Genomic DNA, 115,343 nt, shown 5'->3' with positions numbered 1-115,343 from the left:
CAAGTAGCGAAGCGACTGGCGCGGATTTGCGCACCACGGCATTTTTGCAGTCCGCACAACAATTCCTAGAGGCAGCAGGTCTATGGCAGCGCCTTGCCCCATTCGCGGCACCACTTCAGATCATGCGCATTGTAGATGCAGCCGCCGATCCACATGTAATCCGCGACTTTGACGCTGCAGATATCTCTGACAAGCCATTTGGGTGGAACCTACCCAACTGGCTGTTGCGCCGCGAAATGGTTGCGCGTTTGAGCGAACTCCCGAATGTCGATTTTCGTCCGGGCACAGGTTTCAAAAACATGTTGGCCCGCGACCGCACTGCCATCGTGACGCTATCTGATGGCTCGCAGTTAGATGCAAAGCTGGTAATTGGTGCTGACGGGCGCGGTTCAGCCGTACGCAATGCCGCTGAGATTGACGTAAAAACAAAACGTTATGGGCAAAAGGCGATTACTTTTGCCGTGACCCATGATGCGCCGCATAACAATGTATCGACCGAGATACATCGTGACGGTGGCCCCTTCACGCTGGTTCCCCTACCCGATCACGACGGCAAGCCCTGCTCTGCTGTCGTCTGGATGGATCACGGCCCCGAGGCAGTTCGCCTAAGCAAGCTCGACCAAGCTGCATTCGAAGCCGCAGCGAATGATCGTTCCGCAGGTGTTTACGGCCCGCTAACGCTTGTATCCAAGCGCAGCGTATGGCCGATCGTTAGTCAGATCGCAGATAAGATCACAGGACCGCGCGTGGCGCTTGTCGCCGAAGCGGCCCATGTCATGCCCCCAATTGGAGCACAGGGTTTGAATATGTCACTGCGCGATCTGGCTAGCCTTTTGGAATTGGCGCAGGCAAATCCAACGGAGTTGGGTGATCGTCAGATGCTTGATGCCTACGCCCGCGCGCGCCATCCAGATATTAAGCTACGTATCGCAGGTATTGATGCGCTAAACCGGGCATCCATTTCAGGCGGCGCACTGGCGCAGGACCTACGCGCCAAAGGCCTTCAGATGCTTTATGGGTTAACCCCAGTACGCCGCAAGCTGATGGAATTGGGACTAGGCGCCGGACGCTAAAGCGGCCCGGGTCTACGTTCTTCGGATAGCAAAACATTTGCTTCGACATTGCCCACGCCCGGCAAGGTCATGACCCGCCGGCGCAATACGCGCTCAAAATCTGCCAAGTCACGCGCGACAACACGCAAACGGTAATCATATAGCCCCAAGACGTGTTCGACGGATTGAACTTCAGGGATCGCTGACACGGCGCGTTCAAAATCCTCAAGGCTAATCCGGCCTTTGGTCGCGAGCTTTACCCCCAAGAATACAGTCACGCCAAAGCCGACCTTCTCGGCGTCCAGCACCAAACGCCGCCCTGAAATCACGCCTGCATCTTGTAAACGCCGCAACCGACGCCAAGTTGCAGGCTGGCTTAACTCCAGTTTTTGTCCCAGCTGGGTCGTTGATTGGTCTGCGTTCAGCGCGACTGCCCGCAGCAATTCTCGGTCGATGTCATCCAAGGTCATAGCGGTAGGCTTTCGTCGTATTTTACACGGGCAACTGTCATCAGCGCCTCAATGTCTGCGATGTGCGGAAGGGTCAGAATTTCTTCGCGGTAGATACGTTGATAGTCGGGTAAATCCCGTGCAATCAGCGATAGACGCACATCTACGCGGCCCAAGAAAGTTTGAATTTCGATGACAGCCCGCACCTGACGGGCGGCGGACAGAAACTCATCAAAGGCACGTGGGACAGTTTTATCCAGCGTTACACGCAGACTGACCTCGACGGTGAAACCAAGCGCACGCCAATCAATCACGGCTTGGCTTGGCATCAAAACCCCGTCCGCGCGCAATCGGTCCAAACGACGCGTTATACGGGCTGCGGTCATACCCGTCGCAGAGGCAAGCTCTGGCACGGGTTGTGCTGGGTCCGCCTGAAGCAGGCGTAGAATTCGGCGATCAACATCATCAAGCATAATAATTCATATAATTGGAGTATTTACGAATAACAATCGCACCAGATCACACAATTACATGAAATCAACACTCACATATCACCCAAAACACCGCTATAAACCGCATCAGAGATAACCCAATAAGGAATGCGAACATGCGCGTTTATTACGATCGCGATTGCGATGTTAACCTGATCAAAGACAAAAAAGTTGCTATTCTTGGCTATGGTTCACAAGGTCACGCGCATGCGCTGAACCTGCGTGACTCTGGAGCGAAGAACCTTGTTGTTGCGCTGCGTGAAGGTTCACCTTCACAAGCCAAAGCCGAAGGCGAAGGCCTGAAAGTTATGGGCATCGCAGAAGCTGCTGCTTGGTGTGATGTGATCATGTTCACAATGCCCGACGAACTGCAGGCAGAAACATACAAAAAATACGTCCACGACAACATCAAGCCAGGTGCAGCAATCGCATTCGCACACGGCCTGAACGTGCACTTTGGCTTGATCGAGCCAAAAGAAGGCGTTGACGTGATCATGATGGCGCCAAAGGGCCCAGGTCACACTGTTCGCGGCGAATACACCAAAGGTGGCGGCGTGCCTTGCCTGATCGCGGTCGACACTGACGCGTCTGGCAAAGCCCACGAAATCGGCCTGTCATACTGTTCTGCAATCGGTGGCGGTCGCTCCGGCATTATTGAAACCAACTTCCGTCAGGAATGTGAAACTGACCTGTTCGGCGAACAAGCCGTTCTGTGTGGCGGTATCGTTGAACTGATCCGTTGTGGTTTTGAAACACTCGTCGAAGCTGGTTACGAGCCTGAAATGGCTTACTTTGAGTGCCTGCACGAAACCAAGCTGATCGTTGACCTGATCTATGAAGGCGGCATTGCGAACATGGATTACTCCATCTCGAACACTGCTGAATACGGTCAGTACGTTTCCGGCCCACGCATCCTGCCATACGAGCAGACAAAGAAAGCCATGAAAGAAACGCTGTCTGACATTCAGTCCGGCAAATTCGTGCGTGACTTCATGCTGGAAAACGCTGTTGGTCAGCCAACAATCAAAGCGTCCCGTCGTGCAAACGACGAGCACCAGATCGAACAAGTTGGTGCAAAGCTGCGCGCAATGATGCCTTGGATTTCCGAAGGCAAAATGGTCGACAAAGCAAAGAACTAAGTCTGCTTAGTTCACGTGATTGGGGCTGGCGGAAACGCCAGCCCTTTTTCGTTAGCGCCCCATAAACCGAAGCAGAATCTTTGATAGTTTTTCAACGCGCGGCGTGTAGGGTGGAAAGATCATCGGCAACGCGATAAACCTGTTGCGCAGCACCGGTCGCTGATGGCTAAACGCATCGAAACCAGCCTTGCCATGCGCCGCGCCCATCCCAGAATTCCCGACACCACCAAAGGGAAGGTTCGGATGAATGACTGGCAGAATTGTTAGGTTCACGCCAACGCTACCCGATGTTGTACCATTGGTCACACGATCCGCAGTTTTGGCATCTCCAAAGACATAAAGCGCGAGCGGATGTGGCGCGTCATTGATCTGCCCGATTACATCCGACAGGTCGCTATATTTGATGAACGGCAGGACCGGACCGAAAATCTCTTCTCGTGAGACTTCCATGTCGGGCTGTGTATCCAGCAAAATGGTTGGGGTAATCGTTCGACTGGCTTCGTCAGAGGAACCGATAGCAAGCTGCGCACCTTTACCTTCGGCGTCGCGGATCAGCCCAGTCAACCGCGCCCAGTGACGCGGATTGATTACCTTTGCCAGCGCTGCGGACTGCGCAGGATCATCCCCGTACATCTTGGTAATCCGCGCACGCAACGCATCGACTAGCGCATCATGGATGCTTTCGTGAACGTAGACGTGGTCGGGCGCGACACAGGTCTGACCTGCGTTCATAAATCGCCCCCACGCTATCCATTTCGCGGCCTTCTTAACATCGGCTTCTGGCCCGACCACCACAGGGGATTTCCCACCCAACTCAAGCGTGACACTCGCGAGCGTCTTGGCCGCTGCTGCCATCACGATTTTGCCGACCGCCGGACTTCCGGTAAAGAAAATATGGTCGAACGGTTGTTCCATCAGCGCGTTCGCGACGTCTGGACCACCCTGCACCACCGCAACCAAATCAGGTTCAAAAGCATCAGCAATCACATCGGCAATCACGGCCGAAGTTGCAGGCGTCATTTCTGATGGCTTGATAACGGCGGAACAACCAGCGGCCAGCGCCGAAACAAGCGGCCCAAGGGCCAACATAAACGGAAAATTCCAAGGCGCGATAATCAAGGAAGTACCTTTGGGTGTCGGCTGTACCCGACCCGATGTGCCAAACATCGTAAGGCCCGGCATCACGCGCTTGGGGCGCATCCAGCGCCGCAGATGGCGCAGCGCATCACCGATTTCTTGATAGATCGGTACGATTTCGGTCAACCGCACCTCAACCGGATGTTTACCGAAGTCCGCACCAAGCGCTGCGATGATCGCATCTTCACGGGCTATAATCGCTTGCTTCAAACGTAATAACGCGTCTCGGCGCGCATCGAAATCAAAGCTAACGCGGCGGTCCGGCACATGTGCAGCCTGAGCGTCAAAAATCTCTGCGGGGTCTGTGGATTGTTCTGTCATGTCTACAGCTTGGCGATAGATCGCCCCCATTCAAGAGAAACGCAGCGTCAGCCCGCGTCTGCAGAATACCCCCGAAAGGTATCGGACCAGCCGACAAAAGGAAAAATTCATCCTTCCGTTTGTTGGCGACACATCTCTGGACCGCATGGACTTGCATCATTGTGCATAGGCACCCACAGATAGCCAACGAACTCAAAAGTGATGGAATGTGCGCGATGACAACCCAACCAAGTCTGTCTAATTGGCTATCGATCCTCGCGCTTGGACTAATCTGGGGCGGTACGTTTATGGTCGTCGCGATTGCGCTGGAAGGGTACGGACCGCTAACAGTTGCCTGCGCGCGCACCAGCTTAGGTGCTTTGGCGCTACTGGTGCTTATGCGGGCAATGCGCCGCCCGATGCCTATGTTTACACCCACTATGGTGAAGTATTTGCTGATTATTGGGGTTCTGAACACAGCGATACCTTTTACGCTGTTAAGCTGGGGGCAACAGTTTGTGCCGTCAGCCTTCGCTGGCATTTCAATGGCGATCTTACCACTATTTGTACTGCCGCTGGCCCATGTGTTTACAGATGAGAAAATGAATCTGCGCAACGGGCTTGGTGTCGCGCTTGGCTTTACGGGCGCTCTCGTGTTGATCGGGCCCGGCGTTTTACAGATCGGCACAGGGATGCAGCCGTTGGGGCAAATCGCATGTATCCTTGCGGCGCTATCTTATGCAATATCCGCCATCATGACCCGGCGGTGCCCGCCGATCGACCCGATCACAATGGCCGCATTGTTGCTGGTTGTGGGCGCCTGCGCGTTAATTCCCGCGATGCTAATCGTCGAAGGCATGCCCGCGGCCACCGATCATCGAACAGTGGTCGCAATCGTATTGCTGGGGATTGTTCCCACCGCGCTTGCTGCGCTGATCCGCGTTTTGATAATCCGATCTGCAGGCGCGATATTTATGACACTCGTGAACTATCAGGTGCCTATCTGGTCAATGATATTCGGGGCAATCATTCTAAACGAAGATTTACCAATCCGTTTTTTTGCAGCGCTCGCGCTTATCCTCAGCGGGCTTTTGATAAGCCAGTGGAATGCTTTCAGGAAACTTTTGCGTTCAAATGCACCGCTGTAAATACATCAACCATAGCAATCCACGGCAAGAAGCGATCCAAGCGCGATCATATATATCCTCAAGCGGGAGTGTTTGAATATGATGCGCGCTATATCGTATAACCTGCTGTACATGGTCATCAGTCAACAGGCCCCCATAAGTAATCAAAGTATGACTTAAGCGGCTGCCTCAACCTCGGCGACGATACCACCGACAACCTGCGCCAGCAGCGCATCATCTTCGCATTCCGCCATGACGCGGATCAACGGCTCTGTCCCTGACTTACGGATAAGCAGCCGACCTGTACCAATCAGCTTTTCCTCGGCATCTGCGATTACCTTTTGAACGGACGCTGCCGCCAACGGATCTTGGCCTGCGGCATAGCGCACGTTTTTCAAGAGCTGAGGAACGGTTTCAAATGACGTGGTCAATGCGCTGGCTTTTTGTCCTGTTTCAATCATCGCTGATAAAAACTGAAGCCCCGCAAGCAGCCCATCACCTGTCGTGGCATAATCCGTCATGACAATATGCCCGGACTGCTCCCCACCAAGGTTCCATCCATTCGCGCGCATCGCCTCGACCACATAACGGTCACCGACGGCTGTACGTTCCAGCCTCAGTCCCCGCCCGTCAAGATAGCGCTCTAAGCCTAGGTTCGACATAACGGTCGCAACAAGCGTCCCGCCGTTCAAGCGATCTTGGTCCGCCCAACGCGCCGCCATAAGCGCCATAAGCTGATCGCCATCTGCAACCTGCCCCTTTTCGTCAATGATCATCACGCGGTCCGCGTCGCCGTCAAGGCAAATGCCGACGTCGGCGCCAGTCTCAAGTATCTTGGCCGCAGCCGTCCCTGTGCTGGTCGATCCGCAGTTTTCGTTGATGTTCAGCCCGTTCGGGCTAACGCCCACTGGAATAACTTCAGCACCAAGTTCCCAAAGCACCTCTGGGGCGACACGGTGGGCTGCGCCATTAGCGCAATCTATCACCACCTTCAAACCATCTAAGCGCATACCATGTGGGAATGTAGATTTAATACGCTCAGCATAGCGGAACCGCCCATCATCAACGCGCCTCGCGCGACCAATGTTTTGCGCCTGTGCAGGTTCGATTTCACTTTCGATCAACGCTTCAATGTCCGTTTCTGCATCATCTGAAAGCTTGAACCCGTCGGGACCGAAAAACTTAATGCCATTATCATGGTGCGGATTATGGCTGGCCGAAATCATAATCCCAACGTCGGCACGCATAGATGTCGTTAGCAAACCAACAGCGGGTGTTGGCACAGGACCAAGCAACAGCACGTTCATTCCGGTGCTTGTCAAACCCGCAGTCAATGCGTTTTCAAACATATAGCCAGATAGGCGCGTATCTTTCCCTATCACAACGCGGTGTCCGTTTGACCCATCGTTGCGGAAATACCGGCCTGCCGCGGCCCCAATTTTCAAAGCCATGTCAGCGGTCATCGGATATGTGTTCGCTTTGCCGCGCACACCATCTGTGCCAAAGAACTTACGTGCCATGATTATACTGCCTTATTTATTGCCCACTCCAGGTCGAGCGCCTGTTTGGTTTCGAATGTATCGTGGACCCGCAAGAGTTGCACCCCCTGTCGTGCGCCATGCAACGCAACAGCGACCGAACCTGCCACACGGTCAGTGGCTGATACACCACCGCCCAACGTGCCAATGAACTTTTTCCGAGACGCACCCAACAAAATGGGACAGCCCAAGGCGTGAAACAGCGAAAGTCCACGCAACAGTGCTAGATTGTGGTCTAGCGACTTACCAAAACCGATACCGGGATCAACAACGATACTATGCCTAGCAATACCAGCCGCTTCGGCGGTGCGAACACGCTGTTCTAGAAAATCAAACACATCAAGCAATACATCGTCATATTGCGGGTCGTCTTGCATTGTCGCCGGATCACCCTGCGCATGCATGAGGCACACAGGAAGACCTGAACGCGCGGTGACATCAGCAAGATCAGCATCGTAGCTAAGTGCAGCCACATCGTTTACGAGGTTCGCCCCTGCTTCGATAGCAGCCTTTGCGACGGCTGCTTTGCGCGTATCAATCGATATAGGAATTGTACTGACAGCACGGATCGCAGCAATAACAGGTGCAGTACGTGTAATTTCATCGTGCACACTCACGGTCTTCGCACCCGGTCGCGTGCTCTCACCGCCAATATCAATGATTGCAGCACCTGCATCAGCCATCGCCAGCGCATGACGCACAGCGTCATCTTGCCCAATGAACATGCCGCCATCTGAAAAGCTATCAGGCGTTACGTTTAAGATCCCCATGACCTGCGGGGTGTCCATAGCCATACCCGCGATCACTGCGCGCGGCGCAGAAATCCGATCAACAACATCTGCAGGCAAAGTATCAATATGAACGAGCCGGTCTTCGCATCCACGCTGCCGAACAATTGCCCGGTCAAACCAACATGCGCCACCCGCGATTGAATGTGCAGCAGCGCTTCTGTGTCGGCCCAACCGCGCTATCGGCTGATAATATTCAGTCATGACAGTGCCTGTTGCGTGCCATCCATTACACATACAGGCACCGATGATGCCGGCGCTTCAGCACCGATTACTAACAGCTCGGTCGCGGTCATTTCTTGCGCGAACCAAGCGGCCAGTTCAACGGCAGCGCGTGGGCTGGCAGATGGGCCATCGACCGCATCCAAAACAATTTTTGATGGCGCCCAGACACAAATTTGGTCGTTCTTCATCGCCCAGTCTAGCTCTGTTCGGGTCCCGACGACCATGCATCGGCGGTCACGGCTGGCAAGCAGCCAAGCGTTCTGTTCAATTGCAAGCAAATCAATGCGGCGCTGCGCAAGCGCATTGCTAGACTGTGGTGCGGCAACATCTGCCTGCCCGACACATATGATCAGGGGCGCATCACGATCAGCAAGCTGATCAACCCACCCGCCTAAATGCGGCGATGCCATTGCTGCGTTGGATAAGTATACAACGCGCGGATGCGGCGCTTCGACATGGGTTTGCCCTGCGCCCGAAACGCCATCGCGCGCACGTACGATTTCAACACCCAATGAAAACGGGCCCCGGTCCAGCTTTTCGATACGTACAAACACACGTTCCGCTTGGGGTTCTAGCAAAATACGTTCTGCGACGCGCGCAGCGAGGGTTTCAAGCAGGTTAATCCGCTCTGCCTCTAGCTCCGCACCGATCGCTTCGGTCACTTTATCATAAGAAAGGATGCGGTCGACATCGTCGTCTATCACGCCAAGCGGTGAAACCTCGACAACGACGTTGAAACGGACCCGTTGCAAATGTCCGCGTTCCTGCTGAAACGCACCGATTTCCACTTCGACAACATAGTCGCGCAAGGAAATTCTGTCACACGGGGTTTGACTGCTTGCCTCTGCCCGTTCACTTGGGTGCGCAAAGGCAAGGCGAATATCATCGGTCATTGGGCGTCCACTCAATCGAGGTAAATCCCGGCCCAGATACAGGGCCAAGACCATTCCGACAAGCGCCACCCACGACGCCCGCAGTCACACATGCGACTTTATTTAGAAGCGGTGCGAACCGGCTGGCGGTAAAAGTAGTGCGACCCAATAGAAGCCGTACGCGGAAAGCGTTGTGCCCATGAAGGGTTCACAGCTTTGGTGTGATAGTGCGTAGCACCACCTGTTAGCACACGCGGCGCACCATCGATCAAGATGCGTGCCACTTTGCCAACACGCGCCCATGCGCGTGGTTCGGCGATAACTTCGGCACGGCCATCACAGGTGTATGTGAACTGGCAAGCAAAACGACGACCAGTGCCCTGATTGATCACAGCACACAGGCTGTCAGGGTAGGAATTACTGTCCACGCGGTTCAAGATCACTTCGCCAACAGCAAACAGGCCTTCAACGCTTTCGCCGCGCGCTTCAAAATACAAGGCTTCTGATAGGCATTCCCATTGATCACCACCCGTGGCAGCGGGCTGTGTTGCAAGGTATTCGCGGTTGTAGATTTCGCCGGTTTGCGTGTCGACGCCACGTTCATCAGCTGGCGGCAAGCTGGTCAAAAGATTTAAGCGGCTGTCAGGGACCACCGCGAGCGCTTCACGCTCTTGCCCTAAAATCGCACCGAGGCGACTTGCCATCAATTCGTCAGCGACTGCGGTCGATGCGCCAAACGAAACGGATGCCGCGATAACTGCGGCCAAAACTGATCTAAAAAACGTCATCTTTTCCCACCCAGGAAACTACGTGGAACAGCCCCACGCAGGCGCTGGTGTCTTTAGGGGAAAGAAGCGCTTCCGTCTACCCCAACGTCACCGGGCGCCCAAAAGACGCCACGGCACAGCGATAGTCTGCGCATTACAAGGTAATATCAGGACATTTGGACAGAGAATGCAACAATAATATGTTGCTAACTACGATTTTACCTTACTTGCAATTGCAAGCTGCGCCGCAGTGAGTCGCGCAACGGGTACGCGAAACGGCGAACAAGAAACGTAATCAAATTTATGCTCACGGCAGAATGCAATCGCGGTCCGACTGCCAGCGTGTTCGCCACAGATCGAAAGAATCACATCTTTTCGTCCCATCCGCCCGCGCTCTGCACCTAGTGCGACAAGTTCACCAACGCCTTCAACATCCAAGGTGTGGAACGGATCTTCGGCATAGACGCCCTGCTGCACATAGGCCGACATAAAACGCCCTGCGTCATCACGCGACAGGCCGTACGTCATCTGGGTAAGGTCGTTAGTGCCGAATGACAAAAATTCAGCGTGTCCGGCGATGTCTTGTGCACGCAACGCGGCGCGTGGCGTTTCAACCATAACGCCCAAGCGGTAATTTAACGCTGTTTTGCTTTTCGCACGCACAGCATTCGCAACGCCATCAACGCGGGTCTTCACCAGTTCGACTTCGCGCATCGCGCTAACCAGCGGGATCATAATCTCAACCGAGATATCGACTCCGGCTTTACCGACCGCGACCATGGCATCAAAAATGGCACGCGCCTGCATATCGTAAATTTCAGGAATCGCGATACCAAGCCGCACCCCACGCATACCAAGCATCGGGTTGTATTCAGTCAACGCATTTACGCGCTCAGTCACCTCTGGCATCGGCAACGCAAGTTGTTCCGCCAAATCACGCATGCCTGCCTTATCCGATGGCAAGAATTCGTGCAGCGGCGGATCAAACAGACGCACACAGACGTTCTTGCCGGCCATGATGGTAAAGAGCGCCTCAAAATCGTCACGCTGCATCGGCAACAAACGGTCCAGCACAGCACGACGATCATCCGACCCTTCAGCAAAGATCATTTCGCGCATGACGCCGAGCCGGTCACCCTCAAAGAACATATGCTCTGTCCGGCATAGACCGATACCTTCGGCTGCAAAATTACGCGCAGCTTGGGCATCGGCAGGCGTATCCGCATTCGCCCGCACGCCAATATCACGGTAATCATCGGCCCATTCCAGAAGCGTCTGAAACGCCCCATCAAGCGCAGCCTCATGCATTGGGGCTTCACCCGCAAGGATCTGCCCCGTGGTGCCGTCAACTGTAATCAGATCACCAGCAGTGAATTTGCGGCCGTCTGGGCCGCTAATCACGCCTTTTTTACGATCAATCGACAGGTCAGAGGCACCAACAACGCACGGCAATCCCAATCCGCGGCCAATCACAGCAGCATGGCTGGTGACACCGCCACGCATGGTTAAGACGGCTTGTGCGGCATGCATCCCGCGAATATCTTCTGGCGTGGTTTCGCGGCGCACCAATACGCAAGGCTCGCCTCTGGCAGCGCTTGCTTGGGCCTCGGCCGCGGTCAATACGATACGACCAGCAGAGGCACCCGGACTTGCGGCAATACCGCGTACAATCAGATCACGCTTTGCGCGTGGATCGACTTGACGGTGCAACAATTCAGACAGCGCCGCAGGCTCAACCCGCATCACGGCTTCTTCGCGCGGGATAATTCCATCGTTGGCAAGCGCCACAGCAATACGCACAGTCGCACGCGATGAACGTTGTACGCGGATGGCGTCCAAAATGCGCAACACACCATGTTCAATGGTGAACTTGATCTGCATTTCTTCGCGCAACTTTTTACGCGCCAGATCACCGAACACCAGCAGTTGCGCGAACACATCAGGGCATCGTTCCTCAAGCGACGGACCACGATCGTCCCGGTTCAAATACATCGCACCTTCGGCGTCACGGATAGTTTCGCGGCCTTGGCTTTGACTAAGGTAACGCCCAACGATTTTCGGCAGCCCCGAGGTCGCATCGACAAATTCGATCACGCCAGAACCGCATTCACCCTGCCCCACGCCCATCGCCATCGCCTGCACGACAAGACCTAGCCCCGCGTCGATGGGTGCACCTTTCGCCTGACGCAACAATCGGGCGGTGGTTCCATCCCATGCACGGGCCATCGACCGTAGCACTTCGGCCAATTGCACGCTGGCATCTTGCGGAAATGGTTCGTCGGTTTCGAATTCGTAGGTGTCAAGCATCGCCTTCAGGCTGTCGGCATCCGCGACATCGGGCAAAAAGAACTCATCAGGATCAAGCCGGGCAACATGAACCGCATAAGACTGCACAAACCGCAAATAGATCGCGGTCGCAGCTTCAACACCAATATCCGCACTTAAACGCGCATGGCGGGCATCATTCATGCCAACGTTCAAAACCGCGCTAGGCCCGCCCCAATCAGGGTCAAGGCTGGACGGACGGACAGATAAAAACGGCTGTTCGCCAAACGGGGCCAGTAGCGCATTCATGTCAGGCATGTGCCCCTGCGCAATACTACGCACGGTGTCAAACGACAGCGCAACTGTCATCGGGACTGGCATATCCAACCGCACCAGACGCTGTAAGCATTTCGCGCGGCCACCATGGACACCGGCCGACATTGCTGCGGTCGGTGTGATCAAGGTCAAAGGCTGTATATCGGTCATATGCTGCACTGCGGCGTCACCTTATTCTGTGAGTGCAGCATAGGGGGTTCCCCCCCTATTTAGCAAAGAAAACTTAAAGCTTTTGTAACTAGCCTTCGATTTTGGTCAAATCCGCAACGGACAAGCAGATATTTCGAATGCGTGACAATAGGTTAAGCCGATTACGGCGCAAAACCTGACTATCGGCGTTAACTTGCACATCGGTGAAAAATGCATCAATCGGCCCACGAAGTGCCGCCATAGCGGTCATCGCGGTGCTGAAATCCTCGTTTTTCATCGCTGGCGCGATCTTTGCATCTGCAGCATCAAGGGCAGAAAACAGCGCCTTTTCAGCGTCATCTTCGGCAAATTTAATGTCCGCGCCGTATGAATATTCAACGCCGTCTTTTTCTTCAGCTTGGGTCAGAATGTTGTTGGCGCGCTTGAACCCCTGAATCAGGTTCTCACCGTCATCAGTGGCCAAAGTCGCCGCCAAAGCCTCTGCCCGTTTGACCAAAAGCGTCAGATCATCATTCCCCGGCATCGCAATGCAAGCGTCAATGATATCGTGACGGATGCCTTTGTCCTTTAGGAAGACTTTCAAGCGGTCGTGAAAGAAGGAGAGGAGATCCCAAAGAACCCATTCACTAGATTCAAAGAGCCTACTCTTCCCATAGTCGTAGGATATAACAGTCTCACTCGCATACTCGATACAAACATTTTGCATGCCTGACCCTTGGGGGAACTGATAATCAAGAACAAGTGAAATTGGATCACCGTCCGCCCAAATTCGCTCATCAAGCTGGGTTCGGTTTCCAGAATCATCGGCACCTTCCAAAACGGCAGATACCCAAACAGACTTGGCCCCACATGAAAGTGATGTCGACAATAATGTAGCGTAAGCATCCTTAATTAATGTGTCTAAAGATAGACTTAAACCATTCTCCAAAACCAACCGGATAACCCCCAACGCAGCGCGGCGCAGGGCGAAGGGGTCTTTCGAACCTGTTGGTTTTTCATCAATCGCCCAGAACCCTGTCAGCGTGTCGATCTTATCAGCTAGTGCGACTGCAACTGAGATCGGCGCGGATGGCACATCGTCTGATGGCCCCAGCGGTTGCCAATGCTCTTGGCATGCGGCAGGCACACCATCGTCGTGACCAGCAGCCTCTGCATAATAACGCCCCATAAGCCCCTGCACTTCTGGGAATTCATAGACCATTTCAGACGATAGGTCGGCCTTACAAATCCGCGCGGCCTCGGCAGCCAGATCAGGCTTTGCACCGACAGCAGGTGCAATCTCGCGTGCCAACGCCTCGATCCGTTTGATCCGGTCAGCCTGCGATCCCAATTTGTTGTGGAATGTCACATCGGCAAGGCTTGCGCCCATGCCTTCCAGACCAACGGTCTTAACCGTGCGCAAATCGTTTTCCCAAAAGAATTTGGCATCAGCCAGACGCGCCGACAGCACCTTTTGGTTGCCTGCCAGAATGGTCGCCCCGTTATCAGCGGTTTCCATGTTGGCGACGGTCACGAAACGCTCAATCCGGTTGGATTTGGGGTTACGGACGGAAAAGAACTTTTGGTGTTCTTTCATCGATGTTTGGAGCACCTCTGGTGGCAGGCCCAGAAAATCATCGTCGATCTTGCCCAGCAACACGACGGGCCATTCGACCAGCCCGGCAACCTCGGCCAATAGACCGCGATCTTCGACGACCTCTAGCCCCAAGGCAAAGGCCTGATTGGTGGCTTCATGCCAGATCATCTCGGCCCGTTCATCCGCGCGCAGGATGACGTGGGCGCGTTTCAGTTTTGCCTCATAATCATCGAAACCTGTGACGGTGATTGTATCAGGCGCAAGGAAACGGTGCCCGCGCGTGGTGTTGCCAGATGTGATCCCATCAACGTCCAGCGGCACGACCTGCGCGCCTGCCTCGTCTGATGTGATGCACAGGATTGAATGCAGCGGGCGTACCCATTTCAACGGGCCGTCACCCCAGCGCATGGATTTCGGCCATGGGAAGTTACGGATCGCGTTTTCAAGAACTTCGGCAATGATATCCGCAGCCAAGCGGCCCGGCTTTTCGATCACGGCAAAGTAAACTTGGCCCTTCTTGTCGTCGCGGATCTCTAGATCATCGCGGGTCACGCCAGCGCCACGCAAGAACCCTTCGATGGCTTTATCAGGCGCGCCTACCTTCGGACCCTTCCGTTCTTCACGGGTGGCTTGGCTTTCGGTCGTCAGCCCTTCGACGGACAGCGCCAGGCGGCGCGGTGTCGAAAACGCAGCTGCGCCCGAATAGGTCAATCCAGCCTCGACCAGACCGTCAGTGACCAGTTTTTTCAGATCATCGCTGGCGCGTTTTTGCATCCGCGCAGGGATTTCTTCGGAGAAAAGTTCAATCAGAAGATCAGGCATCAGTTCTGGCTTTCGGGTACAGGTGGGCAGGTGTCAGGGGCCGGATTGCCGTCAAAGACGACCTCGCCACAGGCATTGATTTGGTGCCACGCATAGGCGCGGCCATCAGGGTAAATCGCAACAATGCGGTCGATCCCATAGTGGATGTTTTCGGTACCAAGAAATGCAATCGCATCGCCCTGTTCGAGGTCAGCACCGATCTGTTCTGCGTCGAAACAGTCAAACCAGCTGGGCGCGACGCGTGGTTCCGCATCATCCTTGATCACATAGGTTTCTGTTAGCATGGCTTGGCTAAGAACAGTCGTGAAACACGCACGGTAACGGATTGGGCTGCTGTCGGAATCGATGCCATCAAAGCTGTCAAAGATGATCGGCTCGGCCTCGCCGGTCACGACCGAGGTCAGTTCAACACGCGCGTTATCGCCCGCTACTGGCGTGTAGTAGGCGTACACCTGAAGGTAATAAAGCGCGGCTCCTGCGATCAAAGCTGACACGACGATCCCCACAATTGCGATACGGTTCCAAGGCATTATGCCGCTGCCCCGCCTGCTTCGGTTTGGACGAACGCGTCTGCGCAGGCTTTGGCCAATGTCCGGACGCGTCCGATATAGGCTTGGCGTTCGGTGACCGAAATCACGCCGCGTGCGTCGAGCAGGTTGAACAGGTGTGATGCTTTGATGCATTGATCATAGGCGGGGTGCGCCATGATGATGCGCTTACCGGTTTTGGGATCCTCTGCGGGCTGTTCTAAGATGCGTTGGCATTCTGCCTCGGCGTCCTTGAAGTGCTGTAACAGGATATCCGTGTCGGCGATGTCAAAGTTCCAGCGCGCGTATTCTTCTTCGGTTTGTTTAAACACATCACGGTAAGTCAGCGGGCTGGGGGATTGTGGGTCGTTGAATGGCATATCCATTACGTGATCCACGCCCAAGACGTACATCGCCAGGCGCTCCAGACCATATGTCAGCTCGCCTGAGACTGGTTTACAGTCATGGCCACCAACCTGCTGGAAATAGGTAAACTGGGATACTTCCATCCCATCGCACCAGACTTCCCAACCAAGGCCCCAAGCACCCAATGTTGGGCTTTCCCAGTCGTCCTCCACAAAGCGGATGTCGTGCAGGGATGCATCAATGCCGATGGCTTTCAATGAACCAAGATAGAGTTCCTGCAAATCCGGCGGGCTTGGTTTGATCAAAACCTGATATTGATAATAGTGCTGTAGGCGGTTCGGGTTCTCACCATAGCGGCCATCTGTTGGGCGACGCGACGGCTGCACATAGGCTGCGGCCCATGATTTCGAACCCAGCGCACGCAGGGTTGTGGCCGGGTGGAATGTGCCTGCCCCGACCTCCATGTCATAGGGTTGCAAAATGGCACAGCCTTTGCTGGCCCAATAGTTTTGAAGCCGCAGGATAATTTCCTGAAAACTGCGTGGTTTGTCTGCCATGATGACCCTCGTCTACGATTAAGCGTTCAATAGGCTGCTGCGCCCAAAGGGTCAATTGGGCAACGGGTTGCGACATAATGTTTGAATTTCGTATGAATTGTCCATGCAGCCCTTGCGCCCCACGAATGCAAGGGTCAGTCATACCCCCACGATAAAACGAAGATCTTTGGGGTGGAAATGATCAAGTTACTTGCGGCGTTTTTATTTTTGGGCGTTTCAGCCGTTTCGGCGACAGCACAAGACACTTTCTGGGTTCAAATTGAGGCACGAAAAACGTTGACCGGCGCACAAGACCGCGCACGCGAATACGCAGGAACAATCGATTCAGTCCACGGATATTATTTGGGTGACGGTTTCTACGGTATCTTTATTGGCCCGTATTCAGAAGCCAGTGCTGAGACCGCACTAGGTACTTTGCTTGGGCTAGGCGTGATCCCAAGCGACAGCTTTGTTAAAAACGGTCGTTTTTTCCAACAGCAATTTTGGCCCATTGGAGGGCGCACGGCGTCCTCTGCGCAATTGCCGCAAGCCACATTAGAAACTCCTGTTTCAGCGAACATATCGGACGCAGCCCCATTATCGGATGAAACCCCAGCGCAGGCGCGCGCATCAGAATCCGAATTAGACCGCCCTGCGCGTGAAGAATTGCAAAAGGCATTGAAGTGGGCGGGCTTTTATAGCGCTGCAATTGACGGGTCTTTTGGTCGCGGCACGCGGAGCGCGATGCAAGCATGGCAAGTCGCCAACAACCAAGACCCTTCTGGCATTTTAACCACCCGCCAACGCGAGATGCTGTTTGACCAATATAATAGCGTCCTTGAAGGCACACGTATGCGGCTGGTTCGTGACGATGCATCTGGCATTCAGATGCAAATCCCAACCGGTCTTGTTGCCTTCACCGAATACAAGCCGCCATTCGTACGGTTCGACCCAAGTGCCGACGTCGCAGAGGCGCAAGTGCTGTTCATTTCCCAACAAGGGGATGCCGGGCGCCTAAAGGGCTTGTATGAAATCATGCAAATTCTGGACATTGTCCCCACGACAGGATCGCGCACCCTGACGAAGTCGAGCTTCGAGATCGAAGGGATAAATGACGACCTTCATTCTTACACAAGTGTTTCGCTAGAAGGTACTGATATCAAAGGGTTTACTCTAGTTTGGCCAGCCGGAGACGAAGCACGCCGGGAACGCGTTCTCGACATTATGAAATCAAGCTTTTCTCGGCTTGATGGTGTTTTGGATCCCGCAATTGCCCCCCCGAATGAAGATCAGGCGATCGATATGGTGGCCGGTCTTGCCGTACGCCAGCCCCGTATGTCGAGATCAGGATTTTTTGTTTCAGACAACGGCATTGTCGCGACCACCCCAGAGGCAATCGAGAGCTGTGAACGCATCACGCTGGATCGGGAATATGAAGCCGAGCCAATCATGACAGATGCAGACCTTGGCATCGCTTTGTTGCGCCCCACAGAAAGCATCTCGCCCTTGAATGTAGCGGCGTTTGAAATCCGTACGCCACGCCTTCAAGATCAGATCGTTGTAGGCGGCTATCCCTACAACGGCGTGCTAAGCGCCCCGACACTGACATATGGGCAGGTTGTTGATATCCGTAATCTGTCCGGTGATGATCGGATAGGACGGCTATCGATCCTTCCCCAGCCAAGCGATGCAGGCGGCCCTGTCTTTGATAAATTCGGCGCGGTGATAGGCATGCTATTGCCGCGAATTGATGGCAATGCGCAGGTCTTACCGCCAGAAGTTAACTTTTCTTTGGACGCGGGACAGATCACCGCCACGCTGGAAAGCAACGGGATCACCGCGACACGCAGCGAAGACACGCAGGAAATGTCGCCTGTAGCAATGACACGCCGCGCGGCTGACATCACTGTGTTGGTCAGCTGCTGGTAACTAGGTCTTCCAGAACTTCACGGTAAGGATGGTCAGCACGACCATAATCTCAAGCCGACCAATAAACATCGCCATGGATAAAATCCATTTCGCGCTGTCGTTTATATGCACAAAGTTTCCGGCTGGGCCAATTTCAGGCCCAAGACCGGGACCGATATTCGCAATGGCAGTTGCAGCGCCAGATACGGATGTGATGAAATCAAGACCGGTCATCGCCAACAGCACAGCCGTCACCCCAAGCAACAGCACGAAAGCCACAAAAAACGCCATGACAGAGCTCATGACGTCTTCGCTAATCGTGCGCCCTTCAAAGCGCGGGGTGAAGATACCATGTGGTGAATGGATTTGACGCACCTGCGCTTTGATCGATGCGAATAGAATTTGATAGCGAAATATCTTAACTGAACAAGCCGTGGATCCCGCACAGCCCCCCACCAATCCAACAAAAAAGAAAATCACAACAGGGAACGTTCCCCAAGTCATATAGTCCGCGCTTGAATACCCTGTACCAGACATGACAGACACGACGTTGAATAGCGCTTCACGAAAGGCGAGTTCCGTAAATTCGCCTTCTCGGCCCCACACCCATGATGTGATCAACAGAACGCATATACTGATAACGGACAGAAAGACGCGAATTTGGCTGTCGTGTAAGATCGGCTTTGCGGTTCCGCTGACAAGCTGCACAAACCGCACAAACGGAAGGGCAGCAAGGATCATGAACACTGTCCCGATATAGTGCGCCGCCGCACTGAAACTGCCAAAAGAACTGTCGTAATTCGCCATTCCGCCAGTTGATACAGTCGTCATGGCATGCACCAACGCATCAAACGCGTTCATTCCCGCCGCGCTATAGGCCAGCGTACAGGTCACCGTTAGCCCGATATAGATCACTGAAATACTGCTGGCGATTTGACCTGCACGCGGTAGAATTTTCCCCATTGTGTCAAAGGCTTCAGATCGGAAAATCTGCATCCCGCCAACGCGAAGTTCGGGCAAGAACACCATCGCAACCACAATGATCCCGACGCCACCCAACCACTGCAAGGTTGCACGCCAAAGCTTAATACCTTCAGGCAGCGCATCCAAACCTTCGAATGTGGTCGATCCTGTGGTTGTCAGCCCAGACATTGCCTCGAAAAAAGCATCGGTAAAGCTGGCGTTGGGTGCACCTAACATCAACGGCAGTGCACCAAAAACGGGCAAAGTCAGCCATACCAGCGACGTCAATAGAAAGGTCTGGCGCAACGATAGCCCCTGACCAACCCCGTTTGAGCAGGCCATTGCCATCAATCCACCCGTTAAAATGGTGATAACCGCGCTTTCGAAAAAGACCGGCCAATGCCCGTTTTGCGCCAAGACATCGGCAAACAATGACACCAGCATTGTCGCGCCAAGCGCGGCAACAAGAAGACCAACTACATATCCAACAGGGCGTAAATCAAGCATGTGGCAGCGTTGAACCGACTACGCACTGGTGTCAAGAATGCGCGATCATTTACGACAGCCACGCCTTGTAGTCGCTGACCAATAGATGGGTTGGCGCAACATCTTCTTCGATGTCTGCAAAGCGGCCGATCGGTTCACGGAAGATATTGTCAGTCTCGTCATCGTTAACGGTCGAGACTTCGCCAATCAACACATCGCCGCCCTCGCCCCAAAACGCATGCCAATCGCCGGGCATCAATGTGACGCTTTCACCGGGGGCAAAGCTGATCTTTTCGCCCGGTGCATAGTCGCGGCGAATACCATCACAGAACACTGTCCCGCCTTTGGTTTCGTCAAAATTTCCGTCAGCATCAGAACCAAACAGCTCAATAACCAACGTGGCGCCACCGCGGTTAATAATGTCTTCGGCTTTGATGACATGTGTGTGCATCGGAGAAAGCTGGTCTTGCTTAGAAATCAAAAGTTTCTCTGCATAACACATCCCGCCACCGCGCTGCAGATCAGCCAAACGGCCGTTGCGCAACGTGAACAAAAACAGGCCCATTTCCTCATATCGACCAGCGCCGTAATCCGTGATGTCCCAGCCATTGCGCGCCTCGATCACGGCTTTGGCCTCACCTGCGCGTTCTTTGAATTCTTCAGGTGTCCAATACGCCCAAGGCGGCAAAGTGAACCCATATGAGCGGATCATATCATCCGCCTCAGCCATAATATCGTTGATCCGGGACCGTTTCATGCTTCACCTCCTAAAACGTTTACGGAAGTGATGCCGAAAAACCCCGTGCGAGGCAAGACAGCTTAGGCGCTTTTACGCATCCCGCCTGCTGCCCAATCGCGACACGCGGCACCAAACGCCTGAAACAAGGGCCGGGATACAGGATCGTCGCCAGCGTTCCATTCAGGGTGCCACTGTACGGACATCGTAAAACCGGGTGCATCAGCGATATAAATCGCCTCTGGCGTACCGTCAGGCGCATAGCCATCAATCACAATACGTGTTCCCGGCGTCTTAATCCCCTGCCCGTGAAGCGTATTGGTCATCACCTCTTGGGCACCCATCATGGCTTGAAACGGGCCATCTTTGCTGAAGGTCACTTTGTGACGCAGTGCAAATTTTTCCTCTAACGTGCCATCAGGGGGCATGCGGTGGTTATCGCGCCCCGGCAGATCGCGAATTTCAGGGTAAAGCGTACCGCCCATGGCGACGTTCACCTCTTGAAAGCCGCGACAAATGCCTAAAATCGGCTGACCACGCATCACACAAGCCCGGATCAGTGGTAATGCAATCCCATCGCGTTCACGATCAAATGCGCCATGCGCTTCGGTTGCTTTCTCACCGTATTCTTCAGGGTGCACGTTTGGACGGCCGCCTGTGAACAAAAAGCCATCGCACCGCTCCATGAGCGACTGCACACAGACCGTCCCAGCCCCAGTCGGCACAATCAAGGGTAACGCATCCGATACATCCGCAACCGCGCGGACGTTCATTTCTCCAGCAGCAAATGCCGGGTATTCGTCGTTAATGAGGTGGCTATTTCCAATGATACCAATGACTGGCTTCATAACGCTATGTCCTTTTGTATATCTTTGTTTAGCGCCGATCGGACACGAACAAAAGATATCGTAACTGCACAGCCCTCACGTCTAGAATGCACAGCACATCCGTGCAGCACCCATAATCAAATTGAACAAAGCCGCGCCCTTTTGCAAAGACGCGGCCAAAATAGTTAGCAATACGGCTTGGTTATGCTTCGCCGGTTAACCCTGCACCCTCAAGGCCAGCCATCGCAGCAATCACGTCATTGTCGGATGTGTCGCCTGTCACGCCAACAGCGCCGATAACTGCGCCACGCTTGTCATGCACCAAAACGCCGCCCGGAACAGGAACAACCTGACCACCATAAACGCCGTTCACGGCAGCCATGAAATAGGCCTGCTGCTCGGCACGTGCCATCTGCGCGGTGCCCGCCATACCCAGCATGATTGCTCCATAGGCTTTACCATGTGCGATACCGAAACGACCCGGTGCCGCACCATCAGCGCGTTCAAACGCTTTCACATGCCCGCCTGCATCTAAGACAACAACAGAAAGTGGTTTGAACCCCATTTCGTCGCCCTTGGCCATTGCCTTACGAATAATCGTACGTGCTTTGCTCGCTGAAATCTCTGCCATCTGTGGTCTCCTCGTAGGGTGGATTTTAATCCACCCGCGTTAATGGTTGCGCTGCGCCTTAAGTTCCAGACGACGCTGGTGCAGCACGGGTTCGGTATAGCCTGATGGCTGGATACGGCCTTTGAATACCAGATCGCAGGCCGCCTGAAAGGCGATACCATCGAAATTTGGTGCCATTGGGCGATAAGCCGGGTCATTCGCGTTCTGGCCGTCCACAACAGCCGCCATCTTGCGCATCGCATCCATCACTTGCGCCTCAGACACGACATCATGGTGCAGCCAGTTGGCAAGCGCTTGGCTGGAAATCCGGCAAGTCGCGCGGTCTTCCATCAGGCCAACATCGTGGATGTCAGGCACTTTGGAACAGCCGACGCCCTGATCAATCCAGCGCACAACATATCCAAGAATACCCTGCGCGTTGTTTTCGAGCTCAAGCGTGATCACGTCATCGGACCAATTCGGGTTTGTTGCGACCGGAATGCTTAGCAGGTCATCAAGCGTGCCACGCGCACCGCCGGCCTTAATCTCATCCTGACGCGCGATCACGTCGATGGCATGGTAATGCGTCGCGTGCAGTGTCGCAGCTGTTGGTGACGGCACCCACGCGCAGTTCGCACCAGACATCGGGTGCCCAACCTTAGCGACCAACATATCAGCCATCTTGTCGGGCATCGCCCACATCCCTTTGCCGATTTGCGCCTTGCCCTGCAAGCCGCAAGCCAAACCGATATCCACGTTCCGGTCTTCGTAGGATTTGATCCAAGCGCTGTCTTTCATTTCGCCCTTTGGGATCATTGGACCAGCTTCCATGCTGGTGTGAATTTCATCGCCTGTGCGATCAAGGAATCCAGTATTGATAAAGGCCACCCGCGTTTTCGCCGCACGGATACATTCTTTAAGGTTCACCGACGTGCGGCGTTCTTCGTCCATGATACCCAGCTTAACTGTGTTCGCAGGCAGGCCCAGCGCAGCTTCGACCCGATCAAAGATTTCGCAGGCAAAGCTGACTTCTTCGGGGCCATGCATCTTGGGCTTCACGACATAGACAGAGCCATGAAGTGAGTTGCCACCATCACGCTGCAAATCATGCATCGCAATCAGTGTGGTGCACATCGCGTCCATCAGGCCTTCGCCGACTTCTTCGCCATCCGCATCCAAAATCGCAGGGTTGGTCATCAGGTGGCCCACGTTACGGACCAACATCAGTGACCGGCCCTTGTGTACCTGCGCTGAACCATCTGGCGCAGTATAGGTCACATCTGGGTTCAGCTTGCGTGTAAATGTCTTGCCGCCCTTACTAACCTCTTCTTCCAGATCGCCGCGCATCAGACCAAGCCAGTTGGTATAGGCAACCACCTTGTCTTCGGCATCCACTGCGGCGACCGAGTCTTCGCAATCCATGATCGTCGACAATGCAGATTCCAAGACAATGTCAGAAATGCCAGCCGCGTCTGTCGCGCCAATCGTGCTAGATGCGTCAACTACTATCTTGATCAGCAAACCGTTCGCGCGCAGGAAAACCTCTGCATCGGCGTTATGACCTGCGAACTGGCTTGGGTCTTTCAAGGCTGGCGTTAGGACACCACCGGAAACACTCACGCCTGCAATATCGGCCCATGAACCGTCCGCGAGCGGTGCTACCTTATCCAGATGCGCCCGCCCCCACGCAATAACGCGTGCGCCGCGTTCAGCATCATAGCCCTTACCTGCTGGCAAATCGCCCAGCGCATCAGTGCCATAAAGCGCATCATAAAGGCTGCCCCAACGCGCATTGGCCGCGTTCAATGCAAAACGGGCGTTTGTGATGGGCACAACCAGCTGCGGGCCTGGCACTGTTGCGATTTCGGGATCAACACTGGCAGTTTCAATGGCGAATTCTGGGCCTTCGGGAACCAGATACCCTAGTTCTTGCAAAAATGCTTGATAGGCGACCGCATCATGCGGCTTGCCGCGGTTCGCAACGTGCCAGTCATCGACGGCGGCTTGGATGTTTTCCCGCTTTTGCAGCAGGTCACGGCCACGTGGACCCATCTCGGTGACAAGATCAGCAAAGCCTTTCCAAAACGCATCAGCACTTACGCCAGTTCCGACAAGCGCCTTTTCATCAATGAATTGCGCAAGTTCAGTTGCGACCTGCAATCCGTGCTTCTCGACCCGTTCTGTCATGACATCTCCCCTTTTGCTCAGCCAGCCAGTGGCGACAACGTTGCATATTCCGATAGGGTTAGAACAGAAGTTTCCGATAGGCAACAAACGCGGTAATGTTTTTTTACCAATTCTTCGCACATCCCAGCAGCACCTATTTCAAACACAAGGCAATCGCGCCCCAACGCCGGTTGCAGCGGGTCGGACACAAGCATAACGTTTGCGCAAAGAACAAGGAAATCCCCATGCAAACCGCTGCACCGCAAAAGATATACCTCAAAGACTACACGCCGCCCGCCTATCTGGTGGACAGCGTCGAATTGACCTTCAAGCTGGCACCAACGGCGACACGCGTCTTATCCCGCATCGCGTTTCGCCCGAACCCAGATGCGCAGTCGCGCGACTTCTTTTTGCACGGTGAACAGCTCAAGCTAATCTCAGCGTCCATCGACGGCGTGTCGATCACCCCAGAGGTCACCGCGACCGGGCTGACGCACACAGTACCCAATGCACCGTTTGTGTTCGAGGCAGAGGTCGAAATCAGCCCCGAAACCAACACCGCGCTTGAAGGCCTTTATATGTCGAACGGCATGTACTGCACCCAATGCGAGGCCGAAGGGTTCCGTAAGATTACCTACTACCCTGACCGCCCTGATGTCATGTCAGTCTTTACCGTCCGCATCGAAAGCGACCTGCCTGTATTGCTATCCAACGGCAATCCGGCGGCCAAGGGCGACGGTTGGGCCGAATGGCATGATCCATGGCCCAAACCCGCCTATCTGTTTGCACTTGTCGGTGGCGATCTTGTGAACCACCCTGATCGCTTCAGCACCATGTCCGGCAAAGATGTTGAACTGAACATCTGGGTCCGTCCCGGTGATGACGAACAAAAATGTGCCTTCGGGATGGAGGCGCTGAAGAAGTCGATGAAGTGGGACGAAGACGTTTACGGTCGTGAATACGACTTGGATATCTTCAACATTGTTGCTGTTGATGACTTCAACATGGGGGCGATGGAAAACAAGGGTTTGAATATTTTCAACTCTTCCGCTGTTTTGGCCAGCCCGGAAACATCGACTGACGCGAACTTTGAACGGATCGAAGCGATCATCGCGCACGAGTATTTCCACAACTGGACAGGCAACCGGATTACCTGCCGCGATTGGTTCCAGCTATGCCTAAAAGAAGGGCTGACTGTATTCCGCGATCAGCAGTTCACCGGTGATATGCGTAGCCAAGCAGTGAAACGGATCGACGATGCCGTTGTTCTGCGTGCGCATCAGTTCCGCGAAGATAACGGCCCGCTTGCCCACCCAGTGCGGCCAGAAAGCTTTGTCGAGATTAACAACTTCTACACCGTGACTGTCTATGAAAAAGGTGCCGAGATTATCGGCATGCTCAAACGGCTAGTTGGTGACGAAGGGTATAAGAAGGCCCTCGATCTTTACTTTGACCGTCACGATGGCGATGCCGCCACGATCGAAGATTGGCTACAGGTGTTCGAAGACGCAACCGGCCGCGACCTGAGTCAGTTTGCGAAATGGTATTCGCAAGCCGGGACACCGCGTGTTTCTGTCACTGACAGCTATGCAGATGGCGCGTACTCGTTGACGCTTTCACAGCAAACGCCAGCCACACCGGACCAAGATGAAAAGACGCCGATGGTCATCCCTGTCGCCGTGGGCCTTTTGAACGATAACGGTGACGAAATCGTTCCGACACGCATCCTAGAACTAACCGAAGCGTCGCAAACCTTCACTTTCGATGGATTGGCCAGCAAACCAGTCCCGTCCATCTTGCGCGGGTTTTCCGCCCCAATCATCCTAGAGCACGACCAAACCAACGCCGAACGTGCGTTCCTGCTGGCACATGATACGGACCCATTCAATCGCTGGGAAGCAGGCCGAACACTGGCCCAAGATGTACTGCTTCAAATGGTTCGCGAAGACGCGGCACCTGATACGGCCTACTTAGACGGGTTGCTGGCACTCCTACGTGACGACAGCCTTGATCCAGCCTTCCGCGCATTGGCCCTTTCATTGCCAAGCCAAGACGACACGGCGCAAGCGCTGGTCGATGCGGGCGAAACACCTGACCCCACAGCGATCTATCGCGCACACGAGGCGCTGACGCTGCACATCGCACAGCACCTGCAAGACACCCTGCCCCGCATCTATGCGGACATGACGGTTACAGGTGCCTATACGCCTGACGCAATTTCGGCGGGCAAACGGTCACTTGGCAACCGGATGCTGTCACTGATGTCGAAACTGGACGGTGGCAAACAAGCCTCGCAACAATATGCCAATGCCGACAACATGACCCAGCAGCTCGCGGCGCTGGCATCATTGTTGAAAATCGGTAAAGGCGCGAATGAACTGGCGGCGTTTGAACAACGGTGGCATCATGATCGTCTGGTTATGGACAAGTGGTTTGGCCTACAGGTCAGCTGCGCCGCGCCAGAGGATGCAGCGAAAGTCGCAGCCAAACTGACCGAGCACCCAGCATTCACCATGAAGAACCCAAACCGGTTCCGCGCTGTGTTTGGGGCGCTTAAAGGTAACACTGCGGGCTTCCACGATCCATCCGGTCAGGCCTACGAACTGTTAGCGGACTGGCTTATCAAGCTTGACGCACTGAACCCGCAAACCACCGCAAGGATGAGCACATCCTTTGACACGTGGAAACGCTATGATGCGGATCGGCAATCAAAAATGCGCAGGGCATTGCAGCGCATCGCAGACACATCAAACCTGTCGCGTGATACCACGGAAATGGTCACGCGTATCTTAGGCTGATTCACTTGAAGCTGGCTGCAGGTTCTTTTAGACAGCAGCCAAACAATACAAAGGATGCGCAGATGCTCGATCTGACATACGAAGCCCCGACACCAAAGGTGATCGCAGGCGCCAAAGAAGACTGGGAACTTGTGATCGGGCTGGAAGTGCACGCGCAGGTCGCGACCAAGGCAAAACTTTTCTCGGGTGCGTCGACGCAATTCGGGGCCGAGCCCAACAGCAACGTTGCGTTTGTGGACGCAGGTATGCCCGGCATGTTGCCTGTCATCAACGAAGCATGTGTCGCACAGGCTGTGCGCACCGGATTGGGGCTAAAGGCGGAAATCAACCTGATGTCTGCCTTTGACCGCAAAAACTATTTCTACCCTGACCTGCCGCAGGGCTATCAGATTTCGCAGCTTTACCACCCGATTGTGGGCGAAGGCGAAGTCTTGGTTGAAATGGGTGACGGAACCGCGCGTAACGTACGGATCGAACGCATTCACCTAGAACAAGACGCTGGTAAATCCATCCACGACATGGACCCGAACATGTCTTTCGTCGACCTGAACCGTACAGGCGTTGCACTGATGGAAATCGTCAGCCGCCCGGACATTCGTGGCCCGGAAGAGGCCGCGGCATATGTTCTAAAGCTGCGCCAAATCCTGCGGTACTTGGGCACTTGTGACGGCAACATGCAAAACGGCAACATGCGTGCCGACGTCAACGTGTCGATCTGCCGCCCTGGCGATTACGAGAAATATCAAGCGACCCAAGATTTCAGCCACCTTGGCACCCGTTGTGAAATCAAGAACATGAACTCGACCCGGTTTATCCAAGCCGCGATTGATGTAGAGGCGCGTCGTCAAATTGCCTTGCTGGAAGACGGCAAAGACGTCGTGCAAGAAACGCGTCTGTATGATCCAGACAAAAACGAAACCCGTTCAATGCGGTCCAAGGAAGAAGCGCATGATTATCGCTACTTCCCGGATCCCGACCTGCTTCCTCTTGAAATTGAACAGGCCTGGGTCGATGATATCGCGGCATCCCTACCAGAATTGCCCGACGCCAAGAAAGCGCGCTTTATCGCAGATTTTGGGCTGTCTGATTACGATGCTTCTGTGCTGACTGCCGAAGTTGCGAATGCCCAGTACTTCGAACAGGTAGCGGAGGGCAAAGACGGCAAATTGGCTGCAAACTGGGTCATCAACGAACTGTTCGGCCGCCTGAAGAAAGACGAAGACAAGGGCATCGAAGATAGCCCAGTAAGTGCTGCACAACTGGGTCAAATCATTGCGCTAATCAAATCTGATGTGATCTCAGGAAAAATTGCAAAAGACGTGTTCGAGATCTGCTACACAACTGGTCGCGATCCCGAAGAGATCGTTGAAACCGAAGGTATGAAACAGGTCACGGACACAGGCGCGATTGAAGCCGCCGTGGACGAGATCATCGCCGCCAACCCTGCGCAGGTCGAAAAAGCCAAAGCCAACCCTAAACTGTCAGGCTGGTTCGTTGGTCAGGTGATGAAAGCAACAGGCGGCAAGGCAAACCCGGCAGCCGTCAACAAATTGGTCGCCGCAAAGCTCGGCCTTTAAAGCAACTTATGCGTCACGGTGCGCGCTTGGAATCGCGCACCGTAATTGCTATATGCTGTTGGTGGAAATTAGGGGTGACGGAATGTCATACGAATACATGGTCGTGCCGGCACCTACGCGCGGTGTAAAAGCCAAAGGCGCAAAAACAGCCGAAGATCGTTTTGCAATCGCGCTGGAAACAGTGATGAACAAAATGGCTGGTGACGGTTGGGACTATCTGCGTGCAGATACACTGCCTTCAGAACAACGCGAAGGCTTGATGGGCAAAACAACCGTCTATCAAAATATGTTGGTGTTCCGTCGCGCAAAAAAAGCGCAGCGCCCGAAAACACCCGCGCCCGCTGTTACAACCCCAGCGCCCAAGCCCGAGCCAAAGGTTGAATCACCCAAAGCTGAAAATCCCGCTGACGAGGCAGAACCAAAGGTCGAACCCAAAAAGGTCACACCCCCGGCTAAGCCCTCGTCAGAGGTCGCTGCGGAATAGTTATTGGATATCAATAGCCAACGCATGAATGCGGCCGATGATATCTTTTCCTAGGGCGGCGTGAATGGCCCGGTGCCGGGCGATGCGTGACATATCGTCCAACTGCGCGGCCTTCACAACAACCCGCCAGTGGCTTTCGCCCGACCCGTCATCGCCAGCATGTCCACTATGCATGGCACTTTCGTTAATCACTTCAAGCACAGTTGGTGAAAGTGTAGCCAATGCTGTGCGAATTTCTGCCTCTAAGGCCATTATTTTTCCTCTACCCTCTTCAATCTCACGCTGTGGGGTTTAAAGTCTGTTGTCCGAGTCGGAAAGGTGAGACGCACCATGAAAAAAGATGATCCCTTTGGTTTCGACATGTCAGTGTCGAGTTCTAAGAAAAAGAACCCCCGCGGTCGTCGCGGTTTGTCCGGCGCGTCCGAGACATCCCAGCGCGTTTGCGAACACGAAGGCTGCGAAGAACCTGCAAAGTTCCGTGCGCCGAAATCGCCCGATATTTTGGACGATTATCTATGGTTCTGCCAACAACACGTCCGTGAATATAACCTCAAGTGGAATTTCTTTGAAACAACCACAGAGGCCGAACTAGCGGCACAGATGACCCAAGACCGCGTCTGGGAACGTCCAACCAAGCCAATGAAGCGTAGCGTCGAAGAACGTGCTTGGGCTCGCCTTGGTATTGAAGATCCGCATCAGGTGCTTGGTGCAAACGCAACACGCAATCCGGGCAAAGGCGCTAAGAAAGGCCGCAAATTGCCGCCAACCGAACGCCGCGCGGTCGATATTTTAGAAGCGGATGACAACTGGTCAAAACCGCAAATTCGCAAAGTCTATAAGTCGCTGATCAAGGTACTCCACCCGGACATGAACGGTGGCGACCGAAGCCAAGAAGAACAACTGTCAGAGGTTGTCTGGGCTTGGGAGCAAATCAAAGTCAGCAAGCACTTTCGCGATAAAGACTGATTAAATAAAAAAAGGGGCCAACTGGCCCCTTTTTACGCGTCTCATTCAACTCATCATTTCTATAAATGTTTATGCTTTGGATATAGGTTGGCCTGTGACATCGGGCTAAGCTGCCCAATCGCTGAATCATCAGCTGCAAGAGCCGCCTCGCGTAGCTCTGCAATACGGCGCATCAACAACCCGTGCGCCGCTAAAATCACCGCGAACCAAGAGACAGCCAGCCAAGGATTTAAGCCAAAGGCTGCGACCACCATGATTGGTGCGAAAAAAGTGCCATAAACGGGAACGATCAAAGTGCCGCCAATCAAGGACGCAATCAACGCAGTCGCACAGCCCCCGAACAACGCCCGCACAATCCCAAGACCACCTGACAGCCCCATCCAGCCGCGTGTAAGGTAAAGCGCAACTGCCCCACTTATCGCGCCAGCCATGATAATCCAAATTTCATATCCGACCGGGTAAACGGACTGAAGCTGCCCACCTTTTACACCAGCCATAACAAGCATCATAATTCCAGCAGAGGTGGCGCTTACTCCGGCGTATGCGGTTGCAAGTGCCCTTTCCCCCTTTGTCAAACGTAAAATATTTAAAAAATAACTTAACATCTCAACTATCCCCAAACTCACATCGTCAATCATCAACTATGGGAACGCATGTTTTCAAAAAGTGCGTTTTGACACACTCACAACACCCCCATCGACATTTTTGTGCCACATTCCGCCGATCCAAACAAGAAAAAAGGCAACATGCCGCTGATGCGATACGCAGGTGTATTATTTCTTATTATCAAATAATTAGCAAAACCCTGAGGGGTTAAGCTGAAACAATTCCTCAACGACAGTGTGACGATATGCCTAACACTGTCGCCAAAACAGGAACCTACGGCCAAAAAAACGGGCGCAACGCCCATATTTTGCCATGTTTATTTACGCAGCACGAAAGACCAAGCTGACGCCATTTAGACAGTGCCGTTTACCTGTTGGCTGTGGACCATCGTCAAAAATATGCCCCAAATGGCTACCGCATCGACGGCAATGGCATTCAGTTCTAACTGAAAACAGCTTCCGATCTTCTTTTGTACCAATTGCGTTGGGCAGGCTTTCATAAAAGCTCGGCCAGCCTGTACCGCTGTCATACTTCGTGTCGGATGGATAAAGCGCCAAATCGCATCCGCGACAATAATAGGTTCCGTCGGCATAGTTTTTATCCAAGGGTGATGATCCCGCGCGCTCTGTCGCTTCTTCGCGCATCACTTGGTATTGAATGTCGGTCAACATCGCGCGCCATTCACGTTCAGAGCGCGTCACCTCAAACGCTTCCTGCGCGAACACGCCACGTCCAGACGCAATTGCGGCAAGCGACAGTGCCATAAAATTTCTGCGTTGCATGGTGTATTCTCCTATCGACTTTGGGATATTGTAGCGCATCGCCATATTTCAGGCGATGCACCTTGCTGTGAGAAGCGGCATTACAAAAGTACGGGGAAACCAACCACCTGCCGCCCTGCACAACCTCGTTAGCCCTGAACGGCGGGCAGCATCACAGTATCAATCACGTGGATAACACCGTTTGATTGCTTCACATCAGCGACAGTCACTGTAGCGACCTGACCCTGTTCGTCCTCGAGCATGATTGTTCCGTTGTCATATGTCGCTTGCAGTGTACACCCGCCGAGAGTTGGAACTGGATGACGTCCGTTGTCGTCCGCGATCATACCTTGAATTGCATCAGACATCGCATCAGCGGCTACGACGTGGCATGTCAAAATTTGCACCAAGCGATCTGCGTTTTCTGGCTTCAGTAGTTCTTCGACCGAACCTGCAGGGAGTTTTGCAAATGCATCGTCTGTCGGTGCGAATACTGTGAACGGACCTTCACCAGACAGTGTTTCAGCAAGCTCTGCTTGAACGACAGCAGCAACCAAAGTTTTGTGGATCGGGCTGTTCACTGCATTTTCAACGATGTTTTTAGATTCCAACATCTCAGCGCCGCCAACTGTCGGGTTCATTGCATGGCTTGCCGCGAATGCAGTGCCCGCTGCGATTGTCAAAGCGATCGTTGTTGTGAATGTTTTAGTAAATTTCATCATCGGTCTCTCCAAAGTTTCCGGGGCGTTTTTGCCGCGGTCGAGAGAAACCACGCGTTGGCTGTGCAAATAGTTTCAGCGTTTCTCAAAAAAATTTTAAACAACTGTTTTTTGTTGAAAAAAGGCCGCCCTGCTTTTACAGGGCGGCCACCTAATCCTTAAATCAGGAAGGTCTAGACGTTGCTAAACGGTGCAACCGCAACCACATCGCCTGTTGGCGCGCCTGTTGGTGACCCGCCGGGGGGTTCATCACTCAGCGCAAGAACGCCACCTGCAAATAGTGCTGCAAGTTCAGTTGCAATCTGCACTTGGCCATTTGGCGCATCTGGTAGCAGACCTAGCGATACAGGCGCATCATCGCCCGCGATCAACCAAATTTCAAACACGCGGCCTTCTGCGGGGCCACCGGCCACGCGATCGACGGTCAGCGTATTCGTATCGGGGTCAAAGACGGCATCCACTTGCAGACCAATCTCATCACCGACCAATCCAGCGATAAGATCGTTTTGCGTGGGGTTGGGCGCGGGAAGAACAACAAATGCAACCGCTGCTGCCAAAGCAATCGCGCTCACGGCGCCGGCAAGAAGCGAAGTCAGGCTCCAACGTTTCTGTTGAACACCAAACAATCTATTCGCAATCTCTTGAAACGTATGTTCAGGCGGAGCAACCGGAGCGATATCATCAGTAAGCGTGACAAGGTGTTCCTGCCATAGCACAAGCTCTGCTCGCAAATTGAGGTCGCGATTCATCTGCTCTTCAAAGGCGCGCGCCTCTGAAGGGGTTAACAGGCCCAGCGCATATTCGGCAGCAGCCGAAAGGGGGGCATCATCTGTGACGTCATCAGTCATTTTGACAGACAGTCCTTTAATTTGATCAGGCTGCGGCGCAGCCATGTACGGATCGTATTCAACGGCACCTGCATCAGGTCCGCCAAATCTTGATAAGTGTCGCCATCAAGATAGGCGCGTCGCACAGATTCGGCCCGGTCAGCGGGCAATTCATCAAGACAGTCGTTAATCTGCGCCCTTTGCGAAGATGCAATCGCTTGCGCCTCTGGTCCGGCAGCCGGATCAGCAAGCTCAGCGACTTCGTCCAAACCCGCTTGCCCTTTTTTACGGGCACGCAACCGATCAATAGCGTGATTTCGTGCTATTGTGATCAGCCATGTCATCGGGCTTAGGCCATTTGACTGATAGCGGCCTGCGGCACGCCAAACCTTGATGTAAACCTCCTGCAATGCGTCGTCCGCTTCAGCGCGGTTATTCAACACACGCAAGGTGACGCCAAAAAGTTTCGCCGAGGTCGAATTATATAGTGACGCGAATGCATCACGATCCCCCAAAGCGATACGATCGATATAGTGTTCAATGTCTTCAAGCGATGTCATGGTCACTCCTTGCTGCCCAAAACCTAAGCACATAAAAACGCAAAGGCCAAATCGGTTTTGCAAACTTTGCCGCGCCCTCTGGTACTTGCCGTGGCACGCGATATGGTGCATCCGATAACGCAACATTAGACGATTAACGCAAAGGCGGCACACATGGCTGACGGCACACTGGATATGAACGCAAAACCGACCGAAGATATTTCGGTCCGCGAAGTGTTTGGCATCGACAGTGATATGAAAATCAAGGGCTTTGCCGATCGCACAGATCGCGTTCCTGACATCGACAGCACATATAAGTTCGACCCAGATACCACTTTGGCGATTCTTGCTGGATTCGGCTACAATCGCCGCGTCATGATCCAAGGGTACCACGGGACAGGTAAATCTTCCCACATCGAACAAGTTGCCGCGCGACTGAACTGGCCAGCGGTACGTGTGAACCTTGACAGCCACATTTCCCGCATCGACCTTATCGGGAAAGACGCGATTAAATTGCGTGATGGCGTACAGGTTACCGAATTTCACGAAGGCATTTTGCCTTGGGCGCTTCGCAACCCGGTTGCAATCGTATTTGATGAATATGACGCAGGCCGCGCTGACGTTATGTTCGTCATTCAACGCGTTCTCGAAGCAGATGGTAAACTGACCTTGATGGATCAGAACGAGATCATCACCCCCAACAAATATTTCCGACTGTTTGCGACGGCGAATACTGTAGGCTTGGGCGATACAACTGGGCTGTACCACGGGACACAGCAGATTAACCAAGCCCAAATGGACCGTTGGTCACTTGTGGCAACGCTGAACTACCTTTCACACGATGCCGAAGCAGCTATCGTGGTGTCGAAATCACCGCATTTCAATACCGAACAAGGCCGCAAAATGATCAGCCAGATGGTTACTGTCGCGGATCTGACCCGCACCGCATTTATGAACGGTGATTTGTCCACTGTGATGTCACCGCGTACCGTATTGGCATGGGCAGAAAACACCCGCATCTTCCAAGACGTCGGATACGCGTTCCGCCTATCGTTCTTGAACAAATGCGATGAACTCGAACGTCAAACCGTTGCTGAATTCTATCAACGCTGCTTTGACGAAGAGCTACCTGAAAGCGCAGCTAGCCTGAGCCTCGGGTAAGCAATATCACATTGAAAAAGGCGGGGAGTTCCCCGCCTTTCTTGTATTTAACGTACGGCTTTGGTGGCGTTCCCCCACCAAACCATATCATCGAACATATCGTTCGCGGCGGGCAAGATGTGGTCTTCGATTGTTTCAATCGGATCATCAGAACCCATTGGATGCACAGCCATAAAGTCCCCACCACCGATGTGAACGGCACCGTGGACGGGCACCATGGCAAGCTCGACACCAATCAGACGCAGATGTTCCACCGCGCGCGCCGCACCGACCCCGCCATACCCTAGATAGCCCATCGGTTTACGGTTCCATTCATTGTACGCCTGATCCAACGCATTTTTCAGCGCGCCAGTGATCGAATGGTTATATTCAGCGACAACAAAAATATAGCCGTCGAACTCGGCCAGCTTTTCCTGCCACGCGATGGCTTTGGGATCGGTGCTTGGCATCCATTTATTTGATGCGGCTTCGTTAAACAGTGGCAAATCATAATCACGCAGATCGACAAGCTCTGCGGTAAAATCATCACGCGCCTCGGCCTGCTTCATTAGCCAAGCAGCTGGTTTATCAGCAAAGCGAGTTTCACGGGTCGAACCAATGATTACAGCAATTTTAGGGAGGGTGGACATCGTCATCTCCTAGGTTTGATTTCATTTCTACGATTAACTTAAGGCTAAGCACGCCGTCGACAATCCACACACGAGCGCAGCGTCTGTGCGCGAATGAAGACAATCCCTACACCCCTTCCGCACAAACACCTATGCGAATGGAGCGCTGGCAATACTCTTGGGGCGTTGATCGCGCACAGTGCCCAGATAGCATAAAATTATGGAACATTTCGCGCACCATCTAATCAAATTAGCCCTTTGTGTCATGATGACCATACAGGCAGCCCACGCCGATTTCGGTCCCGAAGATGAACAGCTTCGCGTGTTCGCAACCTGCGCTGGAAGATTTTCAGCGACAATGGAATTTCAGTGGATGTTTGACGGAGAAGGTTCAGAAGTGACGCAGACCCAGCGCGACAACATGGTACAGCTCATTAACGCGATTATGCCGACAGACCATGCACGTGATGTCCTAAGTTGGCGTATTGCGTCGAAATCAGCGCACGCTGCCCTCTTGACCCGCGCTGCATTCAACGATGATCCTTACGATGCCAATTGGGCACAGAATCAGGCGACCCGCCTAATCCGAGAGTGTACTGGACTTTTATTAAGCTAAACTTAAAGCTGTACTTGAAACGCCCCGAGAATGTCACAATCCCGTCGGTTTTCACCGTATTATTACGAAAAGTTTAAGAGTAGGAGATTAACATGAAAATGAAAATTGGGACCGAACTTCCTGATGGCTATGTTATCGGTCACGAAGATTTGGTCGAAGCCGCGACAACGCTTGTCGCACACACGCTACTTCCTTTATTTGCAGAAAGCATGAGCGAAGACATCGCAAAGGCCAACGTCGAAGGTATCGTGACCGAATTAGCGTATCTATTTGACGAAGGATCGATCGAAGTTGGCGGTAAAACCTATCAGCCACGGCTCGCTTTTGTGGACGAAGAAGGCACCGTCATTCGCGGCGTTGCGCGGTTGAACAACATGCATGAAATGGTTGATAGCGTATTTGAAATCGCACCCGAGGCTATGATTACATTTGAATACGATCACTTGGAGGAAGAATAGCCTAGGTTTCGGCGTCTGCCCTCTGGTCATTGCGTGCATCGGGTTCTAGTTTGCAAAGCAACAAAGGACGCTGCCGATGAACAAACCTACCGATAATCCTGCCGACCCGTTCAAAAAGGCACTTGCCGAGGCGACCAAAGTTCTGGCCGACGATTCTGAATTGTCGGTCACCTATTCGGTGGATCCTGCAGGCCAGACAGCCGACAGCATACGCCTGCCTCAAGTGACGCGGCGCATGACCCGTGATGAGGTGCTTTTGGCACGCGGCACGGCAGATGCTTTTGCGCTCCGCCACAAATTCCACGATCCAAAAGTATCCGCGCGCTACATGCCCCAAGGGCAAATGGCACGTGATCTGTATGATGCGATGGAAACCGCCCGGATCGAAGCCGTTGGCGCGCAACACATGCCCGGCACCGCTGGCAACATCGACGCCAAAATCGAAAACGAAGCAATGCGCAAGGGCTATGACCAGATCACGCAGGCTGCTGACGCACCTTTGTCGGTCGCCACTGGCTACTTGATTCGCCACATGGCGACCGGTCGTGATCTACCCAAGGGTGCAGACAACGTCATGGAACTGTGGCGTGGCTTTATCGAGGATCACTGCGACGGCACGCTCGATAATCTTGAAAACACACTGAACGACCAACAAGCCTTTGCGAAACTTGCACGCCAGTTGATCAGTGACATGGGCTATGGCGATCAGCTTGGCGATGATCCAGACAGTCTTGATGATGATCAAGACGACCAAGCCGAAGAAGGTAGCGACGAAGATCAGCAAGAACCGGATAGCACCGGCGACGATGATGACGAAGGCGAAGAAGCCGATGCCGCACCAGAGCAATCACAAGACGAACAACAAGACGCCAGTCAGGCGCAGGTCAGCATGGACGAACAGGCTGACCAAGAAATGGGCGAAGAAGCCGAAATGCCCGAGGGCGAAGCCCCGCTTGAGCCACCTGCTCCACAACCGGTGTCTGATGCTGATCCTGATTACACGGTCTTTACGACCGAATTCGACGAAGAAATCGGTGCCGAAGATTTAGCCGAAGTTGCAGAGCTTGAACGCCTACGCGCATACCTCGACCAACAGCTGGATCCGCTGAAAGGTGCCGTCAGCCGGCTAGCCAATAAACTGCAGCGCCGTCTTCAAGCACAACAAAACCGGTCGTGGGAATTCGACCGCGAAGAGGGTATTTTGGACGCTGGCCGTTTGGCGCGCGTCGTTGCATCGCCGACGACCCCGCTTTCGTTCAAAGTGGAAAAAGACACTGAATTTCGCGATACCGTTGTGACGCTATTACTCGACAACTCAGGCTCAATGCGCGGTCGGCCGATCTCGATCGCTGCAATCTGTGCAGATGTGATGGCACGGACGCTGGAACGCTGCGATGTCAAAGTTGAGATTTTAGGTTTCACCACCAAAGCGTGGAAAGGCGGGCAGTCTCGTGAAAAATGGCTTGGGGAAGGCCGCGAGGCTAAGCCAGGTCGCCTGAACGACCTACGCCACATCATCTACAAATCTGCTGACGCACCATGGCGCAGGACCCGTCCGAACCTTGGGCTGATGATGAAAGAGGGCTTGCTGAAAGAAAACATCGACGGAGAGGCGCTTGAATGGGCGCACCGCCGTGTTGTAAACCGACCAGAGCAGCGCAAAGTACTAATGGTAATCTCGGACGGCGCGCCGGTGGATGATTCCACTCTGTCAGTGAACCCCGCCAACTACCTAGAGAAACACCTGCGTGATGTGATTGCCATGGTCGAAAAGCGTAAAGCCGTCGAATTGGTTGCGATTGGGATCGGTCACGATGTGACACGCTATTACGAACGCGCAGTGACAATTACCGATGTTGAGCAGCTTGCCGGGGCAATGACCGAACAACTTGCGAGCCTATTCGACACCGATCCGCGAAAACGCGCACGTGTTCTTGGAATGCGAAAAGCGGGCTAGGCGCGATCAAATTTAGCTAAATTTGATCTACCGGCGTCGTGTTTTTAGAAACCTTACTTTTAGGGCATTGATATGTTTCAAAATTTTGCGGCGCAAACGAACCCGGAACAAGGCCCACCCCGACTTGCAGAGCTACGCGCGCAAATGAAAGCACAAGGGCTCGATGCTTTTCTCGTCCCACGTGCCGATGCGCACCAAGGTGAATATGTGGCACCTCGCGATGCACGATTGGCTTGGCTGACAGGGTTTTCGGGGTCCGCAGGATTTTGCGCGGTACTGCCTGACATCGCCGGTGTGTTCGTTGATGGACGATACCGCGTGCAAGTTCGCACTGAAGTGGACAGCGTGTTCACGCCGGTGGACTGGCCTGAAACCCTGCTCGCTGATTGGATAGCGAAACACTTGCCACCTAGCGCAACGATCGGATTTGACCCGTGGCTTCATACCGCGCAGGAAATCAACAATCTAACTAAAGACTTGCAAGACTATGTACTTCGCCCCGTCGACAATTTAATTGATACAATATGGGACGATCAACCAACGGCACCAGCTGCGCCTTTCACCCCCCATGCAATTGAGCACGCAGGTGAAACACACACCATAAAACGCGCGCGCATTGCTAAAAACCTATCCGCGCAGTCTGCTATTATCACACTCCCAGATAGTATCGCTTGGCTTTTGAACATACGGGGGACAGATGTTGAACGAAATCCTGTCCCTCAGGCCTTTGCTATTCTTCATGCCACTGGGCAGGTTGATCTGTTCGCAGGCACCGGCAAGGCGGACGGCGTTTCCGAACACCTTGGCCATGATGTAACCGTGCACGATATCGCACATTTCTTGGAAAATGTCGCACGGCTACCTGGATCTGTACAAATTGATGCTGGATCTTGCCCAAACATCGTTGAAAGCACATTGGAAAACGCAAAGATCGAAACCGTGAAACGGCCAGATCCGTGTTTATTGCCAAAAGCAGTTAAGAACCCGACAGAAATTTCGGGCGCAAAAGCTGCGCATGCCCGCGATGCTGTTGCGATGGTCAAATTCTTGGCATGGTTAGACGACGAAGCACCAAAAGGTCAGCTAACCGAAATCGATGTGGTCAAAGCGCTCGAGGCATTTCGCGTTCAGACAAATGCCCTGCGTGACATCAGCTTTGAAACCATCAGTGGCGCAGGCCCGAATGGCGCGATTGTGCATTACCGGGTCAACGAAAAGACCAACCGCACAGTCCACACAGGCGAGCTTCTTTTAGTTGATAGTGGTGGCCAATACGTGGATGGCACAACAGACATCACGCGCACCATCATCGTCGGCACATCAACAGCTGAACATCGGATTTGCTACACGCGTGTGCTGCAGGGCATGATCGCGATCAGCCGCATTCGGTTCCCCAAAGGCGTCGCAGGGCAGCATTTGGATTCTCTGGCACGTGCAAACCTGTGGTTGGCGGGGCAGGACTATGATCACGGTACAGGCCATGGGGTTGGCAGCTACCTGAGCGTCCACGAAGGACCGCAAGGTATCTCGCGCCGGTCAGACATTGCGCTCGAGCCCGGTATGATCCTGTCAAACGAGCCCGGTTACTACCGCGAGGGGGAATTTGGCATTCGGATTGAAAACCTGATCACCGTGGTCCCTGCCCCAGAATTGTCAGGCGCTGACAAGCGAGACATGTTGTCCTTTGACACCTTGACCTTTGTCCCCCTAGATCGACACCTGATTGATACTGACTTGCTGACAACGGCAGAACGGGACTGGATTGATCGCTACCATGCGGATACAGTCACGCTTCTTGCGCCGCGTCTTGATGATGCGACGCGCGCTTGGCTGTCTAAGGCCTGCGCTCCGCTTTGACATGAAACTGTCATACTGCGCCCATAACACGCTACGGCGGTAACAATTGTTGCGGCCTTCACCAAAAGGAATTCGCTCATGGCTGATCACATCAAAATTCGTCCGGCAACTGGAACTTGGGTTGTACGTGCAGGTGGCGCTGTCCTTGGCGAAAGCCAGAACGCACTTGAACTGACAGAAGGTGACTATCCTGCGGTAATCTATTTCCCGCGCAGCGATATTGCGATGGCCTTTCTTGAACCGTCCGAGACGAAATCGTCGTGCCCATTCAAAGGCGAAGCAAGCTATTTTTCAATCGTTGCAAAAAGCGGCCCGATTGCAGACGCAGTATGGTCCTATACCGACCCCAACGCGGATGTTGCCGAGATTAAAGATCACCTTGCATTTCACACAAATAAGGTCGCCGTCGAACAGGTTTAAGAGTGTTCCTCGGCGGCTGTCTCTGACAACGCCCGGTTCATTGCCTTCAACGCATCCACCTGAAACAGCGCGCCCCATAATTGCGGTGGGCTGTCTTCGCCCCCCAACGTGACCACCGGAATAAACGTGTGACTGGCTTGGTCAAACAAAGGCATGGCCTGTTCCAGCGTTGCATTCCCATCGACATACACACCGTCACGGATCAAATCCCAACAGGCGTCTTCTGGTGCCGCCCGCGGTGTGTCCGCAGGCCGCATCACGCTCGCGACCTTGAAAGTTGCGAGTAGGTAGGCCTGAGGGCCCGCCGCCAAATGCACGTTACGCCGTTCAAGTTGCGTAAGAAAAAACGACCGATCGACCAAACGTGATGACAGTGCCGTCGAAAGTGACACCGCAACCATGACCGCTAATCCGGTCTGCCAATCGCCTGTCAATTCAAACACGATCAAGGTGGTCGAAATCGGAGCCCCCAACACAGCAGCCGCGACCGCGCCCATACCGGCCAGCGCATACAATGTTCCTTCACCTGATACGGTGGGGAAAATCGCTGTTGCAATCAGACCAAATGCCAAACCTGTCAGTGCACCCACCATCAAGGACGGAGAAAACACACCGCCCCCCATACGCCCACCCATAGTGATCGCAACGGCCATCACCTTTAAGATTCCAAACGTAATAGCTTCGTGTAAAACAAGGTTGCCTTGAAGCGCAGCCGAAGTCGTTTCATACCCGACCCCAATGATATGCGGCCACCAGATTGCAATACACCCCAGCAAGCCTCCCGCAATCGCTGGCCGCAAAAACCGCGGCAGACCAGTTTCGCGCTGAACATAGGTGCCGAAATCATCGGCCCAAAAGATAGCCTTCATCAAGATGACGGCCACGAGGCCGCACACGAGGCCAAGGATAAGAAATGCTGGCAGCTCGACGTAAAACGCCAACGCATTCTGCACCGGTAGAACAAATTCAGTGACATCCCCAAAGGCCAGTCGGTTAATGACTGTGCCAGCGACTGACGCGATAACAATCGGCGCAAATGCATGAACTGCAAAGTGGCGCAACACGACCTCGAGAGCGAATAACGCACCAGCAATCGGCGCGTTAAAACTTGCTGAAACAGCAGCAGCAACGGCACACCCAAGCAAATCCCGACCTGTTATCCCGTTCGCATTTAACCATCGGCAGACAATGGTCGAAAGTACAGCGGCAAGGTGAACGACCGGCCCTTCACGGCCCGTTGACCCACCAGATGAAAGGGTCAACAACGACGCGATAGCCGAAGCAAGGCCCCGCCGTACTTCTACGCGGCCTTCAGACAATGCCGCCCCTTCGATAACGTCACCAACAGACCGGACGCGCCCGTCATCGGTAAACCTATCGAGAATGATACCGACGGCCAGTCCACCTGCAACCGGGATTGCAACAATCTGGTACCACTTTAAGCCCGCGATAAAACTATGAAGCCGGGTGATATCGTCCGTACCGTAAAGCGTCGACTGAATATATTCGATCCCAAGCCTAAAAAACAGCGCGGCCAACCCTGCGCCGATGCCAATAATGAGTGCAATGAACCAGAACTGTATCTGTGTTGGGCCACGTGTTTTGACCACACGCGCAGCATCATAGCAGGCCGATTTCGCATCACTGACACCTTGCCGCAGTAAAATTTTAATCGGCTCGCCCATGCCGGTCAGCGCCCTACATCAATACTATGCGCAACACGCGCTTAAAATTTGTGTATGCGATCCACTGCAGCTGTCCAAGGGGCGAACATAAGACGACGTGATCACGTGTGATTTGCACAACGCGGAAATGATTCGCTAAAGTTGAACGAATCGCCAACACTTCGCCCATAGATTCGCGAGCGTTTTCCCGTCATTCGTGCGGACACACGACGGTTTACGTAACGTCCCTTCTGGGAACAGTAACCCTGTCAAAAATACGTTAACTTTCGGAAATCCCCCCAAAGTTGCACCACCACACAAGTCTCATATTTCATAAACCGCTAACCATTTCAGCAAACAGCATAAAAACCTCATATTTAGCAGAATTTTACAAAAATTCGCTATAGAAGTCCGCTTTGGCGCCGATAAACTGCTGAAAACAAAGACGCATAAACTCAACATATGATTGCAGCACCGGGCAAATCCACATAGGTCAGCAATTATGACATACTTTGGGACAGGTTGATCAACGACTTCGCGCTCTGGTAGTTTGATGAAGGGGGTATTTTGCTCTCGTGTTGTGGCGAGTATTCTTGAAGTCGACGCGGTGTTTAGCCAAGTGATTTCAACGTTAAAGAAAGGGTCGTTTGCGGACCTTTCTCAGGACAGATTGTACAAGGCGTGTCGAGGAGGTGAGTGGCCGAGATACGCGCGTTATGAGTGGGTCGGGTACTACAGTTCTAGGGGTGGTGTATACGTGTTGTCGCGCTGCGATGGTATACCCCGCCCCTAATTCGTCCTAAGATGAAATAAGAGCCTTGGCAGCTTCTCTTGCAGCGTCGGTCACACGGTCTCCAGAAATCATCCGCGCAATTTCGTCAATCCGAGCCGCGTCATCCAACGGTACAACAGTCGATGTTGTCGCATCTTCGTTCTGCTGCTTTTCAACACGCCAATGATATCCGCCCAATGCTGCGACTTGCGGTGAATGGGTCACAACCAAAACCTGCCCACCAGCGGCAAGATCGGCCAGACGCCTACCAACGGCATCAGCTGTTGCACCGCCGACACCTCGATCAATTTCGTCAAAAATCATCGTCAAGCCCGCGTCGGACTCTGTCAGGCATACCTTTAGCGCCAATAAAAATCGGCTAAGTTCGCCGCCAGATGCGATTTTGTTCAGTGGCCCGGCTGGCGCGCCCGGGTTTGTTGCCACGGTAAACGCAACAGCGTCAGCACCTTCAGGGCCCGCGTCTGATTGCGTGATATTCGTCACAAAGACCGCGCGCTCCATCTTTAGCGGTGCAAGCTCTGCAGCCATTGCTTTATCCAATGACTTCGCAGCTTTTGTCCGCTTTTCTGTTAGCTGGATCGCTGCCGCATCAAAGATCGCCTGCGCCGTTTGCAAATTACCTGTCAACGTTTTGAGATCCCGCGCACCGTCGTCTAGAACAGCCAAGCGCCCACGTAACCCATCCGCAAAGTCGCGTAGATCATCGGCCAGAACGCCATGTTTTCGTGCCAATCCGCGGATCGCAAATAGGCGCTCTTCGATATCTTCTAGCTCTGATGTATTAAACGACAGCGTATCAAGGCAGCTTGCAATACCACTTTGCGCCTCATCCAAGGCAAGCATCACCCGTTCAATCGCGCCTAACGGATCATCAAGCTGCCCCTCGGCTTTATCAGCAACACCAACAAGCCAGCGTGACGCATCACTGACCAGCCCCTCGGCACCATTCATGCCTAACGCTTCGCCCGCTTTGCCAATATCAGTGCGAATCTTTTCGGCCGCTTGCATCAGCCTGCGCTGCGTATCCAGCGTCGCCTCTTCCCCAGCTTCTGGTGATAAGGCGTCCAACTCAGCGACTGAATGGCGTAAATACTCTTCTTCGGCTTGGGCTTCGGCAATCCGCGCCTCAGCAGCAGTTAGCGCCTTACGCGCATCAGCCAACTGACGCCACGCGGCACGTACCTTATCAAGGTTGCCCTGTAACCCGGCATAGGTGTCCAGCATCTGCCGGTGCCCGCGCGGGTTCAACAAACCGCGGTCGTCATGCTGACCATGCAGCTCGACCAGCGTTTCAGACAGATTGCGCAGCACTTCGCCACTCACGCGACGATCGTTGATCCATGCCGTCTTGCGACCATCACGCGTATTCACACGACGTAAAATCAGTTCATCCTCGATCGCAATGCCAGCATCTTCAAGCACGGCAAAGCCGGGGTGCCCTGCTGGCAGATCAAACCAGGCTGTCACCTCGCCCTGATCTGCACCTTGACGAACCAATTCCGCACGCCCACGCCAACCAAGCACAAAGCCCAATGAATCTAGTAAAATTGACTTACCAGCACCGGTTTCACCCGTAAGAACATTGAGACCCGGCTGAAAAGCGAGCTCAAGCCGATCAATGATCAGCATGTCGCGAATATCTAGACCGCGTAGCATCCTAGCCCCCGATCCATGTTATGATTACAGCCATTCACCGCGCAGCACCTGCCGATAGATTGATGCCAGCCAATTATCGCCGGACACCTCAGCCGGAAGCCCCTGCCCGTTCAGCAACGCGTAACTCGATTCATACCATTCAGTCGAACGATAGTTGTGTCCCAAAATCGCACCAGCGCTTTGCGCTTCGTCAACCAATCCAATCGACAGATAAGATTCGACAAGGCGGTGCAAGGCTTCGGGGGTGTGAACCGTAGTTTGAAAATCTTCGACAACGGTACGGAATCGGTTTGCAGCCGCAGCGTAATGTCCCCGCTTAAGGTAGTAGCGGCCAATTTCCATTTCTTTCGCGGCAAGATGGTCAAACGCCAGATCGAATTTAAGAATAGAACTACGTGCGTAATCACTGTCAGGGTAACGTTCAATCACGGCCCGCAAGGCCTGCAATGCTTGAAACGTTAAGCCTTGATCACGGCCTACATCATCGATCTGATCATAATAAGACAGGGCCAACAGATAGGCGGCATAGGGTGCATCATCTTCCGCCGGATAGAAATCTAAAAATCGCTGCGCAGATGCGCGGCTGTTTTCATAGTCACCATCACGATGATATGAATACGCCTGCATGATCAGCGCACGTTGAGCAAATTCAGAATACGGATAAAGTCGCTCGATCTCTCCAAATGTAAAAGCAGCATCATCCGGGTTTCCGCGTTCAACCTGCGCTTCACCGCGTTCGAAAATCTGCTGCGCAGTCATGCTATCCAACGGTTCTTCTGCCAAGCCGCCACCGCAGCCCGCAAGAACCACAAGCGCCAAAACAGCGCCACACCCCTTTGTGCGGCGTCGGAACTTATCCAAACTGGCTGACATGACTGCGACCTCATTACTGACTGCGCACGCTTTACGCGCACCATTTGTTACGGATGGGTCTAGCATAGAAAAATGAGGGGCAAAATGCCTTTTGAACACGCTGTGATCAACTGTTCGCGGTAGACTTATGCAACGGCGTTAAGATCGGCAACACTGACGCCCACACCGGGCAACCGCGCCGCGATTTTTGCATCACAATTCACCCAACGCCAAGCCGAGGAATCATCAAACAAGGCGCGTAGCAAACGGTTTGTCATCGCATGACCAGACCGTGTACCCGTGTAGCGGCCCAAAATTGGTGCGCCTGCGGTATATAAATCACCCAATGCATCAAGCATCTTGTGGCGCACAGCCTCATCAGCATGGCGCAAACCACCGGGCGTCAACACTGTCGCGCCATCAACGACAACAGCGTTTTCCATCGTACCACCAAGCGCCAGACCATTTGCACGCATCGCGTCGACATCAGCAGAACGGCAGAATGTACGGCTATCACAAAGCTCGCGTACGAACGTACCATTGGCCATGTTCAGCGTCTTGCGTTGCTTACCAATTGCGGCATCCGCAAAATCGATCGCAAAATCAATTTGTAGCGAAGTGGCTGGTGAAAGCTGCGCAAAGGCTTCGCCTTCAGACACGGATACGTCTTTCAAAATTTCGATTGCACGCAAAGGTGCGGACAAGCGCGTCAATCCAGCATTTACAATTCCACGCACAAATGTCGCAGCACTGCCGTCTAGAATTGGCACTTCGGGACCGTCGATATCGACCAAAACGTTATGCACGCCACACCCCGACAAGGCCGCCATCAAATGTTCAATTGTGGACACTGTCACACCGTCAGCGTTGGTCAAACGCGTATTCAAAGGTGAAACAATAACGCTATCCCACTTCGCAGCCAATTGCGGTGTTCCAGTCAAATCGACACGACGAAACACAACCCCGGTATTCGCGGCGGCCGGATGCAATACAATCGTGACCGGCGCTCCAGAGTGAAGACCGATACCGTCAAAAGTGACCCGAGATTTAAGCGTAGTTTGCACGGCGTAACGCGCCTTTCAGGGTTAATTGTTGACGTTATAGTTAAAACGCCATGGCCTTCGGCTCAACTCACTCTTTACAACGGTATGAAACATGCCTGGCCGCTTTCATGACCGCAATGCGGCAAATATCACAACCCACTGTAAGTTAAAGAAAAAAGGCCGCCCTTGGGCGACCTTTTGTGTCATACTTACCTGACGTCACAATTCTGTGACGTGGATATTAGTTCGCCTGACGGCGTAAGAACGCAGGAATTTCGATGCGATCTTGATCTTCATTTGCTTCAGGCTCTTGGTGTAATGGTGTCACCTGAGGCTGAGCGCGCGCAGGTTGCTGAGCTGCAGCATCTGCCTGCGCACCCGTCATGCGGTTGATCAACGAGTTGATCCCAAAACGCGGCTTTTCAGCATCTTCGGCAACAGGCGCAGCGGCTTGTGGCTGCTGTTCGTTTTGTTTCGGCGCGCGGCTAACCGCCGCTTGCAAACGCGCCAAAGCTTCGGGAGAAGGCGTACCCGGCGCGCGCGGCGCAACAAAACTATCAGCTTCGCTTAGTGTTGGTTCAGGACGCGGCGTATATGCGGGCGGCGGCAAATCGTGTGACGCTGCAGGCTGTTGCTGCACAGGTTGTTGTGTTTGGACAGGCTGTGCGGCGACGGGTTGCGGCGCCGGTTGTTGCACTGGCGCGGGCTGCGGAGCAGCCGCAGTCGGCATGTCCAGATCTTGGAACAATGTGCGTTCTTCTTGCTGCGGTGCAGCCGCCGCGACCTGAGCAGGCGCTTCTTGAACTGGCGCAGGTGCAGGTGTCTCAATCGCAACCGGCTGCGCCAAAGGTGCCGCCATGCTACGACGTGGTAGCGGCGTGTCTGCGTTGCTCATTGCAGCGTCGATACCTGTAGCAACCACGGAAACGCGCATCTTGCCTTCCATGCTGGTGTCCAGCGTAGAACCAACGATAATGTTTGCTTCTGGGTCGACCTTTTCGCGGATTTTGTTTGCAGCTTCGTCCAGTTCGAACAATGTCAGATCGTGCGAACCAGTGATGTTGATAAGAACACCCTTCGCGCCTTCGAGGCTGATTTCGTCCAGCAATGGGTTCGCGATGGCCTTTTCAGCAGCTTGAATCGCACGGTTTTCACCTTCAGCCTCGCCGGTACCCATCATCGCCTTGCCCATTTCGTCCATGACGGCGCGAACATCAGCAAAGTCGAGGTTGATAAGGCCCGGACGAACCATAAGGTCAGTCACACCTTTCACACCTTGGTACAGAACGTCATCTGCAAGGGCGAAAGCTTCGGTAAATGTTGTGTTTTCATTCGCCAAACGGAACAGGTTCTGGTTTGGAATGATGATCAGCGTATCAACAACCTTTTGCAGGGCTTCGATGCCTGCATCAGCTTGTTTCATGCGTTTGCCGCCTTCGAACTGGAAAGGTTTGGTGACAACACCAACAGTCAGGACGCCCAGTTCACGGGCTGCTTGTGCGATGATCGGGGCTGCACCAGTACCAGTGCCGCCGCCCATACCCGCTGTGATAAAGCACATGTGTGCCCCAGCAAGGTGATCAACGATTTGTTCAATGCTTTCTTCAGCAGCTGCAGCGCCGACAGTTGCGCGTGCACCAGCCCCCAGACCTTCGGTCACTTTTAGACCCATCTGGATTTTCTGCTCTGAGCGCGATTGCTGTAGGGCTTGCGCATCTGTGTTTGCAACGACGAACTCGACGCCTTCAAGCGCCTGCTCAATCATGTTGTTCACAGCGTTACCGCCAGCGCCACCCACACCAAATACAGTGATGCGTGGCTTCAGTTCGTCATGCCCCGGGAGGGAGAGATTCAATGTCATTGCTCGATCCGCCTGTTTTTATGAGCCCGTCCCACCGGGCGCCTGACTGCTTATTAGGCTCATCTTAACCGGGTGATGCCGAAAGGTCACGGGAAAAACACAAAATAGACACCAAATCTGGACAAATTTTATCGGATGCCCGCTCGATTTCGGCCAATCGGCTAAATGTCGCGCATCACCAGTTGTCTTTGAACCATTTCACAGCACGTTTAAACGATCTCGCCGGGTAGCGATCCGCCGGAATTTCGAAATCCCACCATTCATCTTGCGGGTTCGCCGCAAACAACGACAGACCAACCGCGCTTGAAAATGCGGGACCAATCGCAGCTTGAGGAAGGCCCTGCACACGCAATGGGCGACCAAGACGCACTTGCTGGCCCAGAATTTTACTTGCCAAACCATCAAGCCCAGGAATTTGGCTGCCGCCGCCGGTCAACACGATCTGTTGGCTTGGCAGGTGTTCAAAACCAGCCGCATCCAGACGCGCACGGACCTCTTCCAAAATCTCTTCGACACGCGGACGCATGATGCCAATCAATTCGGCACGGCTAACCGTGCGGCGATCATGTTCCCAATCGCCAGTATCACCGCCGGTTTCTATCATTTCACGATCATCCATGCCGGTCGCAACAACGCCGCCGTAGAACGTCTTGATCCGCTCAGCCGTCGCCGTCGGAATTTGCAGTCCCATCGAGATATCAGATGTCACGTGGTCCCCGCCCATCCGAACAGAGTCCGCATAGATCATGTGTTTCTTCATAAACACCGAAATACCAGTCGATCCACCGCCCAGATCAATACACGCCGCGCCAAGTTCCTGTTCGTCTTCAACAAGCGACGACATCCCCGACACGTAGGCAGACGATGCCAGCCCAGCCAGTTCAAGATCACAGCGCTTAATACAGTAGAACAAGTTTTGCAGCGCCGTTGAATCAACCGTCAGCATATGCATGTCAGTCGTCAGCTTGTGACCTATTTGACCACGTGGATCTGCAAGACCAGACCGGTGATCTAGCGCAAAATTCACCGGCTGTGCATGCAACACTTCACGGTTCGCGCCGTAATCGGGTACATCGCAGTTCGCCATGACTTGGCTAATATCTTGTTCAGTGACCATACCACCCGACACGTCCAGCGCGCCATCTAGGCCATAAGAACGCGGGCGCGCACCTGAAAGCGACGCGATCACGTGGTCAACGCGGACCTTCGCCATCTTTTGCGCAGCCTGAACAACCGTACGGATTGCACGTTCAGTTTCTTGCATTGCTTCGATTTCGCCAAAGCGGACACCACGCGAACGGGTCGTCGCAGCACCGATGACGCGAAATTGCGACTGGCCAGCCATCGAACCGACACCATCAACATTGCGGAACTGCTCTGGGCCATCAAACCGCAAAACAAGGCAGGCGATCTTGGATGTACCTACATCAAGAATAGCCACAACACCGCGCTGCATCGCTGCTTTGCGCATTTGACGCATTGCACGCTGGTTGTCGTATACATCGCCCATCAGTTGTTCGCCCCGTTTGTAGAAACTGTTTCATTTACGCGGCGCAACGCGGCGACCGCTTCTTCGTTCATTCGCAAAGTCGGACGTTTCGCATTGCGCATATCGACAACGGCCACATCACGTTCCAACATGTCCTGCGCCGCATTCAGCGCGATAACGCGATCCAGCGCGGCAACCGCACCGTCACCCGGCAACAAAATGCGTTGATCACGATCCAGCACGATATCCCAGCGGCGCTCGCCCATACGAACAAGGCCACGCACACGGGTGCTTAACGGCCCAGCCCCAGCATAAAGCGCCAGTGCCTCTTCGATGTGCTGTTCTGCGCCGTCGCCAGCAATCAAAGGCAGGTCGAGCCGCTCGGACCGGGACGTCACGACGCCTGACACAACCCCTGTTTCATCGATCAACCGTAACGTCGCACCATCACGCCAAAGCGCCGAAGGCACGCGCGGCGTCAACCGCACCTCAAGCGTGCCAGCCGCGCCGACACGCACGCTTGCGCTTTTCACCGGGTCAAGCGCTTCGATTGTGCGGCGCGTGTGTTCAAGATCCAGATCAAAAGAAGAAACAGGATAGTCAGTCGGCAAGAGCGCAATCACAGCTGTCATCGTTGACTGATCAGCACCTGTGATAGTCATAGCTTTAACCATGAATTGCGGGCGCTCTTGAAAACGTTGCTTGGTACTTTCGATCTGCGCAACCAAAGCGGCACGGTTTTCCGCTTTGGAAAAATGCGATCCAGCGATCGCCGCAATCAAAAGAATAGGAACGCCAATACGTGTCGCCGCCCGAAAACCCGGCGTCAAAAGCAACCGCTGATAGCGATAGCCCAAACGCGAAGGTGCCGGATCATGCGGACCAGTTGTAGCAGGACGCCGGATCAGACTTCGCATAGCGCAGCCTCCAGCACCCAAACACCGGATGACGTTTCCGCCGGCGCATTCGCCTGACCAACATCGGTCACAATCACTTCACATGTTTTGCCCCGTAAAGCTGCTCTAGAATCCATAACAAACGATGATGCGCCTGCCCGCGCTGCCATCGGCCGATCCAAAACTTTAACAACTTCCGGGTTTGCCCTGCTCGACATACCCAACCGCCTCTTTCGCGGATCTTTGTGACCCGTCAATTTTATGTGACCCTTTTGCGGATCAAGCCATTATTTGGCCTATTATTCTGCGCCGCTGTCGATCAAGCGTTCGCCAACCCGCATAATTTCCCATTCTAGCGTAATACCTTGCGAATCGTAAACCTTTTTCCGCACGCGTTCGCCCAAATCTTCAAGATCGGCGGCAGTGGCGCCGCCCGCGTTGGTTAAAAAGTTCGAATGTTTTTCATTCATCACAGCCCCGCCAAGGGTCGCGCCACGCATGCCAGCATTATCAATCACCTTCCACGCCTTTAAGTCATGCACATCATCGGCACGTCCCGTAGACGAAAAACCAGCAGGATTACGAAACGTTGACCCTGCTGTGCGGTCTTTGGTGGGTTGGGTTTCATCCCGTTTTGCCAACTGTTTAGTCATGCGCTGGACCAGTGCGGCAGGATCACCCTGTGGCGCCTCAAAACACGCGCTGACAACAATCGCCCCCTTAGGAAGCCTACTTTGACGATAGGCGAATTGCAGCTCATCCGCCGCAAGTTCGACCAGTTCTCCGGCACGTGTAACCACCGTGACCGACACAAGAACATCTGCAACATAATCCCCATAACACCCTGCGTTCATGCAAACAGCGCCGCCAATCGTGCCCGGAATAGTCCGCAAAAACGTCAGATCACGCCCAGCATCCGCAGATTTGCGCGCCACATGCGCGTCCAAAGCAGCGGCCCCCGCAACGACATGTTCGCCAGACGTATCAATCGCGTTAAACCCGCGCCCTAGCCGGATCACCACGCCGCCGATACCGCCATCGCGCACGATAAGGTTACTCCCTACTCCCATCGGGAAAACGGGCAGATCGGCAGGCAGTGCTGCTAAAAACTCGCGCAGATCATCCACATCGGCAGGTTGAAACAACATGTCGGCCGGCCCGCCAACGCGCATCCACGTCAATTCCGCCATCGAACGTTTTTTCGTTAATGTGCCGCGCACGTCAGGGAAATCGACCATCCCGTTCCTTTCATAGCCAGTTAGACCGACAATCGCCAAATTTCGACACCGACATCTCTAGTCAAACTTATGACGCACCCATTTGTACGAATAATAGATAGGCCAGCGCAAAACAGAGCCCTGAGCAATTGCAAAAACCGTACCAACCATTGCGCCATTTTGAACCACGATCCAAATCAGCAAGGGAATACCAAGTGCGATCAGAACATATGCTCTGCGCCAGTGGTTGTCACTGGATGGGATCGATTGCAACACAAACGCTAGAACGATCCACAAACACCCGAACCAAAGCGAAGCCGTCATTACTTAGCCAGCCTTTCAGGCAACCGGTTCGCCCACGCACTAATGGTCCCTGCCCCAAGGCAAACAACCATGTCGCCCGGCTTGCTTTGTTCACGGACCAGACGTTCAAGGTCGTCTTCTGATACGACATTGCGAGCATCACGATGCCCATGCCGCACAAGACCAGCCACTAGATCATCACGGCCTGCGCCGGGAATTGGGTCCTCTCCTGCCGCAAACACATCAGAAATACCGACGACGTCAGCGTCGTTAAAACACGCGCAGAATTCGTCAAAGTGATGCGACAAACGGCTAAAGCGATGCGGTTGGTGAACCGCAATTACCCGCCCTTGCGTTGCTTGGCGCGCCGCCTTGAGCACGGCGGAAATCTCAACCGGATGGTGGCCATAGTCGTCAATGATGGTGACACCGTTCACTTCGCCAACGCGGGTAAAGCGGCGGTTGACACCTTTGAACCCTTTCAACGCAGCGCGAATTTCATCTTTCTTCATGCCCAAATGGCGGGCAACAGCCACAGCGGACAGCGCGTTTGACACGTTGTGATCACCCGGCATTGGCAGTTCACAACCGTCAATGGTCGTGCCTTCGTCCTGCAAGGCAACGTCAAAATGCGCGACACCCGCCTTATAGGTCAGGTTAATCGCACGCACATCAGCTTGGGCGTTAAACCCAAAGGTTGTGACACGACGATCAGAAATCTTACCAACAAGCGCCTGCACGTCAGGATCGTCCGTGCAGCAAACAGCCAACCCGTAGAACGGGATATTCGACACAAAATCATAGAACCCCTTGTGCAGGGCTTCTTCGGTACCCCAGTGCTCCATGTGTTCTGGGTCTATGTTTGTTACAATCGCGATGGTCGCGGGCAAACGGTTGAATGTGCCATCACTTTCATCAGCTTCGACCACCATCCATTCGCCCTGCCCCATGCGGGCGTTCGAACCATAGGCGTGGATGATCCCACCGTTGATAACAGTCGGATCAATACCGCCTTCATCCAGCAATGCTGCAACCATTGTCGTCGTCGTCGTTTTACCGTGTGTCCCAGCAACAGCGATATTCGATTTCAACCGCATCAATTCGGCCAACATCTCGGCACGGCGCACAACTGGCAAACCTTTGGCGCGGGCGGCGTCCAGTTCAGGGTTACCCGGCTTGATGGCGGAGGAGATCACGATGACCTCAGCGCCCTCAAGGTTCTCGGCACGCTGGCCTTCAAAAACTGTAGCGCCAAGCGACTTGAGCCTGTCAGTGATTTTCGATGCCTTCAGGTCTGACCCTTGCACGGTGTACCCGTGGTTAATCAACACCTCGGCAATGCCTGACATCCCAATGCCACCAATCCCGACAAAGTGAATCGGGCCAACGTCCAAAGGCAATTTTGTTGCAGCAGCGTTCATCGCTTGATTTCCATCTTATTTTTGGGCCGATGTGGCCAGTTCTTCGACAAGTTCAACAAGGCGCTCGGTTGCATCTGGCACGCTGCAACGCACGGCAGCTTGGGACATTTTCATCATACCAGTTTCATCGGTCAGCAGTTTTTCAAGCATCGCAGTCAGCTGCGCGACCTCGAATTCTGTTTCCGTCATGATAACTGCCGCATCGTTTTCGACCAACTGACGCGCATTCGCGGTCTGTTCATCACGGATGGCGCTTGCAAGTGGCACCCAGATCGCTGGGCGTCCAATGGTGCTGACATCCGCGACGGTGGACGCACCAGATCGCGAGATCACCAGCTGTGCTTCGGCCATACGTTCGGGCACATCGGCAAAAAATGTCTGAACATCTGCATTGATCAGCTCTGCGTCGTAATAATTTGTCACGCGTTCAAGATCTTCGTCACGCGCCTGATGGCTAACGCGCACGTTGCGGCGAATGTGTTCTGGCAAAGCAGAAATCGCTGGCGGTGCAATATCTGACATAATGCGCGCACCCTGGCTGCCCCCCAACACGACAACCGACATCGGATAGTCACCCGGCGGAATATATGGCGCGGCCGCACGTTCAAGAACCGCAGACCGCACTGGATTACCTGTGTGGACACCCTCAACCGCGTTTGGCAAAGCCGTCGGCCAAGTCCCACAAGCGACCTTGTCAACACGTTTAGCAAACAATTGGTTCACGCGCCCCAGCACACCGTTTTGTTCATGAATCATGCGCGGAATACGCAAGGCCCATGCTGCAGTCATCGCAGGGATGGCCGGATAACCACCGAAACCAACAACAACGGCAGGACGATCAAACAGCATCTTCCACTTGGCGGCAGCGATACCGCCGACGATCCGAAATGGAACCGCTAGCTTTTGCAGGATACCACCACGCGCAAAAGTAGCACTACCCACAACGCTTATTTCGACCGCATCGGGAAAACCATTGGTGTAGCGCGCGCCACGCGCATCTGTCGAAAGACGGACGCGCCAGCCTTTGGCTAACATTGCCTCGGCCAAAGCCTGCGCCGGGAACATATGTCCACCTGTTCCGCCAGCAGCAATAATCAAAAGTGGTGCGGTCATCTATTGGCCCTACGTAGCAAAATATCTTCCATCTTGCCCTGCGGGCGCGAGCGGGTAAATGCAAGTAGCATTCCAACAGTAATCCCCCCCGCAATCAGCGATGATCCGCCATATGACACGAACGGCAGTGTCATTCCCTTAGCTGGTAGCAGACGCACGGCAACACCCATGTTGATCATCGCCTGCACACCAAACACGCAAGCAAGCCCTGTCCCGGCAAGGCGAATGAACGGATCACGTTCTTTCATCAAACGCAGCAATGACCGCACAACGATCACGCTATAAAGTGCGATAATAACTAAGACGCAGATCAGCCCGTATTCTTCGGCAGCAACCGCGATAATGAAATCGGTATGCGCATCTGGCAAAGACCATTTCACTTGGCCCTCGCCCACACCAACACCAAAAAATCCGCCCTCGCGGATGGCATTAGTCGCATAGCCAAGCTGTGTTGTCGGGTCCAAATCAGGCGACAAAAACCCATCAATACGGCGCGCGAAGTGTTCAGAGTTGCTATAGGCAACGGTCCCACCCAAGACGACAAGACCGGCAAGCACCAAGAGCAACATCATCGGGGCGCCAGCAACAAAATACATCACACCCCATGAAAACAGGATCAGACAAGCCTGACCAAAATCAGGCTGCATCGCAAGGATCAGCACGATCGTCACGGTCAAAATAAATGAATACGCTTTGCCCGGCGGGCCACCCAACTGCTGCGACGCTGACAGCATCCATGCGGCCATCACGATAAATCCAGGTTTCAAGAACTCTGACGGCTGAACAGATGCAAAGCCCAGCGAATACCAGCGGGTCGCGCCTTTACCAAAGTCCGTGCCAAACACAGGCAACATAACAAGCGCGGCAAATGCCGCTATGAACCCCAAAACTGCCAATCGGCGCACAAGGGTTGGAGACATCATCGAGACAGAAAACATGACGATCACGGCCATGCCGCCAAAAATGGCCTGCCGAGTCACATAGTGAAACGGTTCAAGCCCATTTTTCGCCGCCAATGGCGGAGAAGATGCCAAGCCTAACAATAGGCCGATCCCAAACAGGATCAGAATGCTCGACAAAGTCCACTTGTCGATTGTCCGCCACCACCGGGGAAGAACCGGGTCACCGGATCGCACCGGGACCGCACCATAGACCATCTCTGTCATGGATCACCACCTTACTGCCTCAACCGCCCGTTTTCCGGGTCTGATGGTAGCATAGCCAGCATTTACGTGCGATTCTACAGAAATTTACCCTAGCGAAAGGCGTGACAGTCATAAGATCAAATTTAGCTAAATTTGATCGCGCTTGCATGCACCGCCGTTCCACGGCACATCAGCCCAATGAACATAGATACTTTGATCATCGGCGCCGGTGCTGCTGGCATGATGTGCGCGGCCCATGCCGGGCCAAATACGCTTGTTGTGGATCACGCCAAAGCAGCGGGCGAGAAAATTCGGATCTCGGGCGGAGGACGCTGCAACTTCACCAACATGCACGCCAGCCCCGCGAACTTCATCAGCCAGAACCCGCACTTCTGCAAATCTGCGCTCAAACGCTATACGCAATGGGACTTTATCGCGCTGGTCGATCAGTACCGGATCGCATGGCATGAAAAAACACTCGGGCAACTATTCTGCGACGACACCGCCAAAGATATCGTCGCAATGCTGCGTGCCGAGATGGACAAGTCAGGCGCACAGCTTTGGCTGCAAACGTCGGTCGACAACATTCGTCATGATGGCACACATTTTCATGCACAGCTAACACGTGACGGGCGCATCACGCAGATTGCTGCGAAAAACCTTGTTGTGGCCTCTGGCGGCAAATCCATCCCAAAGATGGGCGCGACGGGTCTTGCCTATCAAATCGCCGGGCAGTTTGATGTGCCTGTTATCGAAACACGGCCCGGGCTGGTGCCCTTCACCTTTGGCGAAGACCGGTTCAAGCCGCTCGCCGGGGTCGCCCTGCCCGCACGCGTTAGCGCCAATAACACCAGCTTTGACGAAGCCATCCTTTTCACCCACCGCGGCCTGTCGGGCCCCGCCGTGCTGCAAGCCTCGTCCTATTGGCATGAAGGCGAGCAGATCACCGTTAACGTTGATCCCGCAGCGGGCCTTTTCAACACATTGAAATCCGCGCGCCAAACCCAAGGCCGCAAAGCCCTAACCACGGTAATGTCACAATATCTGCCTGCACGACTGGTCGACTTTCTGACGGCCGACCTACAGTTATCCGGTAACATCGCCGACCAAAGCGACGCACGACTACAAGAAATCGCAGACCAACTATCGCACTGGGACCTGACGCCATCCGGCACAGAAGGCTACCGCACCGCCGAAGTCACACTCGGTGGGATCGACACGGACGCGCTGTCGTCAAAAACGATGGGCGCAAAATCCGTCCCCGGCCTGTATTTCATCGGCGAAGCAGTCGACGTCACGGGCTGGCTAGGCGGGTATAATTTCCAATGGGCATGGTCATCAGGCTGGGCGGCCGGTCAAGCAATCAAGTCAACCGCGAATGGATAAATCGGTATAGAGAAAAGAAGACGGAGTTTAGAAATGGTATATCATATTTCCGGAGGCGCGCCTGACCCTAAACTGGTGGGCATCCTGACCGAGGTTCTTATTCCAGTTGATGGTGACTTTGATAAAGTCGAATTGATCGACCCAAGCCAAGATGGCCGATGGGGTGTTAGTTTTGGCATGGGGTGGAGCGGCCGGCCTATCGACACGACGCATATGCCTACGCGCTTGCGCCGCAAAGGTAACGAAGAGTTTCCATTTTATGAGGTGTTTGAGGCATGGGGCAAGGGATTACTTGTCACAGAGAAGTTCAAACAAATCGTAGAACGCTTCGAACCTGATGTGCATCAATTTCTTCCTGTTGACATAGAGCAGGGGGGCAAAGTGATCGCAAAGCGATATTTTTTCTACATTTGTAATCGCCTTGACACGTTGGCGAAGGATGCCTGTATTCCGGCTGTCGGTGAAGATGAACACTATATGCCAAATTACGATGGCAATGACAAAATGGTATTTTCCACAAAGAAAATAGGCAGCTGCCATGCGTGGCACGACAAATACACGATCGGGCGCTTTATGTCAGATGAATTAGTTGCTGCGTTGGCCGAACAGAATTTTCTGGGTATGGGGTACCAGAAATTCGACCAAGTCTAGCTCTGCACCTGTATGATAGGAAAAGCCATTTATCCTACAATCGCGCGCATCGTTAACCCAGCGACGAACCGACCAGATGCCCGACGCAAAGCCGACGTCGGGCCGACGCATCGCCGACTGCCAAAACATGAATAAACACGAGCATTAACACATGCTTCGTGATCAATGGCCGACCAGAGAGCCACGCACTCCACGAAACATCACCGAACGTTGCGTGAGGTCGCATTTCAGGTGAACCTTAGGATGTCGCCTCTTGCACGCAGGCGATGAAATCCTCGCCCCGTTTCTCAAAGCTATCATACTGATCAAACGATGCAGCGGCTGGGGCCAGCAACACGACATCACCCGGCTGTGCTTCGGCAGCGGCACGGGCAACTGCGGCCTCCATAGTACCACATACCTCGGCCTCAGCTCCGCTTAACTGGCGTGCAAATTCTTCAGCTTCCCGACCAATCACATAGGCTTTGCCCACGTTTTGCAGATGCGGCAGCAGCGTATCCAAACCACCTTCTTTTTGCAGCCCACCACATATCCAACGGATCTTTGTGAACGCCTGCAATGCCTTAGCGGCGCTATCGACGTTGGTCGCCTTGCTGTCGTTCACATAGCGCACGCCGTTATGCTCAGTAACCAGTTGCGACCGGTGCGGCAAACCGGGGTAGCTGTGCATCGCGGCCTCAATCCCCTTGGGACCAAGCCCTAGGCTACGGCAAACCGCATAGGCGGCGCAGGCGTTTTGGTGGTTATGCGCGCCCGGCAGTCCCGGAACATTACGCAGATCTATCGACGCAACCTGCCGCCCCTTGCGCATTTCAGACAAGAACCCCTTGCGCGCGGACACCGCCCAACCGTCGGTCAACTTGCGACCCGTTGATATCTGGATCACGCGATCATCCCCTGCCCCTTCGATCAACTGATTGGCAAGGTAGCGACCTTCGGCCTCATCAACGCCAATAATAGCCCGATCAGGACCACCCTCTGCGAACAGGCGACGCTTGGCCGCAAAATACCCGCCAAGCCCTGCATGGCGGTCCAAGTGGTCGGGCGACAGATTGGTAAAGACAGCAATGTCAGGGGTCAGCGCACGCGCCAGATCAGTTTGGTAGGAGGACAGCTCAAGAACGATAACCTCACCATCATGTGCCGGTTCAATATCCAAGACCCCACGCCCAATATTCCCAGCCAACTGCGCCGGGCGACCGTTTTCGATCAGGATATGATGGATAAGCGCAGAGGTCGTAGATTTCCCATTTGATCCGGTAACCGCAACGACGCGTGGCGCCACATCAAAACTGTTCCAAGCATCTGTCGCGAAAGATTGGAAAAACAGCCCTATATCGTTGTCCACGGGCACCGTGGCATCCCAAGCCGCGGCAATCACAGGATTCGGGTGCGGGTAAAGATGTGGGATTCCGGGGCTGACGATCAGTTTGGAAACGCCATCAAATGCACCTTGCTTGCTCAGGTCACGGACCGTCAAACCATCCGCTTCTGCCGCCTCGCGCGCGGGCACACTGTCGTCCCAAACAACAACATCAGCACCACCTTCAATAAGTGCGGCAGCCGTGGCACGACCCGAACGGCCAAGTCCCAAAACGGCGACTGTCTGACCTACATAGCCCTGAACTGGAATCATCTTTGCCTCACTGCGTATTTGCGCAGACATTGCCCCGATCAGCACCACAGGCGCAAGAGACCGTCTCGGAAGAGCACCATCAACACTTCAAAGTTTAGAAAAGGCCAAGACATACCCAAATGGTGCGGTCGGGGGGACTCGAACCCCCACGAGTGTTACCTCACAGCGACCTCAACGCTGCGCGTCTACCAATTCCGCCACGACCGCAAGTCATTAGCTGCCGCGCTTCTAGTGCAGCGGTCCCGGCTTGCCAAGAGGCAAAACGCACTCAATGCACAACCAGCGCATCTTGGCGCGAACAGGGGTGACATTTCACCCGCACACGGCCATATCAAAACCAACAGGAGACACGACACCATGGTTGAATGGATCATATCAGACGGGCTAACCGACTACGCCGAGGCCCTGCGCTTTATGGAAGCCCGTGTTGATGCGATTTCGCGTGGTGAGGCCGAAGACTGCATTTGGCTACTTGAGCACCCCCCGCTTTACACGGCAGGTACATCTGCCAAATCAGCTGACCTTATCGATCCAGACCGTTTCCCAGTGTTCGAAGCCCGCCGCGGTGGCGAGTATACCTATCACGGCCCAGGTCAGCGCGTTGCATATGTTATGCTTGATGTCGCAAAGCGTGGACGTGACGTGCGACAGTTCGTCAAAGACCTCGAGACTTGGGTGATTGCGACGCTAGATACATTCAACGTCAAAGGCGAAATTCGTGAAGGCCGGGTGGGTGTCTGGGTGCAGCGCCCAGAAAAGCCCCTGCACGCAGACGGAAACCCCGCCGAAGACAAAATTGCGGCCCTTGGTATTCGCTTGCGCAAATGGGTGTCGTTTCACGGGATGTCAATCAATGTCGATCCAGACCTAAGCCACTTTGAAGGGATCGTACCCTGCGGGATCACGGATCATGGCGTGACCAGCCTTGTCGATCTTGGACTGCCGGTCACGATGAATGATCTAGATGTCGCATTACGTCAGACATTTGATCGGACAATGTAGGGTGGGTTTTAACCCACCGCCCCGCAAAACGCAGGGCGGTGCAGTTAATACTTAAATCCGCGCGCCTGACGCTTCGTCAAAACGATGTGTCATCGCTGGGTCTGCTTTGAACGACAGCGTTGTGCCGCTTTTGATCGCAGTGCGTTCCATCTTTGCGACAAAGGAATTTCCTTCGCGCGTGGTCAAGTGAACAAGAACGTATTCGCCTAGATTTTCAACCAGATCGACGGTGCCAGACAGCCATCCCTCACCTTCTGCAGCGGGCATCAGATGCTCGGGACGGATACCTAGAACCTGCCCCGCATCAACCTGCACGCCTAGTCCTGCGTCCAGCTCGGCAGGGACAAAGAAGTTCATCTTTGGGCTACCGATGAATTGCGCGACAAACATATTGTCAGGACGATCATATAGGTCCGTTGGCGACCCAACTTGTTCAACCCGCCCATCGCGCAACACGACGATCTTATCGGCAAGTGTCATCGCTTCGACCTGATCGTGAGTCACATAGATCATTGTCGACCCAAGGCGTTCATGTAGTTTTGAAATTTCAAACCGGGTCTGCACGCGCAGCGCAGCGTCAAGGTTGGACAGTGGCTCGTCGAACAAAAACACCTTAGGATCCCGGACAATCGCACGGCCAATGGCCACACGCTGACGCTGACCACCCGACAGGTTGCGTGGGCTGCGGTCCAGATAATCAGTGATTTGCAGAACTTCGGCTGCGGCTTTCACGCGGCGATCAATTTCGTCTTCCGGTGTTTTGATTTGCTGCAGACCAAACGCCATGTTTTTATACACGGTCATATGCGGATAAAGCGCATATGTCTGGAACACCATTGCGACTTCGCGCTTGGATGGCGCAACCTCGTTCACGACGTTATCGTCGATTGCGACCGTCCCGCTGGTGATATCTTCTAGACCGGCAATCATCCGCAACAGCGTAGATTTACCGCAACCTGACGGGCCAACAAACACGACGAATTCGCCGTCTTCGATATCAAGGTCGATCCCGTGCATTACCTGCACTGGACCATAAGATTTGCGTACGTCGCGAATTGTCAAACTGGCCATGATTGCTCCATGTCTTTAATGGCCGCACGCAATGTGTCGGCGAATTCTGGGAAGGCTGTGGGAAGATCACCCCAAAGCTGCTGAGAGGTTACAAAATCATCGGCGCCAAGCATGGCCTTTAGGGCATCCCAGCTTGGTTCGAGATAATCAAAAGGGATGCGGCCAGCTGCAACGTGTTGCGAAAACACGTACCAGCTCGCGATGCTGCGAATACCGTGATGTGGCATGATACCTTGCTTGAGGCACCCTTCTAGCGTTGGGCGAATAAAGATCGGAAACTTTGCGACACCGTCAGCGCAGATACGGGCGACAGTGTCGGCAATGGCTTCGTTCTTAAACCGTGCCGCGATATCATCAAGATACGCCTCTTTCGAAAAAGGTAGCTCGATCGTTAGCGCGGGCAGCACCTCTTGGGTTTCGTAATTCCAGAAATGATCGAACAGTTCTGGAACACGCATCGCCTGATCAAAGGTTTCGATCCCGTGCAACGCCCCAAGATACGTCAGGCAAGTATGCCCGCCGTTCAGGACCCGGATTTTGGTTTCTTCGTAAGGATCAACATTACTCGTGACCGTGACATCGACCTTGTCCAACGCAGGCATGGGACCTGCAAAATTGTCCTGCAGAACCCACTGAACGAATGCTTCGGCTGCTATGGGTTGCACAACGGCTTCGCCGGTTATTTCAGATAGCTCGGTCGTTAACGCATCTGTCGAACGCGGAGTGATCCTGTCAACCATTGAGCAAGGGAAAGTGACGTTTTCCGCGACCCAAGCGACCAAATCACCCTGCCCAGTCAGCCCCAGATATGCCGCAAAGTTTGCTTTCAGCATTTTGCCGTTTTGGCGGATGTTATCGCAGCAACAAATTGTAATCGGCTGACCGCCAGCGGCCATCCGACGCAAAAGTGCGGCCTGCAGATAGGCATAGACTGTTGTCTGTGCCCCGCCCGAAACCTCGGCCTTGATGGTCGGGTCATTCGCGTCCAATGCACCTTTCGGGTCCGTATAATAGCCGCTTTCGGTGACCGTGATGCTCACCATGTGTACGCTTGGCTGCTCTAACAGCGCTTCGGCGCCTGACGCATCTTTTGACCAATCGGCAAAACCCACATGGCTGCGGACCCGACGTAGCGAAACCACACCTTCTGGCGTTGTCGATTTCAGCAGGTAGCCATTTTCCCAAGTCGCGCATTGCGCAAATGCGTCGGCCTCTGGTGCGCGCAGGTTTACGGCAGCAATGCCCCAGGCAAGATCGCCCGTTTCTTGCATATAGTCATCAATGTACTGGGCTTGGTGTGCGCGGTGGAAGGCGCCAAATCCCAGATGCACAACACCAACCGCGCAGTTCGTACGGTCGTATGTCGTCTCAAAGATATTGGCCTTAGCGGATTGAGTCATCACGCGGTTTCCTTTGTAGGGATCAAATCTTTTCGGGCTTTGTCCCGATAGGCAGACGGCGTCATGCCCTTCATCTTCAGAAAGTGCCGGTTAAAGTTTGCAAGGTTCTGGAACCCAACTTGGTAACAGATCGCGGCCACTTGTTCGTCAGTTGCATAAAGCATCCCGCAGGCCTGACCGATCCGCACCCCGTTCACAAATTCAACAAACCTATGCCCTGTAGTAGCTTGAAAATTCCGACGGAATGTTGCCTCGGTCATGCCAGCCATATTGGCCGCGCTTTCAACAGATACTTCGTCAGAGAAATTTTGAACGATATGATCAACCACATCGCAAATCTTGATCTGCTGCTTGCTGCGCTTTGCATGATCAATCTTCTGGATTGACATGGTTTCGGAATCCGCATGATCGGCCAATATCGTAAGAAAGTCGAGAAACTCCAAAATACGATTTGGGCCGGTACCATCACGCAATGATGCAAGCCGCGCCATCGCATCGTCTAACGGATAGCCGTTGAATTTTATCCCACACTGAGAGCGTTTGATGAGGTTTTGAGACGGCTCAAACTCCGGAAACCATTGTACCAGCCCATCGACTTTTTCGTGATCAAACTGAATCACCATATCGCGTTGCGCCACAGGTTCAGTCCAGACTTCGTCTGTGATCCAGTTATGCGGTAGATGTGGCCCGATCAGGAATAAATCACCCGGTGCAAAGTCACCAATGTAGTCACCAACATAGCTACGCCCATTGGTTGCCACGATCAGGTGCAATTCGCATTCCTTATGCGAATGCCAGCGGCATAATGGATCAGGCCAGCCATGTTCTAAATAGCGCAGACTGTCGGGACTGCTTTCTAGGACCTCTAGCTCGGGTTGGATAATCGACATCGCGCTACCTCAGAACATTGCCGCCATCGACGCCGATGGTCTGTGCGGTCAGGTAGGATGATTGTTCCGATGCAAGGAAAACCGCCACGCGGGCCACGTCGTCTGGTGACCCCATATAGCCAAGTGGAACGGCCTCGCCGACTTCGCGTTTTTTCTGTCCGGGCTCTTTGCCTTCGAACTTTGCGAATAGGCTATCAACATGTTTCCACATCGGTGTGTCTATCACACCCGGGGATATCGCGTTCACACGGATTTTATGTGGTGCCAAAGCTAACGCCGCAGATTGCGTATAACTGATAACAGCCGCTTTGGTGGCGCAATAATGCGCAACCAAGGCTTCGCCGCGGTGCCCTGCTTGGCTGGACAAGTTGATGATAGATCCGGGTTTATCTGCGGTTACCATCGCCTGTGCTGTTGCCTGCATAACGGCATAGAACGCACGGACGTTGACCCCAAACAATCGATCGTATTGCGCAAGATCAGCGGTCAACACATCGCCCATGTCAAAGATTGCCGCGTTGTTGAACAACACGTCAGGTGAAATGGATTTGATCCATTCCAATGCAGCGGCCAGACCATCGTCAGATAGCAAATCAAACTGCTTGTACGTCGCCGGACCGTCAAAGCTGTCGGCCACATCAGTTGCGTAAACTGTCGCGCCAAGCGCTGCAAAGTGGGCGACTGCAGCGGCACCGATGCCACCGCAAGCGCCAGTCACCAAACAGACCTTGCCAGTCAGATCAACAGGGGCAGGATTCAGGGCCATTACTTCACCGCCCCGAATGTCAGACCTTGCACCAGTTGCTTTTGCGCAAGCCAGCCAAAGACCACGATGGGTGCACAAGCGAGCGTCGAAACAGCTGATACTTTGGCCCAGAACAGACCTTCAGGTGCTTGGAATGATGCAACAAATGATGTCAGCGTGGTCGCGTCTGTTGTTGTCAAAACGATCGACCAGAATGCCTCGTTCCAGCAAAGGATGATCGACAGCAACGCAGTTGACGCAATCCCACCCCATGCCAAAGGCATCACAATCTGGCGGATTTCGTTATAGGTTGATGTGCCGTCCATGCGGGATGCCTCAAGGATTTCCTTGGGGATTTCGCGAAAATAGTTGAACAGGATCAACATCACGATAGGCAGGTTCATGAGCGCATAGATAATGACCAGCAGCCCCTTGGTGTCATAAAGCCCTGTCTTTTGCGCCAAAAAGTAGATCGGCATCAACACACCAACGGCAGGCAACATCTTAGTCGATAGCATCCACATCAGAATGTCTTTGGTCCAACGGCCCGTGTTAAACGCCATCGCATAAGCCGACGGAATTGCAATCAGCAGAGCCAATAGCGTGCCGCCGAATGCGGTGATAACCGAGTTGATCGCAAACTTGCTATAGTTCGTGCGCGACTGAATTTCGGTATAGTTTTCTAGCGTTGGTTCAAAGAATAGCTGCGGCGGGATCGCAATTGCCTGTGCTTCGGTCTTAAAGCTGGTCAGAACCATCCAAAAGATCGGAAAGAAAAAGATACAGGCAACGATCCATGCGAAGACGACAGCAATACGGTTCTTTAGGTGCTCGCGTTGTTTATCAGTCATGTTTACACCGTCAGCGTTTTGCCAACCGCACGGATCAAGAAGATCGCAACGATATTGGCGAGGATAATTGCAAAGACACCACCGGCAGAGGCCACGCCCACATCAAACGCTTGCTGGGATTGGATGTAGATCAGGTAGGTCAGGTTCGTAGATTGCACACCGGGTCCGCCACTTGTTGTGACAAAGATCTCAGCGAAAATCGCAAGGTGAAAGATCAATTGGATCAGGATCACGATTGAGATCGGACGCGCCAGATGTGGTAAGGTCAGGTTATAGAACTGCGACCAGAAACCAGCGCCATCCAAAGTGGCGGCTTCTTTTTGTTCTTGGTCTTGCGACTGCAGCGAGGTCATGAAGATCAGGATCGCAAACGGGGTCCACTGCCAGCTGACCATCACGATGATCGACGCCAGTGGCATATCTTGCAGCCATTCAACTGGTGTCGCGCCAATGACGTTGGCAAAGAACGCGAACAGCCCGTTGTTAGGATCCATAAGCATGTTCTTCCAGATCAGCGCAGAAACAGTTGGCATGATAAAGAATGGTGAAATCAGCATAACCCGGACGATGCCGCGCCCCTTGAATGGGCGGTCGATCAAAAGGGACACTGCCAAACCAACGACGACTGTAATCACAAGGATTGATCCAACAAGGACCAACGTGTTCAGCAGCGCCGGAAAGAAAGACGGGTCAGTCCAAAAGAACTCGTAGTTCTGAAGACCAATAAAACCAGTGCGCTCTGGGTAGAGCAGGTTGTAGCGAATTGTCGAAAAATAGACTGTCATCGAGAGCGGTACGATCATCCACAGAAACAGGACGATGATACTTGGCGCTTGGAGCCATCTAACAAGGGTGGGGTTCATGACCGGATTTCCTGCTGATCGAAAAAAATTGGGGGCGGCAAGATGCGCCGCCCCCAATCGGGAGGAATTTAGTAGTAGCCAGCCTTGCGCATTTCGCGGTCGGCAGCTTCTTGAGCAGCTTCAAGAGCTTCCTCTACGGTGATGTCACCAGCCAGTGCAGCAGTCATTTGCTGACCAACAGCGGTACCAATTGCTTGGAATTCTGGGATCGCAGCGAACTGTACGCCTGTGTAAGGTGATGGGTTCTGTGTAGAGTTCTCAGGGTCAGCCGACAGGATCGCCTTCAGTTCAGCTTCTGCGAAGACAGCAGCGTCTGTGAAGTTCGGATTGTCGTATGTTGACTGACGTGTGCCTGTTGGAACAGCACCCCAACCGTTGGTTTCAGCAACCAGCTCGATGTACTCTTTTGAAGTCGCCCATTCGATGAACTTCTGTGCGTCTTCAGCTTGGTTCGTACCTGCTGGTACAGCCAATGCCCATGCCCACAGCCAGTTCGCACCGCGTGTTGTCACCGCTTGTGGCGACTGTGCGAATGCGATCACGTCAGCAACCTGAGACTGCTCAGGGTTGGACACGAAGGACGCTGCGATAGTCGCATCGATCCACATGCCGCATTTGCCTTCGTTGATCAGGGCAAGGATTTCGTTGAACGAGTTACCAGAAGAACCTGGAGGGCCGTAGTTGTTGAGCAGGTCAACGTAGAAGTTTACAGCGTGGTTCCATGCTGGGCTATCCAGTGCAGGTGTCCAATCTTCGTTGAACCACTGTGCGCCGAAAGAGTTCGCCATTGTGGACAAGAACGCCATGTTATCGCCCCAACCCGGCTTACCGCGTAGACAGATGCCGTAAACGCCATTGTCTTTGTCAGTCATTGCCGCAGCAGCGTCTTGGATGTGACCCCAGCTTGGGTTGTCAGGCATTTCCATACCAGCAGCGTCCAGCAGGTCTTTGCGATACATGATCATCGAAGATTCGCCGTAGAACGGTGCAGCATAAAGCGTGCCGTCGTGGCTTAGACCGTTGCGCATTGCTGGCAGCAGATCGTCAACGTCGTAAGCGTCAGAAAATTCTAGCGCTTCCAGCCAGCCACGTTCACCCCAGATCGGCGCTTCGTACATGCCGATTGTCATAACGTCGAACTGACCACCTTTTGTGGTGATGTCTGTTGTGACGCGGCTACGCAGTGTGCCTTCGTCCAAAGTAACCCAGTTCACGGTAACGCCAGGGTTAGCAGCTTCGAATGCAGGTGTGAGTTTCTGCATTTCAATCATGTGACCGTTGTTCACAGTCGCAATAGTAAGTTCGCCAGCAAAAGCCATAGAGGCACCGGCTACGCCCAGGGTTAGCCCCAGCGCAGTATTACGAAGAGTATTCATATTTTCCTCCCAAAAAGTCGACGGGTTGCTTTGGCAACGCGTTCACTAAGACTGCCGGATGATTGCGATCTCATCCTATACGTTTTTAACAAGTTGATATACAAAACATCGCTAAATACTGCAAAAATCGAAATTTTATGAACGGAAAGTATGACCTTCGCAGTTGCAGCATAATATTCGTACATTTGATCGCAGGCGCAGAATAGCACATTGTGACCGTTCAAGCGAATCTTAGATGATAGAATTCATACATTTGGGTTGATTTAAATTACAGCAATTCAACCAAGGGTATAACGCCAGCCACCGGCATTTAGTTGCGTGACGAGCAGACAACAGTATAGGACTTATTGCGTGCCGAAACTGCGACTGGATTATCAATGATGCCGAATCAAAACTTCAATATCGTCATCATCGGCCAGTCTGGCCGGCTTGCATACGAGGCAATCCTATTCGCCGCCTCCCTGCGACATTTTTCACCTAACTTTCAGGGAAAACTTTTTGTTGCCGAACCACAACCCGGCCCTCGCTGGGATGGTGATCCGCGCATGCCTAACAATCTAAAAGAAGCGCTCGTTGCGCTTGATGCAGAGATCCTGCCCTTCTCGTCAGATCACTTTGGTACGTCATATCCCTACGGCAACAAGATCGAAGCACTCAAGGCGATGCCCGAAGGCGAACCCTTCATCTTCTTCGACACCGACACGATCATCACGGGCGACATTTGCGCCCTGCCCTTTAACTTTGATCGGCCCGCGGCATCGATGCAACGCGAAGGCACTTGGCCCGTCGAAGAACTGTATTGGCCCGGATATACAGCCATTTGGAAATCACTGTATGACCGCTTTGGTTTGGATTTTGAAAGCAGCCTCGATATGTCCCAACCCGATGAATATTGGGAACGATATTTGTACTTCAACGCAGGCTGGTTCTTTGGGGCCGATCCGGTCGCCTTTGGTGAACGATTTACCGAATACGCGAGATCAATCCGCATCAACCCACCTGCAGAACTGGTCATCCAGCCGCTAGACCCGTGGCTGGACCAAATTGTACTGCCGCTTGTTATCCATTCCTTCGGCGGCGGCCGCCCCGGCCCAGAACTTGACGGGCTCGACGGAGACATTACCTGCCACTACCGGGTGCTACCACTATTCTACGCCCGCGAAAGCGATGCCGCGATCACGGCTTTAGAAACGATCGCGGCCCCGAACAAAGTCAAAAAGCTGTTAAAACAATACGACCCGTTCAAACGCATGATCTATCAAGGACGCGGACAAAAAGTACGAGCGATGTTTGATCAAAGCAACTTGCCTCGGTTCGAAAAATCACTTCGCAACAAGATAAAATCCGCTGGATTCTGGATGCGCTAATGTTCCTGCTTACGAAAATCGAATTATAATCAGAACATTGCGAAAGACATGACCAAGTCACCATATCCCCCAACTATAGAAACATCACATTTCACACGATATGATGATGTCCCGTTCGGCACGGCGCGGCACAATGGGGATAGCGTCACGCTACATTGTTCAATTTTCGCGCCGACAGCACCTGAAACCCCGCCCCCCTTATTTGTGTGGTTTCACCAAGGTTCATTCAAATTCGGGGACCACAACCACAACCTGTTTCGCAAATTTGGTCGACGACTAACAATGTCAGGCATCGCTATTGCATCCGTACAGTACCGGCTTGCGGGTACCGCAGACGACCTATCGCAAACCGTGTTAGATAATATTGGTCGTATTAAGCCTGCGCAGGCGAAACTCTTGCGTCCTGGGCTATGTCAGGAAAGATCGCTTGTTGCGCTGGAAGACGGCGTTCGCTTTCTGCAATGGGCTGGCGATAATCAGACAACCTTTGGCTGGGGGGATAAACGTGTCGTCGGAGGTGCATCAGCAGGAGCTATCACCGCTTTCAACATCGCCTATCTCGCACGACACCTTGGTTTGCCAGAGCATAATATCCAAGGCATTTTTTCGGCGACAGGTAGCTTTAATTACCCAGACTTTGTCGCCCCCGACCGTGATCTTCTTTCCCTTGCGGTTCACAACCCCACTGAAACGCGTGTCCCCATTGATGGCGTTCAAATGTTGGCTGGGAAACTTGGAAGTCGCTTTGAACTCTTGCGCTCTGACCGGCATAGTCATGGGCACTGCGAACTTGCGCCCGGCGAAAGACCGGCCAAGACCTTTGGACGCATTTCGTCATTCATTAAACGTGCAACCGAATGACTGGCCGAATTTAGGTTTCGAAAACGCCGTCTACGTCAGCAAAACCTTTAATTTCTATTGGATTACCAGAAGGGTCGCGAAAGAACATCGTCCATTGTTCACCCGGTTCTCCCTTGAACCGCACGGATGGTGCGATGATAAAATCCGTTTGCCGTTCTTCAAGCCGCCCTGCCAAAGTATTCCAACCATCCAACGGTAGCACAACGCCGAAATGCGGCATTGGCACCATGTGATCGCCGACCTTACCTGTGGCCGCGTTTGGAAAAGGGTCACCCAAGTGCAGGCTCAGTTGATGCCCATAGAAATCAAAATCCACCCAAGTCTGGGTCGACCGCCCTTCGGTCGCACCTAGCGCGTTCCCATAGAAATCGCGCGCAACATCCAGATCTGTCACGTGAAAAGCAAAGTGAAATGGAACAAGCATTGGTACAATCCCTTATCTGATACCTCTTGAGCGAACCAAGCGGCCCACCTAGACTTTTCAATATGAATTTTCATAGGGAGAGAGACAATGACCGATAGCCCCAATTTAGGGTTCGACACACTTCAGGTGCACGCAGGTGCGCGCCCTGATCCGGCCACTGGTGCGCGACAAGTGCCTATTTACCAAACAACCGCTTATGTCTTTCGCGACGCAGACCATGCAGCAGCTTTATTCAACCTCCAAGAAGTGGGCTATATTTATTCTCGCTTAACCAATCCAACAGTTGCCGCCCTGCAAGAACGTATCGCCACATTGGAAGGTGGCGCCGGAGCTGTGTGTTGCTCTTCGGGGCACGCGGCACAAATTATGGCGCTATTTCCGTTGATGCAGCCAGGCTGTAACATCGTGGCTTCAAGCCGGTTATACGGTGGCACCGTCACGCAATTCAGCCAAACGATTAAACGTTTCGGATGGTCTGCAATATTTGTTGATTTCGATGACCACGCAGCGGTTAAGGCCGCGATCAATGATAAAACTCGTGCGGTATTTTGCGAGACAATCGCAAACCCGGGCGGGCATATCTCAGATTTGGATGCGATTTCTGCTATTTCAGACGATGCTGGCATCCCCCTGATCGTCGATAACACGTCAGCAACGCCATACCTATGCCGTCCGATTGAACACGGTGCGACTTTGGTTGTGCACTCCACCACGAAATATCTCACAGGCAATGGTACCGTAACGGGCGGCTGTGTCGTGGATAGCGGGAAATTTGACTGGTCCGCCAATGACAAATTCGCGTCGCTATCGGCACCCGAACCCGCCTACCACGGCATGACCTTCGCCGAGACCTTCGGACCGCTTGCGTTTACCTTTCATTCGATCGCCGTTGGCCTGCGCGACCTCGGGATGACAATGAACCCACAAGCTGCACATTATACGTTAATGGGTATAGAGACCCTTTCGCTGCGGATGGACCGGCACGTGCAGAACGCGAAAACCGTCGCAACATGGCTCGAGGCGGATCCGCGGGTCGATTACGTGACCTATGCCGGATTGGATTCTTCGCCATATGCTGGGCTAGTGCCTAAAATATGCCCAAAGGGTGCAGGTGCTTTGTTCACAGTTGCCGTAAAAGGTGGATATGATGCCTGCATTAAACTAGTTGATAACCTTAATATATTTAGTCACGTGGCGAATTTAGGTGACACACGCAGCCTGATTATCCATTCGGCTAGCACGACCCACAGGCAGCTATCACCCGAACAGCAAGAAGCCGCTGGCGCTGGGCCAAACATCGTGCGTTTATCTATCGGGATTGAGGACGCGAACGACCTAATTGCGGACCTAGATCAGGCGCTTTCGGCGGCGACAAGCTGATACATCACAAACCCGTCCGTGCCCTTGGCGTGGGCGGGTTTCTGCTATAGGCTTTGGCTGCGGGGGCAAAACGCGTTTTGCCGGTAACACCAATATGCTAGATACGGCACATGACGACAAATTTTGCGCTCTCTCTTTCTTTCGAAGGCATTGAACTTTTACATCGTGTTGCACGTGGTTGGAAACGTGTCGGCAGAGCGGATGTCGAAGCAGAAAACCTTGACACTGTTCTTGCAGATTTGCGCGCAACGGCGATTAAGCTGGAACCAAGCGGGATACGCACAAAACTTGTGATCCCGATGGAACAAATCAAATATCTGGCAATCGATAGTACTCAGACTAACCTTGATGACATCCATGCCGCACTTGATGGTGCCACCCCTTATGATCTGGACGATTTGGTTGTAGATTACGAACGCTCTGGTGGTCGCACGCATATCGCTGCCGTGGCCCGTGAGACCCTGCAAGAGGCGGAAAGTTTTGCCAGTGCCCATCAGTTCAACCCCGTTGCATTCGTCGCCATTCCAGAGCCATTCACATTTCAAAAAGAAGTCTTTTTTGGCGCGACATCCGTAGCTGCTGACATCCTAGGCCCGGATCTGACAGTTGAACGCGACCAACTGCCGGTCATGAAAGTCGGCACCCGCGTTAAATCCCGTTTATTGATCATGGATCCGCTGCCCGACGCGATCGCAGAAGATAACGAAGGGTTTGATCTTGCCGCCGCGCTCGCCCCAATCATCGCCGAAGAAACACCCCCCCTAGACACCATACCCGAGGTGGCCATTGAGGCCCCTGCGCTGCCAACTATCGAAACAACCATCTGGATCGACAGGATCGTTCGCGAAATCCACACTCCCAAGCCCGCTGTCCCCACGCCGACTGCAATCATTGCCCCGCGTGCGCCAGTTATTGCAGATAATCCGGCCCTTGCTGACATCAGCGGCTTAAATCTGATCATTGCGGAATATCATGCAAATGCAGTGAAAAAGCCAATTTTAAGCGCCACTGCGCCCAAATTAGCGACACCTCTTAAAGGTGCTGGACTGACTGCGACGAAAACACGTCCAACGCCGGTTGCGGCAAATAGCACTAAAAAACCGTTGTTCATCGCGGGCGGGCTTGCCGCAAGCGTCGCAGCCATCGCGCTATTCGCGTGGATACAAATGGATGGTTCTGCCGAAACCATGCAAGCGGTTGAAACCAATAGCATTGAAACACCTGAAGTCGCCGATGTTGTCCTAGCCCCCACAATTGAAAATACGGCGATAGAAGAAACAGTCGTCGCCCAATCTCCACTGTCGGATACGGCCCCCACAGTTTCAGAGCGAAGCATTACTGAGCTGTCGTCTTTGGATATGGACGACAACAACGCGCATATTCCGGCACAGTTAAACGCGGTTACCATACCATCGGCGCCTGATCCGTTGGTTGCAAGCGCAGTTGACTTGCCACCGACATTATTCACCACAACACCGCCGGTCCCCACTGACGCACCGCTTGCGTCGTTGCCCGCGTCATCTGGCCGGGTGCTCAGCCCAGCCGAAGCACAAGCCGCCTATGATACAACTGGGGTTTGGCAACGCGCGCCGCGGCTTTTCGATAAGCCACGCGTCGAAGTTACTGCTGCTGTTGATCTGCCTGTCAGCTTGCCCGCGCCCGACCATCCTGCGCAACCGGCCCTGCCCGCACGCGACGGCATGGAGCCCGACCTAAGCTTTATCGCCCCGGTGAACCCGCCCGCCCCGGATGTTGTTTTTGCTATTGATGCCGACGGGCATATTCTTCCGACTGCCGAAGGTACGCTGACCCCCGAAGGCGCAGTGGTCTATGCAGGCTTGCCGGATTTGACCCTACGTGAACGGCCCGATTTATCAGACGACGAACTGGCGCGTATGGCGCTTGTCTCTGATGTACCAGATGGCGTTGTGGTCATTCTTGGCCGCCCAGACATCGTGCCACCATTACGTCCTGCGAATGCAGCTCTCCCCGACGAACAAGATACTGAAATTACACAAACACCCACACCAGGTGGTGTTGAGTTAGATACGCTAACGTCTGAAACAGACAGCTTGATCGCGGCATCTTTGCCAAACGCAGTCCGGCCGCAGGCTCGACCAGATGGTTTGGTGACGCTGTCACCAACCCCGGACCCGAGCACACCTGACATTACAGCAATTCTGCAAGATGTTATCGCCGAAAGCGCGACGGACCCCTTTGTCGGAATGACAGACCAAGCGGTTGCATCGTCGCGCCGCCCTGAAACACGTCCAAATAACTTTGATCGCGTTGTAGCGGCTGCACGTCAAAGACAGGCATCACAACCAACTGTGGCTGCTATAGCTCCACCTCCGGCTGCGGCATCTGTTGCCCCGCAAAACTATGCCCCCGTCCCGGGCGGTGTCGCGCGCGCCGCAACACAAGACGGCGCCATTCGATTACGTGACCTAAACCTGATCGGTATTTATGGCAGACCCAATTCGCCCCGTGCGCTCGTGCGGCTTGGAAATGGGCGTTATGCACACGTCGAAATTGGCAGTAGCCTTGATGGTGGGCAAGTAACCGCGATTGGTGACGGCATCCTGAACTACGTGAAGCGTGGGCGCACGGTCGTTCTTGAACTTCCGGGTAGTTAAGAAACCCACCAATCGACACAGTTAGCAATTTATCGCAGCGGCAGTACTTCGCGCGTTGCGCAATTCGCAGCGGGCCGCCATATCTGGACACATGGAAAACTTTCTTCTTCAGGCCACGATATACCTTGGGGCCGCGGTTATCGCGGTACCTTTTGCCGCGCGTCTTGGTCTTGGGTCCGTGTTGGGCTACTTGCTGGCAGGGATCGTCATTGGTCCGGTCACAGGGTTAGTCGGCACCGAAGCCCAAGATATCCAGCATTTTGCGGAATTCGGCGTTGTCATGATGCTGTTTTTAATCGGGCTAGAGCTTGAACCGCGCGCCTTGTGGGATATGCGCAAACGACTGATCGGGCTTGGTGGAATGCAAGTCCTGCTAACGATGCTAGCGATCATGGGGATCAGCATCGCTATGGGATATGACTGGACGATATCACTGGCCATTGGCATGATTTTCGCCCTGTCATCGACAGCGATCGTTTTGCAAACGCTAACTGAAAAGAAGCTCATGCAAACCGGCGGAGGGCGATCCACGTTTTCGGTTCTTTTAACCCAAGATATATCAGTCATTCCAATGCTAGCGCTTTTACCGCTGCTTACGACGCCCGTGTTACTGCGGCTTGCGCCCGATGGATCAGTGCAGCGCGTAACCGATGATACACATGGCGCGCATGGTAGTATGAGTTTGGTTGATGGGTTGCCCGGCTGGGGCGTGACGTTGGTTACGCTGGGGGCGGTGGTCACGATCATTCTAGCTGGCATATTTCTGATCCGCCCATTGTTCAGGTACATCCATCACGCCCGTTTACGCGAAATGTATACGGCCTTTGCGTTGCTCTTGGTTGTCTCGATCGCCGTGCTCATGGGGATGGTTGGCCTGTCCCCTGCTTTGGGAACCTTCTTGGCTGGCGTGGTGCTTGCAAACTCCGAATTTCGGCATGAACTTGAAAGCGACCTTGAACCTTTCAAGGGGCTTTTGCTTGGCTTGTTCTTTATTACCGTTGGCGCGGGGATCAACTTTGACCTGCTTTTTGCCGAGCCCCTGTACATTTTCGCTCTGACGCTTGGCGTGATGCTCACCAAAGGTGTGATCCTTTACGGGCTTGGGCGCGCATTCCAATTGAAAGGCAAGGATCAGTGGCTTTTCACCCTTGGGCTGGCGCAGGCTGGCGAATTTGGCTTTGTGTTGGTGTCATTTTCATCGCAACAGGGCGTGCTATCAGATGGATTAGCGGGGCGGTTATTGCTGGTGATTGCACTTTCGATGCTCATCACACCACTTCTGTTCATTATCTATGAATTGCTAAGCCGCCGGATGAGCGAACCCGACGACCCAGAACATGACGAAGTCGACGAAAAAGGCACAGTCATCATCGCTGGGATCGGTCGTTTTGGACAGATTGTGAACCGGCTAGTGCAAAGCGCCGGATTTTCGACAGTCGTGATTGATAGCAATCTGCAAACCGTACAAATGATGCGGAAATTCGGGTTCCGTGGCTTCTTTGGTGATCCAACACGGCCAGATCTACTGAGCGCGGCCGGCTTCGAAGAGGCCAAAGTATTGGTTGTCGCCATCGACGACAAAGCGTCAGCAACTAAGCTGGTCGCCTATGCACGCAAAACCCGGCCCGACCTTCATATCGTCGCCCGTGCGCGTGACCGGGTGCACGTCTATGAACTATACGCAGCTGGTGCCAATGACATTGTGCGCGAAATGTTCGACAGCTCTTTGCGTGCTGGTCGCTATGCTTTGGAAAATCTTGGCCTGTCAGACTTTGAAGCAGCAGAGGCCGAACAGACCTTTTATCAGCATGACCGCAAAGCAATGCGCGAACTGGCGAGCCTGTGGAAACCAGGCATTCCGGTTGCTGATCTTCCCGATTATGTTGAGCGCTCTCGCGCGCTCAACAATGATTTAGAAACGGCGCTCGCGACGCGCCAACAAGCGAACGAAAACAAGAAATCTTAACCCGCGCTTACACCGGCCTCGGCAAATGTGAGCATTCCGGAATGGCAGGCGACAGCGCCTTTCAGGACGCCAATCGCAAGCGCTGCACCTGACCCTTCGCCAAGGCGCAAACCTAGGCTTAACAACGGTTCTTTTCCAAGCGCGTTCAAAAGACGCGCATGAGCCGCTTCTGCACTTTGATGACCTGCAACAGCGTGATCCAAAGCACCATCAGCGGCCTTGGCCAAAGTCGCAGCAGCAGCACAACAGATGAACCCGTCAAGGATCACTGGGATGCGGTAGTGACGTGCGGCTGCAATCGCACCAGCCATAGCAGCAAGTTCACGACCGCCCAAACAACGCAATATCTCTAGCGGATCGCGGGACGCATGAAGCGCGATCCCTTTCGCGACGACTTCGGTTTTACGTGTAAGCCCAGCATCATCTACACCTGTACCACGTCCCGTCCAGTCCGCAGCATCGCCCCCGATAATCGCAGCGGAAACTGCGGCAGCGGATGTCGTATTCCCAATCCCCATTTCGCCCGTGACCAACAGATCACTGGCAGGATCAACAGCCTCCCAGCCGATTTGCAAGGCACTCACAACTTCGGCTTCGGTCATTGCGGGCGTTTGGGTAAAATCAGCGGTCGGCGTTTCAAGTGACAAAGCGTGCACGTTCATCGTAGCGCCGAATGCTTTCGATAGTTGGTTAATTGCCGCACCACCATGTTCGAAATTTGCGACCATCTGCATTGTCACTTCTGGCGGAAACGCAGACACACCTTGGGCACAGACACCGTGGTTACCCGCAAAAATCACCACCTGTGGTGCATTGATTTGTGGCTGTGGGTTTCCCCGCCAACCCGCATACCAAATCGCAAGATCCTCTAGCCGCCCCAAGGCGCCGGGTGGTTTGGTTAGCTGACTATTACGTTCCTGAGCCTCCTGAAAGGCAGCGGCATCGGATTCTGGCGCTTTCGCCAAGGTTTCGCGAAATTCGGAAAGTGTGGTGAAGGGCGCTTGCATCGTGACCTCGTTGCGTGAATCGTTGGTTATGTCTAACGATCAGGCACGTAATGAAAAGACTACAAGGGGCATCCTATTGGACAATCGCGACGTCAAACTGATTGAAGCTATTGATCTACCCGCAGCGATTGGGCTGTTAACGCGACTACCAATTCCCGTCCCGCAAGAACGTGCGATTGAACGCGGTGCAGCCGCAGCTTGGGCCTACCCGCTGGCTGGTGTCGTGATTGGGGTGATTTTGGCCGCGTCAGTCAGTGTCTTGTCATGGATTGGCCTGCCCGTTGGGATCATTTCAGCGCTTGTTCTGGCCGTTGGCGCGATTGTGACAGGTGCTATGCACGAAGACGGGCTTGCCGACAGCGCAGACGGGCTTTGGGGCGGTTGGGACCGCGCGCGGCGTCTTGAGATCATGAAAGACAGCAGTATCGGGGTCTATGGTGTACTGGCCTTAGCGCTCTCGCTGTTGATCCGTTGGATGGGCATTAGTGCGCTCATCGTGTTAGAAATTCACTGGACAGGCTTAATTGCTATCGCAGTACTCAGCCGTGGTGGCATGGTCGTTTTGATGACCGCCATGACGAACGCGCGCGCAAGCGGGCTAAGCCAAAGCGTGGGCCGACCGTCTGCACCAACCGCATGGGTTGCCGTGGGGATATCAGCCGTCATTGCGGTGTTTTGTGGGCAGATAAGCCTAATATTCGCCGCAGCAATCGCCGTTCTGATTTGCGGTTTGATTGCCCAGCGAAAAGTCGGCGGGCAAACGGGCGATATTCTGGGGGCGACTCAGCAAATCACCGAGGTTTTGTTGCTACTGGTTATACTCAGCTAGCATCGCAGGCCATAGCAGCATCAAAGGAAGCGCGGCTTTCGTGTACGCCAATGTCGCGGGTCTGTGCGCGCCCATCGACAAATGTTGTTGCCATGATGCGGGTCCAATTCGCATTGGCGGTGATCATCTCGGGCCCCTGCCCACAGTCACGTATCCCGCCTGCAATGTTATCCTCACCGATCCGGTGATTGGTCAGCCCCGGCACATCATGAACATGGGTCAGCGCACCATCCACAAAACGCCAAATACGCAACGTCTTTGCCAGATGAGGGCGATCAATATATGCGATTTCCACGGCCCCATCGCCATCCAAGTCAGCAGCACCAATGGGAGCAAGCCAGCGATGGGTACGACCAATGTAAGGGGTTTGGGCGATCTCAACTGGCGCCTGTCGATCACCAACGCCCATAACAAGCAATCGCGCACCGTATTCTAGGTGGGTATGGATAACGACCACTTCAGGAAATCCATCACCTGTTACATCCCATAAGCGGGGTTCAACATCCTCGAACACTTGATCGTCAGGTAGATCAATGAGCCACGTTGTCTTGCGCGATCCACGTAAGATTGGCCCACTATCAGCCGCACCACCATTAGTCGTAATCTCCAACCCGCCCCATTCCACCGCATCACCTAAGATCCCGTGATCATAGCGTGTTGTGGGTTCAACGAATTCCGCCGAAGTAATCGTCTGCGCCCCTGCCACTGCAGGCCACATAGCCAAAGCAAGCGCGCAGAGCCGCATCAGATTTGCTTTTCTGGCATCTGCACGCGCAAACCTTCGAGCGCGTCAGTGACTTTGATCTGGCATGTCAGGCGAGATTTCACTGCGTCTGGCTCATAGGCGAAATCAAGCATGTCTTCTTCCATACCGTCTTTGGCTGGCAGTTTTTCGACCCATGCATCATCGATATAAACATGGCAGGTTGAACACGCACATGCGCCGCCGCAGTCAGCCTCGATACCCGGGATACCGTTGTCGCGTGCGCCTTCCATGACGGTCAGCCCATTGGCAACATCCACGACGTGTTCTTTGCCACTGTGTTCGACATAGGTAATCTTGGCCATCTTGCTATGATCCTTCGTGCTTTTCGTGTGTTTCAGGCATTAGTAATTCAGCTACAAACGCGGGGCCAGCGCTAATCACAAACGTATGCAGCAAAACGTTACGCACAAATCGTGCGATTTTCCACACACTGCGCCGTATTAACCGCCATCTCCACCATAGATTGTCAGACAAAACATAAAGTTGCGCAGCTTTCGCACAAATGCCTTGCCCCTTTGTCAGTGACAATGTTTCCTAACCCGGTACGCTGACAAAGTCGGCGACAACGATATCTTTGGGAGGAGACACCATGACATTTTTGAAAGCTGCAATTGCAGCAGGTTTTGTTCTAGCAGCCCCAGCGGCCCAAGCCGAGGAAGCAAGTTATATTCTGGCAACTGCATCGACTGGTGGTACGTACTACCCGGTTGGCGTCGCTCTTTCGACACTGGTGAAGGTCAAACTTGAGCCAAGCGAAAAGATCGGCATGTCCGCAATCAGCTCTGCTGGATCAGGCGAAAATGTGCGTTTGATCCGCGAAGGCGAGGCACAGTTTGCAATCCTTCAGGGGCTTTACGGTTACTACGCGGCAACTGGCACAGGCCCGCTCGAAGAATCAGGTCCACAAGAACACCTGCGTTCGGTCACCATGCTGTGGCAAAACGTCGAGCAATTCGTGATTGCGTCAGACGCCGCAACCAGCGGTACGATGGCTGATATGGTCGCGCTGACAGGCGAAGCAATGGCCTTTGGCAACCAGAACTCTGGCACCATCGGTTCCAACGCTGCGCTGCTGTCCGGTCTGGGTGTTGATATTAACACTGACTACGAACTGGTTTACGGCGGCTACGGCCCATCCGCCGAGGCCCTGCAAAACGGTCAAGTTAAAGGTATCGGTACACCTGCGGGCGTGCCAACCGGCGCGATCAGCCAGTTGATGGCAGCGGCAGGCGATAGCGTCACGATGCTTTCTTTCACCGACGAAGAACTGGCCGCTGCAGACGGTGGTCGTGAACTGTGGACACCCTATGTGATCCCGGCGGGTACTTATCCGGGTCAAGAGGCCGACGTGAACACTATCGCGCAGCCGAACTTCCTTGCGACGCACGCTGATCTGCCAGAAGAAAACGTCTATCAGATAACCAAAGCGATCTACGAGAACCTGCCATTCCTTCAGGCGATCCACCCGGCAACAAAGGTGATGGCAATTGAATCTGCTATCGCAGGTCTGCCAGTGCCGCTGCACCCCGGTGCTGTGCGCTATTACCAAGAAGTTGGGGTTGATATCCCTGACCGCCTGATCGCGAACTAAGCCCATATTGGCCCGCAGATTGCTGCGGGCCTTTTTGCATCTAAGGAATTTCCATGTCCGATGAACGCCCCGCCGAAGGGTTGGCGCAGCGTGCCTTTGATGGCCCTGCCAATATCGCTCTTTCTATTTTGTGCTTTTTGATTGCCATTGGCCATATCTATGTGGCTTTCGATCCGATCATTTCGGAAACACAACGCAATGCCTATCACTTTGCTGGGTTCGCATTCTTAGCAGCGGTGTTGCACCCCGCTATTTCCGGCGCAACTCGTAGCCGAGGCATGTTGGCGTGCGATCTTAGCTTTGGCGTATTGATCGCGGCATCAGCGATCTACCTACCCTATGCCGAAGACGGAGTTTATGCGCGCGGCGTCAAATTCATCACCCTTGATTGGGTCGCGGCGATTTTATGTGTCGTTGGCGCGATTGAACTTACCCGCAGATTAACAGGATGGGTCATTCCGATACTGATCATCGTGGCAATGACCTATATCGGGTTTTGGGGCAAATACATTGGGGGCGTCTTTTCATTTCCGGGCCTTTCGTGGGAATCCATCGCGTTTCGGTCGATCTATGGTGATGATGCGATGTTCGGGACCATTGCCCGCATTTCATCTACCTATGTATTCTTATTCATCATCTTCGGCGCATTCTTACTGCGATCTGGCGCCGGCGATTTCGTAATCAACCTTGCCCGCGCGGTTGCTGGCCGCATGGTCGGTGGTCCCGGCATTGTTGCGGTGATCGCCTCCGGATTGACCGGAACAATTTCGGGATCTGCTGTCGCAAACACCGCGTCCACTGGGGTCATCACGATCCCACTGATGAAGAAGGCGGGCTTTCCCGCGAAATTCGCCGGCGGAGTAGAGGCCGCATCATCTACTGGTGGCCAGCTTATGCCGCCCATCATGGGCGCGGGTGCCTTTGTTATGGCTAGCTTTACCCAAATTCCTTACGAGACAATTGTCGCAGTCGCCGCCCTGCCCGCGTTGCTATATTTCCTGTCAGTCACCTTCTTTGTCCGGATCGAAGCACGTCGCCTAGGGCTCAAGCCAATGGAAAGCGATGGAGAGACGCTCGGCTCTGCATTTGCCAAGGGTGGCGCGAGTTTCGTCATCCCAATCGGTGGGCTGATCGGAATGCTGGTTGCCGGGTTTACCCCTGCCTATGCCGCGGTCTTTGGTATCCTCGCCGTGATCGGCTCTAGCTGGCTGACCCAGAACCCAATGACCCCACGCGCCGTGATTGAGGCGATGATCATGGGCACCAAAGGCATGATCATGACAGCCGTTTTGCTATGCGCTGTGGGGCTTGTTGTGAATGTCATCGCCACCGCAGGCATCGGTAACACCTTTAGCCTGATGATCGCGAAATGGGCTGGCGGCAACCTGTTGATCGCAATCGTGCTGATCGCAATTGCCAGCCTTGTACTGGGCATGGGGCTACCTGTGACCGCCGCCTATATCGTACTGGCCACTCTATCGGCCCCTGCCCTTGCTGGTATGATCAGCGACCGCTTCGTAATTGATGCGTTGGCCGCAGGAACATTAGGCGACGCGGGCAACGCGATCTTGATGTTTGGTATCCCAGATCCGTCTGTTTTGGCTGGCCCGCTGACCAGCGCCGAGGCCGCTGTGATTGTGAAAACACTACCACTAGAAGTCGCAGCACCACTGCGTGACCTTGTTGTACCGCAAGATGTCGCCATGGCCGCATTGCTATCTGCGCATATGATCATCTTTTGGCTATCACAGGACAGTAACGTCACACCACCTGTGGCGCTTGCGGCGTTTACGGCTGCGGCCATTGCCAAGGCCCCTGCCATGGCCACGGGATTCGCCAGTTGGAAGCTGGCCAAGGGACTGTACATCGTACCACTGATGATCGCCTACACTCCCTTCCTGTCCGGGGATTGGGCTGCGATGATCGTAATTTTTGGGTTCGGTGTTGTCGGCATCTATGCAATTGCGGGCGCTTTACAGGGCTGCATGGAGCAGCCAGTCGGGATGCTGACCCGTGCGATTTTGCTGATTGCCGGGGCGGCCTGCCTGTGGCCGGCCCCCATCTGGCTGCATGTTATTGGTGCGGCCCTTGTCATCGGGTTGTTGATTTGGAATCGTCGGGGAATGAAGCAAGGGGCATAACCATGGCACATTCCGGTCGCTGCATGTGTGGCGCTATTTCGTTCACGATTGATGCAGATGTATCAACAGGAGACGCGTGCCACTGCACAAGCTGCCGTAAACAGTCAGGCCATTATTGGGCGTCCTTTGACGTCGCCCGTAATGCGCTGACCATCAAAGGCGAAGACCATATCAAATGGTATCAGTCATCTGAAAAAGTCCGTCGCGGATTCTGTAACACTTGCGGATCAACTCTTTTCTGGGACCCTGTGTTTCGCGATTGGACGTCAGTGGCGATGGGTGCCCTAGATCAGCCCACACAAATGAAGCTGTCGATGCATATCTATGTCAGCAAAAAAGGCGACTATTACGATATCGGTGATGGGTTGCCGCAGAACCAGACATAAAAAAGGGCGGACCGCACAAAGCAGTCCGCCCTTTTTGTAAGTATTGATTAATCCAATTAGTCTTCGAGCGGAAGCGCCACAAAGCGCGGATCACCACCACGACGCACAAGCATCAGAAGTGACTTACGACCACCATCCTTGGCTTCTTCGATGCGATCTTCAAGGTCCACTACCGATGCCACTTCTTGCTGGCCCGCTTCGGTGATTACATCACCTTCGATCAAACCTTTTGACGCGGCTTCTGAGCTTGGGTTGATACCCGTAATCACAAGGCCACTATCAACGTTCAAACCGTATTGTTCGACCAGTTCTTCAGTGATTTCCGACAGGGTTAAACCCAATATCTCAGCTGCTTCTGGTGCTTCCTCGACCTCTTCAGAGACAGGGAACGCAACAGCCTCTGACGTTTCACGACGGCCCAAAACAACTGTCAACTCTGCCATATCGCCATTGCGAAGCACCTCAACGGGGACTTCTTTGCCGACGGGTGAATTACCCACAATCCGAACAAGTTCGCGGGTGTCTTCGATCGCGATACCATCGAAATTTACGATGACATCACCCGAAAGCATACCAGCATCTTCGGCCGGCCCCGCAGGTACATCAGTAACCAGCGCACCACGCGCAAGATCAAGACCGTCAATCGCATCTATCATATCAGGGGTCACGTCTTGGATGCGCACGCCCAACCAACCACGGCGTGTTTCACCGAATTCTTTTAGTTGATCGACAACGTTTTTCACAACTGCTGAAGACATCGCAAAGCCGATCCCAATTGACCCACCATTTGGTGAAAGGATCGCTGTGTTCACACCGACAACCTGACCATCCATGTTGAACAATGGCCCACCAGAGTTACCACGGTTAATCGCGGCATCGGTCTGAATGTAATCGTCATATGTTCCCTGAAGCGAACGGTTGCGCGCTGAAACAATACCAGCCGAGATCGAGAAACCTTGACCAAGAGGGTTGCCCATGGCCAAAACCCAGTCGCCCACACGGGCGCCAACATCGTTGCTATCGCCAAATTCTACATAAGGCAGATCTTCAAGATCGACCTTCAGTACGGCAATGTCAGTGTTTGGATCAGTACCGATCAATTCCGCTGGCACACCTGGCTCACCACCAGGGTAAAATTCGATTAGAATTTCATCCGCACCTTCGATGACGTGGTTGTTGGTGACGATATATCCATCAGCGGAAATGACAAAACCAGAGCCCAATGCCGACGAGCGCTGTGCGCCTTGCCCTTGGCCCGGGCCGCGCTCAAGGTCATTGAAAAAATCCTCGAATGGTGACCCTTCTGGCAGCAGCCCTTGTGGACCAGTCCGCCCCGCGATCACAGTCGAAGTCGTGATATTGACCACAGACGGGCTTACTTGATCGGCGAGGTCAGCAAAGGTCGCTGGACGCTCTTGTGCATACGCTATTGTAACCTGTGCAAAGACAAAGGCCACGGCCAGTGTCAGTGCCGCAAAACCCGCGATAAGCAAGCGGCGCGCCTGCCCCTGATCTTGCTGAATTGCGATTGCCTTAGATTCCACGGGCATTACTCCTTGTTTTGGTAAGAGGCGCTGAAATACCGCGCCCAGTGTTCGCATTGTTCTATGTAGGACAGGAAAGATTCAACACAAACTATGTCACCAGCCTGTGATCTTTTAACATAAATCTGAAAGAAAAGGGCCAGCGTTTCCACCAGCCCTTTTGAATTTGATATATCGCGTCACTTTATTCAGACGTGGCGTTGCCAGTATCCGACTTAAGATAGTTAAAGAACGCATTGTCTGGAGACAGAACCATTGTGGTATTCCCCCCCTGCAACGCAGTTTGATACGCAGTCATTGACCGATAGAATTCAAAGAACTCGGGATCGGCACCAAATGCATCGGCAAAGATACGGTTGCGTTCGGCGTCAGCTTCACCGCGTGTAATCAGCGCCTCACGACGTGCATCAGAACGAAGCTCGACCGCAGTTCGGTCCGCAGATGCCTGAATACGCTGCTGTGCTTCGCGGCCTCGGGCACGCAAGTCAGCAGCTTCTTCGTCACGTTCTGCAATCATACGCGCAAACGTCGCTGTTTGGTTTTCCGCCGGCAAATCAGTCCGTTTCAGACGTACATCAATGATCGTCAAACCAAGGTTATCCGCACGTGTGTTCGTCCGGTCACGAATACGGTTCATCAACGTGGCGCGGTCAACGGATAAGATATCATTCGATGTCACAGAACCCAGCACTTCGCGGATACTATCATCAAGAATTTTATCTAGCGAGCTAGCAGCATTGGCTTGCCCACCAGAACCCACCGCTTGACGAAATTTAGTCACATCTTCGATCCGGTAACGCGCAAATGCGTCAACGATCAAGATACGTTGATCTTGCGGTGTGACCCGGATCGGGTCGGGATCGCGTGACAAGATCAAATCGCTGTAAGGGACCACTTCATCAATCAATGGCACCTTAAACGCCAAACCTGGATCTTCATGAACAGCGACGACGCGGCCAAAACGCAATACCAACTTTTTTTCACGTTCGTCTACGATGAACATCGACGACAAAGCGGCCAGTAGAACAACTACCAGGACCGGTAAGATAAATACGGAACGTTTCATTAGTTTGACCCTCCGGAGCGACGTAGTTCATTCAGCGGAAGATAAGGGACAACGCCCTGCCCGCCATCGCTATTTTCATCAAGCAAGATCACATCGACACCGCCGATTACCTGCTCCATCGTTTCCAGATAAATCCGCTTGCGGGTCACTTCTGGTGCCAGTTCGTATTGTGCAAGAACGGCGCTGAACCGCGAAGCCTCACCCAAGGCGTTGTTCACGACCTCAGCACGATAACCTTCGGCTTGCTCAAGGATTTGTGCGGCTTCACCGCGCGCCTCTGCAACAACACGGTTTGCATAAGCATCCGCAACATTTTGCAAACGTGATCCTTCTTGTTCTGCATTTTGAACTTCGCGGAACGCATCAAATGGCGAGGTGAGCGAAATTGTGCCTTCGGCATCGGTCACTTCGACACGAATGTCAGGAGCTTCGGCTTTGTTCAAGTTAACCCGGACAATGTTCACGCCACTTTGGTATTCATCAAGCGTTTGCTGGATCAGAACCTCAAGCTGTTCACCAATTTGACCACGGTTCGTGTTCAAGATCGGCGTCAGTTCAGACTGCGCAATAATCTCGCGCATTGCAGACTCAGCAACAGCACGAATAGTGGCTTCAGGGTCTTCAAGCGTAAATTTATATTCAGCAGGGTTATCGATGTTCCAAACAACTTGGAAATCGACATCAACGATGTTTTCATCCCCCGTCAACATGAGGCCCGCTTCTTGACCGCTAGTTGATGTGCCAATCGCGATACGTTGCTCTTGGGTCACTTGGACCTTTTCGTATTTCACCAATGGCCAAGGCGCAAAGTTCAGGCCTGGTTCGCCAATTTGGGTAAATTTACCAAGGAACAGTTCAATCGAACGCTCTTCGGGCTTCACAGTATAGGTCGATGCCAGAAGCCAAAGCGTAACAGCAGCAAATGCACCAAGCCCAACCATGCCACGCGTGATTTCGGGGCCTTCGCCGCCGCCTTGCGATGGTCGGTTGCCGCCATTGTCGCTGCGGCCGCCCATAAGCACGCGCAGTTGTTCGCGGCCTTTGTTCACCAGCTCGTCAATTTCGGGGATACCTGCGCCGTCGTTACTTGGCTTACGTCCGCCACCACGGTTGCGATCATCATCACCGCCTCCGCCATTGTTACCGCCGCCGCCCCAAGGGCCACCTGAATTTCCTGCCATGTTCTGTCTCAGCTTCCTTTATTCGTCACCCATCGCGTTGGGCTTTCATAATGCCATGTGTGCCCAAAGCCCGCTAAATCAAGCGGTCCGGACGGGTTCTTTCATCGTAACAAGCTCTTCCGCCATCGTTGGATGGACCGCCACTGTACGATCAAAATCTTCTTTCGTCGCCCCCATCTTTACCGCGATACCAGCAAGCTGGATCAATTCGCCCGCGTGATCGGACACGATGTGACAGCCAAGCACCTTACGTGTGTCGGCACAGACAATCAATTTCATCAACACGCGATCATCGCGACCAGCAAAGGAATGGTTCATCGGCTTGAATGATGAACAATATACCTCAATCGGGCCATTTTCGGCAGCCTGTTCTTCGGTCAATCCGATTGTACCAAGTTCCGGCTGTGTGAACACCGCAGATGGGATCAATTCGTGATCAACTGCCGTCGGGTTACCTTTAAACACCGTCTCTACAAACGCCATACCTTCGCGGATTGCGACAGGCGTCAGTTGAACGCGATCCGTGACATCACCGATTGCATAAATCGACGGCACTTTGGTCTGGCTGTATTCGTCGACGATAATTTCGCCTTTACGGCCAAGCGTTACACCAATGTTTTCCAGCCCCATATCATCGGTATTGGGCGCACGACCTGTGGCAAACATCACCTGATCATAGACTTGTTCGTTACCGTTTGTGGCCTTCACCCAAATCCCATGACCAGCAGCCCTACCCGGCATAGGCGCAGGTTTGCCCCCATCCATGAGAGTACCACTGTCGATACCTTTCAAGTCGTCTTCGGTCGCCGCGCGCATTTCGACGACATTTGTGCCCAAATGTAAGTCAACGCCTTTGGCGCGCATACCTTCCGCGACAAGCCCGCGCGCCTCGTCATCGAAACCACGCAAGATTTGTGCACCACGGTAGAATTGAGTGACCTGAACGCCCAAGCCATTCAAAATGCCAGAAAATTCAGAAGCAATGTAACCGCCGCCAACAATTAAGATCGATTTGGGCATCGTTTCGAGATTAAAAATCTCGTTTGAGGTAATGCCAAGTTCAGCGCCCGGCATGTCTGGCACGACAGGGCGACCACCCGTTGCGACCAAGATGTGTTTTGCAGTGATGTCCTGCCCCGTCGATAACGTCACGGTATGCGCGTCTTTGATCGTGGCACGGGCGTCAAAGATTTCGACATCCGATCCGTTCAGCAGCTTGCGATAAATACCTTCAAGGCGCTCAAGTTCGGCGTCAAGCTTGCCACGAAAGCGCGGCCAATTGAATTCGCCGCTTTCGACATCCCACCCATAAGCCCGCGCATCGTCAAACATTTCAGAATAACCTGACGCAAAAACCATCAGCTTTTTGGGTACACAGCCGCGAATAACACAGGTTCCGCCCATGCGAAATTCTTCGGCCAAGGCAACCTTGGCACCGTTCGCTGCGGCAACGCGCCCAGCACGCACCCCACCAGAGCCACCACCAATGACAAAAAGGTCATAGTCAAACGTCATCTGCACGCTCCATCCGTGTTAAGCAAATCAAGGACTTAATCGTCCAGATCCGCAAAAATATTGTCATCATCGCGCAGATCAAAACGCACGACTTCCTCTGTGTCATTATCCACATCACGGACGTCAACACGCCCGTCACCATGGCCGACGATCACCACATCACAGATATCTATGAACAGTCCGTTTTCAACCAAGCCCGGAATTTGATTAAGCGCGAGGCTAAGTTGATGTGGGCTTCCAATCCGCTTGAGATGCAGGTCAAAGATAAAGTTGCCCTCATCTGAGATGAACGGCTTATCCCCATTCATGCGTTGCGTAACTTCACGCCCAAGCACATCCATCCCGATCAACGTTTCTTCAATCAGTCGTTTTGTGATCTTTGCACCAAAAGGGATAACTTCGACAGGCAACGGAAACGCCCCAAGCGTATCAACCTTTTTGCTCGCATCTGCGATCACAATCATGCGGTCGCTTGCTGTTGCAACCACTTTTTCCTGAAGATGTGCCCCACCGCCACCTTTGATCAGCGTCAAATTTGCATCATATTCGTCAGTGCCGTCAATCGTCACGTCAAGCCATTTGGCCTCATCCAACGTGATCACTTCGATGCCAACTTTACGCGCTAAGTTCGCCGTGCGCGTCGATGTTGGCACACCCTTGATTTTCAGACCGTCCTCACGAACCATCTCCCCCAGGCATTGTACAAGCCAAGCTGCGGTCGACCCCGTCCCAAGGCCAACCTTCATCCCGCTTTCAACGTATTCCGTTGCTTGTTTCGCAGCGAGAAACTTCGCCTTGTCGATCGGTGACAATTCACTAGTCATGCACTTAATCCCCCAAAAGTCCTGTGAACTTATAGGCAAGATTTAAACAGGGCGCGAGACCCCAATTGCTGTTAATATTCTTGGGCTTGCTACGTTTTTCGAAAGAAGGCGTCGTATTTGGGCAGCACTCGACCGCAGCATCAGCTAAGTTTTAGACATGGAACAGATTTTACGCCTTCATTACGCACCAGATAATGCGTCACTTTGTATCCGCATCGCCCTAGAGGAATTGGGACTGCCCTTCGAACCCGTTCTCGTGGATAGAAGCACATCGGCACAAAAATCGGAACAGTATTTAGCGATGAACCCCAATGGCTTAATTCCGGTTCTTGAAACACCTCAGGGGCCGATGTTTGAAACCGCCGCAATTTTGCTTTGGCTTGCCGACAAAGAGCAAAAATTGATCCCGGCACCCAGCAGCCCCGAGCGTGCACATGCGTTACAGTGGCTCTTCTGGCTATCAAACACCTTTCATGCGTCATTACGCATGTTGTTTTACCCCGACCAGTATTCCCCAAATGATGCAGAAACCCTGCGTACAGCGACCCGTGCACGGCTGATTAAGCAGCTCGATCTTCTGGAAGCGGCGCAAACCGCTGGTTGGCGTGATCAAGATGCGCCGACGATTCACGCGTGCTATCTCGCGCCGATGCTACGTTGGAGCGGTCTTTATGGCGGATCAACCGATTGGTTTGATCTGTCCCGCTGGCCAAAGTTGAATGCCTTTGCACAACGCGTTGAACGTAAACCTGCCGTCATGCGCGCCGCCAAAGCCGAGGGGCTGGGATCAACACCCATCTCTTGTCCGTCACCGTGCAATCCACCAGAAGGAACCGCGCTTTAATGTTTCTATCCGTGTTTGATATGTTCAAGGTCGGCGTTGGCCCGTCTTCTTCGCACACCATAGGACCGATGGTTGCAGCGGCACGGTTTCTAGACCATCTGCGTGCCCAACCTTTTAAAGTGGTTGGCGTACGGGCATCACTATACGGCAGCTTGGCGTTTACCGGGGTTGGCCACGCAACTGATAGGGCCGTCATACTTGGGCTCGCTGGGTTTCGCCCTGATGACTATGACGCGGAAAAAGCAGAGACAGAACTGCTACGGATAAAAGCAGAAAAAAATGTGCAACCAGAAGCGCTTGGCGCACTGCGTTTCGCCCCATCCGATGACCTGATCTTCGACTACGGCCCAGCACTTTCCGGACATGCGAACGGGATGATTTTGGCCGGAACGGACGCTCAGGGCGACATACTTACCCAAGTGACTTACTATTCTATTGGTGGCGGTTTCGTGTTGACCGAAGCAGAGCTAAGCGCGGGCAAAGATACCGACAGCGGCCCGCCTGTCCCCTACCCATTTCATAGCGCTGACGAAATGATGCGCATGGCATCCACGTCCGGTAAATCCATTGCGGCAATGAAACGCGCGAATGAACAATCTCGGATGCAAAACGTTGATCTTGATCGCGGCCTTGCGCGCATTTGGGAGGTTATGAACAACTGCATCGATCGCGGCCTGCAGACAGAGGGTATTTTGCCGGGCGGCCTAAACGTGCGCAGACGTGCCAAAGGTATTTATGACGCACTGATGGCGGAGCGCGGGATGAACCTGACCGCGCCGCACACAATCAATGACTACATGTCGACTTATGCAATGGCCGTGAACGAAGAAAACGCCGCCGGTGGTCAGGTTGTTACGGCACCCACGAATGGCGCAGCCGGGGTCGTGCCTGCAACGATCCGATATTGGCTCGATCACGTGCCCGGAGCGACCAGTAACCGCGTTCCCGAATTCCTGCTGACCGCCGCCGCGATTGGCGGGTTGATTAAATTCAACGCCTCGATTTCTGGCGCTGAATGTGGGTGCCAGGCGGAGGTCGGCAGTGCTGCTGCGATGGCAGCTGCAGGATTGGCCGCAGTGATGGGTGGTACGCCCGAACAAGTTGAAAACGCAGCCGAGATCGCGTTGGAACATCACCTTGGCATGACCTGTGATCCGGTCAAAGGTCTGGTCCAAGTCCCGTGTATTGAACGTAACGGATTAGGCGCGATAAAAGCAGTGTCCGCCGCGTCGCTTGCTTTGCGCGGGGATGGTCAGCACCTTGTATCCCTTGATGTTGCAGTAGAAACGATGCGCCAGACCGGCGTTGATATGTCTGAAAAATACAAGGAAACCGCGCTTGGCGGTTTAGCAGTGAATGTCCCAAACTGCTGACCGCCCTTTGCTTGGCATTATGCTGATGCTTGCATTTTGTGTGTTGGCCCCTTTGGGGGACAGCATCGGTAAACTGCTGGGTGGCACGGTCTATTTGGGCACGCTGGTCTTTGTCCGCTTTGCGGTACAGGCCGCGATTTTGCTACCACTGGTCTGGCATAGTGGCGAAGGGCTAAGGTTGCCCAAGGGCACATTCGGCATCACTCTATCGCGCACGGTATTGCACATTACTGGGATCGGCCTGATGTTTACGGCCTTGCGTTATCTGCCCCTTGCCGACGCGATTGTGATTGCGTTCGTGATGCCTTTCATCATGTTACTACTTGGCTATTTCATAATGGGCGAAGAGGTCGGTATCCATCGTTTGGCCGCTTGTGCCGTCGGATTTGCAGGCACCTTGCTGGTTATTCAACCCAACTTTATCGCGGTCGGTCTACCAGCATTGTTCCCGCTCGGTGTCGCAGTCATATTTGCGTTGTTCATGATGGTGACACGGCGGCTCGCAAAGGAGATCGACCCGATTAAGCTTCAGGCGGTTAGCGGACTACAGGCCTGTGTTATGATTGCACCGCTATTGGCGTTTTCATCGCAAGACACTGCCGCGCTGACTGCGACCACGTGGGGCATGCTGTTCTTTTTGGGCGTACTCGGAACGCTTGCGCATTTATTCATGACGTGGAGCCTACGGTTTGCTCCGGCATCGACACTCGCCCCTATGCAGTATCTGGAAATTCCATTTGGAACTCTTATCGGCTGGATGATCTTTGCGGATTTACCTAACGGATTGGCCGCGTTGGGAATTTGCATCACTGTGGCGGCAGGGCTTTACATTATTATGCGCGAACGACGGCTTGCAAAGCTGACGACAAATGCGCCATCGGCAGTGTGACCAAAAGCGGGCCCTCTGCCTGAATAACGACGTCACCGGCAATTTCATTTGATGAACTAATAAAACCAATCGGATGCATATCTTGGTCCTCGAACGACCAGCGCAAGCCTTGGACAGAAACCCGACAATCAGCAAGCGGCATCAATGACATGCGCGTGCCAATAGGCGCATCGACACGTGTTTCCCCTTCGGGTGCCACAAAGCAAAGATCGGTCTCATCGAGTAAAATAACGGCCCGGTCACGATAACGCGCAAGCACATTCAAAACCGCAAGCGTATGGTCCATACGCCCCCCCGTTAAACCCATGGCCAAAACCACCGGTGCGTCGACACGGCTCAGCGTTTTTTCAAAGTCTGTCGTGTCCTGTTCAGGAATGTGATGAATAACAACGTCAAATGTGGCACGGGCGGACTTAGAAATACTGTCCATGTCACCGATCACTGCCGCCGGGAAAATGCCCGCAGCAAGCAAATGATCGGCACCGCTGTCGGCGGCAATAAATCGCTCAACTAGCGGTAAAACATACGAAATTGTGTCAGCATGCACCCTTGCACCACCGACAATGCAGACCGTATGATTACTCGAAACAATTGCGTCGTTAACTAACACTTCAATTCCCATTCACAAACATTCCCCAAAACGGTCACAAAATGATCCCGAATGTAATCTCATCTTGTACGCGACTAAGAGCAATCGCCAATTCGAGCGGACTGCCATGAAAACCGAAGAAAGCGCATCATCTATGACCAAAAGCAACCAGATTTTAGATGTCTCCTATGGAACCTTCTCATGCCGACTAGAAGGTTTCGAGGATTCGGTTGAAACGATGAAAACTGTCGTCTCTTATTTTCACGATCTTGCAGGCCATGATCGCTTTATGGATGTCGCCCCCCAAGCGCCGGATATGGAAACTCTTGCACTGCTCACTGCAGAGCAAGCAGATACAGATGTTGAAATTGCGGGTGAAGGCCAAAACGTCAGCCTGCGTGTCGCATCTGACGAAGAAGACGCGTTCGCCGCAGATGATGAAGTCGCCACTGAAAACATCGCGACAGATGACGATGACCCAAGCGATGACTTCGAAGACGATCGTGTGGATGATGAACACCCTATTCTGCTTACAGATGAAGATGACGCCGAAGATGCGTTTGACGATGATGACTTTACCAACATAACCGACGAAGAAGAGGAATTCGTCGAGGACTTGGAAGACGAAGCAGCACCGATTTCCGCCCAAGACGAAGACGTTATTGCTGACGAAGACTATGCCGAGGAAGAAGAAAGCATCGCAGCCAAGCTTCAACGCATTCGTGCGGTCGTCGGACGTGGCCACGTTCAGGCACCCGTAGCCGAAAAACCGGAACAAACCACCCAGCTTGAAGAAGATGACGACGACGAGGACGAAGTCCCGGTAAATCCACTTGCCCAGCGTCTTGCCGACCTTGCAAGACGCAACGCAGAACTCGCTGCGGCTGATGCCGCAGCCGAGGAAGAAGCGCGGTCTGTAGAAGAAAACTCTGAAGAATCCGAAGATGAAGCGTTTGAAACATCCTTTGATGATGACGAAGGCACCGGACCATTGGTTCTGACAGTCGCCGCAGATGATGAAGATGACGCGGAAGAAGAATTCGCTGACGAAGATCATTTCGACCTAAAAGCTGAAGTCGAAGACGTTGCGCGCGAAATCGAAGAACGTGACGCCCAGACGGACAAACGCGAAGAACTTCCCGAGCCGCCTGAATCGTCGATGAGCCGAATCCTATCGCAAACTGATGAACGCTTAAACGAGCCAGAAGGCCGCCGGCATCGTGATGCTTTTGCGCAACTCAAAGCCGCCGTAGCGGCGACAGAAGCAGCCCGACAGCTGGGCGACGATGGCCCCACTGACGAAAAGAGCGACGCGTTTCGCGAAGATCTTGGTGCACATGAGGCCGACATAAAAAGCGAGGCGCGTGAACCTGCCCCGCTGCGCCTAGTACCATCCCAGCGTTCGGCAGATGCGGATAAACCCGTGGATGCCGCAGCAGAACGGTTGCGTAAAATCGCGTCGAAGAAAGAATCGACAACGTCGACTAATTCCGGCGGTTTCGCAGCCTTTGCAAAGGAACAAGGCGTTACAGAGCTGGGCGATCTTCTTGAGGCGGCGGCAGCGTATATCGCATTCGTGGAAGGTGACGATGATTTCTCGCGCCCTCAGGTTATGAAGAAAGTCCAAAGCGCCACCGCGCAAGAAATCAGCCGCGAGGACGGGTTGCGTTCATTTGGTCGCTTGCTGCGTCAAAGTAAAATCCACAAGCTGAACAATGGGCGCTTCCAAGTGTCGGAAAACACACGTTTTCGCCCGGATGGCACATCAGCATAAAACCAAAACACACTGATCGAAAGGCGAGGAGAAATCCTCGCCTTTTTTATTCATATCCGCATTAATACAAGCGCGCCGGACTGATCCGCCGCTACCGCGCTTGCGACCAGCGCCGCCATCAATATCAAAGTAAGGCTGATTTCATTGACCACCGAGGCTTCCACAAACAAGGCTGCCTTCACAGCCTTGTTTGATCACTGCATGCGGTCAACTTAATTGTGTTCGTCTTCTTGATCCGGGTTGGCTTGGCCAATTCCCATGAACACCCATTTCAGCGGAAAAATCCAACCAACACCAAGCAAGACGTAGATCAGCAGTTCAATAGGCTTTGCAAAACCCGGCGCGATATTCATCATGGTGACGGCCAGCACGATATAGGCAGGCAAACCAATCACCAATATAAAGATCGCAAGGCGTTTACGGCCTTTATACCCCATTGCCATCAGTCCGAGAATGGATCGGTGACGAGGATCGTATCCTCACGCTCAGGCGAGGTTGATACCAGTGCCACGGGACATTCGATCAGCTCTTCGATGCGGCGCACGTATTTGATCGCCTGTGCTGGCAGATCTGCCCAAGACCGCGCGCCCTCGGTAGATTCAGACCAGCCTTCGATTTCTTCATAGACTGGCGTGCAGCGCGCCTGTTCGTCAGCCGCAGTCGGAAGGTAATCAAGTGATTTTCCGTCCAGTTCATAGCCTACACAGATTTTCAGTGTCTCAAAACCGTCCAGAACGTCCAGCTTTGTCAATGAAATGCCTGATACGCCAGAGGTCGCACAGGTTTGACGTACGAGACAGGCATCGAACCAACCACAACGGCGTTTCCGGCCTGTTGTCGTGCCAAATTCATGACCACGTTCGCCAAGGCGCTGACCATCAGCGTCGTCTAGTTCTGTTGGGAACGGCCCCTCGCCAACGCGGGTGGTATAGGCTTTAACGATGCCCAACACGAAATCAATCGCACCCGGTCCAACACCGACACCTGTCGCGGCCTGACCAGCAATGACGTTAGAAGATGTCACAAACGGATATGTGCCAAAATCGATATCCAGCAGCGCGCCTTGCGCACCTTCAAACAAAATCCGCTTACCTGCTTTGCGCTTTTCGTTCAGCACTTTCCATACGGGGGCAGCATATTGCAGAATTTCAGCAGAAATTTCACGCAGTTGCGCAAGAACTTCGTCACGCTTAATTGGCTCTAGGCCCAGCCCCCGGCGCAGCGCATCGTGGTGTACCAACGCGCGATCAAGGCGCAGTTCAAGCGTCGCCGCATCAGCCAAATCGGCAACCCGGATCACGCGGCGACCGACCTTATCTTCATAGCATGGTCCGATGCCACGGCCAGTTGTACCGATCTTAGCAACAGAGTTTTGGTTTTCACGGGCACGATCCAATTCACCGTGGAACGGCAGGATCAGCGGCGTATTTTCCGCAATCATCAGTGTCTCGGGTGTGATCGACACGCCTTGAGCACGGATGGTTTCGATTTCTTTTATCAGGTGCCATGGGTCTAAAACGACGCCATTACCGATCACCGACAGCTTGCCACCACGGACAACACCTGATGGCAGCGCGTGTAGTTTATAAACTTCGCCATCAACAACCAATGTATGGCCCGCATTATGTCCGCCTTGGAACCGTGCAATAACGTCTGCACGTTCTGAAAGCCAATCAACGATCTTGCCTTTGCCTTCGTCGCCCCACTGAGCACCAACGACCACCACATTTGCCATAAGAGTATTGTCCTTTTTGAACTTCGTGCCTCCTATATCGTTGCATGACTGCTTGGGGAACCGCAAATTTGCGCCCGTTGGCTAGACAGGCACCGATCCGGACTGCATTGTCAGCCCCGAAAGACAAAAAGAGGCACCTATGGGTTTCATAATACGCTGGATATTCGCATTCGGGCTACTTGCAGGCACCTACAATCCCAGCCAGTGGAACTTTGTGCGCTGGAGCATGGCAAACTATGAAACCAGCTTATCAGTGACCGTATTGTTCGGACTGATCCTATTTGTCGGCTATATTATATATCTGCGCGCGACACTGCGATCCATTGGCATATTCGGTATGATTCTTATTCTCGCCGTTGTCGCGACGTTGTTATGGGTCATTTACGATCAGGGGCTGATCAGCTTGGACAATCCAACCATCAATACATGGATCGCAATTGTCGCACTTTCGATTGTTTTGGCCATTGGGCTAAGCTGGTCAATTGTCCGCAGACGCCTTACTGGGCAGACGGATGTCGACGATCTAGACGAATAACTCGATTTTCAGGGGTTGCGGCATTGGCTCGCAGCTTTTAGATACCGCGTGTTCACGCACGCCCCGAAAGGCACCTCGATGGAAAATGTTGTCCTTGTCATCCACCTGATCCTGGCCCTAAGCCTGATTGGTTCCGTTCTTTTGCAACGGTCTGAAGGTGGCGGTCTTGGCATGGGCGGCGGCGGCGGTGGCGGTGCATCCGGCGGGCGTCCGGCCCCCACAGCGATGAGCAAGTTCACTTGGATTCTTGCTGTCGCGTTTATCTGCACGTCGATCGCGCTGACATTAATCGCAGCAAGCAACTCATCGAACTCTTCTGTTGTTGACCGTATCGACGTTCCAACTGAATCGTCTGACGGTGTGCCGCTTCCTGACCTTGGCGAAAGCTTGCTTCCACCGTCTAGCGATGATGCACCTTTGGTTCCATCTGCCGACTAACCACTACTGATTGCCGGGCGGCAACGTTCGGCAACACCATATTGCGTCAGCGGTTGCGCAACTCATCCGAATCCGGTATGAGTTAAATCCCGTGATGGTGCGAATTTCGGCGTTCGTTTTCCAACAATTACTGTAAGTTTTCACGGGGGATCCCTGCTCATGGCGCGTTTCATTTTCATTACAGGTGGCGTGGTTTCGTCACTTGGCAAAGGGCTCGCATCAGCCGCGCTGGGATCACTGCTGCAAGCACGCGGATTTTCTGTGCGTTTGCGCAAACTTGACCCATATCTCAACGTTGATCCGGGCACGATGTCCCCGTTTGAACATGGTGAGGTATTCGTCACAGATGATGGTGCCGAGACTGATCTGGACCTTGGTCATTATGAGCGTTTCACGGGTGTCCCCGCCCGCAAAACAGATTCGGTCAGCTCTGGTCGCATCTATTCCAACGTTCTCGAAAAAGAACGTCGTGGTGACTACCTAGGCAAAACCATCCAGGTGGTTCCGCACGTCACCAACGAAATCAAAGATTTCATCAGCATTGGCGAAGACGAAGTCGACTTTATGCTTTGTGAAATCGGTGGCACCGTCGGTGACATTGAAGGCCTGCCCTTCTTTGAAGCGATCCGTCAGTTTAGCCACGACAAGCCACGCGGCCAATGTATCTTTATGCACCTGACACTGCTGCCCTATCTGGCCGCAAGTGGTGAGCTAAAAACCAAGCCGACCCAACATAGTGTAAAAGAACTGCAATCCATCGGTATTGCGCCTGATGTTCTGGTTTGCCGTTCCGAACAGCCGATCCCGGAAAAAGAGCGTGAAAAGATCGCCCTGTTCTGCAACGTCCGCAAAGAATGCGTTGTTGCAGCCTACGACCTGAAATCGATCTATGAGGCGCCGCTTGCCTATCACAAGCAGGGTCTTGACCAAGCTGTGCTGGATGCGTTCGACATTTCGCCTGCCCCATCTCCGAAACTGGACGTATGGCACGATGTGTATGACCGCATTCACAACCCCGAAGGTGAAGTCAAAGTTGCCATCGTTGGGAAATACACCCAGCTAGAAGACGCGTATAAATCCATCGCCGAGGCCCTAACCCACGGTGGCATGGCGAACCGCGTGAAGGTCAAAATCGAATGGGTCGACGCAGAGCTGTTCGACGACAAAGACGCGACGCCATATCTGGAAGGCTTCCACGCGATCCTTGTTCCTGGTGGATTTGGCGAACGCGGCACCGAAGGTAAAATCAAAGCGGCCCAATTCGCGCGCGAAAAGAAAATTCCATACCTCGGGATTTGCCTAGGCATGCAGATGGCCGTGATCGAAGCTGCGCGCAACGTCGCTGGCATGGACAAAGCTGGCTCTGAAGAATTCGACCACGAAGCAGGTAAAAAACGTTTCGAACCTGTCGTCTATCACCTGAAAGAATGGGTCCAAGGCAACCATAAGGTCGCCCGCAAAGCAGATGATGACAAGGGCGGCACCATGCGTTTGGGCGCATATAATGCGACGCTAACCGAAGGTTCCAAAGTTGCCGAAGTCTATGGTGATACCACAATCGAAGAGCGTCACCGCCACCGCTATGAGGTTGACACGAAGTATCGTGCTGAACTGGAAAAAGCTGGGCTAAACTTCTCAGGCATGTCGCCTGATGGCAAACTGCCGGAAATCGTCGAATGGCAAGACCACCCTTGGTTCATCGGAGTGCAGTTCCACCCAGAACTGAAATCCAAGCCATTCGCACCGCATCCGCTGTTCGCTGATTTTGTCCGCGCCGCAGTCGAAGTATCGCGCCTTGTTTGACCTCAATGAGCGGGCGTTGCCCGCACATGATTCTGATCGAAAGAGCGCCTGATGCTATCGTATCAACATGGTTACCACGCCGGAAACATGGCAGACGTGCACAAGCACGCGCTGCTGGCGTGGTCGCTGGCGTATATGACTCGCAAGGATAAACCGCTTAGTTATCTGGAAACTCATGCGGGTCGCGGTCTGTATGATATGACAGACGAAGCATCAGTTAAAACTGGTGAGGCGGCCAAAGGCATTGCAATCGCCGCTGATTGGTTCGCCTCTGATCATCCTTATGCGCAGGTCTTGGATCGTATTCGTGCAAAACATGGTGCCACCGCTTATCCCGGTTCACCACTTGTTGCCGCCGAAAGCATTCGACCGATGGACAACATCCACCTGTCCGAACTGCACCCACAAGAATTCGCCGCCCTTCAGGGCAATATGGCCGCATATGGCGGCATCTATCGCCAGCGTGATGGCTGGGAGATGGCGATGTCGCTGTGCCCGCCAGATCCGCGCCGTGGGCTGTTGCTGATTGATCCGTCGTTTGAAGTGAAATCAGATTACGACACTATCCCAGACACGATCACCAAGCTTCACCGCAAATGGGGCGTTGGGGTGATTATGCTCTGGTATCCGATCCTGACCGACGCCCCGCACAAGCCAATGATTGACGCCCTGCGCGCAGCCATTCCTGATGGCGTCGTGTCAGAGGTATCATTCCCACCTGCGCGTCCGGGCCACCGCATGGTGGGATCTGGGCTGTTCGTGGTAAATGCCCCCTACGGTTTTGAACAAGAATCTGCACGCCTTGGACAGCTCTTTCACAAAAAACTGAAGCCCGCCTGACTTTGCAGGCTGAACGCACAGGACTATGTATATCGAATGTTTGGTGATTTCCTTCGGCGCTTGACCGCCCCCGCCCCAGAGCCTCTTTCTGATCCCGATGCGCGTCTTGCGCTTGGCGCATTGCTCGTGCGTCTTGCGCGTGCTGATGGCGATTATGCCGCAGAGGAAATCGCACAAATCGATCAAGCGCTTGTTGCGCGTTATGGCCTGTCAGACGAGGATGCCGTTGCGTTGCGCAAAGACTGCGAAGCGCTCGAGGCGGAAGCCCCCGATACAGTGCGCTTTACGCGCGCTATCAAAGATGCGGTTGCGCATGATCACCGTGTCGCTGTAGTCGAAGCAATGTGGTCCGTGGTTATGGCGGACGGCGTGCGTGGCGAAGAAGAAGACAGCAATATGCGCATGATATCATCCTTGCTAGGTGTTTCTGACCAAGACAGTAACGCCGCCCGTCTTCGGGTTACACCACGTTAAGTGATCCCAAGCCTGATAATGCATGCCTACACCCGGTTGCGCCGCATTCTTAACGCGCTAGCCATTGCCGCAAAGCGCCTATGATCTGCCGCTTCCGCCCAAGCCTTAGGCCTTTGCACCTGTAATCAGCGATTGACGCGATGCTCTCGTTGCAAAAGCTAAAAAAATAAGCCCTAATTACCAGCACAATCAACAAAAGCGATCAAACGTGTCAGACCAAGCCCCTGTAATCGAAATCCGAAACCTTCACAAAGCCTATGGTGATTTGGAGGTATTGAAAGGCGTCGATATCACCGCACCCGCCGGACATGTCGTATCTTTGATCGGATCGTCAGGGTCTGGAAAATCAACACTTTTGCGCTGCGCCAATTTGTTAGAAGACAGCCAGCAAGGCGAAGTTTTGTTTTGTGGCGAACCTGTTATTTGGAAAGGTGCGGGTGCAGGCCGTCGCCCCGGCGACCACGACCAGCTGATCCGTATTCGGACGAATCTGTCGATGGTGTTTCAGCAGTTTAACCTGTGGGCCCATATGACGATTCTGCAAAACGTTATGGAAGCACCGGTTACCGTGCTTAAACGCGACAAGGCAGAGGTCGAGGAAGCCGCACGCAAGTATCTTGCCAAGGTCGGTATTGGCGATAAATGCGATGCCTTCCCTGCCCAACTGTCCGGCGGGCAACAACAGCGTGCCGCAATCGCGCGTGCCCTATGCATGGAGCCAAAGGCCCTGTTGTTTGACGAACCGACAAGCGCGCTTGATCCTGAATTGGAACAAGAAGTGGTCAAAGTGATCAAAGATCTGGCAAACGAAGGCCGGACAATGCTGATTGTGACACACGACATGCGTATGGCCGCTGACGTCAGCGACCATGTCGTGTTCTTGCACCAAGGTAAGATCGAAGAAGAGGGCGCACCAGACGTTCTATTCGGGCAACCAAAAACCGACCGACTTCGCGGGTTTCTATCCGCGACGGTTTCATAATCATCAATTGGGAGAAAACTGATGAAAAACCTGATCCTAAGCACTGCAGTGCTTGCCGTTGCTGGCAGCATGGCGATGGCCGAAAGCCACTCTGTTGTCCGTCTGGGCACCGAGGGCGCCTACCCTCCATACAACTTCATCAACGACGCTGGCGAAGTTGACGGTTTTGAGCGTGAACTAGGTGACGAACTATGCGCACGTGCGGAACTGACTTGTGAATGGGTCACCAACGAATGGGATAGCATCATTCCGAACCTCGTGTCCGGCAACTACGATGCGATCATCGCTGGCATGTCCATCACGGATGAACGTGATGAAGTTATCGACTTCACACAAGATTACTATCCACCGACCGAATCTGTCTATCTTGGTGCGTCTGATGGGGCCGACCTGACAGGTGTTGTCGCCGCACAAACCGGCACTATTCAGGCCGGCTATGTTGCCGAAACTGGCGCGACCTTGCTTGAGTTCGCTACGGGTGACGAAACCATCGCAGCCGTTCGTAACGGCGAAGCTGACGCTGTTTTCGCCGACAAAGATTTCTTGCTTCCTTATGCTGACGAAGCTGATTTGATGGTTGTCGGCGAAGGTGTTCCGCTGGGTGGCGGCATCGGCCTTGGTATCCGCGAAAGCGATGCTGATCTTCGCGCCAAACTTGATACTGCGATTACCTCAATGAAAGACGACGGCTCTTTGAATGAACTGCTGATCAAGTGGTTTGGCGAAGAAATCGGTACTTACTAAGCTGATAAACTCCGGCTTTGCATACGTGCAGAGCCGGAGCATCAAGACCTTGCCATGACGACACCCTGCGTAGATAGGCCCTACCATTTTTAACTATTGCTCTGATCCCGCCGCCCTAGAAGGGCTGACTTGGTTGTCGTGCTATCTGACCACTGGCAAGCATATGTCGATGTATTATGCAGTCGGCACAGTGTTGCTGTTGTTGGCAATCACTGCCCCCGTTGCATTGGCGTTTGGCTTTGGCGGCGCATCAGCGGCCCGCAGCCATTTTGCACCACTACGTTGGATCGGTAACACCTATATCGCGATTGTACGGGGCATTCCCGACATTGCTTTCTTTCTATTTTTTGTGATTGCTCTTGATCAAGCGTTCGAATTCATCCGCCACAAAATCAAATGCCCCGATTGGAACGAACCAATCCGGCAAGGCAATGATTTTGTGGTCTGTACCGCCGCTAAACTTCCGTTAAGCAACGCGCCTCAATGGGTGCATGAAACCTATGGCTTCGCTTTGGCGGTCCTCACGTTTGCAATCGTTTTTGGTGCATTTGCCGCCAACGTGCTTTTCGGTGCCATGCGCGCAGTACCCCACGGCCAGTTAGAAACCGCAGAGGCCTATGGCATGTCGCGCCGCCAAACATTCTGGCGCATTCTTGTGCCTCAAATGTGGGTCTACGCCCTACCCGGCCTGTCCAACCTTTGGATGGTCCTGATAAAAGCAACACCATTACTTTTCTTGCTTGGTGTCGAAGACATTGTCTATTGGGCGCGTGAATTGGGCGGGTCCAAGCGGCCTCAGTTTACGGACTACCCGCACGCCGACTGGCGGATGTGGTATTTCCTTGCCCTGCTGGTGTTCTACCTCGCGTTCACCAAAGTATCCGAAGTCGTTCTCGATCGCATCATGGCGCGCCTAACACGCGGCCAAGCAACTGCTGCAGGCGAAGCACAGCGAAAGGCCGCGACATGAGCTGTTGGGAAACAATTATTGATTACGGTCTACGCAGCCAAGGTATTGGTGAACGTCTATTGCCACGCAACGATTTCACGCTGTGCCAGCAGTTTACGCTGATCGGCTCAGGGATGATCTGGAATGCGTATTTCGGGCTGATCGCGCTTTGCACCGGATTCTTCATGGCGACGGCTGTCGCATTGGGCAAAGCCGCGCAATCAGCTTGGATACGCAAACCAGCGGATTGGTTCATCTTTATCTTCCGTGGATCGCCGCTGTTCATCCAGTTCTTCTTTGCCTACTTCCTATTCCTTAGCCTAAAAGCACAGTATCCAATTTTCAGCCCGCTGACCTCTGCATGGGCCGGGGCGTTGGTTGTATTGTTCTTGAACACTGCCGCCTATTCCGCAGAAATCTTTTACGGGGCGCTTCAATCCATCCCTAAGGGAGAGATTGAAGCCGCTGACGCATACGGGCTTTCAGGTTGGTCGCGTTTTCGTCGTGTGATCTGGCCAACCATGCTGCGCCTTGCTTGGCCCGCCTATACGAACGAAGCCATATTTTTGTTCCATGCGACAACGCTTGTGTTCTTCTCTGGCTTTCCAGCGTTACAGCAACGCGGTGATGCGCTTTACTACGCAAACTACTTTGCCGATAAGACGTTTAACCCATTCATTCCCTACCCCATCCTCGCTGGGTATTTTATTCTGCTTACTTTGGTTGTGATTGGCATTTTTGGGCTGGTGAATACCCGACTTAATCGCCATCTTCCTCAAAGGCTGCGCAAGCGGCTGAAAATCAAACCGCAGGTCATTAGATGAGTTGGTTGGACGACAACCCGGACGTAAAAAATGTAAGATGTGGTGCGGCCGACCTAAACGGTCAGGCACGTGGTAAACGTGTCCCGCGCCGTTTCGCGGCAAAGCTAGAACAGGAAGGCACACGATTTCCGCTCTCTGTGCTGAACCTTGATATTTGGGGCGAAGACATTGACGACAGCCCACTGGTATTCGAAAGCGGCGACGCCGACGGCGTTTTATTACCAACTGAACGCGGCTATGTGCCGATGCCTTGGCTCTCTTCGCCTTCCGCGATCCTGCCGCTGTGGGCGTTTCACGAAGATGGAACAGCATTTGCCGGCGATCCCCGTCATGCACTGGCACAGGTCGTTGCACGCTATAAAGCACTTGGCTTAACCCCCGTTGCCGCCACCGAAATGGAATTCTATTTGGTTGATGATTCCGGGCGTGGCATCCGCCAACCCAAATCGCCAAAATCAGGCAAACGTCGCGCTGGCGCCGAGGTTCTATCGCTTCGCGCGTTGGATGCTTTTGACCAGTTTTTCAACGATCTTTACGACGCTTGCGATGCAATGGATATCCCGGCCGAGGCTGCGATCTCGGAAGGTGGGCTTGGCCAGTTCGAAGTCAATCTTGAACACGTGCCTGATGCACTAAAGGCGGCGGATGACGCATGGCTCTTTAAGATGCTCGTACGTGGCTTGGCCCGCAATCACGGAATGGCCGCCAGTTTTATGGCCAAGCCCTATGAAGACTATGCAGGCAACGGATTGCACACCCATTTTTCGGTAATCGATGCTGACGGTAATAATGTGTTTGCCAATGACACACATAAAGGCACCCTCCTTTTACAACACGCCATTGCAGGCTGTTTAAAAGGCATCCCTGACCTTGCTCTTATCTTTGCGCCACATGGCAACAGCTATGAACGACTGGTCCCCGGTAGCCATGCGCCCACGGGGATATGTTGGGCTTATGACAACCGCACCGCATCGGTACGCGTTCCCGGCGGTAGCTATAAGGCGCGTCGGATTGAACACCGCCTCGCTGGTGGCGATGTAAACCCATATCTATTCTTGGCTGCGGTGCTAGGGTCCGCACTTGTCGGGATCGAAGACAAGCTGACACCACCAGCCCCAATCACAGGCAACGCATATGATCAGAAACTGCCCCAAGTCCCCGGAAGTTGGAGCGAAGCAATTGACTCGTTTGAACAAAGCACACTCGCTAGACGTATCTTCAATGGGCAATTGGTCGACAACTTGATCCGTACCAAGCGCCAAGAAATGTACCACTTCAAAGAACTCAGCGCAGAAGAACAACTTGACCTTTATCTAGACACCGTTTGACCAAGGTAAATTTCGCGAAATTTACCAAGTAGAAGGATTTTAGCTAAAATCCTTCGCGCTTGCGGCAACCCACACGCCGATGTAGTTTGGGATGAAACCTAAACGACGGTGAATTCATGAAAATCGGTATTTTACAAACAGGTCACGCGCCGGACGAATTGCGCCCAAAACTTGGCGATTTCGCCGATCTGTTCGAACGCTTACTCGCAGGGCATAATTTCGAATTTCGCACCTACAATGTTGTCGACATGGATTTCCCAAAGGTGATCACAGATTGCGATGGCTGGTTGATCACCGGGTCCAAGCATGGCGCATATGAGGATCACCCGTTCATTCCCCCTCTCGAAAGCCTTATCCGCGAGATTTATGCCGCCAATATCCCGCTAGTAGGAATTTGTTTTGGCCATCAGATCATTGCGCAAGCATTGGGTGGCAAAGTCGCTAAGTTCGATGGTGGCTGGGCCGTGGGCCGCCAAACTTACGATCTGAACGGTGAACAGATCGCGCTTAATGCGTGGCATCAAGATCAGGTCATCAGCGCCCCCGCCGACGCCACGGTGATTGGCAGCAACGACTTTTGCACAAATGCCGCGTTACTTTATGGCAAACGTGCTTTTACCGTGCAGCCACATCCGGAATTCGACACCGCTGTCATTGATGGCCTCGCGACCTACCGCGGTCCGGGCAATGTCCCGGATGAGCAGCTTGCAGACGTCCGCGATAATTTGAACAAACCGGTCGATAGCGACCGTCTTGCTGCGCAGATCGCGCAGTTTTTTAAAGAAAGACAATTGGCATGAGCTGGACCGACAAAATCCCAGAGGCCGCCCGTACATATCTAGAAAACAATCGCTTAGACGAGGTCGAATGCGTTATCGCTGACCTACCCGGTATTGCCCGCGGTAAGGCCGTTCCAGCAGGAAAATGGGAAAAGCAGGCGCATTTCCATCTTCCAAACTCGATCTTCTTTCAAACGATCACCGGCGAATGGGGCGAAGCATCAGGTCCGGATGGGTTCCTAGAACCTGACATGATCCTAAAGCCTGACATGTCCACCGCAACCGCAGCGCCTTGGGCTGACGATGGCACGCTTCAAGTCATCCATGACGCGTTCGACCAGAAGGGAAAGCCAGTTCCGTTTTCCCCACGCAACGTATTGCGCCACGTCGTAGATCTGTACAAAGCCGAAGGCTGGACCCCAGTTGTCGCCCCTGAAATGGAATTCTATCTGGTTGCCCGCAACATCGACCCAGCGAAACCAATTGAGCCAATGATGGGCCGTACCGGTCGCCCTGCTGCTGGGCGTCAGGCCTATTCAATGACCGCTGTCGATGACTATGGCCCGGTGATTGATGACATCTATGAATATGCCGAAATCCAAGGTTTTGAGATCGACGGTATCGCCCAAGAAGGTGGCGCAGGTCAGCTTGAAATCAACCTGCGTCATGGCAACCCGATTAAACTGGCTGACGAAGTATTCTTTTTCAAACGTCTTATCCGCGAAGCCGCATTAAAGCATGATTGTTTTGCGACGTTCATGGCCAAACCAATCGAGGGTGAACCCGGGAGCGCAATGCATGTCCATCATTCCGTCCTTGATGAGAATGGGCGGAATATCTTTACTGGTCCGCAGGGCGGCGAAACCGACGCGTTCTTTCACTTTATCGGCGGACTACAAGAATACATGCCTAGCGCAATCGCGTTGATCGCGCCCTATGTGAACAGCTACCGTCGCTATGTTCCGGACAGCGCCGCGCCTGTTAACCTTGAATGGGGGCGCGACAACCGGACGACAGGAATTCGTATCCCAATCAGCGATCCATCCGCGCGCAGGATCGAAAACCGCCTGCCCGGTATGGACTGTAACCCTTACCTCTGCATCGCCGCATCGCTAGCTTGCGGATATTTGGGCCTGAAGAACGAAATCCGCCCTGACAAGCGCTGGCGCGGTGAAGCCTATGAATCAGAGGCTGAAATCTCTGGCTCGCTTAGTGAAGCGCTGGATCTTTTTGAGGAATGCAAAGACCTGCACGACGTCCTTGGCCCCGATTTTGCGCGGGTCTATTCCATCGTGAAACGGTTAGAGTACAAAGAGTTCCTTCAAGTCATCAGCCCATGGGAACGCGAACACTTGCTGCTGAACGTCTAAGCCTTAACAAACCGCAGCACCCCGGCGACAGTTGGCGCGTTAGGGTCATCGTTGGGATGCTGCACACCGTTGTTCACGATCACCTCGGCGAAATCAAACGGGCTGATCCCTTGAAGACATGCGGCGTTCACGCCAAATTCATTCGGGTTTGAGCGCCGTCTATGGTGTGTGTAAATCCCGCAGGTCGGGCAGAAATAATGTTCAGCTGATTTCGTGTTGAATTGATACAGCGTCATCAGGTCCTTGCCTTTCGTAAAGTTTAGGCCATCCAACGCAGCTGTCACCGCCACGGCGCCACGCATTGAGCAATATGAACAGGTACACCGTCGCGCACTTTCTAACCCGCCTTTTAGTGTGACTTTGAACTGTACTGCGCCGCAATGGCAGGCGCCGTTGTAGGTATCGCTTGATGGCATGCCGTATCCCTTTCAGTTTCGATTGCGGGTTTTCATCAGCATGCATATCAATAACCCAATAACGCAAGCTTTGGACGCACCCTATGAACCCGCTTTATCGCAATGACAAACCCGGCGAATTCCCAAACAGCTGGTATGTGGCCAGTACGGATTTACCAAGGGAACGCCCTTCACTGGATGGTGATCTGTCGGTTGATGTCTGCATTATCGGCGCGGGGTTTACAGGCCTATCTGCTGCACGCCATCTGGCTGCCAAGGGGCTTGATGTTGTTGTGCTCGATGCCCACCGTGCGGGCTTTGGCGCATCAGGACGCAACGGCGGTCAGGTTGGCAGTGGCTACAATAACGACCAAAGCACTTTGGCCAAGAAGCTGGGCGGTGACGCGGCCACCGCCCTGTGGGCATTAGCGGAAGACGCTAAACAAGACGTCCGTGATTTGTGCGAAAGTGCAATCCCAGAGGCCCGTTATCGTCCCGGTGTGGCGCATGGTTTCTATAATGCGAAAGAGGCAGACAGCTATGCTGCTGACGCCGCCTATCTCGCCGATAACTATGGCTATGACCAGATTGAGGTGCTTGGGCCTGACGCCATGCGCGACGTGGTCAAATCGCCACTATATCAAGGCGGCCTGTTAGATATGGGCGCGGGTCACATCCACCCGCTGCGCTATGTTCTTGGGCTTGCCCGTCTGGCCGAGGCCGCAGGTGCGCGTATCTTTGAACGAACCGAAGTCACTCAGATCGAGCATGGCGACCCCGTAACCCTGCACACTCCAAAAGGAACCGTCAAAGCCCGCCACGTCATTATCGCTGGCAACGGCTACCTACCCAACATCGACCGCAAGACGTCAGCAAAGGTCATGCCGATCAACAGCTTCATCTGCGCGACAGAGCCGTTGGGGGATCGCGCCGCATCCGTATTGGCCCGCGATATCGCAGTAGCAGATAGCAAATTCGTCGTGAACTATTATCGCATGTCCGAAGATAATCGGTTCTTGTTTGGCGGGCGCGAAAGCTACTCCATTGGTTTTCCCAAGGACATCAACACCGCCCTCATCCAACGTATGACGAACCTGTTTCCCCAACTGTCAGACGTGAAGGTCGACTACGTTTGGGGCGGTACATTGGGCATCACAATGACCCGCCTGCCCGCCGTTCAACGCGTTGCGCCAAATATCCTTTCTGGCGCCGGGTTCTCTGGGCATGGTGTGGCGCTATCGGGACTGGCAGGCAAGGTCATGGCCGAGGCAATCGCCGGACAAGCAAGCCGGTTTGATATGCTATCAGGGATAAAAGTCCCCAACTTTCCGGGCGGACCCACATTCCGCGCGCCGCTGCTGACCTTGGCGATGACGTGGTACGCATTACGTGATCGATTGGGGGGTTTGACTGTCATAGATTTGTAACGCGGGGTGTGTTAAGTTTTGCCGAAATATGATTTCGGAAAAGCTGAACACATGACCCAAGTTCCCAATGTTTACGACGCAGAGCCCATTCCAGAATCGGCCTTGGCCGAAGTAACCCGCATTTTGCGGTCAGGTGACTTGTTCCGCTATACATCGAACGACTCCCCTGTCGCGTTGCTTGAGGCAGAGTTCGCCACAGCGCTAGGAAGTAAATATGCGTTGGCTGTTTCATCATGCTCTGCCGCGCTGTTCCTATCGCTTAAGGCGCTTGGGCTACCTCGTGATGCAAGGGTTATGATCCCGGCGTTTACCTTTGGGGCCGTTCCGTCGGCTGTCGTGCATGCCGATTGTATTCCTGTACTTTGTGAATGTGGTGACAATTACCGCATCGACATAGATGATTTTGCCGCCAAGCTGCCAACCGTGGACGCCATTATTATCAGCCACATGCGCGGTCATACCTCTGACATGGATGCAATTATGCAGCTTTGTGATGACGCGGGCGTTCCTGTGATCGAAGATGCAGCACACTCGATTGGAACCACTTGGGGTGGACGCAAAATCGGAACCATCGGCCAGATTGGCTGCTTTAGTTTTCAGTCTTACAAACTGCTGAACGCAGGCGAAGGCGGCATTATGGTGACCGACGATGCAGACCTGATAGCACGCGCCGTAATTATGTCCGGTGCCTATGAACACAATTGGAAAAAGCATCCAGTCCTGCTGGATAGCTTTGCAAAGTGGCAAAACAAGCTGCCGCTTTATAACCAGCGCCTGAATAACTTGTCAGCTACGCTTATCCGCCCGCAATTAAATGAATTGCCACGCCGTGTCGCAGATGGACGCAGAAACCATGATCACGTCGCCGCGTTATTGAATGAATCCGCATGGCTCAGCGTGCCGAACTGTTTGCCATCCGAAGAACGGGCACCCGATTCAATTCAGTTTAATTTGGTCGATATGTCGAACCGTGACACCGCCCGCTTTGTCGATGCCGCCGCAGCCGCAGGTGTCAAAATCCAAGTATTTGGCCAAAGCGAGGATAACGCACGCGCGTTTTGGAATTGGCAGTTTATCGGACCAATCCCTGACTTACCCAAAACACGGGCGATGTTGATGAAAGCATGTGATGTGCGCCTACCAGCACGGCTGACCTTGGACGAATGTGATGTGATTGCACGAATCATCACCGATGCGGCAGCCGAAACAATGTCCCCTGCCCGCGCATACGGCTAAAGCAGGCGCAGCTGATCTTGTAGCCAAGGGTAGTTCTTTACTGCAGGCTGCACGATCATATCCGATAACAACGGCATTAGCCGTGTGGCGATGGTTGTTGGCATATCGCCAAGTATATCCTGCCGTGCGGTCAAAGATATTGTTCGCGACAATGGCGCAAATGGTAGAGGGAGAAGATCAACATCTTCGCTGAACCTTTGCGCACGCAGGCACCCCAAAGGCGTTAAAATCGTCCATCCCGACCCAGCTGCCACCATTGCCATAATCGCGTGGTAGCTATCCAATTCGAACTTGTGCGTAATTCGTAGGTTCTGCCGAGCAAGATGCGCAGCAATCACCCGGCCCATATGGTGGCGCGTTGTGTATTGGATCAACTGCATCCGGCGTAGTTGCTTGGCGACATCTCCATCTTTGATCGCGCCTTTAGGAACAGCAACGACAAAGGGTTCTTCTAACAGCGGGTGCACCTCCATCCCGGCGCTGGCCTGCCCCATATCGCCAGCGACAATCACGTCCAATGCGCGGCTATCAAGCAGGTCGAATAGCCGGTGCGATGCGCCTGTTTCCAGAAGGAATTGACAGTTCTTCAAGTCATCGCTCATCGCGGTCAAAAGACCGGGTGTCACGTCTGCATCAAAATCTTCGATCATGCCCAAACGAAATCGGGTCAGGCGACTAAAATCAGCCATAGCGAGTTCCGCTTTGGCTTGGTCTGCCTCGTTCAGGATCGTGTTGGCGCGGCGCAAAAACATCTCGCCAGCAGGCGTAAGGGTCACTGGTCGCTCACTACGATTAAGTAAAGTCGCACCAATTGCGCCTTCGAGATTTGTCAGTTGCTGGCTGACCGTCGCAGCAGAGCTACCTAAGCGCCTTGCCGCCCCAGAAATCGACGCTTCCTCCGCCGTCGCGACAAAGACCTCTACCCCCCAAAGCGTGATTTTACCTGTCGTCGCCATCTGATCCTCTCGTCCGCTGCTTGCCAAGCTAGGCGGAAATGCAGGGCGCATCAATCAGGTCATTGTAAGGTCTTTCAGACAGGCATATCGTTATTTCAGTACATCCATGAGGTTCAAAATGTCTGACGACACCCCCAACAGCTGGGAAGCCCGCGCGAGCGAGAATTCGTTTTACGGGTTCACTGATTTGCCCACAGTCAAAGAACGCGGCACCGTCGTGCTTACGCACGGCAAAGGGCCTTATGTTTACGACGTACACGGGCGCGAATATCTTGATGCGAATTCTGGTCTTTGGAATATGGTCGCTGGTTTCGACCATCCTGGCCTCATTGCCGCTGCCAAGGAACAGTATGACCGTTTCCCGGGCTATCACGCGCTGTTTGGACGTATGTCCGATCAGACAGTGATGCTGTCTGAAAAACTAGTCGAAGTTTCACCATTTCCGCGCGGCAAAGTATTTTACACGAACTCGGGTTCCGAAGCGAACGACACAATGGTCAAAATGCTGTGGTTTCTGGGCGGAGCCGAAGGCAAACCCGAACGCCGCAAGATCCTGACCCGTATTAACGGCTATCACGGAGTTACGGCAGTATCAGCCTCTATGACTGGGAAACCGTACAACAGCGTATTTGGCCTGCCCCTAGACGGGTTCATTCACCTATCCTGCCCACACTACTGGCGCTTTGGCAAAGAAGGCGAGACCGAAACGCAGTTCACGGCCCGCATGGCATCCGAGCTAGAGGAAACCATTCTGCGCGAGGGCCCAGAGACGATCGCAGGATTTTTCGCAGAACCTGTCATGGGTGCTGGCGGCGTAATCCCTCCGTCCGCCGGGTACTTCCAAGCCATCCAGCCAATTCTCAAGAAATACGGTATTCCGCTGATCGCTGATGAAGTCATCACCGGGTTTGGCCGTACGGGGAACACTTGGGGTTGCCAGACATATGATTTTGTTCCTGACGCTATCATTTCGTCAAAGAACCTAACAGCTGGGTTCTTTCCGATGGGTGCCGTGATCCTTGGGCCTGATCTGACGGATCGTCTACAAGCGGCTTCAGAGGCCATAGAAGAATTCCCGCATGGGTTTACAGCATCTGGACATCCAGTTGGTTGCGCAATCGCACTTAAGGCAATTGACGTCGTGATGAACGAAGGTTTGGAGGAAAACGTACGTACGCTAACACCGCTCTTTGAAGAAGGTATGGCGCGGCTCTCCCAGAAGAAGAATATCGGTGAATGGCGGGGTAAAGGGTTGATGGGGGCTCTTGAGGCCGTCGCCGACAAAGACACTAAGCGCCCATTTGACGGATCCCTATCTGTTAGCGAACGGATTGCGAACGCCTGTACCGATCAGGGCCTCATTTGCCGCCCGTTGGGGCAAGCTGTTGTGTTGTGCCCACCGTTCATTTTCACGCCGAACCACATGGACGAGATGTTCAGCAAACTTGAAAAAGCCCTTGATGGCGTTTTTGCAGACATCGCTTAAGCTGCGGTTAACCATCGCCACACAATACTGTGGCGATGGAAATTATGCGATATCATAGACGGGATGGACGTGACTGGCTTGCACAAATTTTTCAGTGTCGTGCAGCGATAATCGGCGGAGTGATCCGCCGCCAGATTATTGATGTTGAGCGTGAAATCGGTACAGACGCGTTAATTGCAGAAGTAAAACGGCGCGGATTTCGAATGATCCGCACCAACAATTATTACGTCATCATCTGCAACGATGGAGCAATCGAATTGATCTGCTAGCAGCGATCAAATTTTAAAAAAATTTGATCTCCCAGAAGGAATTTCTAGAAATTCCTTCGCCCTACTTCCCCATCTTTGCAAGTTTTTCCTGCAGCGCTGCAAGCTGGTCCTTTATTTCACCCAAGTCATCGCTGGATTTTTCTTGCGCGCTCGGTGTTGGCATTATGCCACCGGTCATCGCTTTAAAGAACGCGGCTTGCTGTGCCTGCATCGCCTCGAACCCTGGCATCGCAGTCATTGGGTTCGCCTTACCCATATTGTCCAGCGCTTTGGATTGGCCTTCACGTAGCATTTCAAAGCTCGCTTGCAGGAACTCAGGTACAACTGACGCAGCTTGGCTCGTGTAGCTGCGAACAAGATCGGTCAATACGTCAACGGGCAGAACGCTTTCACCGCGGCTTTCGTGCTCGGCGATAATCTGAAGAAGATATTGCCGCGTCAGATCATCCCCGGACTTCAAATCAACAATTTGAACTTCGCGCCCTTCACGAATGAACAAAGCGATATCCTCAAGCGTCACATAGTCGCTTGTTTCGGTATTGTACAAACGTCGGCTCGCGTAGCGCTTAATGAGAAGCGGTTTATTTGTGTCAGCCACAGCGATCCCTCCCAAGATATATTGCAGTGCAGAGAAGCCTATGCCGCGCCTGCGCAAAAAGAAAGCGTTTTAGATACCCTGACTTAACGGGAATGCTGTAGGCGCATAGCAAAACGCATATCAGCACAAAAAAACGGCCCGCAAATCGCGAGCCGTTTCGGGAAATCATACCATGAGGGAGGCACGGGTAGATTTCTCCGTTATTACTTTGCAGATGCTGATGCTTTTTTCGCAGCGGCCGTCACTTCTGTTGTCGCTTTCTTAGCAGCAGCAGTCATATCTTCGGAAATGTCTTTGCCCGCAGCCAGAACCAATTCCATCGTCTGTGTCTGAACTTTTTTGGCGATCTCAGCAAAAGCAGACATATGCTCGGCGGCAGATTCAGCTGTTGCAGATGCGAAATCAGTCATCGCTTTCGCATAATCAGCAGGTTCTGATTTTGCTTTTGACATTTCTTCAAGCTTTGCGATCGTATCTTGTGTCCACTTTGCGGACTGCTCTGCTGATTTACCAGCGGCGTCCAACGCAACAGTAGACATTTTTTCTGCCAACGCAGTTTGGTTCTTGAACTGCTCTTCCATCGCTTTTGTATCGACAGGGAAAGAGTCTGCCATATCTTTAAAGATCGCAGTGAAATCTTGTGTCTTAGTAGCCATTGGTATCAGCCTTTCGGGTGAAGCGTGATATTTGCCACGCTGTGAAACTCTGACACCAATATGAATGCTGCAGTGCAGCATTGCAAGTTTTTTCTGCAATGCAGCATACTTAATTTTGCAGCTGCAAAAATTAGCAACCTATTCCACTACTTAGGCGACACATATGTACCCGGCGCTGGAGCCAAAACAGGATTAAAATCACCCCCTGGTTGTCTAGCGTCGACACTTTTAACTGATTTTTCAGACAACCACGAATCCCATCGCGCCCACCAAGACCCGTCATGCTTGTCTGCCAACGCCAACCAATCCGACGCATCTAACCCCAACTCTGGATTTGTATAGTGGCCATATTTCCGTTTTGACGGCGGATTAATGATACCTGCAATATGTCCAGATTGGGAAAGAATGAACGTCTTATCCTTTGATCCCATCTTTTGAACACCAGCATAACTGCTTTTCCACGCGGCAATGTGATCAGTCTCGCAGGCGATTGCGAACAATGGGACCGATACATCTTGTATCTTTACTTTCGTGCCACAAACCTCGAAGCCATTAGTTGCGAATTCGTCGTGCTGACATAACCCCCGCAAATACTCGACGGCCATTTTCGCCGGTAGATTTGTTCCATCCCCATTCCAATACAACAAATCAAACGCAGGCGGCGCTTGCCCCATCATGTAGCTTTTGATGGCCGGACCGTAGATCAAATCATTCGATCGCAAGAATGAA

107 protein-coding genes and 1 tRNA gene (2 of these 108 only partly in view) are annotated in these 115,343 nt (G+C 53.5%); 46 read left to right on the top strand and 62 right to left on the bottom strand.

From position 1 onward, the window contains the following. On the top strand, window positions 1-1,073 hold the 3' portion of the coding sequence (locus CYQ09_RS02565) for a UbiH/UbiF family hydroxylase (protein ID WP_106743887.1). It extends 121 nt beyond the left edge of the window; only the last 1,073 of its 1,194 coding nucleotides appear in the window; its start codon lies off the left edge, out of view; its stop codon occupies window positions 1,071-1,073. Here the strand turns inward: CYQ09_RS02565 and CYQ09_RS02560 are convergent. Next, a complete protein-coding gene (locus tag CYQ09_RS02560) occupies window positions 1,070-1,522 on the bottom strand; it encodes an Lrp/AsnC family transcriptional regulator (protein WP_106743886.1) in 453 nt (150 codons plus the stop codon). The genes CYQ09_RS02565 and CYQ09_RS02560 overlap by 4 nt on opposite strands. Continuing rightward, complete coding sequence (locus tag CYQ09_RS02555; protein WP_106743885.1) at window positions 1,519-1,974, bottom strand: Lrp/AsnC family transcriptional regulator; 456 nt, start codon at window positions 1,972-1,974, stop codon at window positions 1,519-1,521. Before CYQ09_RS02555 ends, CYQ09_RS02560 begins: the two co-directional genes overlap by 4 nt. Window positions 1,975-2,108: 134 nt before the next feature. On the opposite strand from CYQ09_RS02555, the gene ilvC reads away from it, so the two are divergent. Beyond that, window positions 2,109-3,131, top strand: a complete 1,023-nt coding sequence (gene ilvC / locus CYQ09_RS02550) for a ketol-acid reductoisomerase (RefSeq protein ID WP_106743884.1) — start codon at window positions 2,109-2,111, stop codon at window positions 3,129-3,131. Window positions 3,132-3,182: 51 nt separating this feature from the next. On the opposite strand, the gene CYQ09_RS02545 is transcribed toward ilvC, so the two are convergent. Further along, window positions 3,183-4,589, bottom strand: coding sequence for an aldehyde dehydrogenase family protein (locus CYQ09_RS02545; RefSeq protein WP_106744543.1), 1,407 nt, complete (start codon window positions 4,587-4,589; stop codon window positions 3,183-3,185). A gap of 215 nt (window positions 4,590-4,804) precedes the next feature. Here CYQ09_RS02545 and CYQ09_RS02540 point away from each other — a divergent pair, with 215 nt between their 5' ends. Beyond that, entirely contained in the window at window positions 4,805-5,716 is a 912-nt protein-coding gene (locus CYQ09_RS02540; protein ID WP_106744542.1) for a DMT family transporter, read from the top strand. A gap of 155 nt (window positions 5,717-5,871) precedes the next feature. Here the strand turns inward: CYQ09_RS02540 and glmM are convergent, their stop codons facing one another. The 8 genes from glmM to CYQ09_RS02500 form a co-directional block, all read right to left on the bottom strand. Next, window positions 5,872-7,215 carry a phosphoglucosamine mutase gene (glmM, locus tag CYQ09_RS02535; RefSeq protein WP_106743883.1) on the bottom strand — a complete coding sequence of 448 codons (1,344 nt, stop codon included), beginning with the start codon at window positions 7,213-7,215 and terminating at the stop codon, window positions 5,872-5,874. Window positions 7,216-7,217: 2 nt separating this feature from the next. Continuing rightward, window positions 7,218-8,225: a dihydropteroate synthase gene (gene folP, locus CYQ09_RS02530; protein ID WP_106743882.1), complete on the bottom strand. Its 1,008-nt coding sequence runs from the start codon at window positions 8,223-8,225 to the stop codon at window positions 7,218-7,220. Next, window positions 8,222-9,139 carry a dihydroneopterin aldolase gene (locus tag CYQ09_RS02525; RefSeq protein WP_106743881.1) on the bottom strand — a complete coding sequence of 306 codons (918 nt, stop codon included), beginning with the start codon at window positions 9,137-9,139 and terminating at the stop codon, window positions 8,222-8,224. The genes folP and CYQ09_RS02525 overlap by 4 nt, the downstream gene beginning before the upstream one ends. 98 nt (window positions 9,140-9,237) lie before the next feature. Then, window positions 9,238-9,906: a cell wall hydrolase gene (locus CYQ09_RS02520; RefSeq protein ID WP_106743880.1), complete on the bottom strand. Its 669-nt coding sequence runs from the start codon at window positions 9,904-9,906 to the stop codon at window positions 9,238-9,240. A 189-nt stretch (window positions 9,907-10,095) separates the two neighbouring features. Then, complete coding sequence (locus CYQ09_RS02515; RefSeq protein ID WP_106744541.1) at window positions 10,096-12,636, bottom strand: putative PEP-binding protein; 2,541 nt, start codon at window positions 12,634-12,636, stop codon at window positions 10,096-10,098. Window positions 12,637-12,724: 88 nt separating this feature from the next. Beyond that, window positions 12,725-15,034, bottom strand: a complete 2,310-nt coding sequence (glyS, locus tag CYQ09_RS02510) for a glycine--tRNA ligase subunit beta (protein ID WP_106743879.1) — start codon at window positions 15,032-15,034, stop codon at window positions 12,725-12,727. After that, complete coding sequence (locus CYQ09_RS02505) at window positions 15,034-15,564, bottom strand: DUF6446 family protein (RefSeq protein WP_106743878.1); 531 nt, start codon at window positions 15,562-15,564, stop codon at window positions 15,034-15,036. Before CYQ09_RS02505 ends, glyS begins: the two co-directional genes overlap by 1 nt. Further along, on the bottom strand, window positions 15,564-16,484 hold the full coding sequence (locus tag CYQ09_RS02500) for a glycine--tRNA ligase subunit alpha (protein WP_106743877.1): 921 nt from the start codon (window positions 16,482-16,484) through the stop codon (window positions 15,564-15,566). The genes CYQ09_RS02505 and CYQ09_RS02500 overlap by 1 nt, the downstream gene beginning before the upstream one ends. 177 nt (window positions 16,485-16,661) lie before the next feature. Between CYQ09_RS02500 and CYQ09_RS02495 the strand changes: the two genes are divergently transcribed. After that, window positions 16,662-18,392, top strand: coding sequence for a serine protease (locus CYQ09_RS02495; RefSeq protein WP_106743876.1), 1,731 nt, complete (start codon window positions 16,662-16,664; stop codon window positions 18,390-18,392). On the opposite strand, the gene CYQ09_RS02490 is transcribed toward CYQ09_RS02495, so the two are convergent. The 5 genes from CYQ09_RS02490 to CYQ09_RS02470 form a co-directional block, all read right to left on the bottom strand. Further along, on the bottom strand, window positions 18,393-19,841 hold the full coding sequence (locus CYQ09_RS02490) for a TrkH family potassium uptake protein (RefSeq protein WP_106743875.1): 1,449 nt from the start codon (window positions 19,839-19,841) through the stop codon (window positions 18,393-18,395). Window positions 19,842-19,890: 49 nt separating this feature from the next. Further along, window positions 19,891-20,577 carry a D-lyxose/D-mannose family sugar isomerase gene (locus tag CYQ09_RS02485; protein WP_106743874.1) on the bottom strand — a complete coding sequence of 229 codons (687 nt, stop codon included), beginning with the start codon at window positions 20,575-20,577 and terminating at the stop codon, window positions 19,891-19,893. A 62-nt stretch (window positions 20,578-20,639) separates the two neighbouring features. Next, entirely contained in the window at window positions 20,640-21,404 is a 765-nt protein-coding gene (locus CYQ09_RS02480; protein WP_106743873.1) for a gamma-glutamyl-gamma-aminobutyrate hydrolase family protein, read from the bottom strand. Between the two features lie 181 nt (window positions 21,405-21,585). Further along, window positions 21,586-22,014: a GlcG/HbpS family heme-binding protein gene (locus tag CYQ09_RS02475; RefSeq protein ID WP_106356844.1), complete on the bottom strand. Its 429-nt coding sequence runs from the start codon at window positions 22,012-22,014 to the stop codon at window positions 21,586-21,588. Between the two features lie 39 nt (window positions 22,015-22,053). Next, the gene (locus tag CYQ09_RS02470) at window positions 22,054-24,180 is read right to left on the bottom strand and encodes a malate synthase G (protein ID WP_106743872.1); all 2,127 of its coding nucleotides are present in this window, start codon (window positions 24,178-24,180) and stop codon (window positions 22,054-22,056) included. A 224-nt stretch (window positions 24,181-24,404) separates the two neighbouring features. Between CYQ09_RS02470 and pepN the strand changes: the two genes are divergently transcribed. The 3 genes from pepN to CYQ09_RS02450 all read left to right on the top strand — a co-directional run bounded on the left by pepN (window position 24,405) and on the right by CYQ09_RS02450 (window position 29,018). Next, the gene (pepN, locus tag CYQ09_RS02460) at window positions 24,405-26,957 is read left to right on the top strand and encodes an aminopeptidase N (RefSeq protein WP_106743870.1); all 2,553 of its coding nucleotides are present in this window, start codon (window positions 24,405-24,407) and stop codon (window positions 26,955-26,957) included. A gap of 62 nt (window positions 26,958-27,019) precedes the next feature. Next, window positions 27,020-28,534 carry an Asp-tRNA(Asn)/Glu-tRNA(Gln) amidotransferase subunit GatB gene (gene gatB / locus CYQ09_RS02455; RefSeq protein ID WP_106744540.1) on the top strand — a complete coding sequence of 505 codons (1,515 nt, stop codon included), beginning with the start codon at window positions 27,020-27,022 and terminating at the stop codon, window positions 28,532-28,534. Window positions 28,535-28,616: 82 nt separating this feature from the next. After that, the gene (locus tag CYQ09_RS02450; protein WP_106744539.1) at window positions 28,617-29,018 is read left to right on the top strand and encodes a DUF4177 domain-containing protein; all 402 of its coding nucleotides are present in this window, start codon (window positions 28,617-28,619) and stop codon (window positions 29,016-29,018) included. On the opposite strand, the gene CYQ09_RS02445 is transcribed toward CYQ09_RS02450, so the two are convergent. Then, complete coding sequence (locus tag CYQ09_RS02445; protein WP_106743869.1) at window positions 29,019-29,270, bottom strand: BolA family protein; 252 nt, start codon at window positions 29,268-29,270, stop codon at window positions 29,019-29,021. 78 nt (window positions 29,271-29,348) lie between these two features. Between CYQ09_RS02445 and CYQ09_RS02440 the strand changes: the two genes are divergently transcribed. Beyond that, complete coding sequence (locus CYQ09_RS02440; RefSeq protein ID WP_106743868.1) at window positions 29,349-29,984, top strand: DnaJ domain-containing protein; 636 nt, start codon at window positions 29,349-29,351, stop codon at window positions 29,982-29,984. Between the two features lie 59 nt (window positions 29,985-30,043). On the opposite strand, the gene CYQ09_RS02435 is transcribed toward CYQ09_RS02440, so the two are convergent. The 5 genes from CYQ09_RS02435 to CYQ09_RS02415 all read right to left on the bottom strand — a co-directional run bounded on the left by CYQ09_RS02435 (window position 30,044) and on the right by CYQ09_RS02415 (window position 33,457). After that, window positions 30,044-30,481, bottom strand: coding sequence for a hypothetical protein (locus CYQ09_RS02435; RefSeq protein WP_162617549.1), 438 nt, complete (start codon window positions 30,479-30,481; stop codon window positions 30,044-30,046). Between the two features lie 429 nt (window positions 30,482-30,910). Next, window positions 30,911-31,372, bottom strand: coding sequence for a peptide-methionine (R)-S-oxide reductase MsrB (gene msrB / locus CYQ09_RS02430; protein WP_106743866.1), 462 nt, complete (start codon window positions 31,370-31,372; stop codon window positions 30,911-30,913). A 128-nt stretch (window positions 31,373-31,500) separates the two neighbouring features. Next, on the bottom strand, window positions 31,501-32,070 hold the full coding sequence (locus tag CYQ09_RS02425; protein ID WP_106744538.1) for a fasciclin domain-containing protein: 570 nt from the start codon (window positions 32,068-32,070) through the stop codon (window positions 31,501-31,503). A 173-nt stretch (window positions 32,071-32,243) separates the two neighbouring features. After that, the gene (locus tag CYQ09_RS02420) at window positions 32,244-32,918 is read right to left on the bottom strand and encodes an anti-sigma factor (protein ID WP_162617548.1); all 675 of its coding nucleotides are present in this window, start codon (window positions 32,916-32,918) and stop codon (window positions 32,244-32,246) included. After that, window positions 32,915-33,457: a sigma-70 family RNA polymerase sigma factor gene (locus CYQ09_RS02415; RefSeq protein WP_106743864.1), complete on the bottom strand. Its 543-nt coding sequence runs from the start codon at window positions 33,455-33,457 to the stop codon at window positions 32,915-32,917. Before CYQ09_RS02415 ends, CYQ09_RS02420 begins: the two co-directional genes overlap by 4 nt. A gap of 153 nt (window positions 33,458-33,610) precedes the next feature. On the opposite strand from CYQ09_RS02415, the gene cobS (CYQ09_RS02410) reads away from it, so the two are divergent. After that, the gene (gene cobS, locus CYQ09_RS02410; protein WP_106743863.1) at window positions 33,611-34,597 is read left to right on the top strand and encodes a cobaltochelatase subunit CobS; all 987 of its coding nucleotides are present in this window, start codon (window positions 33,611-33,613) and stop codon (window positions 34,595-34,597) included. A gap of 47 nt (window positions 34,598-34,644) precedes the next feature. Here cobS (CYQ09_RS02410) and CYQ09_RS02405 read toward each other — a convergent pair whose 3' ends face one another. Next, on the bottom strand, window positions 34,645-35,226 hold the full coding sequence (locus tag CYQ09_RS02405; protein WP_106744537.1) for an NADPH-dependent FMN reductase: 582 nt from the start codon (window positions 35,224-35,226) through the stop codon (window positions 34,645-34,647). Window positions 35,227-35,473: 247 nt separating this feature from the next. On the opposite strand from CYQ09_RS02405, the gene CYQ09_RS02400 reads away from it, so the two are divergent. From CYQ09_RS02400 to CYQ09_RS02380, 5 genes are all read left to right on the top strand, one after another. Further along, entirely contained in the window at window positions 35,474-35,821 is a 348-nt protein-coding gene (locus CYQ09_RS02400; RefSeq protein WP_162617547.1) for a hypothetical protein, read from the top strand. A 92-nt stretch (window positions 35,822-35,913) separates the two neighbouring features. After that, a complete protein-coding gene (locus tag CYQ09_RS02395) occupies window positions 35,914-36,279 on the top strand; it encodes a hypothetical protein (RefSeq protein WP_106743861.1) in 366 nt (121 codons plus the stop codon). 76 nt (window positions 36,280-36,355) lie between these two features. Next, entirely contained in the window at window positions 36,356-38,236 is a 1,881-nt protein-coding gene (gene cobT, locus CYQ09_RS02390; protein WP_106743860.1) for a cobaltochelatase subunit CobT, read from the top strand. Between the two features lie 72 nt (window positions 38,237-38,308). Continuing rightward, window positions 38,309-40,093: an aminopeptidase P family protein gene (locus CYQ09_RS02385; protein WP_106743859.1), complete on the top strand. Its 1,785-nt coding sequence runs from the start codon at window positions 38,309-38,311 to the stop codon at window positions 40,091-40,093. Window positions 40,094-40,171: 78 nt separating this feature from the next. Then, window positions 40,172-40,513, top strand: a complete 342-nt coding sequence (locus CYQ09_RS02380) for a DUF427 domain-containing protein (protein ID WP_106743858.1) — start codon at window positions 40,172-40,174, stop codon at window positions 40,511-40,513. Here CYQ09_RS02380 and CYQ09_RS02375 read toward each other — a convergent pair. The 13 genes from CYQ09_RS02375 to ftsW all read right to left on the bottom strand — a co-directional run bounded on the left by CYQ09_RS02375 (window position 40,510) and on the right by ftsW (window position 55,987). Next, window positions 40,510-42,198, bottom strand: coding sequence for a chloride channel protein (locus CYQ09_RS02375; RefSeq protein ID WP_106743857.1), 1,689 nt, complete (start codon window positions 42,196-42,198; stop codon window positions 40,510-40,512). The genes CYQ09_RS02380 and CYQ09_RS02375 overlap by 4 nt on opposite strands. Before the next feature lie 778 nt (window positions 42,199-42,976). Then, window positions 42,977-44,626: a DNA repair protein RecN gene (recN, locus tag CYQ09_RS02370; RefSeq protein ID WP_106743856.1), complete on the bottom strand. Its 1,650-nt coding sequence runs from the start codon at window positions 44,624-44,626 to the stop codon at window positions 42,977-42,979. A 24-nt stretch (window positions 44,627-44,650) separates the two neighbouring features. Further along, on the bottom strand, window positions 44,651-45,499 hold the full coding sequence (locus CYQ09_RS02365) for an outer membrane protein assembly factor BamD (protein WP_106744536.1): 849 nt from the start codon (window positions 45,497-45,499) through the stop codon (window positions 44,651-44,653). 125 nt (window positions 45,500-45,624) lie between these two features. Beyond that, window positions 45,625-46,542 (bottom strand): UDP-3-O-acyl-N-acetylglucosamine deacetylase, encoded by a 918-nt coding sequence (gene lpxC, locus CYQ09_RS02360; protein ID WP_106743855.1) that lies wholly within the window; start codon window positions 46,540-46,542, stop codon window positions 45,625-45,627. Between the two features lie 220 nt (window positions 46,543-46,762). After that, entirely contained in the window at window positions 46,763-48,382 is a 1,620-nt protein-coding gene (gene ftsZ, locus CYQ09_RS02355) for a cell division protein FtsZ (RefSeq protein WP_106743854.1), read from the bottom strand. Window positions 48,383-48,557: 175 nt separating this feature from the next. Continuing rightward, a complete protein-coding gene (ftsA, locus tag CYQ09_RS02350; protein WP_106743853.1) occupies window positions 48,558-49,892 on the bottom strand; it encodes a cell division protein FtsA in 1,335 nt (444 codons plus the stop codon). Further along, window positions 49,892-50,788, bottom strand: a complete 897-nt coding sequence (locus CYQ09_RS02345) for a cell division protein FtsQ/DivIB (RefSeq protein ID WP_106743852.1) — start codon at window positions 50,786-50,788, stop codon at window positions 49,892-49,894. The genes ftsA and CYQ09_RS02345 overlap by 1 nt, the downstream gene beginning before the upstream one ends. Beyond that, the gene (locus tag CYQ09_RS18230; protein ID WP_162617546.1) at window positions 50,776-50,985 is read right to left on the bottom strand and encodes a hypothetical protein; all 210 of its coding nucleotides are present in this window, start codon (window positions 50,983-50,985) and stop codon (window positions 50,776-50,778) included. Before CYQ09_RS18230 ends, CYQ09_RS02345 begins: the two co-directional genes overlap by 13 nt. A gap of 81 nt (window positions 50,986-51,066) precedes the next feature. Further along, the gene (gene murB, locus CYQ09_RS02340; RefSeq protein WP_106743851.1) at window positions 51,067-52,005 is read right to left on the bottom strand and encodes a UDP-N-acetylmuramate dehydrogenase; all 939 of its coding nucleotides are present in this window, start codon (window positions 52,003-52,005) and stop codon (window positions 51,067-51,069) included. Window positions 52,006-52,062: 57 nt separating this feature from the next. Then, window positions 52,063-52,308 (bottom strand): DUF2484 family protein, encoded by a 246-nt coding sequence (locus CYQ09_RS02335; RefSeq protein ID WP_106743850.1) that lies wholly within the window; start codon window positions 52,306-52,308, stop codon window positions 52,063-52,065. Continuing rightward, entirely contained in the window at window positions 52,308-53,708 is a 1,401-nt protein-coding gene (murC, locus tag CYQ09_RS02330; protein ID WP_106743849.1) for a UDP-N-acetylmuramate--L-alanine ligase, read from the bottom strand. The genes CYQ09_RS02335 and murC overlap by 1 nt, the downstream gene beginning before the upstream one ends. A 15-nt stretch (window positions 53,709-53,723) precedes the next feature. Further along, window positions 53,724-54,821, bottom strand: a complete 1,098-nt coding sequence (locus CYQ09_RS02325; RefSeq protein ID WP_106743848.1) for a UDP-N-acetylglucosamine--N-acetylmuramyl-(pentapeptide) pyrophosphoryl-undecaprenol N-acetylglucosamine transferase — start codon at window positions 54,819-54,821, stop codon at window positions 53,724-53,726. Next, on the bottom strand, window positions 54,818-55,987 hold the full coding sequence (gene ftsW, locus CYQ09_RS02320; protein WP_106743847.1) for a putative lipid II flippase FtsW: 1,170 nt from the start codon (window positions 55,985-55,987) through the stop codon (window positions 54,818-54,820). Before ftsW ends, CYQ09_RS02325 begins: the two co-directional genes overlap by 4 nt. A 177-nt stretch (window positions 55,988-56,164) precedes the next feature. On the opposite strand from ftsW, the gene CYQ09_RS02315 reads away from it, so the two are divergent. Together CYQ09_RS02315 and CYQ09_RS02310 are read left to right on the top strand one after the other, a co-directional pair. Beyond that, window positions 56,165-57,352 (top strand): NAD(P)/FAD-dependent oxidoreductase, encoded by a 1,188-nt coding sequence (locus CYQ09_RS02315; RefSeq protein WP_106744535.1) that lies wholly within the window; start codon window positions 56,165-56,167, stop codon window positions 57,350-57,352. A gap of 33 nt (window positions 57,353-57,385) precedes the next feature. Next, window positions 57,386-58,003, top strand: a complete 618-nt coding sequence (locus tag CYQ09_RS02310) for an imm11 family protein (protein ID WP_106743846.1) — start codon at window positions 57,386-57,388, stop codon at window positions 58,001-58,003. A gap of 238 nt (window positions 58,004-58,241) precedes the next feature. On the opposite strand, the gene murD is transcribed toward CYQ09_RS02310, so the two are convergent. Beyond that, a complete protein-coding gene (gene murD / locus CYQ09_RS02305) occupies window positions 58,242-59,639 on the bottom strand; it encodes a UDP-N-acetylmuramoyl-L-alanine--D-glutamate ligase (RefSeq protein WP_106744534.1) in 1,398 nt (465 codons plus the stop codon). 120 nt (window positions 59,640-59,759) lie between these two features. Next, window positions 59,760-59,846, bottom strand: a tRNA-Leu gene (locus tag CYQ09_RS02300). A 123-nt stretch (window positions 59,847-59,969) separates the two neighbouring features. Between CYQ09_RS02300 and lipB the strand changes: the two genes are divergently transcribed. Beyond that, window positions 59,970-60,641 carry a lipoyl(octanoyl) transferase LipB gene (gene lipB / locus CYQ09_RS02295; protein WP_275425358.1) on the top strand — a complete coding sequence of 224 codons (672 nt, stop codon included), beginning with the start codon at window positions 59,970-59,972 and terminating at the stop codon, window positions 60,639-60,641. Window positions 60,642-60,692: 51 nt separating this feature from the next. On the opposite strand, the gene CYQ09_RS02290 is transcribed toward lipB, so the two are convergent. The 7 genes from CYQ09_RS02290 to CYQ09_RS02260 form a co-directional block, all read right to left on the bottom strand. Continuing rightward, window positions 60,693-61,712 (bottom strand): ABC transporter ATP-binding protein, encoded by a 1,020-nt coding sequence (locus CYQ09_RS02290; protein ID WP_106743844.1) that lies wholly within the window; start codon window positions 61,710-61,712, stop codon window positions 60,693-60,695. Continuing rightward, window positions 61,700-63,112 carry a mannitol dehydrogenase family protein gene (locus CYQ09_RS02285; RefSeq protein ID WP_106743843.1) on the bottom strand — a complete coding sequence of 471 codons (1,413 nt, stop codon included), beginning with the start codon at window positions 63,110-63,112 and terminating at the stop codon, window positions 61,700-61,702. The genes CYQ09_RS02290 and CYQ09_RS02285 overlap by 13 nt, the downstream gene beginning before the upstream one ends. After that, a complete protein-coding gene (locus tag CYQ09_RS02280) occupies window positions 63,112-64,002 on the bottom strand; it encodes a helix-turn-helix domain-containing protein (protein WP_106743842.1) in 891 nt (296 codons plus the stop codon). Before CYQ09_RS02280 ends, CYQ09_RS02285 begins: the two co-directional genes overlap by 1 nt. Window positions 64,003-64,006: 4 nt before the next feature. Further along, entirely contained in the window at window positions 64,007-64,768 is a 762-nt protein-coding gene (locus CYQ09_RS02275; protein WP_106743841.1) for an SDR family oxidoreductase, read from the bottom strand. Next, window positions 64,768-65,598: a carbohydrate ABC transporter permease gene (locus CYQ09_RS02270; protein ID WP_106743840.1), complete on the bottom strand. Its 831-nt coding sequence runs from the start codon at window positions 65,596-65,598 to the stop codon at window positions 64,768-64,770. The genes CYQ09_RS02275 and CYQ09_RS02270 overlap by 1 nt, the downstream gene beginning before the upstream one ends. 2 nt (window positions 65,599-65,600) lie before the next feature. Beyond that, window positions 65,601-66,461: a carbohydrate ABC transporter permease gene (locus tag CYQ09_RS02265; protein WP_106743839.1), complete on the bottom strand. Its 861-nt coding sequence runs from the start codon at window positions 66,459-66,461 to the stop codon at window positions 65,601-65,603. Window positions 66,462-66,529: 68 nt separating this feature from the next. After that, complete coding sequence (locus tag CYQ09_RS02260; RefSeq protein WP_106743838.1) at window positions 66,530-67,837, bottom strand: ABC transporter substrate-binding protein; 1,308 nt, start codon at window positions 67,835-67,837, stop codon at window positions 66,530-66,532. 380 nt (window positions 67,838-68,217) lie between these two features. Here CYQ09_RS02260 and CYQ09_RS02255 point away from each other — a divergent pair, with 380 nt between their 5' ends. Together CYQ09_RS02255 and CYQ09_RS02250 are read left to right on the top strand one after the other, a co-directional pair. Beyond that, window positions 68,218-69,204, top strand: a complete 987-nt coding sequence (locus CYQ09_RS02255) for a hypothetical protein (RefSeq protein WP_106744533.1) — start codon at window positions 68,218-68,220, stop codon at window positions 69,202-69,204. 282 nt (window positions 69,205-69,486) lie between these two features. Further along, the gene (locus CYQ09_RS02250) at window positions 69,487-70,065 is read left to right on the top strand and encodes a hypothetical protein (protein ID WP_162617545.1); all 579 of its coding nucleotides are present in this window, start codon (window positions 69,487-69,489) and stop codon (window positions 70,063-70,065) included. A 10-nt stretch (window positions 70,066-70,075) separates the two neighbouring features. On the opposite strand, the gene CYQ09_RS02245 is transcribed toward CYQ09_RS02250, so the two are convergent. Then, window positions 70,076-70,489 carry a VOC family protein gene (locus CYQ09_RS02245; RefSeq protein ID WP_106743836.1) on the bottom strand — a complete coding sequence of 138 codons (414 nt, stop codon included), beginning with the start codon at window positions 70,487-70,489 and terminating at the stop codon, window positions 70,076-70,078. 87 nt (window positions 70,490-70,576) lie between these two features. Between CYQ09_RS02245 and CYQ09_RS02240 the strand changes: the two genes are divergently transcribed. From CYQ09_RS02240 to CYQ09_RS02230, 3 genes are all read left to right on the top strand, one after another. Further along, window positions 70,577-71,869 carry an O-acetylhomoserine aminocarboxypropyltransferase/cysteine synthase family protein gene (locus CYQ09_RS02240; protein ID WP_106743835.1) on the top strand — a complete coding sequence of 431 codons (1,293 nt, stop codon included), beginning with the start codon at window positions 70,577-70,579 and terminating at the stop codon, window positions 71,867-71,869. A 110-nt stretch (window positions 71,870-71,979) separates the two neighbouring features. Further along, entirely contained in the window at window positions 71,980-74,505 is a 2,526-nt protein-coding gene (locus CYQ09_RS02235; RefSeq protein ID WP_106743834.1) for a hypothetical protein, read from the top strand. A gap of 91 nt (window positions 74,506-74,596) precedes the next feature. Then, a complete protein-coding gene (locus CYQ09_RS02230; RefSeq protein WP_106743833.1) occupies window positions 74,597-76,471 on the top strand; it encodes a monovalent cation:proton antiporter-2 (CPA2) family protein in 1,875 nt (624 codons plus the stop codon). On the opposite strand, the gene cobT (CYQ09_RS02225) is transcribed toward CYQ09_RS02230, so the two are convergent. Continuing rightward, window positions 76,468-77,478 carry a nicotinate-nucleotide--dimethylbenzimidazole phosphoribosyltransferase gene (gene cobT, locus CYQ09_RS02225; RefSeq protein WP_106743832.1) on the bottom strand — a complete coding sequence of 337 codons (1,011 nt, stop codon included), beginning with the start codon at window positions 77,476-77,478 and terminating at the stop codon, window positions 76,468-76,470. The two genes, CYQ09_RS02230 and cobT (CYQ09_RS02225), sit on opposite strands and share 4 nt — an antisense overlap. 76 nt (window positions 77,479-77,554) lie before the next feature. On the opposite strand from cobT (CYQ09_RS02225), the gene cobS (CYQ09_RS02220) reads away from it, so the two are divergent. After that, window positions 77,555-78,307 carry an adenosylcobinamide-GDP ribazoletransferase gene (gene cobS / locus CYQ09_RS02220; RefSeq protein WP_239495834.1) on the top strand — a complete coding sequence of 251 codons (753 nt, stop codon included), beginning with the start codon at window positions 77,555-77,557 and terminating at the stop codon, window positions 78,305-78,307. Here cobS (CYQ09_RS02220) and CYQ09_RS02215 read toward each other — a convergent pair. Together CYQ09_RS02215 and CYQ09_RS02210 are read right to left on the bottom strand one after the other, a co-directional pair. Then, complete coding sequence (locus tag CYQ09_RS02215; RefSeq protein WP_106743831.1) at window positions 78,300-79,052, bottom strand: FG-GAP repeat domain-containing protein; 753 nt, start codon at window positions 79,050-79,052, stop codon at window positions 78,300-78,302. The two genes, cobS (CYQ09_RS02220) and CYQ09_RS02215, sit on opposite strands and share 8 nt — an antisense overlap. After that, complete coding sequence (locus CYQ09_RS02210) at window positions 79,052-79,375, bottom strand: 2Fe-2S iron-sulfur cluster-binding protein (RefSeq protein WP_106743830.1); 324 nt, start codon at window positions 79,373-79,375, stop codon at window positions 79,052-79,054. The genes CYQ09_RS02215 and CYQ09_RS02210 overlap by 1 nt, the downstream gene beginning before the upstream one ends. A 287-nt stretch (window positions 79,376-79,662) precedes the next feature. Between CYQ09_RS02210 and CYQ09_RS02200 the strand changes: the two genes are divergently transcribed. From CYQ09_RS02200 to CYQ09_RS02190, 3 genes are read left to right on the top strand one after another with little or no spacing between them, the layout of a single operon-like run. Then, window positions 79,663-80,664: a TAXI family TRAP transporter solute-binding subunit gene (locus tag CYQ09_RS02200; protein ID WP_106743828.1), complete on the top strand. Its 1,002-nt coding sequence runs from the start codon at window positions 79,663-79,665 to the stop codon at window positions 80,662-80,664. Between the two features lie 53 nt (window positions 80,665-80,717). Continuing rightward, window positions 80,718-82,805, top strand: a complete 2,088-nt coding sequence (locus tag CYQ09_RS02195; RefSeq protein ID WP_106743827.1) for a TRAP transporter permease — start codon at window positions 80,718-80,720, stop codon at window positions 82,803-82,805. Between the two features lie 2 nt (window positions 82,806-82,807). After that, window positions 82,808-83,191, top strand: a complete 384-nt coding sequence (locus tag CYQ09_RS02190) for a GFA family protein (protein WP_106743826.1) — start codon at window positions 82,808-82,810, stop codon at window positions 83,189-83,191. Window positions 83,192-83,247: 56 nt separating this feature from the next. On the opposite strand, the gene CYQ09_RS02185 is transcribed toward CYQ09_RS02190, so the two are convergent. The 5 genes from CYQ09_RS02185 to rpiA all read right to left on the bottom strand — a co-directional run bounded on the left by CYQ09_RS02185 (window position 83,248) and on the right by rpiA (window position 89,321). Then, window positions 83,248-84,741: a Do family serine endopeptidase gene (locus CYQ09_RS02185; protein ID WP_106743825.1), complete on the bottom strand. Its 1,494-nt coding sequence runs from the start codon at window positions 84,739-84,741 to the stop codon at window positions 83,248-83,250. 178 nt (window positions 84,742-84,919) lie between these two features. After that, window positions 84,920-85,801 carry a protease modulator HflC gene (gene hflC, locus CYQ09_RS02180; protein ID WP_106743824.1) on the bottom strand — a complete coding sequence of 294 codons (882 nt, stop codon included), beginning with the start codon at window positions 85,799-85,801 and terminating at the stop codon, window positions 84,920-84,922. Next, a complete protein-coding gene (hflK, locus tag CYQ09_RS02175; RefSeq protein WP_106743823.1) occupies window positions 85,801-86,982 on the bottom strand; it encodes an FtsH protease activity modulator HflK in 1,182 nt (393 codons plus the stop codon). Before hflK ends, hflC begins: the two co-directional genes overlap by 1 nt. Before the next feature lie 78 nt (window positions 86,983-87,060). Beyond that, window positions 87,061-88,497, bottom strand: a complete 1,437-nt coding sequence (locus CYQ09_RS02170; RefSeq protein WP_106743822.1) for an FAD-dependent oxidoreductase — start codon at window positions 88,495-88,497, stop codon at window positions 87,061-87,063. Window positions 88,498-88,532: 35 nt separating this feature from the next. Further along, window positions 88,533-89,321: a ribose-5-phosphate isomerase RpiA gene (gene rpiA, locus CYQ09_RS02165; RefSeq protein ID WP_106743821.1), complete on the bottom strand. Its 789-nt coding sequence runs from the start codon at window positions 89,319-89,321 to the stop codon at window positions 88,533-88,535. Window positions 89,322-89,478: 157 nt separating this feature from the next. Here rpiA and CYQ09_RS02160 point away from each other — a divergent pair, with 157 nt between their 5' ends. From CYQ09_RS02160 to CYQ09_RS02150, 3 genes are read left to right on the top strand one after another with little or no spacing between them, the layout of a single operon-like run. Further along, window positions 89,479-90,165, top strand: coding sequence for a glutathione S-transferase family protein (locus CYQ09_RS02160; RefSeq protein WP_106743820.1), 687 nt, complete (start codon window positions 89,479-89,481; stop codon window positions 90,163-90,165). After that, window positions 90,165-91,538: an L-serine ammonia-lyase gene (locus tag CYQ09_RS02155; protein WP_106743819.1), complete on the top strand. Its 1,374-nt coding sequence runs from the start codon at window positions 90,165-90,167 to the stop codon at window positions 91,536-91,538. Before CYQ09_RS02160 ends, CYQ09_RS02155 begins: the two co-directional genes overlap by 1 nt. Beyond that, a complete protein-coding gene (locus CYQ09_RS02150) occupies window positions 91,522-92,427 on the top strand; it encodes a DMT family transporter (RefSeq protein WP_106743818.1) in 906 nt (301 codons plus the stop codon). The genes CYQ09_RS02155 and CYQ09_RS02150 overlap by 17 nt, the downstream gene beginning before the upstream one ends. On the opposite strand, the gene CYQ09_RS02145 is transcribed toward CYQ09_RS02150, so the two are convergent. Next, a complete protein-coding gene (locus tag CYQ09_RS02145; protein ID WP_106743817.1) occupies window positions 92,372-93,049 on the bottom strand; it encodes a thiamine diphosphokinase in 678 nt (225 codons plus the stop codon). The genes CYQ09_RS02150 and CYQ09_RS02145 overlap by 56 nt on opposite strands. A gap of 121 nt (window positions 93,050-93,170) precedes the next feature. On the opposite strand from CYQ09_RS02145, the gene CYQ09_RS02140 reads away from it, so the two are divergent. Then, the gene (locus CYQ09_RS02140; protein ID WP_106744531.1) at window positions 93,171-94,790 is read left to right on the top strand and encodes a hypothetical protein; all 1,620 of its coding nucleotides are present in this window, start codon (window positions 93,171-93,173) and stop codon (window positions 94,788-94,790) included. A 212-nt stretch (window positions 94,791-95,002) separates the two neighbouring features. On the opposite strand, the gene CYQ09_RS02135 is transcribed toward CYQ09_RS02140, so the two are convergent. Next, window positions 95,003-95,227, bottom strand: coding sequence for a DUF2842 domain-containing protein (locus CYQ09_RS02135; protein ID WP_106356952.1), 225 nt, complete (start codon window positions 95,225-95,227; stop codon window positions 95,003-95,005). Between the two features lie 5 nt (window positions 95,228-95,232). Continuing rightward, entirely contained in the window at window positions 95,233-96,525 is a 1,293-nt protein-coding gene (locus tag CYQ09_RS02130; RefSeq protein WP_106743816.1) for an adenylosuccinate synthase, read from the bottom strand. A 139-nt stretch (window positions 96,526-96,664) separates the two neighbouring features. Here CYQ09_RS02130 and CYQ09_RS02125 point away from each other — a divergent pair, with 139 nt between their 5' ends. From CYQ09_RS02125 to CYQ09_RS02070, 12 genes are all read left to right on the top strand, one after another. Beyond that, window positions 96,665-97,060: a DUF6524 family protein gene (locus CYQ09_RS02125; protein WP_106743815.1), complete on the top strand. Its 396-nt coding sequence runs from the start codon at window positions 96,665-96,667 to the stop codon at window positions 97,058-97,060. Window positions 97,061-97,138: 78 nt separating this feature from the next. Beyond that, entirely contained in the window at window positions 97,139-97,498 is a 360-nt protein-coding gene (gene secG / locus CYQ09_RS02120) for a preprotein translocase subunit SecG (protein ID WP_106743814.1), read from the top strand. Between the two features lie 159 nt (window positions 97,499-97,657). Then, window positions 97,658-99,301 carry a CTP synthase gene (locus tag CYQ09_RS02115; RefSeq protein WP_106743813.1) on the top strand — a complete coding sequence of 548 codons (1,644 nt, stop codon included), beginning with the start codon at window positions 97,658-97,660 and terminating at the stop codon, window positions 99,299-99,301. Window positions 99,302-99,352: 51 nt separating this feature from the next. Next, on the top strand, window positions 99,353-100,141 hold the full coding sequence (locus CYQ09_RS02110; protein WP_106743812.1) for a 23S rRNA (adenine(2030)-N(6))-methyltransferase RlmJ: 789 nt from the start codon (window positions 99,353-99,355) through the stop codon (window positions 100,139-100,141). 36 nt (window positions 100,142-100,177) lie between these two features. Continuing rightward, window positions 100,178-100,615, top strand: a complete 438-nt coding sequence (locus CYQ09_RS02105) for a TerB family tellurite resistance protein (RefSeq protein WP_106743811.1) — start codon at window positions 100,178-100,180, stop codon at window positions 100,613-100,615. 208 nt (window positions 100,616-100,823) lie between these two features. Beyond that, complete coding sequence (locus tag CYQ09_RS02100) at window positions 100,824-101,597, top strand: ABC transporter ATP-binding protein (protein ID WP_106743810.1); 774 nt, start codon at window positions 100,824-100,826, stop codon at window positions 101,595-101,597. A gap of 21 nt (window positions 101,598-101,618) precedes the next feature. Next, a complete protein-coding gene (locus CYQ09_RS02095; RefSeq protein WP_106743809.1) occupies window positions 101,619-102,341 on the top strand; it encodes a transporter substrate-binding domain-containing protein in 723 nt (240 codons plus the stop codon). Window positions 102,342-102,426: 85 nt separating this feature from the next. Then, entirely contained in the window at window positions 102,427-103,311 is an 885-nt protein-coding gene (locus CYQ09_RS02090; protein ID WP_204353906.1) for an ABC transporter permease, read from the top strand. After that, on the top strand, window positions 103,308-104,114 hold the full coding sequence (locus CYQ09_RS02085; RefSeq protein ID WP_106743807.1) for an ABC transporter permease: 807 nt from the start codon (window positions 103,308-103,310) through the stop codon (window positions 104,112-104,114). The genes CYQ09_RS02090 and CYQ09_RS02085 overlap by 4 nt, the downstream gene beginning before the upstream one ends. Then, window positions 104,111-105,442 carry a glutamine synthetase family protein gene (locus tag CYQ09_RS02080; protein WP_106743806.1) on the top strand — a complete coding sequence of 444 codons (1,332 nt, stop codon included), beginning with the start codon at window positions 104,111-104,113 and terminating at the stop codon, window positions 105,440-105,442. Before CYQ09_RS02085 ends, CYQ09_RS02080 begins: the two co-directional genes overlap by 4 nt. A gap of 116 nt (window positions 105,443-105,558) precedes the next feature. Then, complete coding sequence (locus tag CYQ09_RS02075) at window positions 105,559-106,242, top strand: type 1 glutamine amidotransferase (RefSeq protein ID WP_106743805.1); 684 nt, start codon at window positions 105,559-105,561, stop codon at window positions 106,240-106,242. Then, window positions 106,239-107,591: a glutamine synthetase family protein gene (locus CYQ09_RS02070; RefSeq protein WP_106743804.1), complete on the top strand. Its 1,353-nt coding sequence runs from the start codon at window positions 106,239-106,241 to the stop codon at window positions 107,589-107,591. Before CYQ09_RS02075 ends, CYQ09_RS02070 begins: the two co-directional genes overlap by 4 nt. On the opposite strand, the gene CYQ09_RS02065 is transcribed toward CYQ09_RS02070, so the two are convergent. Beyond that, the gene (locus tag CYQ09_RS02065) at window positions 107,588-108,007 is read right to left on the bottom strand and encodes a GFA family protein (RefSeq protein ID WP_106743803.1); all 420 of its coding nucleotides are present in this window, start codon (window positions 108,005-108,007) and stop codon (window positions 107,588-107,590) included. The genes CYQ09_RS02070 and CYQ09_RS02065 overlap by 4 nt on opposite strands. A gap of 83 nt (window positions 108,008-108,090) precedes the next feature. Here CYQ09_RS02065 and CYQ09_RS02060 point away from each other — a divergent pair, with 83 nt between their 5' ends. Further along, window positions 108,091-109,413, top strand: a complete 1,323-nt coding sequence (locus tag CYQ09_RS02060) for an NAD(P)/FAD-dependent oxidoreductase (RefSeq protein ID WP_106743802.1) — start codon at window positions 108,091-108,093, stop codon at window positions 109,411-109,413. 51 nt (window positions 109,414-109,464) lie between these two features. Next, window positions 109,465-110,649: a DegT/DnrJ/EryC1/StrS family aminotransferase gene (locus tag CYQ09_RS02055; RefSeq protein WP_106743801.1), complete on the top strand. Its 1,185-nt coding sequence runs from the start codon at window positions 109,465-109,467 to the stop codon at window positions 110,647-110,649. Here CYQ09_RS02055 and CYQ09_RS02050 read toward each other — a convergent pair. Further along, a complete protein-coding gene (locus CYQ09_RS02050; RefSeq protein ID WP_430383319.1) occupies window positions 110,646-111,656 on the bottom strand; it encodes a LysR family transcriptional regulator in 1,011 nt (336 codons plus the stop codon). The two genes, CYQ09_RS02055 and CYQ09_RS02050, sit on opposite strands and share 4 nt — an antisense overlap. 67 nt (window positions 111,657-111,723) lie before the next feature. Between CYQ09_RS02050 and CYQ09_RS02045 the strand changes: the two genes are divergently transcribed. Together CYQ09_RS02045 and CYQ09_RS02040 are read left to right on the top strand one after the other, a co-directional pair. Further along, window positions 111,724-113,091: an aminotransferase gene (locus CYQ09_RS02045; protein ID WP_106743799.1), complete on the top strand. Its 1,368-nt coding sequence runs from the start codon at window positions 111,724-111,726 to the stop codon at window positions 113,089-113,091. A gap of 44 nt (window positions 113,092-113,135) precedes the next feature. Continuing rightward, the gene (locus tag CYQ09_RS02040; RefSeq protein WP_106744530.1) at window positions 113,136-113,360 is read left to right on the top strand and encodes an N-(5'-phosphoribosyl)anthranilate isomerase; all 225 of its coding nucleotides are present in this window, start codon (window positions 113,136-113,138) and stop codon (window positions 113,358-113,360) included. A gap of 61 nt (window positions 113,361-113,421) precedes the next feature. Here the strand turns inward: CYQ09_RS02040 and phaR are convergent, their stop codons facing one another. The 3 genes from phaR to CYQ09_RS02025 form a co-directional block, all read right to left on the bottom strand. Further along, window positions 113,422-113,958, bottom strand: a complete 537-nt coding sequence (gene phaR / locus CYQ09_RS02035; RefSeq protein WP_106743798.1) for a polyhydroxyalkanoate synthesis repressor PhaR — start codon at window positions 113,956-113,958, stop codon at window positions 113,422-113,424. Between the two features lie 203 nt (window positions 113,959-114,161). Then, the gene (locus tag CYQ09_RS02030; RefSeq protein ID WP_106743797.1) at window positions 114,162-114,614 is read right to left on the bottom strand and encodes a phasin family protein; all 453 of its coding nucleotides are present in this window, start codon (window positions 114,612-114,614) and stop codon (window positions 114,162-114,164) included. A gap of 146 nt (window positions 114,615-114,760) precedes the next feature. Beyond that, window positions 114,761-115,343, bottom strand: partial view of a PHA/PHB synthase family protein gene (locus tag CYQ09_RS02025; RefSeq protein ID WP_106743796.1) — the 3' portion only. The gene runs 1,214 nt beyond the window's last position; the window shows 583 of its 1,797 coding nt (coding positions 1,215-1,797); its start codon lies beyond the right edge, outside the window — the gene reads right to left on this strand; it ends in the stop codon at window positions 114,761-114,763.

It is taken from the genome of Yoonia maritima, from assembly GCF_002933395.1.
Lineage (GTDB): Bacteria > Pseudomonadota > Alphaproteobacteria > Rhodobacterales > Rhodobacteraceae > Yoonia > Yoonia maritima_A.
The sequence above is the reverse complement of the archived record's forward strand: the minus strand, read 5'-3'. Positions and strand labels throughout refer to the sequence as shown.

What these genes read in the sequence shown, in the direction of transcription:
- CYQ09_RS02560 (WP_106743886.1), bottom strand. Translation starts at nt 1,522, where the DNA reads ATGACCTTGGATGACATCGACCGAGAATTGCTGCGGGCAGTCGCGCTG.
- CYQ09_RS02555 (WP_106743885.1), bottom strand. Translation starts at nt 1,974, where the DNA reads ATGCTTGATGATGTTGATCGCCGAATTCTACGCCTGCTTCAGGCGGAC.
- ilvC (WP_106743884.1), top strand. Translation starts at nt 2,109, where the DNA reads ATGCGCGTTTATTACGATCGCGATTGCGATGTTAACCTGATCAAAGAC.
- CYQ09_RS02545 (WP_106744543.1), bottom strand. Translation starts at nt 4,589, where the DNA reads ATGACAGAACAATCCACAGACCCCGCAGAGATTTTTGACGCTCAGGCT.
- CYQ09_RS02540 (WP_106744542.1), top strand. Translation starts at nt 4,805, where the DNA reads ATGACAACCCAACCAAGTCTGTCTAATTGGCTATCGATCCTCGCGCTT.
- glmM (WP_106743883.1), bottom strand. Translation starts at nt 7,215, where the DNA reads ATGGCACGTAAGTTCTTTGGCACAGATGGTGTGCGCGGCAAAGCGAAC.
- folP (WP_106743882.1), bottom strand. Translation starts at nt 8,225, where the DNA reads ATGACTGAATATTATCAGCCGATAGCGCGGTTGGGCCGACACAGAAGC.
- CYQ09_RS02525 (WP_106743881.1), bottom strand. Translation starts at nt 9,139, where the DNA reads ATGACCGATGATATTCGCCTTGCCTTTGCGCACCCAAGTGAACGGGCA.
- CYQ09_RS02520 (WP_106743880.1), bottom strand. Translation starts at nt 9,906, where the DNA reads ATGACGTTTTTTAGATCAGTTTTGGCCGCAGTTATCGCGGCATCCGTT.
- CYQ09_RS02515 (WP_106744541.1), bottom strand. Translation starts at nt 12,636, where the DNA reads ATGACCGATATACAGCCTTTGACCTTGATCACACCGACCGCAGCAATG.
- glyS (WP_106743879.1), bottom strand. Translation starts at nt 15,034, where the DNA reads ATGCCTGATCTTCTGATTGAACTTTTCTCCGAAGAAATCCCTGCGCGG.
- CYQ09_RS02505 (WP_106743878.1), bottom strand. Translation starts at nt 15,564, where the DNA reads ATGCCTTGGAACCGTATCGCAATTGTGGGGATCGTCGTGTCAGCTTTG.
- CYQ09_RS02500 (WP_106743877.1), bottom strand. Translation starts at nt 16,484, where the DNA reads ATGGCAGACAAACCACGCAGTTTTCAGGAAATTATCCTGCGGCTTCAA.
- CYQ09_RS02495 (WP_106743876.1), top strand. Translation starts at nt 16,662, where the DNA reads ATGATCAAGTTACTTGCGGCGTTTTTATTTTTGGGCGTTTCAGCCGTT.
- CYQ09_RS02490 (WP_106743875.1), bottom strand. Translation starts at nt 19,841, where the DNA reads ATGCTTGATTTACGCCCTGTTGGATATGTAGTTGGTCTTCTTGTTGCC.
- CYQ09_RS02485 (WP_106743874.1), bottom strand. Translation starts at nt 20,577, where the DNA reads ATGAAACGGTCCCGGATCAACGATATTATGGCTGAGGCGGATGATATG.
- CYQ09_RS02480 (WP_106743873.1), bottom strand. Translation starts at nt 21,404, where the DNA reads ATGAAGCCAGTCATTGGTATCATTGGAAATAGCCACCTCATTAACGAC.
- CYQ09_RS02475 (WP_106356844.1), bottom strand. Translation starts at nt 22,014, where the DNA reads ATGGCAGAGATTTCAGCGAGCAAAGCACGTACGATTATTCGTAAGGCA.
- CYQ09_RS02470 (WP_106743872.1), bottom strand. Translation starts at nt 24,180, where the DNA reads ATGACAGAACGGGTCGAGAAGCACGGATTGCAGGTCGCAACTGAACTT.
- pepN (WP_106743870.1), top strand. Translation starts at nt 24,405, where the DNA reads ATGCAAACCGCTGCACCGCAAAAGATATACCTCAAAGACTACACGCCG.
- gatB (WP_106744540.1), top strand. Translation starts at nt 27,020, where the DNA reads ATGCTCGATCTGACATACGAAGCCCCGACACCAAAGGTGATCGCAGGC.
- CYQ09_RS02450 (WP_106744539.1), top strand. Translation starts at nt 28,617, where the DNA reads ATGTCATACGAATACATGGTCGTGCCGGCACCTACGCGCGGTGTAAAA.
- CYQ09_RS02445 (WP_106743869.1), bottom strand. Translation starts at nt 29,270, where the DNA reads ATGGCCTTAGAGGCAGAAATTCGCACAGCATTGGCTACACTTTCACCA.
- CYQ09_RS02440 (WP_106743868.1), top strand. Translation starts at nt 29,349, where the DNA reads ATGAAAAAAGATGATCCCTTTGGTTTCGACATGTCAGTGTCGAGTTCT.
- CYQ09_RS02435 (WP_162617549.1), bottom strand. Translation starts at nt 30,481, where the DNA reads ATGGCTGGTGTAAAAGGTGGGCAGCTTCAGTCCGTTTACCCGGTCGGA.
- msrB (WP_106743866.1), bottom strand. Translation starts at nt 31,372, where the DNA reads ATGCAACGCAGAAATTTTATGGCACTGTCGCTTGCCGCAATTGCGTCT.
- CYQ09_RS02425 (WP_106744538.1), bottom strand. Translation starts at nt 32,070, where the DNA reads ATGAAATTTACTAAAACATTCACAACAACGATCGCTTTGACAATCGCA.
- CYQ09_RS02420 (WP_162617548.1), bottom strand. Translation starts at nt 32,918, where the DNA reads ATGACTGATGACGTCACAGATGATGCCCCCCTTTCGGCTGCTGCCGAA.
- CYQ09_RS02415 (WP_106743864.1), bottom strand. Translation starts at nt 33,457, where the DNA reads ATGACATCGCTTGAAGACATTGAACACTATATCGATCGTATCGCTTTG.
- cobS (WP_106743863.1), top strand. Translation starts at nt 33,611, where the DNA reads ATGGCTGACGGCACACTGGATATGAACGCAAAACCGACCGAAGATATT.
- CYQ09_RS02405 (WP_106744537.1), bottom strand. Translation starts at nt 35,226, where the DNA reads ATGTCCACCCTCCCTAAAATTGCTGTAATCATTGGTTCGACCCGTGAA.
- CYQ09_RS02400 (WP_162617547.1), top strand. Translation starts at nt 35,474, where the DNA reads ATGACCATACAGGCAGCCCACGCCGATTTCGGTCCCGAAGATGAACAG.
- CYQ09_RS02395 (WP_106743861.1), top strand. Translation starts at nt 35,914, where the DNA reads ATGAAAATGAAAATTGGGACCGAACTTCCTGATGGCTATGTTATCGGT.
- cobT (WP_106743860.1), top strand. Translation starts at nt 36,356, where the DNA reads ATGAACAAACCTACCGATAATCCTGCCGACCCGTTCAAAAAGGCACTT.
- CYQ09_RS02385 (WP_106743859.1), top strand. Translation starts at nt 38,309, where the DNA reads ATGTTTCAAAATTTTGCGGCGCAAACGAACCCGGAACAAGGCCCACCC.
- CYQ09_RS02380 (WP_106743858.1), top strand. Translation starts at nt 40,172, where the DNA reads ATGGCTGATCACATCAAAATTCGTCCGGCAACTGGAACTTGGGTTGTA.
- CYQ09_RS02375 (WP_106743857.1), bottom strand. Translation starts at nt 42,198, where the DNA reads ATGGGCGAGCCGATTAAAATTTTACTGCGGCAAGGTGTCAGTGATGCG.
- recN (WP_106743856.1), bottom strand. Translation starts at nt 44,626, where the DNA reads ATGCTACGCGGTCTAGATATTCGCGACATGCTGATCATTGATCGGCTT.
- CYQ09_RS02365 (WP_106744536.1), bottom strand. Translation starts at nt 45,499, where the DNA reads ATGTCAGCCAGTTTGGATAAGTTCCGACGCCGCACAAAGGGGTGTGGC.
- ftsZ (WP_106743854.1), bottom strand. Translation starts at nt 48,382, where the DNA reads ATGACATTGAATCTCTCCCTCCCGGGGCATGACGAACTGAAGCCACGC.
- ftsA (WP_106743853.1), bottom strand. Translation starts at nt 49,892, where the DNA reads ATGGGCGATGTATACGACAACCAGCGTGCAATGCGTCAAATGCGCAAA.
- CYQ09_RS02345 (WP_106743852.1), bottom strand. Translation starts at nt 50,788, where the DNA reads ATGCGAAGTCTGATCCGGCGTCCTGCTACAACTGGTCCGCATGATCCG.
- CYQ09_RS18230 (WP_162617546.1), bottom strand. Translation starts at nt 50,985, where the DNA reads ATGTCGAGCAGGGCAAACCCGGAAGTTGTTAAAGTTTTGGATCGGCCG.
- murB (WP_106743851.1), bottom strand. Translation starts at nt 52,005, where the DNA reads ATGGTCGATTTCCCTGACGTGCGCGGCACATTAACGAAAAAACGTTCG.
- CYQ09_RS02335 (WP_106743850.1), bottom strand. Translation starts at nt 52,308, where the DNA reads ATGACGGCTTCGCTTTGGTTCGGGTGTTTGTGGATCGTTCTAGCGTTT.
- murC (WP_106743849.1), bottom strand. Translation starts at nt 53,708, where the DNA reads ATGAACGCTGCTGCAACAAAATTGCCTTTGGACGTTGGCCCGATTCAC.
- CYQ09_RS02325 (WP_106743848.1), bottom strand. Translation starts at nt 54,821, where the DNA reads ATGACCGCACCACTTTTGATTATTGCTGCTGGCGGAACAGGTGGACAT.
- ftsW (WP_106743847.1), bottom strand. Translation starts at nt 55,987, where the DNA reads ATGACAGAGATGGTCTATGGTGCGGTCCCGGTGCGATCCGGTGACCCG.
- CYQ09_RS02315 (WP_106744535.1), top strand. Translation starts at nt 56,165, where the DNA reads ATGAACATAGATACTTTGATCATCGGCGCCGGTGCTGCTGGCATGATG.
- CYQ09_RS02310 (WP_106743846.1), top strand. Translation starts at nt 57,386, where the DNA reads ATGGTATATCATATTTCCGGAGGCGCGCCTGACCCTAAACTGGTGGGC.
- murD (WP_106744534.1), bottom strand. Translation starts at nt 59,639, where the DNA reads ATGATTCCAGTTCAGGGCTATGTAGGTCAGACAGTCGCCGTTTTGGGA.
- CYQ09_RS02290 (WP_106743844.1), bottom strand. Translation starts at nt 61,712, where the DNA reads ATGGCCAGTTTGACAATTCGCGACGTACGCAAATCTTATGGTCCAGTG.
- CYQ09_RS02285 (WP_106743843.1), bottom strand. Translation starts at nt 63,112, where the DNA reads ATGACTCAATCCGCTAAGGCCAATATCTTTGAGACGACATACGACCGT.
- CYQ09_RS02280 (WP_106743842.1), bottom strand. Translation starts at nt 64,002, where the DNA reads ATGTCGATTATCCAACCCGAGCTAGAGGTCCTAGAAAGCAGTCCCGAC.
- CYQ09_RS02275 (WP_106743841.1), bottom strand. Translation starts at nt 64,768, where the DNA reads ATGGCCCTGAATCCTGCCCCTGTTGATCTGACTGGCAAGGTCTGTTTG.
- CYQ09_RS02270 (WP_106743840.1), bottom strand. Translation starts at nt 65,598, where the DNA reads ATGACTGATAAACAACGCGAGCACCTAAAGAACCGTATTGCTGTCGTC.
- CYQ09_RS02265 (WP_106743839.1), bottom strand. Translation starts at nt 66,461, where the DNA reads ATGAACCCCACCCTTGTTAGATGGCTCCAAGCGCCAAGTATCATCGTC.
- CYQ09_RS02260 (WP_106743838.1), bottom strand. Translation starts at nt 67,837, where the DNA reads ATGAATACTCTTCGTAATACTGCGCTGGGGCTAACCCTGGGCGTAGCC.
- CYQ09_RS02255 (WP_106744533.1), top strand. Translation starts at nt 68,218, where the DNA reads ATGCCGAATCAAAACTTCAATATCGTCATCATCGGCCAGTCTGGCCGG.
- CYQ09_RS02250 (WP_162617545.1), top strand. Translation starts at nt 69,487, where the DNA reads ATGTCAGGCATCGCTATTGCATCCGTACAGTACCGGCTTGCGGGTACC.
- CYQ09_RS02245 (WP_106743836.1), bottom strand. Translation starts at nt 70,489, where the DNA reads ATGCTTGTTCCATTTCACTTTGCTTTTCACGTGACAGATCTGGATGTT.
- CYQ09_RS02240 (WP_106743835.1), top strand. Translation starts at nt 70,577, where the DNA reads ATGACCGATAGCCCCAATTTAGGGTTCGACACACTTCAGGTGCACGCA.
- CYQ09_RS02235 (WP_106743834.1), top strand. Translation starts at nt 71,980, where the DNA reads ATGACGACAAATTTTGCGCTCTCTCTTTCTTTCGAAGGCATTGAACTT.
- CYQ09_RS02230 (WP_106743833.1), top strand. Translation starts at nt 74,597, where the DNA reads ATGGAAAACTTTCTTCTTCAGGCCACGATATACCTTGGGGCCGCGGTT.
- cobT (WP_106743832.1), bottom strand. Translation starts at nt 77,478, where the DNA reads ATGCAAGCGCCCTTCACCACACTTTCCGAATTTCGCGAAACCTTGGCG.
- CYQ09_RS02215 (WP_106743831.1), bottom strand. Translation starts at nt 79,052, where the DNA reads ATGCGGCTCTGCGCGCTTGCTTTGGCTATGTGGCCTGCAGTGGCAGGG.
- CYQ09_RS02210 (WP_106743830.1), bottom strand. Translation starts at nt 79,375, where the DNA reads ATGGCCAAGATTACCTATGTCGAACACAGTGGCAAAGAACACGTCGTG.
- CYQ09_RS02200 (WP_106743828.1), top strand. Translation starts at nt 79,663, where the DNA reads ATGACATTTTTGAAAGCTGCAATTGCAGCAGGTTTTGTTCTAGCAGCC.
- CYQ09_RS02195 (WP_106743827.1), top strand. Translation starts at nt 80,718, where the DNA reads ATGTCCGATGAACGCCCCGCCGAAGGGTTGGCGCAGCGTGCCTTTGAT.
- CYQ09_RS02190 (WP_106743826.1), top strand. Translation starts at nt 82,808, where the DNA reads ATGGCACATTCCGGTCGCTGCATGTGTGGCGCTATTTCGTTCACGATT.
- CYQ09_RS02185 (WP_106743825.1), bottom strand. Translation starts at nt 84,741, where the DNA reads ATGCCCGTGGAATCTAAGGCAATCGCAATTCAGCAAGATCAGGGGCAG.
- hflC (WP_106743824.1), bottom strand. Translation starts at nt 85,801, where the DNA reads ATGAAACGTTCCGTATTTATCTTACCGGTCCTGGTAGTTGTTCTACTG.
- hflK (WP_106743823.1), bottom strand. Translation starts at nt 86,982, where the DNA reads ATGGCAGGAAATTCAGGTGGCCCTTGGGGCGGCGGCGGTAACAATGGC.
- CYQ09_RS02170 (WP_106743822.1), bottom strand. Translation starts at nt 88,497, where the DNA reads ATGACGTTTGACTATGACCTTTTTGTCATTGGTGGTGGCTCTGGTGGG.
- rpiA (WP_106743821.1), bottom strand. Translation starts at nt 89,321, where the DNA reads ATGACTAGTGAATTGTCACCGATCGACAAGGCGAAGTTTCTCGCTGCG.
- CYQ09_RS02160 (WP_106743820.1), top strand. Translation starts at nt 89,479, where the DNA reads ATGGAACAGATTTTACGCCTTCATTACGCACCAGATAATGCGTCACTT.
- CYQ09_RS02155 (WP_106743819.1), top strand. Translation starts at nt 90,165, where the DNA reads ATGTTTCTATCCGTGTTTGATATGTTCAAGGTCGGCGTTGGCCCGTCT.
- CYQ09_RS02150 (WP_106743818.1), top strand. Translation starts at nt 91,522, where the DNA reads ATGTCCCAAACTGCTGACCGCCCTTTGCTTGGCATTATGCTGATGCTT.
- CYQ09_RS02145 (WP_106743817.1), bottom strand. Translation starts at nt 93,049, where the DNA reads ATGGGAATTGAAGTGTTAGTTAACGACGCAATTGTTTCGAGTAATCAT.
- CYQ09_RS02140 (WP_106744531.1), top strand. Translation starts at nt 93,171, where the DNA reads ATGACCAAAAGCAACCAGATTTTAGATGTCTCCTATGGAACCTTCTCA.
- CYQ09_RS02135 (WP_106356952.1), bottom strand. Translation starts at nt 95,227, where the DNA reads ATGGGGTATAAAGGCCGTAAACGCCTTGCGATCTTTATATTGGTGATT.
- CYQ09_RS02130 (WP_106743816.1), bottom strand. Translation starts at nt 96,525, where the DNA reads ATGGCAAATGTGGTGGTCGTTGGTGCTCAGTGGGGCGACGAAGGCAAA.
- CYQ09_RS02125 (WP_106743815.1), top strand. Translation starts at nt 96,665, where the DNA reads ATGGGTTTCATAATACGCTGGATATTCGCATTCGGGCTACTTGCAGGC.
- secG (WP_106743814.1), top strand. Translation starts at nt 97,139, where the DNA reads ATGGAAAATGTTGTCCTTGTCATCCACCTGATCCTGGCCCTAAGCCTG.
- CYQ09_RS02115 (WP_106743813.1), top strand. Translation starts at nt 97,658, where the DNA reads ATGGCGCGTTTCATTTTCATTACAGGTGGCGTGGTTTCGTCACTTGGC.
- CYQ09_RS02110 (WP_106743812.1), top strand. Translation starts at nt 99,353, where the DNA reads ATGCTATCGTATCAACATGGTTACCACGCCGGAAACATGGCAGACGTG.
- CYQ09_RS02105 (WP_106743811.1), top strand. Translation starts at nt 100,178, where the DNA reads ATGTTTGGTGATTTCCTTCGGCGCTTGACCGCCCCCGCCCCAGAGCCT.
- CYQ09_RS02095 (WP_106743809.1), top strand. Translation starts at nt 101,619, where the DNA reads ATGAAAAACCTGATCCTAAGCACTGCAGTGCTTGCCGTTGCTGGCAGC.
- CYQ09_RS02085 (WP_106743807.1), top strand. Translation starts at nt 103,308, where the DNA reads ATGAGCTGTTGGGAAACAATTATTGATTACGGTCTACGCAGCCAAGGT.
- CYQ09_RS02080 (WP_106743806.1), top strand. Translation starts at nt 104,111, where the DNA reads ATGAGTTGGTTGGACGACAACCCGGACGTAAAAAATGTAAGATGTGGT.
- CYQ09_RS02075 (WP_106743805.1), top strand. Translation starts at nt 105,559, where the DNA reads ATGAAAATCGGTATTTTACAAACAGGTCACGCGCCGGACGAATTGCGC.
- CYQ09_RS02070 (WP_106743804.1), top strand. Translation starts at nt 106,239, where the DNA reads ATGAGCTGGACCGACAAAATCCCAGAGGCCGCCCGTACATATCTAGAA.
- CYQ09_RS02065 (WP_106743803.1), bottom strand. Translation starts at nt 108,007, where the DNA reads ATGCCATCAAGCGATACCTACAACGGCGCCTGCCATTGCGGCGCAGTA.
- CYQ09_RS02060 (WP_106743802.1), top strand. Translation starts at nt 108,091, where the DNA reads ATGAACCCGCTTTATCGCAATGACAAACCCGGCGAATTCCCAAACAGC.
- CYQ09_RS02055 (WP_106743801.1), top strand. Translation starts at nt 109,465, where the DNA reads ATGACCCAAGTTCCCAATGTTTACGACGCAGAGCCCATTCCAGAATCG.
- CYQ09_RS02050 (WP_430383319.1), bottom strand. Translation starts at nt 111,656, where the DNA reads ATGCGCCCTGCATTTCCGCCTAGCTTGGCAAGCAGCGGACGAGAGGAT.
- CYQ09_RS02045 (WP_106743799.1), top strand. Translation starts at nt 111,724, where the DNA reads ATGTCTGACGACACCCCCAACAGCTGGGAAGCCCGCGCGAGCGAGAAT.
- CYQ09_RS02040 (WP_106744530.1), top strand. Translation starts at nt 113,136, where the DNA reads ATGCGATATCATAGACGGGATGGACGTGACTGGCTTGCACAAATTTTT.
- CYQ09_RS02030 (WP_106743797.1), bottom strand. Translation starts at nt 114,614, where the DNA reads ATGGCTACTAAGACACAAGATTTCACTGCGATCTTTAAAGATATGGCA.